102 protein-coding genes and 5 tRNA genes (2 of these 107 only partly in view) are annotated in these 114,604 nt (G+C 61.0%); 39 read left to right on the top strand and 68 right to left on the bottom strand.

Features of this window, described 5'->3' with window-relative positions; translation table 11 throughout:
- The 4 genes from H4V98_RS04850 to H4V98_RS04835 form a co-directional block, all read left to right on the top strand.
- Positions 1–7 carry the final stretch of a transposase gene (locus H4V98_RS04850; RefSeq protein ID WP_280757188.1) on the top strand. The gene continues 389 nt to the left of window position 1, outside the view, so only the last 7 of its 396 coding nucleotides appear in the window; its start codon lies off the left edge, out of view; its stop codon occupies positions 5–7.
- A complete protein-coding gene (gene tnpB, locus H4V98_RS04845) occupies positions 4–351 on the top strand; it encodes an IS66 family insertion sequence element accessory protein TnpB (protein WP_280757187.1) in 348 nt (115 codons plus the stop codon). Before H4V98_RS04850 ends, tnpB begins: the two co-directional genes overlap by 4 nt.
- A 137-nt stretch (positions 352–488) precedes the next feature.
- A complete protein-coding gene (locus H4V98_RS04840) occupies positions 489–2,093 on the top strand; it encodes an IS66 family transposase (RefSeq protein WP_280757186.1) in 1,605 nt (534 codons plus the stop codon).
- 44 nt (positions 2,094–2,137) lie between these two features.
- Positions 2,138–2,764 (top strand): plasmid pRiA4b ORF-3 family protein, encoded by a 627-nt coding sequence (locus H4V98_RS04835; RefSeq protein ID WP_280757185.1) that lies wholly within the window; start codon positions 2,138–2,140, stop codon positions 2,762–2,764.
- Positions 2,765–3,088: 324 nt separating this feature from the next.
- Here H4V98_RS04835 and H4V98_RS04830 read toward each other — a convergent pair whose 3' ends face one another.
- The 6 genes from H4V98_RS04830 to H4V98_RS04805 form a co-directional block, all read right to left on the bottom strand.
- Positions 3,089–4,096, bottom strand: coding sequence for an AAA family ATPase (locus H4V98_RS04830; RefSeq protein WP_196865124.1), 1,008 nt, complete (start codon positions 4,094–4,096; stop codon positions 3,089–3,091).
- Between the two features lie 384 nt (positions 4,097–4,480).
- Positions 4,481–4,696 (bottom strand): hypothetical protein, encoded by a 216-nt coding sequence (locus H4V98_RS04825; RefSeq protein ID WP_280757310.1) that lies wholly within the window; start codon positions 4,694–4,696, stop codon positions 4,481–4,483.
- Positions 4,697–4,826: 130 nt separating this feature from the next.
- On the bottom strand, positions 4,827–6,680 hold the full coding sequence (locus H4V98_RS04820; protein WP_280757309.1) for an AAA family ATPase: 1,854 nt from the start codon (positions 6,678–6,680) through the stop codon (positions 4,827–4,829).
- A gap of 191 nt (positions 6,681–6,871) precedes the next feature.
- Complete coding sequence (locus H4V98_RS04815) at positions 6,872–9,592, bottom strand: DNA polymerase (RefSeq protein ID WP_280757308.1); 2,721 nt, start codon at positions 9,590–9,592, stop codon at positions 6,872–6,874.
- Between the two features lie 74 nt (positions 9,593–9,666).
- Complete coding sequence (locus H4V98_RS04810) at positions 9,667–10,059, bottom strand: hypothetical protein (protein ID WP_280757307.1); 393 nt, start codon at positions 10,057–10,059, stop codon at positions 9,667–9,669.
- A gap of 234 nt (positions 10,060–10,293) precedes the next feature.
- Positions 10,294–11,076 (bottom strand): site-specific integrase, encoded by a 783-nt coding sequence (locus H4V98_RS04805; protein ID WP_280757306.1) that lies wholly within the window; start codon positions 11,074–11,076, stop codon positions 10,294–10,296.
- Here H4V98_RS04805 and H4V98_RS04800 point away from each other — a divergent pair, their 5' ends adjacent.
- Positions 11,077–11,409, top strand: coding sequence for a hypothetical protein (locus H4V98_RS04800; RefSeq protein ID WP_280757305.1), 333 nt, complete (start codon positions 11,077–11,079; stop codon positions 11,407–11,409).
- Between the two features lie 824 nt (positions 11,410–12,233).
- Here H4V98_RS04800 and H4V98_RS04795 read toward each other — a convergent pair.
- The 3 genes from H4V98_RS04795 to H4V98_RS04785 form a co-directional block, all read right to left on the bottom strand.
- A complete protein-coding gene (locus H4V98_RS04795; protein ID WP_280757304.1) occupies positions 12,234–12,539 on the bottom strand; it encodes a hypothetical protein in 306 nt (101 codons plus the stop codon).
- Between the two features lie 235 nt (positions 12,540–12,774).
- Positions 12,775–13,203: a hypothetical protein gene (locus tag H4V98_RS04790; protein ID WP_280757303.1), complete on the bottom strand. Its 429-nt coding sequence runs from the start codon at positions 13,201–13,203 to the stop codon at positions 12,775–12,777.
- Positions 13,187–13,858, bottom strand: a complete 672-nt coding sequence (locus H4V98_RS04785) for a hypothetical protein (protein ID WP_280757302.1) — start codon at positions 13,856–13,858, stop codon at positions 13,187–13,189. The genes H4V98_RS04790 and H4V98_RS04785 overlap by 17 nt, the downstream gene beginning before the upstream one ends.
- Before the next feature lie 580 nt (positions 13,859–14,438).
- On the opposite strand from H4V98_RS04785, the gene H4V98_RS04780 reads away from it, so the two are divergent.
- The gene (locus H4V98_RS04780) at positions 14,439–14,729 is read left to right on the top strand and encodes a helix-turn-helix domain-containing protein (protein ID WP_196864995.1); all 291 of its coding nucleotides are present in this window, start codon (positions 14,439–14,441) and stop codon (positions 14,727–14,729) included.
- Positions 14,716–15,282 (top strand): hypothetical protein, encoded by a 567-nt coding sequence (locus H4V98_RS04775; RefSeq protein ID WP_196864996.1) that lies wholly within the window; start codon positions 14,716–14,718, stop codon positions 15,280–15,282. The genes H4V98_RS04780 and H4V98_RS04775 overlap by 14 nt, the downstream gene beginning before the upstream one ends.
- A gap of 133 nt (positions 15,283–15,415) precedes the next feature.
- On the opposite strand, the gene H4V98_RS04770 is transcribed toward H4V98_RS04775, so the two are convergent.
- The 31 genes from H4V98_RS04770 to H4V98_RS04620 all read right to left on the bottom strand — a co-directional run bounded on the left by H4V98_RS04770 (position 15,416) and on the right by H4V98_RS04620 (position 48,030).
- The gene (locus H4V98_RS04770; protein WP_196864997.1) at positions 15,416–17,896 is read right to left on the bottom strand and encodes a DEAD/DEAH box helicase family protein; all 2,481 of its coding nucleotides are present in this window, start codon (positions 17,894–17,896) and stop codon (positions 15,416–15,418) included.
- Positions 17,893–19,614: a site-specific DNA-methyltransferase gene (locus H4V98_RS04765; protein ID WP_196864998.1), complete on the bottom strand. Its 1,722-nt coding sequence runs from the start codon at positions 19,612–19,614 to the stop codon at positions 17,893–17,895. Before H4V98_RS04765 ends, H4V98_RS04770 begins: the two co-directional genes overlap by 4 nt.
- A gap of 263 nt (positions 19,615–19,877) precedes the next feature.
- A tRNA-Phe gene (locus H4V98_RS04760) sits at positions 19,878–19,953 on the bottom strand.
- A gap of 58 nt (positions 19,954–20,011) precedes the next feature.
- The gene (locus H4V98_RS04755; protein WP_196865005.1) at positions 20,012–20,689 is read right to left on the bottom strand and encodes a response regulator; all 678 of its coding nucleotides are present in this window, start codon (positions 20,687–20,689) and stop codon (positions 20,012–20,014) included.
- Between the two features lie 80 nt (positions 20,690–20,769).
- Positions 20,770–23,058: an ATP-binding protein gene (locus H4V98_RS04750; protein ID WP_196865006.1), complete on the bottom strand. Its 2,289-nt coding sequence runs from the start codon at positions 23,056–23,058 to the stop codon at positions 20,770–20,772.
- Positions 23,055–23,711 carry a DUF4390 domain-containing protein gene (locus H4V98_RS04745; RefSeq protein WP_196865007.1) on the bottom strand — a complete coding sequence of 219 codons (657 nt, stop codon included), beginning with the start codon at positions 23,709–23,711 and terminating at the stop codon, positions 23,055–23,057. Before H4V98_RS04745 ends, H4V98_RS04750 begins: the two co-directional genes overlap by 4 nt.
- Complete coding sequence (gene rsmB / locus H4V98_RS04740) at positions 23,671–25,026, bottom strand: 16S rRNA (cytosine(967)-C(5))-methyltransferase RsmB (protein WP_196865008.1); 1,356 nt, start codon at positions 25,024–25,026, stop codon at positions 23,671–23,673. The genes H4V98_RS04745 and rsmB overlap by 41 nt, the downstream gene beginning before the upstream one ends.
- A gap of 158 nt (positions 25,027–25,184) precedes the next feature.
- Positions 25,185–25,493, bottom strand: a complete 309-nt coding sequence (locus H4V98_RS04735; RefSeq protein ID WP_196865009.1) for a hypothetical protein — start codon at positions 25,491–25,493, stop codon at positions 25,185–25,187.
- 3 nt (positions 25,494–25,496) lie between these two features.
- Positions 25,497–26,090: a LemA family protein gene (locus H4V98_RS04730; RefSeq protein ID WP_196865010.1), complete on the bottom strand. Its 594-nt coding sequence runs from the start codon at positions 26,088–26,090 to the stop codon at positions 25,497–25,499.
- Positions 26,091–26,354: 264 nt separating this feature from the next.
- A complete protein-coding gene (gene rpoC, locus H4V98_RS04725) occupies positions 26,355–30,569 on the bottom strand; it encodes a DNA-directed RNA polymerase subunit beta' (protein WP_196865011.1) in 4,215 nt (1,404 codons plus the stop codon).
- Between the two features lie 75 nt (positions 30,570–30,644).
- The gene (gene rpoB / locus H4V98_RS04720) at positions 30,645–34,769 is read right to left on the bottom strand and encodes a DNA-directed RNA polymerase subunit beta (protein ID WP_196865012.1); all 4,125 of its coding nucleotides are present in this window, start codon (positions 34,767–34,769) and stop codon (positions 30,645–30,647) included.
- Positions 34,770–35,096: 327 nt separating this feature from the next.
- The gene (rplL, locus tag H4V98_RS04715) at positions 35,097–35,474 is read right to left on the bottom strand and encodes a 50S ribosomal protein L7/L12 (RefSeq protein ID WP_196865013.1); all 378 of its coding nucleotides are present in this window, start codon (positions 35,472–35,474) and stop codon (positions 35,097–35,099) included.
- A gap of 84 nt (positions 35,475–35,558) precedes the next feature.
- Positions 35,559–36,110, bottom strand: coding sequence for a 50S ribosomal protein L10 (rplJ, locus tag H4V98_RS04710; protein ID WP_196865014.1), 552 nt, complete (start codon positions 36,108–36,110; stop codon positions 35,559–35,561).
- A 277-nt stretch (positions 36,111–36,387) separates the two neighbouring features.
- Positions 36,388–37,083 (bottom strand): 50S ribosomal protein L1, encoded by a 696-nt coding sequence (rplA, locus tag H4V98_RS04705; RefSeq protein WP_196865015.1) that lies wholly within the window; start codon positions 37,081–37,083, stop codon positions 36,388–36,390.
- Entirely contained in the window at positions 37,080–37,514 is a 435-nt protein-coding gene (rplK, locus tag H4V98_RS04700; protein ID WP_196865016.1) for a 50S ribosomal protein L11, read from the bottom strand. Before rplK ends, rplA begins: the two co-directional genes overlap by 4 nt.
- 179 nt (positions 37,515–37,693) lie before the next feature.
- The gene (gene nusG, locus H4V98_RS04695) at positions 37,694–38,293 is read right to left on the bottom strand and encodes a transcription termination/antitermination protein NusG (protein WP_196865017.1); all 600 of its coding nucleotides are present in this window, start codon (positions 38,291–38,293) and stop codon (positions 37,694–37,696) included.
- Positions 38,293–38,676 carry a preprotein translocase subunit SecE gene (gene secE / locus H4V98_RS04690; protein WP_196865018.1) on the bottom strand — a complete coding sequence of 128 codons (384 nt, stop codon included), beginning with the start codon at positions 38,674–38,676 and terminating at the stop codon, positions 38,293–38,295. Before secE ends, nusG begins: the two co-directional genes overlap by 1 nt.
- A gap of 133 nt (positions 38,677–38,809) precedes the next feature.
- Positions 38,810–38,885, bottom strand: a tRNA-Trp gene (locus H4V98_RS04685).
- Positions 38,886–38,908: 23 nt separating this feature from the next.
- The gene (gene tuf, locus H4V98_RS04680; RefSeq protein ID WP_036807038.1) at positions 38,909–40,099 is read right to left on the bottom strand and encodes an elongation factor Tu; all 1,191 of its coding nucleotides are present in this window, start codon (positions 40,097–40,099) and stop codon (positions 38,909–38,911) included.
- Between the two features lie 77 nt (positions 40,100–40,176).
- Positions 40,177–40,251: transfer RNA gene (locus tag H4V98_RS04675), tRNA-Thr, on the bottom strand.
- Between the two features lie 70 nt (positions 40,252–40,321).
- Positions 40,322–40,395 (bottom strand) — tRNA-Gly (locus H4V98_RS04670).
- A 101-nt stretch (positions 40,396–40,496) separates the two neighbouring features.
- Positions 40,497–40,582: transfer RNA gene (locus tag H4V98_RS04665), tRNA-Tyr, on the bottom strand.
- 108 nt (positions 40,583–40,690) lie between these two features.
- On the bottom strand, positions 40,691–41,428 hold the full coding sequence (locus H4V98_RS04660) for a uracil-DNA glycosylase (protein WP_196864923.1): 738 nt from the start codon (positions 41,426–41,428) through the stop codon (positions 40,691–40,693).
- 15 nt (positions 41,429–41,443) lie between these two features.
- Positions 41,444–42,235, bottom strand: coding sequence for an indole-3-glycerol phosphate synthase TrpC (trpC, locus tag H4V98_RS04655; protein WP_196864924.1), 792 nt, complete (start codon positions 42,233–42,235; stop codon positions 41,444–41,446).
- 179 nt (positions 42,236–42,414) lie between these two features.
- Entirely contained in the window at positions 42,415–43,458 is a 1,044-nt protein-coding gene (gene trpD, locus H4V98_RS04650; RefSeq protein ID WP_196864925.1) for an anthranilate phosphoribosyltransferase, read from the bottom strand.
- A 36-nt stretch (positions 43,459–43,494) separates the two neighbouring features.
- Complete coding sequence (locus H4V98_RS04645) at positions 43,495–44,160, bottom strand: LysE family translocator (RefSeq protein WP_196864926.1); 666 nt, start codon at positions 44,158–44,160, stop codon at positions 43,495–43,497.
- A gap of 15 nt (positions 44,161–44,175) precedes the next feature.
- Positions 44,176–45,225 carry a low-specificity L-threonine aldolase gene (gene ltaE, locus H4V98_RS04640; protein WP_196864927.1) on the bottom strand — a complete coding sequence of 350 codons (1,050 nt, stop codon included), beginning with the start codon at positions 45,223–45,225 and terminating at the stop codon, positions 44,176–44,178.
- 57 nt (positions 45,226–45,282) lie between these two features.
- The gene (locus H4V98_RS04635; protein WP_196864928.1) at positions 45,283–45,867 is read right to left on the bottom strand and encodes an aminodeoxychorismate/anthranilate synthase component II; all 585 of its coding nucleotides are present in this window, start codon (positions 45,865–45,867) and stop codon (positions 45,283–45,285) included.
- On the bottom strand, positions 45,864–46,187 hold the full coding sequence (locus H4V98_RS04630) for a chorismate mutase (RefSeq protein WP_196864929.1): 324 nt from the start codon (positions 46,185–46,187) through the stop codon (positions 45,864–45,866). The genes H4V98_RS04635 and H4V98_RS04630 overlap by 4 nt, the downstream gene beginning before the upstream one ends.
- A 5-nt stretch (positions 46,188–46,192) precedes the next feature.
- The gene (gene trpE, locus H4V98_RS04625; RefSeq protein ID WP_196864930.1) at positions 46,193–47,692 is read right to left on the bottom strand and encodes an anthranilate synthase component I; all 1,500 of its coding nucleotides are present in this window, start codon (positions 47,690–47,692) and stop codon (positions 46,193–46,195) included.
- Between the two features lie 110 nt (positions 47,693–47,802).
- Positions 47,803–48,030, bottom strand: coding sequence for a hypothetical protein (locus H4V98_RS04620; protein WP_196864931.1), 228 nt, complete (start codon positions 48,028–48,030; stop codon positions 47,803–47,805).
- 93 nt (positions 48,031–48,123) lie between these two features.
- Between H4V98_RS04620 and H4V98_RS04615 the strand changes: the two genes are divergently transcribed.
- Positions 48,124–48,711 (top strand): chalcone isomerase family protein, encoded by a 588-nt coding sequence (locus H4V98_RS04615; RefSeq protein ID WP_196864932.1) that lies wholly within the window; start codon positions 48,124–48,126, stop codon positions 48,709–48,711.
- Between the two features lie 31 nt (positions 48,712–48,742).
- Here H4V98_RS04615 and gph read toward each other — a convergent pair whose 3' ends face one another.
- Both gph and H4V98_RS04605 read right to left on the bottom strand, forming a co-directional pair.
- Positions 48,743–49,465 (bottom strand): phosphoglycolate phosphatase, encoded by a 723-nt coding sequence (gene gph, locus H4V98_RS04610; RefSeq protein WP_196864933.1) that lies wholly within the window; start codon positions 49,463–49,465, stop codon positions 48,743–48,745.
- Positions 49,466–49,524: 59 nt separating this feature from the next.
- On the bottom strand, positions 49,525–50,403 hold the full coding sequence (locus tag H4V98_RS04605; protein WP_196864934.1) for an MBL fold metallo-hydrolase: 879 nt from the start codon (positions 50,401–50,403) through the stop codon (positions 49,525–49,527).
- 77 nt (positions 50,404–50,480) lie between these two features.
- Here H4V98_RS04605 and H4V98_RS04600 point away from each other — a divergent pair, with 77 nt between their 5' ends.
- The 3 genes from H4V98_RS04600 to H4V98_RS04590 are packed head-to-tail and all read left to right on the top strand — an operon-like array spanning position 50,481 to position 51,685.
- On the top strand, positions 50,481–50,807 hold the full coding sequence (locus tag H4V98_RS04600) for a metalloregulator ArsR/SmtB family transcription factor (RefSeq protein WP_036808496.1): 327 nt from the start codon (positions 50,481–50,483) through the stop codon (positions 50,805–50,807).
- A complete protein-coding gene (locus H4V98_RS04595) occupies positions 50,804–51,238 on the top strand; it encodes a YeeE/YedE family protein (protein ID WP_196864935.1) in 435 nt (144 codons plus the stop codon). The genes H4V98_RS04600 and H4V98_RS04595 overlap by 4 nt, the downstream gene beginning before the upstream one ends.
- A gap of 9 nt (positions 51,239–51,247) precedes the next feature.
- On the top strand, positions 51,248–51,685 hold the full coding sequence (locus H4V98_RS04590; protein ID WP_196864936.1) for a DUF6691 family protein: 438 nt from the start codon (positions 51,248–51,250) through the stop codon (positions 51,683–51,685).
- 145 nt (positions 51,686–51,830) lie between these two features.
- On the opposite strand, the gene rpe is transcribed toward H4V98_RS04590, so the two are convergent.
- Positions 51,831–52,523 carry a ribulose-phosphate 3-epimerase gene (gene rpe, locus H4V98_RS04585; protein WP_196864937.1) on the bottom strand — a complete coding sequence of 231 codons (693 nt, stop codon included), beginning with the start codon at positions 52,521–52,523 and terminating at the stop codon, positions 51,831–51,833.
- A 117-nt stretch (positions 52,524–52,640) separates the two neighbouring features.
- On the opposite strand from rpe, the gene apaG reads away from it, so the two are divergent.
- Positions 52,641–53,036 carry a Co2+/Mg2+ efflux protein ApaG gene (apaG, locus tag H4V98_RS04580; RefSeq protein WP_196864938.1) on the top strand — a complete coding sequence of 132 codons (396 nt, stop codon included), beginning with the start codon at positions 52,641–52,643 and terminating at the stop codon, positions 53,034–53,036.
- 22 nt (positions 53,037–53,058) lie between these two features.
- Positions 53,059–55,023: a site-specific recombinase gene (locus H4V98_RS04575; RefSeq protein ID WP_280757840.1), complete on the top strand. Its 1,965-nt coding sequence runs from the start codon at positions 53,059–53,061 to the stop codon at positions 55,021–55,023.
- 27 nt (positions 55,024–55,050) lie between these two features.
- Here the strand turns inward: H4V98_RS04575 and H4V98_RS04570 are convergent, their stop codons facing one another.
- Entirely contained in the window at positions 55,051–55,716 is a 666-nt protein-coding gene (locus H4V98_RS04570) for an IS630 family transposase (RefSeq protein ID WP_196865145.1), read from the bottom strand.
- On the bottom strand, positions 55,700–56,179 hold the full coding sequence (locus H4V98_RS04565) for a helix-turn-helix domain-containing protein (protein WP_196865144.1): 480 nt from the start codon (positions 56,177–56,179) through the stop codon (positions 55,700–55,702). The genes H4V98_RS04570 and H4V98_RS04565 overlap by 17 nt, the downstream gene beginning before the upstream one ends.
- A 284-nt stretch (positions 56,180–56,463) precedes the next feature.
- Here H4V98_RS04565 and H4V98_RS04560 point away from each other — a divergent pair, with 284 nt between their 5' ends.
- From H4V98_RS04560 to thiL, 7 genes are all read left to right on the top strand, one after another.
- Complete coding sequence (locus tag H4V98_RS04560) at positions 56,464–57,723, top strand: cation:proton antiporter (RefSeq protein WP_280757301.1); 1,260 nt, start codon at positions 56,464–56,466, stop codon at positions 57,721–57,723.
- Positions 57,713–58,846 carry a YbdK family carboxylate-amine ligase gene (locus tag H4V98_RS04555; protein ID WP_196864940.1) on the top strand — a complete coding sequence of 378 codons (1,134 nt, stop codon included), beginning with the start codon at positions 57,713–57,715 and terminating at the stop codon, positions 58,844–58,846. Before H4V98_RS04560 ends, H4V98_RS04555 begins: the two co-directional genes overlap by 11 nt.
- A gap of 346 nt (positions 58,847–59,192) precedes the next feature.
- Positions 59,193–59,786 (top strand): biliverdin-producing heme oxygenase, encoded by a 594-nt coding sequence (locus tag H4V98_RS04550; protein ID WP_280757300.1) that lies wholly within the window; start codon positions 59,193–59,195, stop codon positions 59,784–59,786.
- Positions 59,783–62,137 carry an ATP-binding protein gene (locus tag H4V98_RS04545; protein WP_280757299.1) on the top strand — a complete coding sequence of 785 codons (2,355 nt, stop codon included), beginning with the start codon at positions 59,783–59,785 and terminating at the stop codon, positions 62,135–62,137. Before H4V98_RS04550 ends, H4V98_RS04545 begins: the two co-directional genes overlap by 4 nt.
- Positions 62,134–62,580 (top strand): response regulator, encoded by a 447-nt coding sequence (locus H4V98_RS04540; protein ID WP_196864943.1) that lies wholly within the window; start codon positions 62,134–62,136, stop codon positions 62,578–62,580. Before H4V98_RS04545 ends, H4V98_RS04540 begins: the two co-directional genes overlap by 4 nt.
- Positions 62,577–64,562, top strand: coding sequence for a response regulator (locus H4V98_RS04535; RefSeq protein WP_196864944.1), 1,986 nt, complete (start codon positions 62,577–62,579; stop codon positions 64,560–64,562). Before H4V98_RS04540 ends, H4V98_RS04535 begins: the two co-directional genes overlap by 4 nt.
- A gap of 97 nt (positions 64,563–64,659) precedes the next feature.
- Positions 64,660–65,658, top strand: a complete 999-nt coding sequence (gene thiL / locus H4V98_RS04530) for a thiamine-phosphate kinase (protein WP_196864958.1) — start codon at positions 64,660–64,662, stop codon at positions 65,656–65,658.
- 142 nt (positions 65,659–65,800) lie between these two features.
- On the opposite strand, the gene H4V98_RS04525 is transcribed toward thiL, so the two are convergent.
- From H4V98_RS04525 to H4V98_RS04495, 7 genes are all read right to left on the bottom strand, one after another.
- Entirely contained in the window at positions 65,801–66,295 is a 495-nt protein-coding gene (locus H4V98_RS04525; RefSeq protein WP_196864945.1) for a hypothetical protein, read from the bottom strand.
- A gap of 167 nt (positions 66,296–66,462) precedes the next feature.
- Positions 66,463–68,193 (bottom strand): hypothetical protein, encoded by a 1,731-nt coding sequence (locus H4V98_RS04520; protein ID WP_196864946.1) that lies wholly within the window; start codon positions 68,191–68,193, stop codon positions 66,463–66,465.
- A gap of 58 nt (positions 68,194–68,251) precedes the next feature.
- A complete protein-coding gene (locus tag H4V98_RS04515; RefSeq protein WP_231374910.1) occupies positions 68,252–70,219 on the bottom strand; it encodes a cytochrome c peroxidase in 1,968 nt (655 codons plus the stop codon).
- A gap of 291 nt (positions 70,220–70,510) precedes the next feature.
- Entirely contained in the window at positions 70,511–72,202 is a 1,692-nt protein-coding gene (locus tag H4V98_RS04510) for a hypothetical protein (RefSeq protein WP_196864948.1), read from the bottom strand.
- Between the two features lie 407 nt (positions 72,203–72,609).
- Positions 72,610–73,590 (bottom strand): SCO family protein, encoded by a 981-nt coding sequence (locus H4V98_RS04505; RefSeq protein WP_196864949.1) that lies wholly within the window; start codon positions 73,588–73,590, stop codon positions 72,610–72,612.
- Between the two features lie 89 nt (positions 73,591–73,679).
- Entirely contained in the window at positions 73,680–74,162 is a 483-nt protein-coding gene (locus tag H4V98_RS04500) for a hypothetical protein (RefSeq protein ID WP_196864950.1), read from the bottom strand.
- A gap of 58 nt (positions 74,163–74,220) precedes the next feature.
- Positions 74,221–76,419, bottom strand: a complete 2,199-nt coding sequence (locus tag H4V98_RS04495; RefSeq protein WP_196864951.1) for a multicopper oxidase domain-containing protein — start codon at positions 76,417–76,419, stop codon at positions 74,221–74,223.
- 128 nt (positions 76,420–76,547) lie between these two features.
- On the opposite strand from H4V98_RS04495, the gene H4V98_RS04490 reads away from it, so the two are divergent.
- The 3 genes from H4V98_RS04490 to H4V98_RS04480 all read left to right on the top strand — a co-directional run bounded on the left by H4V98_RS04490 (position 76,548) and on the right by H4V98_RS04480 (position 78,244).
- Positions 76,548–76,739, top strand: coding sequence for a hypothetical protein (locus tag H4V98_RS04490; protein ID WP_280757298.1), 192 nt, complete (start codon positions 76,548–76,550; stop codon positions 76,737–76,739).
- A 489-nt stretch (positions 76,740–77,228) separates the two neighbouring features.
- Entirely contained in the window at positions 77,229–77,726 is a 498-nt protein-coding gene (locus tag H4V98_RS04485) for a phosphatidylglycerophosphatase A (RefSeq protein ID WP_231374913.1), read from the top strand.
- On the top strand, positions 77,723–78,244 hold the full coding sequence (locus H4V98_RS04480; protein ID WP_196864953.1) for a CinA family protein: 522 nt from the start codon (positions 77,723–77,725) through the stop codon (positions 78,242–78,244). Before H4V98_RS04485 ends, H4V98_RS04480 begins: the two co-directional genes overlap by 4 nt.
- Positions 78,245–78,252: 8 nt before the next feature.
- Here the strand turns inward: H4V98_RS04480 and H4V98_RS04475 are convergent, their stop codons facing one another.
- From H4V98_RS04475 to H4V98_RS04465, 3 genes are all read right to left on the bottom strand, one after another.
- The gene (locus tag H4V98_RS04475) at positions 78,253–78,531 is read right to left on the bottom strand and encodes a hypothetical protein (RefSeq protein WP_196864954.1); all 279 of its coding nucleotides are present in this window, start codon (positions 78,529–78,531) and stop codon (positions 78,253–78,255) included.
- 5 nt (positions 78,532–78,536) lie between these two features.
- A complete protein-coding gene (locus H4V98_RS04470; RefSeq protein ID WP_280757297.1) occupies positions 78,537–78,980 on the bottom strand; it encodes an OsmC family protein in 444 nt (147 codons plus the stop codon).
- A gap of 154 nt (positions 78,981–79,134) precedes the next feature.
- The gene (locus H4V98_RS04465) at positions 79,135–79,920 is read right to left on the bottom strand and encodes a transferase (RefSeq protein ID WP_196864956.1); all 786 of its coding nucleotides are present in this window, start codon (positions 79,918–79,920) and stop codon (positions 79,135–79,137) included.
- A gap of 168 nt (positions 79,921–80,088) precedes the next feature.
- Here H4V98_RS04465 and H4V98_RS04460 point away from each other — a divergent pair, with 168 nt between their 5' ends.
- Entirely contained in the window at positions 80,089–80,955 is an 867-nt protein-coding gene (locus tag H4V98_RS04460; RefSeq protein WP_196864261.1) for a methyltransferase domain-containing protein, read from the top strand.
- Between the two features lie 667 nt (positions 80,956–81,622).
- On the opposite strand, the gene H4V98_RS04455 is transcribed toward H4V98_RS04460, so the two are convergent.
- Positions 81,623–81,781 (bottom strand): hypothetical protein, encoded by a 159-nt coding sequence (locus H4V98_RS04455; RefSeq protein ID WP_196864262.1) that lies wholly within the window; start codon positions 81,779–81,781, stop codon positions 81,623–81,625.
- 256 nt (positions 81,782–82,037) lie between these two features.
- Here H4V98_RS04455 and H4V98_RS04450 point away from each other — a divergent pair, with 256 nt between their 5' ends.
- From H4V98_RS04450 to H4V98_RS04440, 3 genes are read left to right on the top strand one after another with little or no spacing between them, the layout of a single operon-like run.
- Entirely contained in the window at positions 82,038–84,044 is a 2,007-nt protein-coding gene (locus tag H4V98_RS04450) for a multicopper oxidase domain-containing protein (protein WP_196864263.1), read from the top strand.
- Between the two features lie 41 nt (positions 84,045–84,085).
- Positions 84,086–84,724 carry an SCO family protein gene (locus H4V98_RS04445; RefSeq protein WP_196864264.1) on the top strand — a complete coding sequence of 213 codons (639 nt, stop codon included), beginning with the start codon at positions 84,086–84,088 and terminating at the stop codon, positions 84,722–84,724.
- A complete protein-coding gene (locus H4V98_RS04440; protein WP_196864265.1) occupies positions 84,721–86,373 on the top strand; it encodes a c-type cytochrome in 1,653 nt (550 codons plus the stop codon). Before H4V98_RS04445 ends, H4V98_RS04440 begins: the two co-directional genes overlap by 4 nt.
- A 282-nt stretch (positions 86,374–86,655) precedes the next feature.
- On the opposite strand, the gene H4V98_RS04435 is transcribed toward H4V98_RS04440, so the two are convergent.
- The 8 genes from H4V98_RS04435 to H4V98_RS04400 all read right to left on the bottom strand — a co-directional run bounded on the left by H4V98_RS04435 (position 86,656) and on the right by H4V98_RS04400 (position 99,733).
- Positions 86,656–89,511: an Hsp70 family protein gene (locus tag H4V98_RS04435; RefSeq protein WP_196864266.1), complete on the bottom strand. Its 2,856-nt coding sequence runs from the start codon at positions 89,509–89,511 to the stop codon at positions 86,656–86,658.
- 73 nt (positions 89,512–89,584) lie between these two features.
- The gene (locus tag H4V98_RS04430; protein ID WP_196864339.1) at positions 89,585–91,435 is read right to left on the bottom strand and encodes an Hsp70 family protein; all 1,851 of its coding nucleotides are present in this window, start codon (positions 91,433–91,435) and stop codon (positions 89,585–89,587) included.
- Positions 91,436–91,476: 41 nt separating this feature from the next.
- Positions 91,477–92,046 (bottom strand): DUF2760 domain-containing protein, encoded by a 570-nt coding sequence (locus tag H4V98_RS04425; RefSeq protein WP_196864267.1) that lies wholly within the window; start codon positions 92,044–92,046, stop codon positions 91,477–91,479.
- Positions 92,047–92,457: 411 nt separating this feature from the next.
- The gene (locus tag H4V98_RS04420; RefSeq protein ID WP_196864268.1) at positions 92,458–94,695 is read right to left on the bottom strand and encodes an NADP-dependent isocitrate dehydrogenase; all 2,238 of its coding nucleotides are present in this window, start codon (positions 94,693–94,695) and stop codon (positions 92,458–92,460) included.
- Between the two features lie 424 nt (positions 94,696–95,119).
- The gene (locus H4V98_RS04415) at positions 95,120–95,581 is read right to left on the bottom strand and encodes a hypothetical protein (RefSeq protein WP_280757296.1); all 462 of its coding nucleotides are present in this window, start codon (positions 95,579–95,581) and stop codon (positions 95,120–95,122) included.
- Positions 95,582–95,936: 355 nt separating this feature from the next.
- A complete protein-coding gene (locus H4V98_RS04410) occupies positions 95,937–98,141 on the bottom strand; it encodes a malate synthase G (RefSeq protein WP_196864270.1) in 2,205 nt (734 codons plus the stop codon).
- 90 nt (positions 98,142–98,231) lie between these two features.
- The gene (locus H4V98_RS04405) at positions 98,232–99,017 is read right to left on the bottom strand and encodes a sulfite exporter TauE/SafE family protein (protein ID WP_196864271.1); all 786 of its coding nucleotides are present in this window, start codon (positions 99,015–99,017) and stop codon (positions 98,232–98,234) included.
- Positions 99,014–99,733 (bottom strand): haloacid dehalogenase type II, encoded by a 720-nt coding sequence (locus tag H4V98_RS04400; RefSeq protein ID WP_196864272.1) that lies wholly within the window; start codon positions 99,731–99,733, stop codon positions 99,014–99,016. Before H4V98_RS04400 ends, H4V98_RS04405 begins: the two co-directional genes overlap by 4 nt.
- A gap of 312 nt (positions 99,734–100,045) precedes the next feature.
- Between H4V98_RS04400 and aroQ the strand changes: the two genes are divergently transcribed.
- From aroQ to H4V98_RS04385, 3 genes are read left to right on the top strand one after another with little or no spacing between them, the layout of a single operon-like run.
- The gene (gene aroQ, locus H4V98_RS04395; RefSeq protein WP_196864273.1) at positions 100,046–100,492 is read left to right on the top strand and encodes a type II 3-dehydroquinate dehydratase; all 447 of its coding nucleotides are present in this window, start codon (positions 100,046–100,048) and stop codon (positions 100,490–100,492) included.
- Between the two features lie 18 nt (positions 100,493–100,510).
- Complete coding sequence (locus tag H4V98_RS04390) at positions 100,511–101,323, top strand: ChbG/HpnK family deacetylase (RefSeq protein ID WP_196864274.1); 813 nt, start codon at positions 100,511–100,513, stop codon at positions 101,321–101,323.
- Complete coding sequence (locus H4V98_RS04385; protein WP_196864275.1) at positions 101,320–102,882, top strand: glycosyltransferase family 39 protein; 1,563 nt, start codon at positions 101,320–101,322, stop codon at positions 102,880–102,882. The genes H4V98_RS04390 and H4V98_RS04385 overlap by 4 nt, the downstream gene beginning before the upstream one ends.
- Here the strand turns inward: H4V98_RS04385 and H4V98_RS04380 are convergent.
- Together H4V98_RS04380 and H4V98_RS04375 are read right to left on the bottom strand one after the other, a co-directional pair.
- The gene (locus H4V98_RS04380) at positions 102,850–103,227 is read right to left on the bottom strand and encodes a GtrA family protein (RefSeq protein ID WP_196864276.1); all 378 of its coding nucleotides are present in this window, start codon (positions 103,225–103,227) and stop codon (positions 102,850–102,852) included. The genes H4V98_RS04385 and H4V98_RS04380 overlap by 33 nt on opposite strands.
- On the bottom strand, positions 103,224–104,219 hold the full coding sequence (locus H4V98_RS04375; protein WP_196864277.1) for a glycosyltransferase family 2 protein: 996 nt from the start codon (positions 104,217–104,219) through the stop codon (positions 103,224–103,226). The genes H4V98_RS04380 and H4V98_RS04375 overlap by 4 nt, the downstream gene beginning before the upstream one ends.
- Before the next feature lie 64 nt (positions 104,220–104,283).
- Here H4V98_RS04375 and H4V98_RS04370 point away from each other — a divergent pair, with 64 nt between their 5' ends.
- Complete coding sequence (locus H4V98_RS04370) at positions 104,284–105,252, top strand: LysR family transcriptional regulator (protein WP_280757295.1); 969 nt, start codon at positions 104,284–104,286, stop codon at positions 105,250–105,252.
- Positions 105,253–105,358: 106 nt separating this feature from the next.
- On the opposite strand, the gene H4V98_RS04365 is transcribed toward H4V98_RS04370, so the two are convergent.
- Positions 105,359–105,994, bottom strand: a complete 636-nt coding sequence (locus tag H4V98_RS04365) for a LysE family transporter (RefSeq protein WP_280757294.1) — start codon at positions 105,992–105,994, stop codon at positions 105,359–105,361.
- A gap of 144 nt (positions 105,995–106,138) precedes the next feature.
- Here H4V98_RS04365 and H4V98_RS04360 point away from each other — a divergent pair, with 144 nt between their 5' ends.
- The 3 genes from H4V98_RS04360 to ggpS all read left to right on the top strand — a co-directional run bounded on the left by H4V98_RS04360 (position 106,139) and on the right by ggpS (position 109,809).
- The gene (locus tag H4V98_RS04360; protein WP_196864280.1) at positions 106,139–107,032 is read left to right on the top strand and encodes an HTH-type transcriptional regulator ArgP; all 894 of its coding nucleotides are present in this window, start codon (positions 106,139–106,141) and stop codon (positions 107,030–107,032) included.
- Positions 107,033–107,578: 546 nt separating this feature from the next.
- Entirely contained in the window at positions 107,579–108,316 is a 738-nt protein-coding gene (locus H4V98_RS04355) for an HAD-IIB family hydrolase (RefSeq protein WP_196864281.1), read from the top strand.
- On the top strand, positions 108,313–109,809 hold the full coding sequence (gene ggpS, locus H4V98_RS04350) for a glucosylglycerol-phosphate synthase (RefSeq protein WP_196864282.1): 1,497 nt from the start codon (positions 108,313–108,315) through the stop codon (positions 109,807–109,809). The genes H4V98_RS04355 and ggpS overlap by 4 nt, the downstream gene beginning before the upstream one ends.
- Positions 109,810–109,897: 88 nt before the next feature.
- On the opposite strand, the gene H4V98_RS04345 is transcribed toward ggpS, so the two are convergent.
- Positions 109,898–110,287 (bottom strand): PsiF family protein, encoded by a 390-nt coding sequence (locus tag H4V98_RS04345; protein ID WP_196864283.1) that lies wholly within the window; start codon positions 110,285–110,287, stop codon positions 109,898–109,900.
- 142 nt (positions 110,288–110,429) lie between these two features.
- Between H4V98_RS04345 and argS the strand changes: the two genes are divergently transcribed.
- The 5 genes from argS to lptB all read left to right on the top strand — a co-directional run.
- Positions 110,430–112,106 (top strand): arginine--tRNA ligase, encoded by a 1,677-nt coding sequence (argS, locus tag H4V98_RS04340; protein WP_196864284.1) that lies wholly within the window; start codon positions 110,430–110,432, stop codon positions 112,104–112,106.
- Positions 112,107–112,180: 74 nt separating this feature from the next.
- A complete protein-coding gene (locus H4V98_RS04335) occupies positions 112,181–112,888 on the top strand; it encodes an SPOR domain-containing protein (protein WP_196864285.1) in 708 nt (235 codons plus the stop codon).
- A gap of 81 nt (positions 112,889–112,969) precedes the next feature.
- The gene (locus H4V98_RS04330) at positions 112,970–113,644 is read left to right on the top strand and encodes a thiol:disulfide interchange protein DsbA/DsbL (RefSeq protein ID WP_196864286.1); all 675 of its coding nucleotides are present in this window, start codon (positions 112,970–112,972) and stop codon (positions 113,642–113,644) included.
- A gap of 160 nt (positions 113,645–113,804) precedes the next feature.
- On the top strand, positions 113,805–114,443 hold the full coding sequence (gene lptA / locus H4V98_RS04325; RefSeq protein ID WP_196864287.1) for a lipopolysaccharide transport periplasmic protein LptA: 639 nt from the start codon (positions 113,805–113,807) through the stop codon (positions 114,441–114,443).
- 4 nt (positions 114,444–114,447) lie between these two features.
- Positions 114,448–114,604: the beginning of an LPS export ABC transporter ATP-binding protein gene (lptB, locus tag H4V98_RS04320; RefSeq protein ID WP_196864288.1), read on the top strand. It continues 641 nt past the right edge of the window; only the first 157 of its 798 coding nucleotides appear in the window; the start codon lies at positions 114,448–114,450; the stop codon falls past the right edge of the window.

Genomic DNA, 114,604 nt, shown 5'->3' with positions numbered 1-114,604 from the left:
GCCGTGATCGGCCTGCCGGCGGGCACGCGCGTGTGGCTGGCCGCTGGCCTGACGGACATGCGCCGAGGCTTTGACGGCCTGGCCGCCTTGGCGCAAGGCGCGCTGGCGCAAGATCCCTTCTCGGGCCATGTGTTTGTCTTTCGGGGCCGGCGCGGTGACATCGTCAAACTGCTGTGGTGGGACGGCCAGGGCATGTGCCTGTTTGCCAAGCGCCTGGAGAGGGGCCGCTTCGTCTGGCCGCAGGCCGACGCCGGGGCGGTCTCGCTGAGCCCGGCGCAGTTGTCCATGCTGCTCGAAGGCATCGACTGGCGCATGCCGGTGCGCACCTGGCAGCCCACGCTCGCTGCCTGAGTTCATGAACGGATGACCTGCTCTGCCGAAGGGGCGCGCACGGGGAGCCGGGTGGAGGTAACACCACATGCGGGGGCTACCCGCAACCGTGAAACCCCTTCTTTTGGCGTGCCGGTTTTGCTGGCAAAGTGGCGCCCATGAGTTCACACGCGCTGCTGCAACAAATCGATGCCTTGAAGCAAGGCGTCGCGCAGCGTGACGAGCAGATCGGCGCGCTGCGCCTGGCCATCGACAAACTCACGCTGGAGCTGTTCCATCTCAGGCGCATGCGCTACGGGCGCTCGAGCGAGAAGGTGGACAGCGCCCAGTCACAAGTGCAGGCGCCTGGCGTGGCACTCGTGCCAGCGGGTGACGCGGGGGAGGCCTTGCAAGGCGCCCCCGTCGCCGACCTTGAGGACGCCCGCAAAAAGCGCCAGGCCGCTTCCCGCCGCACCGCCCCCCGCCAACTGCCCGGGCATCTGCCGCGCCAGGAGATGATTCACCTCGCATCAAGCGACTGCACTTGCCCGGGGTGCGGCACCGAACTGCGCCAAATTGGCCAGGACACCTCCGAAGTGCTGGAGTACCAGCCTGGCAGCTTCCGGGTCGTGCGCCACGTGCGCCCCAGACTCGCCTGTGTCCGCTGTCACACGATCGTGCAGGCTTCCGCGCCGAGCCGTCCCATTGATCGTGGCCTGGCAGGCGCCGGACTCATCACGCAGGTGTTGGTGGGCAAGTTCTGCGACCACCTGCCGCTGTACCGCCAGAGCCAGATCTACGCCCGCCAGGGCGTGGTGCTTGAGCGCTCCACGCTGGCGGACTGGGTGGCCGGCGCGGCGCGGCTGCTCCAGCCTTTGGCCGATGCCGTGCGCCGCTACGTCCTGCGGGCGGGCAAGATCCACACCGATGACACGCCCGTGCCGGTGCTCAGCCCGGGCCGTGGCACGACCCGCACGGCCCGGCTGTGGGTGTACGCGCGCGATGACAGGCCAAGCGGCGATGCGTCGCCGCCAGCGGTGTGGTTTCAGTATTCCCCGGACCGCAAAGGCGAGCATCCCAGGGGCCACCTCGCGGGCTTTGCCGGCACCTTGCAGGCCGACGCGTTCGCGGGCTACGACGCCCTGTTTGCCGATGGCCAGGTCGTCGAAGCGGCTTGCTGGGCTCATGCCCGGAGAAAGTACTATGAAATCCACAAGGGACAGGACGAGATGCCCGGCACGCTGGCCCATCAGGCGCTGCTGCGCATCGGGGTGCTGTACGCCATCGAGAAAGACATTCGGGGCAAGCCCGCAGAGGAACGCCGGCGCCAGCGGCAAAGCCGCGCCAAACCCCTGGTCGAGGCGATGCACGGCTGGCTCCATGACGCCCTTGGCCAGCTCTCGGCCAAGTCGTCCATGGCGCAGGCCATTGGTTACTCGCTGAACCATTGGCAGGCGCTCACGCGTTTCGTGGACGACGGGCACATCGAGATGGACAACAACGCGGCCGAGCGGGCGCTGCGCGCAGTCGTCCTCGGGCGTAAGAATTACCTGCACTTTGGCTCAGACGCCGGCGGCGAGCGCGCCGCCGTGATTTACACCCTGATCGGCTCGTGCAAGCTCAATGGCATTGATCCCCAGGCCTACCTGCACCATGTGCTGGAGCGCATTGCCGACCATCCGATCAACCGGATTGACGAGTTGCTGCCCTGGCGGGTGGCCGAGCGGCTCCGGCCTGCGTGGCCAGCAGCCCAGCAAACGCAGGACATGGCGCGCGCAGCCTGATGCGGGCCACGGCCTGTCCACCGATTTCGCTACAGTAGCCAAACATGACTGCCAAGCTGCACCGACTGCCAGGAGGCGCGAAGAAACCCGGGGCCAAAACCGCAGCCAATGCAAATGGCGAACTGCGGGCGTACCAACTCCATGTCGAGCTTGAATGGGTGTACCCCAAGGTCTGGCGCCGCCTCTTGGTGCCCACCACGATCGACCTCTCGCGCCTGCATGTCGCGCTCCTGTGGGGCACGGGCTGGCAAGGCGGGCATCTGCATGAGTTCGTCTTTGCCGATGCTAATTACGGCCCGTTGGAGCCGGATTGGGACTTGCCTGAAGGCGTGATCGATGAGGCCAGCGTCACGCTTGAAGAGGCGCTGTGCGCGCGCAGGACGTTCCTCTACGTCTACGACTTCGGGGACAACTGGCGCCACAAGGTCAAGGTGGAAAAAACCGTCACGCTTGACGCGCCGCTGTCGCTGGCGTTGTGCCTGGCCGGAGAAAACGCCTGTCCGCCTGAGGATGTAGGCGGCGCGCCGGGCTACGAGGACTTCGTGCAGGCATTGGCCGATCCAGCCCACCCGGAGCACGACGAACTTAAAAAATGGATCGGCCGCCCGTTTGACCCTGCCGCATTCGACGTGGCCCAAATCAACCAGTGGCTCAACCACACAGAGTCTTGAGTTTCAATACGGGTACTGGGCGGACGCTTACCCCGAGCCAAGCTTTCAGCAGCCATCTTTACTCCATGCATGCTTTCGAATTCGACCTGCACGCCGATGGCTGTTTGAACGTTAGCTTGCTGCTGTTGAGCTATGAGTGCTTGCTGGGCCACTTCGACTTGTGCAAACTGCTGTCGAAGTTCCGCTGCGTGCATCTGTCGATTTTGCGGCGGAACCACTGTAGGGCTGCCTCCGCCCATTGAAGGCGCTGTAAAGTGCTCTGTTCTGCTGGTGTTTTGAAGAAAGATATGGGGTCGGAGTGCGCCTGTGGCCATAGATATCTAATTATTGTTTTCCATGACCGTCAGTACGCTTTTTTGCAGCCTGCCGGCTTTCCAGTAGCTTCAGCAATGCTGCCGGCACAATCTGGTCGACATCCCGCATAACAGCATCCTTAAGCGTGTCATCTATAGCCCGCGATATGTCGGCATGGCTAAGCCCGCCCGCTGCAGCGACAAGATCGTTCCAGACCTTTTTCGTGCCGCGCATGTAGCGAGCCACTCTCACTTGCAGCAGTTTATGAATTTCGTCAGGCGAGGGAACGTGGTACTCGATCACATCGTCGAAGCGTCGAAAGAGAGCTTGATCCAAAATTTCGGGATGATTGGTCGCAGCCACGATCACGCTGCTTGAGTCGTCTTGCTCAATCATCAACAGAAAACTGTTGAGAATTCGACGAACCTCACCAACATCGTTGGCTAAACCTCGCTGACTGCCGATAGCATCGAACTCGTCGAAGAAATACACCCCCCGCGTTGACTGGACCGCGTCGAAGACCTGTCGCAGTTTCGCAGCCGTCTCACCCATGAATTTTGTGATGAGCGCATCTAGGCGAACAACAAACAAAGGCACCCCCAACTCACCGGCCAGGGCCGCAGCGGTCATTGTCTTTCCTGTTCCAGAAGGTCCCACCAATAGAATTTTTCGACGTGGATGCAACCCATGTTCACGCAGCTTTGTCATGTACCGCTGCTCCTTGAGAACGCGCTGCAAGCTGTGTTCTACGTCATTGGAGAGCACCATATCGCCAAAGCGGCGACTAGGGTAAGAAACACTTAGCAACGAAGCCAGTTCGCCTTTCGGCCTTGCCAGAGGCACTGGAGCAGCCGAAATTTCGTTAGGCACGCGCTTTGCCTTGGCTGCATCGATCAGTTCGCGCATCTCTTCAGCAAGCCGTCCATGACCTTGCTTTGCCTCGTGCGCAGCCACCTGCATCGCTACCGAATAGAAATGGCGATCATCGCCTTCTAGGTGGGAGCGAAGCAGTGCTTTGAGCTGATCTGCGGTTGCCATAGTCTGTGTATTGTCCCGTAACTGTGAAGAAAGCCTAAGAAAAGTTTCGTATCTGTCTTTCGGCTCGGATAACCGCTGATAGTTCCTTCTGGCACAACTGGCACACTGGCACGTCGAACACCCATGTTCAGTGTCGGTGTGCCAGTAGTGTCAGTGCGAAATATCGACTGGCGAACACGGCCCACGGAAAAGTCATCGGCAGGGGGAGAAGTGGGGGAAGTTTTCCGAGGAAAGCCGCTGACCGGAAATAGACCGGACGCAAGGAGTGTTCACACTCGGAAACAAAAAAGCCAACCGCATGGGTTGGCTTTTTTGCAAGGTAAACCTTGGTGGCCTGGGGCGGAATCGAACCACCGACACAAGGATTTTCAATTCGTTTGTCGCTCAGACCAACTGTTCAACAGGTCGTCGCATCAGGGTCTTGCTAGGCTCCCACAACCTGAGATTGTTTGTTTCCGATAGAACCCTAATCCGCCCGGCCTGGACCCTTGCCTGGCTGTTTTTCCAGCCTTCAAGCGGCCATTGGATGTTGTGTTGGCAGCGCTTGATGCAACGAAAAGCAAACCAAAGACCGGCGAAAGACCGGCCGGTTTTGTTCATGAAAAAGTGTCGGCGTCGCTATCTTCCGGGTAGAAACTTTTTATGGACAGCGCATTCAAGCAGCTTGACCCTTGAAAAGACCAGCAAAAGCCCAGCCCAGTCCCTATGCATACCGACCGGCATCGCGAATCTAATCAAGCATCGCGTGAATCCGCGTCAGCCAGCTAGACAACTCGCCAGCGTCATCGCTATCGGCTAGCCTGGCAAGGGTCATCCTGCTAGCTGCGTCACGGTTCAACCGCTTCTTGACTTGGTTTACCTTGTTGCCCAGCTCTTTGCGATCGGCCAAGACTTCCGCCCACGGCTTTGCGCCAACGGCTGTTTCGTGGACCGACTGCGCCACGATCAGCGGTACGTCGCAAGTGCCGGTGAAATTGACCGCGATGACATTCAACCCCTCTGCGATCGCATCGACATGAAGGTAGTTTTCAAGCTCGCGCTTTGTCGTCATAACTGCCCACGACTTGTCATTGCGCGCATTGACTTCGTTTAGTTCTTTTTCGTACTTCGGTGGCGTTGCATCGTCGCGATCGTAAATGTGGACTTGCGGCAGGCCTAGATTCCGCAGATAGTGTTTTTCCACCCATTGCTTGAGGGAGCTTCCACCCAGAGGCACTAAGGCCACGCGTTTGTCGTTGATAAAGTCCACAACGTCAGCCATGGTTGGCTTAAGCAGTGTGGCAATGCGTTCGAAAAACTCGATGTCATTCGGTCCTTCTACAAAAACCAGCACCTGAACCCGCCGATCAGGCAATACACCAAGGTCATTTGCGATTGCGTTAAGGTCATCGTCATCCTTGCAGTGGCTAACGACCGCTGTTCCGTCTTCCTGCTTCCGAACGCACCTTAAGCTGTCGCTGGGTAACAGACCCGCCAAGCCAGGCGTGTGGGACGTAAGGAGGACCTGCGTATTGTCATCATTGGCAAGCTCTTTCAACGCCTGAACAAGAAGCCGCTGATTGTCGGGATGTTGCGAAGTTTCCGGCTCTTCAATTGCGTAAATGACGTTTAGCGCGCCTTTTGCGGAACGCCTACGCTCGGCCTCAGCGCGGAAGAAGTTCAGCAGAATCAGCCGTCGGACGCCGCTTCCACGCTTGTTGATTGGAATCCCGTTATCGCCCATAAGCCCAAACTTGAAAACGTCCCATTTAGGGTCCGCCTTGAAAAAGGGTGTCAGTTCGCTTGCCAGGCGGCTGTCCATCTCTTTGAGCTTTGCAAGGGTTCGGTTTGCGACGTCCACTGCACGTGCCCTCACCGCATCCTCAATCTCTTTTAACTTTTCGGCCTGTTCCTTGAGGGCTTGCGTAATCGCAAACTTTAGTGGATTCTGAACTTCTTCATCGCCGTCTTGGCTCGACCGATCCGAGCGAAAAAGTGCGTACATAGGCAGCTGCGCCTTAAGTTGATCCCACACCTTTTTGGCGTCTTCCTTGTCGAGAGGGATCGCTCTGCGCTCTAACGTAAGAGGTTGGCAGGCGGCCCGGATGGCCTGCCGCATGCCTGCGTTGATTGTGAGATTTACAGATGCCTCATCGAGAGCAAGTTTTTTGACTCTAGCTTTCAGTTCTGTGTTCTTCAGAGTGAGCAGGTCGTCAACATCGGTATTTGTGGGGTGCATCGCCACCGCATAAACAGCTTCTTTCAAGATTTTGGCGGTTGTATCCCACACCTTAACGATTTCCAGTTCGCCATACTCGTTCAACAACTGTTCGGCCGCTAGCGTGGTAGGTGCTGCGGTGTCGATCACGATCTCGAAAGGTAGGCTGGTGAATGCACACCCGATACGAATGATGGATGCACTGCCATGAACGCACACATCGCTATGCTCGGGCTTGCCATCATTGAAGAAGAGCTCAAGTGCCTCCAAAATTGTTGACTTGCCTGCATCGTTTTTGCCGATGAACGCGGTTAAATCTTCGATTTCGATGCGGGTCCGCATGTTGTAGCCGCGATAGTTCTCAAGGATGACAGCTGAAAGTTTCATAACGGCCTTTAATACTCAATGTGCGTTGAGAATAACGACTTTGATACAAATTGCAACACATTCGCATGTTTTCAAGAAAAATTAATCCACTTCGTTTTGAACCGTGAAGAAAACCAGCTAGAGCCCAGCCAGTAAAAATGCCCATGCAAGCTGAACTGCATGGGCACTAAAAACCAGCGCTGGCTAGCAGGTCACGTCCCTGTCGGCACCACCAGGAACTGATCAACCTCAAGCGCCGGAAACTGCGCTTTCAAGACATCGAGCAACGCCCTGACCTGCGGCGAGTCTGGCACCACGCCCTCAACCAGCGAGGCGCGCTTCGCATTCTTGAGTTCATCGGCCTTTGTCGGATACCCCAGGGCAGTCAGCCAGGCGGCAAGCTGAGGGTAGCTCATGGTCCGCGTCAGCCCCCAGGCACCTTGTGCATAAGCACGCAAAAACCCCCGCCGGGCCAGCCCTAAAGTGCCTTCAGCCGTCGCGTTAATGCCCGTGCCCCGTGCGCCAGCTTTTTGTCGCTTGGCCCTGGCACCAGCAAACTGGTAGTGCTCCTGCCAGCGCTGGTAGTCATCCAGTGTTTTCAAGCAGTTCTTGCGCCGCCATTCATCAAAATAGGCACGCGCGCGCTCGCCCTCGCTGGCGGTCGGCCAGGGCACCGTTTCAAACACTAAGTGCTCCACTCCATGCGCAGCACGCATCGAAGGGTTGCAGGGACGGCGTTTCATATCAAACTCCATGTTGAGCGAAACATCCTGCGTTTTCATGAACACATCCTCGCCGGTGACCCACTGATCGCGCATGGATGTGAAAGAGCGGGTCTGCGTCTTGTCGCCGGTCTGGCGGTTGAGAAACAAGTCCAGCATGTAGGCGTTGTGGTCCTTCTTTCGAAGCGAAGGCGGCGGCGAGACACCGGCTTTCGCCAGCACGACGTCGCCATCACCATAGGGCTCGGCCGTCAGCTGCCCACGGGTCCTAAACGGGATGAGCTGGCTGACCTGATGCTTGCATTCCAGCATGCCCTTATCTGGCGCGACGCGCTCGCACAAGGCCTGATAGCGCCTCGCCATGGGACCGTTCAAGTCCAGATCCTTTTGATCGGCTGTCGTCAAAAACCCATCAGTGGTCACGCTGACGACCTGATGATGGGCAGGAATGCTGTTCATGGTTTCAGCCAGCACAGCGCGCACAAAGCCGGTGGTGTGAGCCGCCATCGCCGCGTTGGTGATCTGCGAATGCGGCAAATTCACCGTCTTCAGAGTGCGAGATTCAAACACGCGCTTTTCGTGCAAGCCCTGAGCCGTTTTGCCATAACAGGAGTTGCCCAGCAGCTTGGCGTACTGTTCACGCAGGCTGCCCTTGGGATGCGCGGCCCGCAGTTCGCGGATGCGCTTGGTGAAAGGCTCGAAGATGCGGTCATCACCGGTTTTCCACGTATAGACGATGCCATGCAGCACTTCAATCTCACACCCCAGACTCAAGGCGACTTCGATTTCCGGCGCGGTGCAGTAACTCTCGCCCGCCATCGGAAACACCAAACCCAGCCGCTCATGGCGAACCGGCAGGACAGGGTATCGGACCGTCTCGGGATGGGAGAACTTCACCCATGCGAAGCCCAGGGTATGGCCTCGGAAATCTTCAGGATTTGTCGTGAACTTCACTCTGTACTCGAAATGGCACAGGTCCACCAGGCCGGTCGTGTAAGCCCCAGCCAAGTCAAAATCGTTCCAGATGCCAATTTCGGTGGGTCCGAACAGATAGCACTCGTTGCGCCCGCCGTGATAGCAATCCGAAATAAACGGTTCATGGATGGCGCGAAAGCCGGTCGCCACATCCTCTGTGATTGTTTTCACGCCGCCCTTGCCGCGCTCGCCGCTTTTGCTATAGAGCGTGTCAGAAACGGTTTTCAGGCCAAACACGTCATGGTAATCCGCTCCACTGGCCTCCAAGGATTTGAGAAACATTTTCACGCCCAGCCCGCTCGCTGTCGCTGGCAAGGACTTTGCTCCCGTCTGCGTCCGGGCAAAGTCCTGCAGTTTCAGCATATACCGGACTGGAATTTCCGCATCGCGCAGTCCATAGGCCTCAAAGGCCGGTTTGTCACCTTGAAGCAACTCGCCCATGCGGGCAATGTCATAGCCTTCGGGCAAATCCAACTTAGGGCAACCCAAAATGTCGCCCATCTGTTTCAGCGATGTTCCCTCAGGCGCATGACGCGTTGTGTCAATGAATCGGATTTTCATCAAGCGCATGACGCTGTTGTCATCCACCACTGATGAACGGTTGCGGGTGATGTTGGCAACATCCTGTGGGTCAAGCTCCGCCTCCAAGACGGCGTCTTTCCCAAGAGTGGCAGCGCGCCCGCCCACATTGTCGATCTGGTGCTTGAACTGGGCCAGATCAGAAAAAGCCGCAAGGTCAACCCGCACAACAAAGCCGCAAACAATGATGCGCGAGGGCCATTCATATACAAAGCCCTTGGCCATCGCCTCGGCAATGACCGTGGCTAGTGATTTGGCAAAGTTGAGCCGGTCATCCTTGTGAAAACCCTTGGGATACATGACGCGGGGATAGGAGCCGTGTTCACCGATCAGAAAAAACTGCACTGAAAGAATGTTGTTCTGGTTTGTCACTGGGTCGAACTCCCACTCGGCGTCCAGGCCGACGTGGAGTTCGGGGCCGCGTCCGGGGCAAGGCCTTGTCGGATCAGCCGCAAAATCCTTGAGTTCGTTGTCGGCAACCTGCAATTGCCGTTCAAGGTCGGCTTCAGGGTCAAAAAAAGAATCATCGAAAGGGTCAAGTTCAAGCTCTGAAAGGGGGTCGGTGTATGTCTGCTGTATATAGTCCCCTGCGCCTGAGCTACACCGCTCTTCGGCTGGCAGGGAAAAATCGGATTCGTGGCTGGAATTGATGGTCATGAGGTTGTCCACAAAAAGAAAAAGCACATGGACCGCATTCCTGCAGGTCACGCGCCTTCGTTCAATCTTTTTGTTTAGGCCTCCGTGGTGGTGGTGTCCGAAGCTGCGGCGGGCAGTTTCGCTGCGGGGGCCACCTTCGCTGACTTGGCTACCTTTGGTGACTTGACGACTGCTGGTACTGGTACTGGTACTGGTACTGGTACTGGCGCTGGTGCTGGTGCTGGTGCTGGTGCTGGCGGGGTCAGGAATGACCAGTCGGGCTGCTTGGCATTCCGCCCTGCCAACACAACTTCGTTGAACAAGTCGCGCACTTTAATGGCCAAGGCGTCGTCGGTCAACGCGACGTAGGCCAGCACGTGGTTGAAACTGTCCTTAACCACCACGCCTCTTTTCGGAATGTGCGAGACGCGTTGAATCAGGAGGCGGGCAATAAGGTCGCCGCTGGGGGTTTTGATGTGGCTAGGCATGATAATTTTCCTTGATGAAATGAAACTGAAAAAGCAATATCAATGACCGAAATGGCCCTTGTTCTTTATTGCCGTGTCTCCCGGCCAGCGCTCTCATAAAGAGCATCGGCCGATTTGTTTCAAGGTCTCAGACATAACCTCTAGTGAGCTTTGAAAGGTAGTCACTACCGGGTTGATCTGTTCTGAGGGCATTCGGACCTGACGGGATCAACGTCAGGCCCACCTCTGTAAAAGTCAGGCTGCTGGAAAACCTTCAATCGCGTCATTGACAACAGATGAAACCAGCTGCGTTGCCTTGCGCAGTGCTTGGTTGTCATAGGCTGCGTAGCGGGTGGTCGTGCCGACATGGGAGTGCCCCACCAGATTCTGCACAGCATATAAAGATGCGCCGCTTGCCACGGCAAAGGAGCAAAAAGCGTGACGCAAGCTGTGCAAGCGCATGTGTGGCAATCCTGCCTTTGTCAAGCACCGATCAAACGCCTTGCACGGGTTGTGCAGCGGCTTGTTCTTATCGACGTGGCCGGGAAAGACGTAAGGACTGGCCGTTCGGGGCACAGCAGCCAACACGGCCAAGGCCGCATCGTTCAACTGCACCACGTGGGTCTTGCCGGACTTGGTCTTATCAATCACCCAAATTCCCGCCGCCAGGTCCAGCGCGGTCCACAGCATGCCTTGCGCTTCGGACCGCCGTGCGCCAGTCAGCAGCATTACCTTGATGCAGGAGACAGCCAACTGGTTCGGGTCTTGGGCCATCGCTTTAAACAATGGCGCGATGTCGGCTTGCTTGAGCTGGGGCAAGTGCTTCAGTGGCTCCTTGAACTGCTTTACCCCGGCGGTGGGATTGCAGGTCTCTGGAACGACGGCCCAGCTTCGGGCAGTGGCATAGATCGTGCTTAAAAGCATTAAGTGCCTATTTGCCGTGCTGGACGCCAGCTTTTGCGAGATGGCGATGTGGTAGGTCTGGACATCGCGCACCGTAATGTCATCAAGCCGCTTGCCCTTGAAGTAATCGACCATGTGCATTCGCACCTTGGATTCTTCGGCCTTGGCAGCCCGTTTGACCTTGAATGCGAACGGCAAGTAGTCATTGATGACAAAGTGCTCGAAAGTCGGCATTGCCTTCAACAAGCGCGGAGCCTGTCGGGGGTCGCCGCCGCGATCCAGCACGGCGCGGTTTTCGCGAACCTTTTGAATGGCTTCGTCAAGGGTGAAGTCCGGATAGCGGCCCAGCCGCTCGACACCCTTTTTCCCGTCAAGCACAAATCGATGATGAAAAGTGCCCTCGCCGTTTTTGGACACCGCCAGCTTCAATCCCGGATGGCCGAGAAAGGAATATTCAATTGCTTTTGATTTTGAATCGGCCGGACAGGGTGCTAGCGTATTGATGGCGCGCACCGTCGGTTTGATTGTTCTTGTACCCATTGCTCGCTCCTACTGGGCGGCTTGACTGGTCCGGAGGCGATGGCGCCGCCGACAGCCATGCCAATTCGCGACAAGTCACGAACCAACTTACTGAAATAGCAGACGCGCAAGGCGCACGAATGCCGACGTACCAAACCTCAAAAATTTTTATATCGGCACACTGAGTCGATGAAAGTCATCGGCGGGGGGATGTCCCCAAGGGCTGCCGCGCCCGAAATAGAAATAATGAAACTTGTTTGGTAGTGCCGGACCATCAAACTGAACGCTGAGGGGTCAGCGCTAATTTGAGGTCGAAGTATGCCACGGGGTGAAGCGGCTAACAGCCGGCTTTCAATGAAGGCAACGCCCCCGCAGCTTGAAACAGGTCTCTTAAATCCCTGTGCCCGAACCGTTTCATTCAGGCGCAGGGGGCATGAAACCTTGCCCAGAATCACCCATCACGGCGGGCTGAATTTGGATCGCGTCCGCTACCTAACGGCGCCGGGGTATTTCCGGTCATTTGGGTTTGAACCGGTTTTGATGGCTTCAAAACGGTGGCATGGCGCATCGGCCTGCACTGCACAGGTGACACTTCAGGGCCGCAACCAGACTTGTAAAACATTGTGTCTGACGGGCCAAATCGCAGTTTTAATGTCCATCAGACGATGGTTGAGGCCGGTTTGATTTTTTTCATGATTTGTTCAGGTTGGGGGGTTGCATGACGGCACGGCAATAAAGCAAAGCCCTGCCAGTTCGGTTTTTTAAAGAGTTCGTCAGTACTCGGCTAGCAAAATCAGGGAGGTCAGGGAGTGATCCCACTCGGTAATGATCCACACGCGCCCTCCTCCCACGGGGTAACTGGATAGGACACGCCCACCGTGGATCAGCGCATCGTTGTTGGCCGCAGCGTCTTCGGCGGGCACGCTGCCATAGTCGCAGCGGACATGCCTGGATACCAACTGGTGCGGCGAAATGCCGTGCTGCGCCAACAAGCGCAATGCGCCGGGCGTCGCAACCACTTGCCCGGTTGGAAATTGAATGGGCGGCAAGTCTTTTAAACTGGGAAGCATGTTTGGCATGAGTTGTCCTTTCTTGTCCGTACAGGCGCGCCAGCGCCTTGCAGACGGTTGAAGTCAGTTGATTGAAGGAAAAGAGTGGGCCGGGAAGGCTAGGTGGCGCATTGGCAGAAAGCGGCAAAACCGTCGCCTGATAATGGTCAGAAATAGCGTGCGACGGCGGCGACCCGAGGCAGTTGCAAACCCAGCGGTGCAAAGCTGTTTATGGACGGTTGGCGCCCATAAAGCAGGCTGAGGGTTAATCGACGGCGAACTCTGGCGATGGGCTGCTGTAGGCACGACAAAGCGCCAAAAGCGCGGGGTCAATGCCGCCCTGCAGTGGTATCACGATCACCACGCCGTACCCGTCGTCACAGAGCACGAACACCATCTCAAAGCATCCTGGCGAGCCGTCACGGCCAGCATGAAATGTCAAGCATTCCCAGTCGGGAACGAAGTTCGCACCCCCGAAACGGCCATCACTGAACCTGTTGCTGAGCAGGCGGCAACCGGATTGCTGCTCGACAGCGTCAATGCCGTCGCCAGCCTCGACGACGATGAAAAAGCCGTTGACGGCCGGATCATAGGGTTCGTCTTCGGACAACTCGGCAAAGCGTTTGTGCAACAGCGTCCGCACCACGCCGGCCGGCAGGGCAGCCAACGCGGAGGGATCATTCAGGATGCGCATTGCCGGGCTCTACATCATCAACAGCTGGCGCGTTTTCAGGCACTGGCGATTTCAGGCGTTTTTTGCCTGCTGCTTTTGGGGTTTCGACGGGTTCGAGGGATTCGCCATCGGCATCGTCTTGAACCGGCTTTGTGCCGGGCACGGGCAGCGTTATCTGGATCAGTCGGCCAGCCTCCGACAGCATCGTTTTTTGCCACTCATCCCACGCGCCAGCGATGACGTGTTGCGACTCCGTTTCAGGAGCGCGCTTCAGCAGCCCGAGTGAGTGGAGGACAGCTGCGAAAAACGACGCGTCATTGCTGCTCCGACCCGTGAAGAGTCCTTGCCTGAACGCCTTGGACGCGAATGGTTCGCCAGGCTTTACATGACGCAGACAGTCTTGGACCTTCGTGTAAAGGACAAGCTCACGGCTGAAATAACCGGTGCCGCCGACATTGGCGGTGAGCGTGATGAAGATGTTGAGCCGGTCCACATCGCTCAGCACTTGGTAACCCACGCTGCCGCCCTGGGTTTGCTTGCCGAGCTTGGCGGCATTGCCCTCTTTCAGAAGCCAGACGGCATTCTGAATGGCAGGCTTGACGTCGTCGTTTTGGACGGCGGCGGGTTGTTCTGTCGGCTCAGCTTTGATATTTTTAGCGTTAACGGCTTTGCTCATGGGAGTCTCCAGTAGGTGAATGGTTTGTCATATCCAAATGAAAGAACCCCGTTGACCGTTGAAGTCAAGGGGGTTGGAGACGCGGCGGTTCAGAGTGATCGAGTCTGAAACGCTGTAAATGTCGAGGCGGGTACTGACTACCGGCGGTATCGCAATGTGAACGAAACATCCACACTTTTAGGGCCGAGGGATGTCTTGAAAGAGCGCGGGCTTGACTGCCATTGCCAAGCAGGCAAGCCGGAAGAGGTCTTCATTGTTGGAGTTCCTTTATCTGCGTTGATGTGAAAAAGCCCACAGCTGTTTTGACAGGTTGCGGGCAATGTGGGTTGGCGGGAATCAACCTCATAAAAGTTATATATGCGCATACGGGGCGCAGATTCGGCCAGAACCCATTGCGCGAGCACATCCATGCATTCCAGTCGCAAATTCCAAACTAATTTCCACACGGCAGACCTTGACTGGCACGCACTGGCACAGGCCGGGTTTCTCCGCCATTGGCCCAAAAACGCCGTCTTTCGCCCACTCTGGCCAGAACAAGAAAGTAGTAGGGAATCGTCCTTGCCGCAATCAGGAAAAAATCATGAGTGAAATCAATCAAATGCGTTCCACCGGCTGGCTGGCCCAGCGGCTGGGCCTATCAGTCACTACCATCGAGCGGCTTCGCGCCCAAGGCTCGCCAGACCTTCCGCCTTGCCGCACGATAGGAAAATCCAAACGCTACGACGAGCGTGCCGTGGAGCAATGGATTCGGGACGCAGGCCGCGAAAATCCAGCACAACCAGCACAACCAGCCCAGGCAACGGGCGCAGGGAAGCCATCGGCTACCCTCACCCTGACCGTCCGCAAAGGAGCACCAAATGGCAACGCTTGAGAAATTCGATCTGGGTGCGTTTTCGGCGCAGGGCGACGAGGTGCTGCAGGACATTCCAGTCTGCATGCCCCTGAAAACTGTGTTTCGGATCAACCCGAGCAAAAACCGCATGCACAAAGGCGTCATTCTCAAGCGAAGCAATGACAATTGCCATTGGTATCTGATCCACCCTGACGTGGCGCGCTCAGGCTGCCTGTCCGGCTTATGGAAGGCAGAACTCTACGAGGGCGTGAGGTCCAACGGGGCCAGCTTTGTCCTGCCGGTGACCCATGCCCGTGCGGGCCGGGAAGAGCGCACGGACAGCTTGAGAGCGGTCGTAGCTATTGCGCGTCGCAGTTGGGCGATGATGGTGTCAGACCACGAGCAGGACAGCTGGGTCGTCACGAAGCCGGAAGACAGCGAAAAACTCCAATCGCTGGAGCCAATATGGTTTGACGGCGAGTTTTCCCGGCTGATCGAAATTGCGTTTCGCGGGCGCATCATCACCACGCAGAATGAAGCATCGGCGAAGTTCCGCAAGACGTCCTGCCGGGAAATCACTGAAGACGAGTGAAAGAAAAGCAACCAGAAAATAAGACACCGTATCCGGCACCATTGTTATCAATGGCGCTGGATACGGCAGTTTTTTGTTGTTTTTTTTTCACCGAAGGCTTTCTCGTCAAAGGCTTCGCGTCAGTCTTGCCAAATCAATACCCAGCCAGATTCTCAACCCGGAAAATCTGATCTTCCTCATTGCGCCCGGTATGGGGGAAATACTTCACAGTCATAAAGCGTCCGCCAGCATCCTGCACCAGCATCAACGGCACCCCATACACCTTGTGCTCAGCAAGAATCTTGTCTAGCGTGTCGTCACCGTTCAGAATGTGATTGCCTTTGGTTTCCACCAGTAGCAAGCCACCGCCCACAGTGCGTCCCATCACCTTGATGGCGAAGTCGGGGAAATAGCGGTCCCCACTGGGCATCACAATGCCAATAGACCAAGGCTTACGTGGTTCATTGCGAAACCAATATTCGATCGTGCCCGACGTGTCAGCGTCTAATAGTTCAGCAAACGCCCGCTCTGGTCCGTTCAGGTCCTGCGGCATCACGCCATAGATATTCAGGCGTGACTTCTTTACACCGGCAGGCAATTCCACAAATTCAGGCAAGGGTGCAGCGTCAAATATTTCCTTGAACTTCGCCGCGCAAGTGCGGGCAGCCATCCGAACCAAGCGCGGGTAGGCCGCCATGATACGGTTCAACGCTAGCTCTATACCGGCGTCGTTTGTGTCAATACCACGATGGACGTATTCGGTTTTCAGCCGCGCCAAAAGGGCATCATGTAGATCGCGGGGGTCAAGATAGTCAGCATCGAACATTACGCTTTGGGCACGCCGTGCAATCTCCGCGTCTGACAAACGTGCCTGCATCGACTCCGATACCTCGCTACCCTCAACAAACACATCCACCGTCTGGCGGGTCACCTTGACGGATTGGCGAAACCCGGCGTTAAACACCTTATCGTCAATGGCAATGTTGGCCGAAATGCAAGTCAATAAATCTGCTGTTGACAGCGGGAGGCGCTCAGACCGGTAGGTATTTTGCAATCCAGTGCGCAGGACATGACGCTTGTTGCCAGTGATCAGCGGCGTGTTGGCACGCGGGTGGTCGATACCTTGTTGCACCGGCTCGGTGGGCAACAGCACCAGATTTGTCAAAATCCCGGTTTGCTGCCAGCTAGGCGTGTTGGCGAAAATGTGCACGCTCTCAGTTGCCATGTTCACATTCGGCGCAGGCCAGGCGGGCGGGGCGTAGGGCACCGTTAGCAATTGCGTTTGCCCGTTGTGAGTGACTTGAATTTCATTGCGGCCCGCGACCTTCACCACCATGGTGAATGGGCACACCTGGGAAAGCTCGCTCTGAATCGCATTGATCTTTTCGCCTGCATGCACCAAACCGCTCTGGTTAGCTGAGTCGGCCAAAAATACATAGCCACAGCGCAGCAACTCGGGCAACTTTTTCTCTAACGTTAGCCCTTGCAAGCGGCTGTGTACGCGCAGGATTCGCCCCACCACCTGAATGCCAAAGTCGGTGTCCTTTGCCCCGCGCATGGATACCAGCGTGAAGGCGCGCGGCGCATCAAAGCCAAGCGCCACAGCCACCTTAAAAATCAGCACTTCCTTCTTTTCGTCAATCGCCACCGCCAGCAAATCGTCGTTCGGGTCGTCTGCCGTATACCAAGCAATTTTTGAATCAGGCACACCCAGCGCAGCCAAGCGCGCCCGCGCTTCATCCACCGCCGTGTTGCTGTTTGCCACTTGCACCAGCATCAATGGCACCAAGCCAATACCGGCTGCCTGCAAGCCTTGCTTGATGACGTTGTGCATACCCCAGCCATCGGCCAGCGCGGTTGCTGCAAAGTCCACCAACTCTTTTTGATCGTCTGCAGCCAGATAGGCAATCGACTTGATACCGTCCTTGATCAGCCCCGCGTCCACTGCCTCTTTGCGACTGACACGGATGCGGTGCAAGTGGCCAATGCCCGCCGCCTTCTTGAACTTGTCCACATCCTGGTCGTCAGGTGTGGCGGTAATCATGAGGGTGAAATCGGGTTTGAGTGTTTCCCGATAAAAACGGACGGTTTCGGCAGCCTTAGTAAAGCTATGGTGTGCCTCGTCCACCACGGCACCAATCCGAAAACCGTCGGCGCGCAGCTCGGCAATCAAGTCGTCCAGCGAAAGATTAAATTCACCGCCAGTGCGCACCTTGCGGGTGTCTTTGTTGGATGCCGCCACCGATGCCCAGGTGGTCACATACACGTCGCCACTCTTGGTGCCGCGCGTCTTGCGGTCACCTTGCAGGTCACGCACCCGCAGGCCGACAAAGGTGGACTTGATCGCCCCTTTGGCCTGTTCCACCAGCCCCGCGAAGGGTGTAAACCAGAACCAGACTATTTGCGCATTGCTATCGCGGTCGGGTGCTGCAAACGCTTCGGCAATCATGCCCGCCATCAGGGTCTTACCGGAACCGGTGGGTGCTTCCAGCAGCAGGCAACCATTAAAGGCCGTCGCCGCCGCGTTGCTGGCATCGTCCAGCGCCTGGCGTAACTGACCCTCAGCGTAGCGGAATATCTCCAGCGCGTTGTTAACCGCTTCGCGCTGATAGCCCTTGGGTGCCGGGGCGCTCATGGCCGTCCCCCTTTCGCCGTAGATCGCGCACCGAAGCGATTGACCAGAAACGCCGGAATAGGTTCAAACGCCAGACGCGGGTCCGTCAAACGCTGCACCAACAATGCCGGTTGCCACGAATACACCACGGCTTGCGCAACCGATTGAACCGCTGTGTGCAGTACGTCCAGCACCGCGTCGTTGATCTTGGGCAGGTAGATCACCAGCCCCCGTTTGCCTTGCGCTATCTGCATCGACAGCGATGCCTGATAGGGCGAAAGTGCCACCTCGTGAATAAGTTGCAACGCCGTCCATATTTGCGCGTGCTGGATGCCACGGAACACGGTTGCTGCGGGAATACACCTGCACCGTAGGTAGGCAAACCCGCCACCTAAACCAGCGACGGATTCGCCTTTTTTTGTTCTATAACCTTCAATGCCTTGAGTAACCCGTTTGGCACAAACATCGCGGCAGAGATTCTTGCCTGGTAATTCCACTGTTGCCTCTGTATTAGAAACCAAAATGAAATTGCGCTTTCCTCCGTCTTCTGCATTGAGTTCCAGAACTGCCTGGCCAGTTGTTCCCGATCCAGCAAAGAAATCAAGCACCAACGCATTTTTGTCTTCGATCATGCTAACAAGGTACTTGATCAGGCCGACTGGTTTCGGGTATGTGAAGTCAATCCCCTGAGTAAGTAGATCGGCTCCTGAAGACTGAACGCTTCCCACATTCTTAATCACCGATATTACGTGCGACTGATCGTCAGACCGCACTTTTACATTTTCAATTGCTCCATTGAGCGTTAGCTTAAATACGGTGAGTTGATTTTTTGTATCCCAAACCGGTGTGAATCCTGTCGCAATAAAGCGTTCACAGAGCTTTTTATTGGCCCAGCCGCTTTTCACGGTAACTGCGGACACCAGTTCCCCCCCTTCAACAACTGCATCGGATAAGAGGTGTGGCCATTTGTCGGTTCGCGCTGGGACAACGCCACTTTCAAAGTCAGCGGGAAATCCAGCAGGAAGTAGGATTTCAGAGACTGGGTTTTTGGGTCCATTTTTGACGATGGTATTTTGAATTTCTTCGCGAAATAGCTTTCCCGTTTCTTCAGCGTTCGGATCAATTACTGGAGGGGCACCGACTTGGCTTTCCGAAGCGGCATAAACAAGCACATATTCGTGACAAACTTTGAAACGAGCTTGGTTATCGAAATTTCCGTCTGTTTGCCATATCAATTTTGCTAAGCAGTTCTTTTCTCCGAAAACCTGTTCCATCAACAAACCCAAGTGAAACACCTCAATGTCGTTGATGGACACAAAAATCACGCCGTCTTCAGTTAGCAGGTCCTTGGCCAGCTCCAACCGCCGATACATGAACTCCAGCCATTTGGAATGCCGGTAGTTATCTTCCTTGTCAATGAAGCGGTCGTTGTAAATAAAGTCGCGGTTGCCGGTGTTGTAAGGCGGATCAATATAGATGCACTTCACCCGACCGGCGTGCGTCATGCGCAAGGTGCGCAGCGCGTCGAAGTTATCGCCCTCAATGATCAAGTTGCTCTGCGGGCCGTCGCCGCAAGACAAATCAGCATCCCAGTCCAGCGCCACAAAATCATTGTTGACCGACAGGTCGTGGTCAATCTCGTCGCGCTCCCACACCAGTCCAAAATTGGGCCTACGGTCCCGCTCACGCAACAAGCGCAAGAGTTGTTCTTTGGAATAATCGTCGTAGTTATCGGCCATTGAGGGAGCAATCAGGTTTTTTCTGAACAAAGGCAGTTTAGTCGAGGGAGTTCACACGTGTTAGCTGTACGAGTGGCCGGTAGTATCAGTGCAAACCATCGACTGGCAAGCACGACCGTCCGGAAATTCACATCGGCATGTAGAGAAGTGGGGAAGCGTTTTGAAGAAAGCAGCAGCCCGGAAATGGACCGGACACGAGGACTGTTTGTCGTCGGAAACAAAAAAGCCAACCGCATGGGTTGGCTTTTTTGCAAGGTAAACCTTGGTGGCCTGGGGCGGAATCGAACCACCGACACAAGGATTTTCAATCCTCTGCTCTACCGACTGAGCTACCGGGCCTGAGCACAAGAGTATATATCAGCGAAAGGACTGTTTTGCTTCGTCGAAGCGCCAAAATTCAGAGGTTGCGCTTGCCGCGTGTCAGGTCAACGCCCAGTTGCTTGAGTTTTCGGTAAAGATGGGTTCGCTCCAGACCGGTTTTTTCAGCCACGCGGGTCATGGAGCCGCCTTCCTTGGCCAAGTGGAATTCAAAGTATGCTTTTTCAAACTCGTCGCGCGCGTCGCGCAGCGGCTTTTCGAGCAGGAAACTCTGGGTTGACTGAAGGCCCCTGTCGGCGGTGGCCACGACGATACCGCCGGCCATGATGACTTCAGGCACGAAATCGACCATGGGCGACGTTGCCTTCAAGGAACTGGCGGACGGACGGGTCGCCGTTCGTGCAAGGCCCTGCTCGACCGCCTTGAGCAACTTTTGCAGCGTGATGGGCTTTTCCAGGAAGGCCATGGCGCCGATCTTGGTGGCTTCGACCGCCGTGTCGATGGTGGCATGTCCACTCATCATGATGACAGGCATCGTCAGCAGCCCGGTGGACGACCATTCCTTGAGCAAGGTCACACCATCGGTGTCGGGCATCCAGATGTCAAGCAGCACCAGATCGGGCCGTGCCAGAATACGGGCAGCGCGGGCTTGAGCAGCATTTTCAGCCAGGTCGACCTGATGCCCCTCATCATTGAGAATTTCTGAGAGAAGGTCGCGTATGCCCAGCTCGTCATCGACCACCAGAATATTTGCCATGATTGAATTGCTGCCTGCCTGTTGTTAATGTGTTTGCTGCCGATATGAAGGTTCTTGTGTCTGGATTGTCCCAGACGTGGTCAAGTCGCAACGCCAAATGATAACGACACTTGCGCGCCCTGCACGATTCCCTCCACCACACGGTTTGAAATATCAATCCGCGCGCCATGTTCGTCGGCGATTTTCTTGACCACCGCCAGACCCAGGCCGGTGCCTTTGACTTTAGTGGTGACGTAAGGCTCAAAAGCACGCTTGAGGATGTATTCCGGAAAACCGGCGCCATTGTCACGTACCGTCAGGCGAACCCTGTGCGAGGTGTCTGAATAGTCGGTCTTGAGGGTGACCAGGGCGTTCTCCTTGTTTTCTTGCGCATCCTGCGCGTTTTGCAGCAGATTGTGGATAACCTGACGCAACAACTGGGCGTCGCCCCGGATGGGTGGCGCGTGGGGATCGAGCTCGGCCACCACCGGCACCGCAGAACCTGCAGAATCGCCGTGGTAGAGCTGCAGCACATCGCCCACCAACGCATTGAGGTCTACCGCCACCAGTTCGGCGGCAGGCAGGCGTGCATAGTCGCGGAACTCGTTGACCAGCCGCTTCATGGCGTCTACCTGGTCAACAATCGTCTTGACCGACTTGGTCAGCAGCGCTTGCTCGACCGGGGCCAGTTTTCCGTTGAGTTTCATTTCCAGCCGCTCGGCCGACAGCTGGATGGGCGTGAGCGGATTCTTGATCTCGTGCGCGAGGCGGCGCGCCACCTCGCCCCAGGCCTGCGCGCGCTGGGCGGACACCATGTCGGAAATGTCGTCGAACACCAGCAGGTATTCCTCGGTGCCGGGCATCTTGGCACCGCGCGCAATCAGCGTGATGGCGTTGTCACTGGCGCCATATCCGGCGCCATGCAGTTCAAACGATTGCTGCCAGTGGGCCAGCGTCTGGGCCGCAGTGCTGAGGTAGTCGGCAAACTGCGCCAAAACATCCTTGGCAAAGATTTCCAGCCCCGGAACCTGACCCAGCGGTTGACTCTGGAAGTCGTGCAGGGGCGCGCGCAGGATGCGCGTGGCGCCCGGATTGCTTGACTGGATGTGGCCATGCACATCAAGCACGATGACGCCGGCGGTCAGGTTGTCCAGAATGGTCTGCAGGGTGGCGCGTGAGGCGTCCACCTGGCTCATGCTGTACTGCACCGCCGACCGCGCATCAGCCAGTTGCTGCGTCATGTCGGCGAACGAGCGCGTCAGCCCACCCAGTTCGTCCTTGCCCTTGAGCGCCGCCTTGGGCGTCAGGTCGCCCAAAGCCACCTGTTTGACGCCTTCGGCGAGCAGCAGCAGCGGCTTGGCAAGCTGGTTGCCCAGAATGACGGCCAACAGCACCGCGCTGAACACCGCCAGGAACAGGCTGAGCGTCAACGTACCGATGTACATTTTCTGCAGGCCGCCACGCGCCAGCGCGCGCTCCTGGTACTGGCGGTTGGCTTCCTGCACGGCGATGGCATTGGCCACCAGGCCGGCGGGCAACACGGTGGTGACCTGCAGGTAACGCGACTGCCCAAGCACGCTCAGGCTCGGATTGTTGACTACCGCAATCGCCTTGACGCGGGCCGCGGTGGTGACGCCAGGTGCCGGCGGACCGGTACTGGCGCCCAGTTCGCCATTGCCGCCTGGCACGATTTCATCAAGCCCTTCAATCTGGGTCGTCACCTGCTGGCTCCGCGCGTTGCGCAACTGCTGCAGCGACGGCCGTTCAGGCTGGATCAGGAAGCGCGACTCCCCCGCATTGGCAATCAGCTGACCGGAGGCGCTCCAGAGCACCACGTCGCTGGCGCCGAGCTGCTCACGCAGGCGTTCCAGCGCCAGGCCGAATGTCGCATCCGGGGTTTCTGCCAGTTGCGTCGCGGCCTGGCGCGTCTTGTTTGCCGTGTCTGCGGCCAGAGTGTCGAGGGTGGCACGTCCGAGGTTCACACCGGCCGCGAGCGCGGACTCTACCTCGACATCGAACCAGCTTTCAATCGACCGTGAAACAAACTGGTAGGACACCACATAGATCATCAGGCCCGGCATCAGGCCGACCAGCGCAAAAATGGCCGCCAGCTTGACCAGCAATCGGCTGCCAAACCGTCCCTGGCGCACCCGCAGCACCAGGCGCAAGGTGATCCACGCAACCACGCCAAGCAGCAAGACGGCAACCGCAACATTCAAGCCGAAAAGCAAGACGTAATTGCGTTCGTACAGTTCGCGGTTGTCGGTCGCCTGGGTCAGCAAATACAACAGGACCAGGCCCAGGGCCACGACCACGCCGGCTCCCACGCCGACGGTCCAGCTGAACGCAGGACTGCTTTTCAGGGCAATCAGCTTGCCGGTGCGGCTCATTTGATGCCCTCTGCGGCGGGCGGCGCAGGGGTCAGCTGAAGCCTGTCCCTGAGCTGGGCAGAAATGGTCCAGTCGCGCTGCCCGGCAACACCGATTTGAAAAGGACGCGGCAGCTGCGACAAATCAAGCCAGAAATTCAGGTTGAGCATGTATTGCTCGCCCGGATCGACCTCGGAAGCATCGGCAATTTTCCAGTGGGTCACGCGCTGGATCGCTGAAAGCGCTTCGGGCAGGCTTTCGTAGTTTTGGCTCAACGTGGCGCGCAGGCCCGACGAACTGGTGATGAGGCCGGACACAATGTTCACGCGCCAGCGGCCGGTCAGGGGCTGGTAGGCCAGACGCAAGGTGCGGGCAGCACTGGCCACGCGCAGGTCAGTCCAGTACCAGCGTTCGCGGGAGACATCGACCTCTACGACGAAATAGATCGCAATGCCCTTGAGCAGCGCGTCTTCCACGACGGGCGGAACGTCAAACCGCACCACCGCCGAGAGATAGACCCCTTCTTCGGTGCGCTCGGTGCGCAGTTGGGTGATCTCGGTCGGCGCTGCTGCCCAGGTGGCTGACGCCCACAGCAGGCACAGGCAAGCGGCCAGCAGGCAATGCGCAAACGCTTCAAGCGCTGCGTTTTTGAAGGACTGCGTAGTAAAAGCCATCGTGTTCACGCATCAAATTGTCAGGGAATACGGCGCCTTTGACACTTCCCTGCGGCAGCAAATGTCCGGGTGAAGGCATCAGTACGGCGTCCGGATGGCTCGCGGCAAACGCTTGCGCCTGCTGCTCGCCTTCTGCCCTGAACACCGAGCATGTGCAATACACCAGCCGGCCGCCGGGTTTGAGCAGCGGCCAGAGCGTGGCCAGCAGCCGGGTCTGGATAGCCGCCAGCTGTGCAATATCGGTCGGCCGGCGCAGCCAGCGAACGTCGGGATGGCGGCGCACAATGCCCGAGGCGGTGCACGGCGCGTCAAGCAGGATGCCGTCGTACGGCCGGCCATCCCACCAGTTGCCGGGCCGGCTGGCGTCGCCCACGACGATGTGCGCCTGCAGGCCCAGACGCGTCAGGTTCTGTGCGATGCGCTCGCAGCGCTTGGCGTCAATGTCCAGCGCCGTCACGTCGCAGTCGGCCAGTTCCAGCAGGTGCGCCGTCTTGCCGCCGGGCGCAGCGCAGGCATCCAGGATGCGCAAACGGGGCTGGCCTTCACCGGCAACAGCCATGAGGCCATCGAGCAGCAAGGGCGCGGCCAGCTGGGCAGCGGCATCCTGCACCGAAAAATGCCCTTCGGTAAAACCCGGCAGCGACATGACCGGACGCGCCTCGGTCAGCACCACGCCATGGTCGCCGATGGGAAACGCTCCTATATCCATAGCTAATAACGCTTGCACATACTGCGCAGGCGTCGTTTTTCGTTCATTTATCCGCAGAATCAGCGGCGCGCGGCTGTTGTTAGCCCGCAAAATGTCCTGCCACTGCGTCGGATGGTCCTTGCGCACCCGGTCAATCCACCACTGCGGATGGTTCCAGACCGCCAGCGGACTTTTTTCGGTCAGCGCCATCAAGGCGCCCTGCTCGCGCAGGAAGCGGCGCAGGCAGCCGTTGATGAAACTGGCCTGGTGCAGCGTCGCGTCGCTGCGCTTGGCCGCTTCCACTGCCTGATCGACCAGCGTGTGCGCGGTGTAGGGCGCGGCTTCATCGCCGCAGGCCAATGCCAGCGCCACGCACAGCAGGGCATCGGCCTCGGGGGGCGGCGGGCGCTTGGCGAGTTGCTGGCGCAGCGCTTCGGCACGGCCCAGCCAGCGCAGCGCATGAAAGGCCAGTGCCTGTACGCCAGGGCGAAGCTGCGCATCGACGTCGTCCAATGCCGGCGTCATCGACTGGCCGTCGCGCACCGCCAGCAATATGGAAGCGGCACCTTGAAGCTGGCGCCATAACGGGACTTGGGCAGACGGGGAAGAATTCGGTTGAGGTTGCATCGGTTCGGTGTGGTCAAGGCCAGCCTTGCACCGGCTGGCGTAAATCCGCCCGCATGACGGGCAGTGGTTTTTCCCTATTAGACCAGCCCCGGCCACGGTTAAGACAAAGCGGTTGTGTCTGCACACGCCAGACCAGGCGCACAAAAAATCTGGTCTGGCTAAAACAGGGCATCGGGCCGCGTCACGGCCTCATCGTGCCGGGCGGGCAACACCGGCCTCGACCGGCCGTAAATCCGGCGGATGCGTTCGGCCAACGGCGGGTGGCTGGCAAACCAGCGTGTCGGGGGCGCATCGCTGACCAACAGCATGTGATGAACTGCCGGGTAGCCGGTCCAGCCCGGCGACACCAACCGCCAGCTCAATGCCAGCGCGCCATTGACAGACAGCACCAGCACGGCCAGTCCAAACAGCAGCAGCAACTGCAGGGTTTGCATCCAGGCTTTTTCCTGGGCTTCAAAAAACCGCATGGATCACATCTTTGTGCGAACGGCCTGGCGCTCGGCGACATCTTCGGTGGATTGCAGCATGGCCGATGGCGCAAAGCCGAACAGCCGGGCAAGCAGCAGCGCCGGAAACTGGCCCTGCGCATTGTTGTAGTCAAGCACGGCGTCGTTGTAGGCTTGGCGGGCAAACCCGACCTTGTTTTCGGTGGTGGTGAGTTCCTCGCTGAGTTCTCGGACCGTCTGGTCGGCCTTCAGGTCGGGATAAGCCTCAGCCAGCGCAAACAGTCGCCCCAGACTGCCGTCGAGCGTCTGCTCGGCGGCGGCCAGGGCAATGACCGCATCGGCCTTGCCCGGACGGCTTCGCACGGCATCGCTGGCGCTGCGGGCCTGGTTGCGGGCTGCAATGACGGCTTCCAGCGCGGCTTGTTCATGCGCCACGTATTTTTGGGCAGCCTCCACCAGGTTGGGAATCAGGTCGTAACGGCGCTTGAGCTGGACATCGACCTGGCCAAACGCGTTGGCAATGACGTTCTTCAACCGCACCAGCCGGTTGTAGGCGCCTACTGCCCAGAACACCAGCATGGCCAGCAAAGTGAGGGAAACAATTGTTTGCAATGACATGGGCCTATTCCTCGAGAAGCAGGACAGTTTCGCACTGAAGTCCGGTTTTTACCTGACCCACTTGGGGGTATGAAGGCCAGGATGACGCCAATTTTCCAAGTCTTGAAAGCTTGGCGCTACTTTATTAATAGCTGCCAATGCATACGCATATTGCGCAAAATGCATATTTCATTGATAGAAAATGATTTTTAGGCGTAAAAAAAGCCCCGCGCTTTTTCAAGGGCAGGGCTGGGTGCCTGTCAAGGCACAGTGCGTTCGCAGAACTTACTCGGCAGCAGCGTTTTCATCGCTGGTTTCAACCTGCGAGGCTTCCAGTTCAGCCGCTTCGGATTCGGCAATGGCACGACGCTCGGAGTCGTCCATCAGGTCCTTGGCCTTGCGTGCCTCGTGGTAGGCCATGCCGGTGCCGGCAGGAATCAGGCGGCCGACGATCACGTTTTCTTTCAAGCCACGCAACTCGTCGCGCTTGCCCATGATGGCAGCCTCGGTGAGCACGCGGGTGGTTTCCTGGAAGGAAGCCGCTGAAATGAACGAATCGGTCGACAGCGAAGCCTTGGTGATACCGAGCAACAGGTTGCTGAAAGTAGCCGGGATCTTGCCGTCGGCGCGCAGGGCGTCGTTGACGTCCAGCAGTGCCGAACGCTCGACCTGTTCACCGGCAATGTAGGTGGTGTCACCGACATTTTCAACAACCACGCGGCGCAGCATCTGGCGAACAATCACTTCGATGTGCTTGTCGTTGATCTTCACGCCCTGCAAACGGTAAACGTCCTGCACTTCATCGACGATGTAGCGGGCCAGTTCGGCCACACCCAGCAGGCGCAGGATGTCCTGAGGATCAGCGGGTCCGTCAACGATGGATTCGCCCTTGTTCACCACCTGGCCTTCGTGCACCAGGATGTTCTTTTCCTTCGGAACCAGATCTTCCCAGACTTTTCCTTCCAGGTCAGTGATCTGCAGGCGAATCTTGCCTTTGGTCTCTTTACCGAACGACACGGTGCCGGTCATCTCGGCCAGCGTGCCCTTGTCTTTCGGCGTACGGGCTTCGAACAACTCGGCCACACGCGGCAGACCGCCGGTGATGTCACGGGTCTTCTGGCCTTCGACCGGGATGCGGGCCAGCACTTCGCCGGGTCCCACGTCCTGGCCGTCACGCACCTGGACCAGCGCGCCGATCTGGAAGCCAATCGTCACCGAATGGTCGGTGCCGGGAATCTTGACTTCGTTGCCGGTGGCGTCGATCAGCTTGACCTGGGGACGAATCACCTTGGTCGCGCCGCGACGCTTCGGATCGATCACCACCAGCGTGGACAGACCGGTCACGTCATCGACCTGCTTGGCCACGGTCACGCCTTCTTCCACATTCTCGAACTGCACCTTGCCGGCGAATTCGGTGATGATGGGGCGGGTCAGCGGGTCCCAGTTGGCCAGAATCGCACCCGCCTTGACGACCTGGTCGATCTTGACGGTCAGCGTGGCGCCGTAAGGCACCTTGTGACGCTCGCGCTCGCGTCCATGCTCGTCATGAAGGACGATCTCGCCGGAACGGGCAATCACCACCAGGTCGCCCTTGCCATTGGTCACATAACGCATCGGGGCATTGAAGCCGATCACGCCGTTGGACTTGGCTTCGACGCTCGAAGCGATGGCGGCACGTGATGCCGCGCCACCGATGTGGAAAGTCCGCATCGTCAGCTGTGTGCCGGGCTCGCCAATCGACTGGGCGGCAATGATGCCGACCGCTTCACCGATGTTGATGAGGCCACCGCGACCCAGGTCACGGCCATAGCAACTGGCGCACAGGCCGAAGCGTGTTTCGCAGGTCAGCGCCGTGCGGACCTTGACTTCGTCAACGCCAGCGGCTTCGAGTCCGTCGATGATGTCCTCGTCCAGCATGACGCCGGCCTTGGTCAGCACCGAGCGGTTCTCGGGGTGCAGCACGTCTTCGACGATGGTGCGGCCCAGAACGCGGTCGCGCAGCGATTCGATGACCTCGCCGCCTTCGACGATGGCGCGCATCACCGAGCCGTCGAGAGTGCCGCAGTCATGTTCGGTCACAACCAGATCCTGCACCACGTCGCACAAGCGGCGTGTCAGGTAACCGGAGTTGGCGGTTTTCAGCGCCGTGTCGGCCAAGCCTTTGCGCGCACCGTGGGTGGAGATGAAGTACTCCAGCACGTTCAGGCCTTCGCGGAAGTTCGCAGTGATCGGCGTCTCGATGATCGAGCCGTCAGGCTTGGCCATCAAGCCGCGCATGCCGGCGACCTGGCGAATCTGCGCGGCGGAACCGCGCGCGCCGGAGTCGGCCATCATGTAGATCGAGTTGAACGAATCCTGCTCGACCAGATTGCCGTGGCGGTCAATGACCTTTTCCTTGGACAGCTGGGCCATCATGGCCTTGGACACGTCGTCGCCTGACTTGCCCCAAATGTCGACCACCTTGTTGTAGCGCTCGCCGGCCGTCACCAGACCCGAGGTGTACTGCTGCTCGATTTCTTTGACTTCCTTCTGGGCGTGCGCAATGATCGCGGTCTTTTCCTTAGGCACCAGCATGTCTTCGATACAGATCGAAATGCCGGCCGTGGTTGCCAGGCGAAAACCTGACTGCAACAGTTTGTCGGCAAATACAACCGTTTCTTTGAGACCGCATTTGCGGAAAGACACGTTGATCAGCTTGGAAATTTCCTTCTTCTTCAACGCCTTGTTGATATTGGAAAAAGGCAGTCCCTTGGGCAGGATTTCAGACAGCAGCGCACGGCCGCCGGTGGTTTCCACCAAGCTGGTCGAAGGCACGAACTCGTTGGTTTCCTTGTCCTTGGTCCACTCGGTCAGGCGCACGCTGATGCGGGCGTTCAAATCAAGTTCGCCCGCGTCAAAGGCGCGGCGTACTTCGCCGGTGTCCGAGAACACCAGACCTTCGCCTTTGCCGTTGGTACGGTCGCGTGTCGTGTAGTACAGACCCAGCACCACGTCTTGCGAAGGAACGATGGACGGCTCGCCGTTGGCCGGAAACAAAATGTTGTTCGAGGCCAGCATCAAGGTGCGGGCTTCCATCTGCGCTTCCACCGACAGCGGCACGTGAACAGCCATCTGGTCACCGTCGAAGTCGGCGTTAAAAGCCGAGCAAACGAGCGGGTGCAACTGGATCGCCTTGCCTTCGATCAGGATCGGCTCAAACGCCTGGATACCCAGACGGTGCAGCGTAGGCGCACGGTTGAGCATCACCGGATGCTCCTTGATGACCTCTTCCAGAATGTCCCAGACCACCGGCGTGCCGGTTTCGACTTCCTTCTTGGCGGCCTTGATGGTGGTGGCAATGCCACGCACTTCGAGCTGCGCAAAGATGAAGGGCTTGAACAGTTCCAGCGCCATCAGCTTGGGCAAACCGCACTGGTGCAGCTTGAGAGTCGGGCCCACGGTGATCACGGAACGACCCGAGTAATCGACGCGCTTGCCCAGCAAGTTCTGGCGGAAACGGCCTGACTTGCCCTTGATCATGTCCGCAAGTGACTTCAGCGCGCGCTTGTTGGCGCCCGTCATGGCCTTGCCGCGACGGCCGTTGTCCAGCAAGCTGTCCACGGCTTCCTGCAACATGCGCTTTTCGTTGCGCGCAATGATTTCAGGCGCCTTCAGTTCCAGCAAACGGCGCAGGCGGCTGTTGCGGTTGATGACACGGCGGTACAGGTCGTTCAGGTCGGAGGTCGCAAAGCGGCCGCCGTCCAGTGGCACCAGCGGACGCAGGTCCGGCGGCAGCACGGGCAGCACGTCGAGCACCATCCACTCGGGCTTGATGCCGGATTTCTTGAATCCTTCCATCAATTTCAAGCGCTTGGCGTTCTTCTTGATCTTGATCTCGGAGCCGGTCAGGTCATTGCGCAGCTTGTCGATTTCAACATCGAGGTCCAGCCCTTCGAGCAGGTCCTTGATGCCTTCGGCGCCCATTTTGGCGGTGTACTCGTCGCCGTATTCCTTGCGCTTGGCGTCGAAATCGTCTTCCGACATGATGCTGAATTTCTTCAGCGGGGTCATGCCGGGATCAGTCACCACATACGCTTCAAAATACAGCACGCGCTCGATGTCGCGCAGCGTCATGTCAAGCACCAGGCCCAGACGCGATGGCAGCGACTTCAAAAACCAGATGTGCGCGCACGGTGCAGCCAGGTCGATGTGACCCATGCGTTCGCGGCGAACCTTGGTCTGCGTGACTTCAACGCCGCACTTCTCGCAGATCACACCGCGATGCTTGAGGCGCTTGTACTTGCCGCACAGGCATTCATAGTCCTTGATAGGGCCAAAGATCTTGGCGCAAAAGAGGCCGTCGCGCTCGGGCTTGAAAGTGCGGTAGTTGATCGTCTCGGGTTTTTTGACCTCGCCGAAAGACCACGAACGGATCTTCTCGGGCGAAGCCATGCCAATCTTGATGGCATCGAAATGCTCATCCGGCGTGAACTGCTTGAACAGGTCTAGTAACGATTTCATGTGTAAATCCTCTTAATCAGTTGAGGACAGGGCAGATTGCATCGCAATCCTGCCCTGTCCCGCAAGGCCACTGGACTAGCTGCGCTCAAGTTCCATGTCGATACCGAGCGAGCGAATTTCTTTCACCAGCACGTTGAACGACTCCGGCATGCCCGCGGTGATCGCGTGTTCGCCCTTGACAATGCTTTCGTACACCTTGGTACGGCCGACCACGTCATCAGACTTGACCGTGAGCATTTCCTGCAACACGTAGGCAGCGCCGTAAGCTTCCAGCGCCCACACTTCCATTTCGCCGAAACGCTGGCCACCGAACTGGGCCTTGCCGCCCAGCGGCTGCTGCGTGACCAGGCTGTAGGGGCCGGTCGAGCGGGCATGCATCTTGTCGTCCACCAGATGGTGAAGTTTCAAAAAGTGCATGTAGCCGACCGTCGTCGTGCGCTCGAAAGCATCACCAGTGCGTCCGTCATACAGCTGTGCCTGGGTACGCGTAGGCGTCAGACCCTTGGCCTTGGCAACCGCATCGGGATACGCCAGTTGCAGCATGGTCATGATTTCTTCTTCCGAAGCACCATCAAACACCGGCGTGGCAAAAGGCACGCCACCGGTCAGGTTTTGGGCCATCTCGACCACCTGCTCGTCCGACAGCGAAGCCAGGTCTTCCGTACGGCCCGACTTGTTGTAAAGCGTGTCCATGAACTGACGCAATTCAGCCACCTTGGATTCAGCCTGCAGCATGTCGCCAATCCGCTGGCCCAGACCTTTGGCGGCCCAGCCCAGGTGGACTTCCAGCACCTGACCGACGTTCATGCGCGAAGGCACGCCCAGCGGATTCAGCACGATGTCGCACGGCGTCCCGTCGGCCATGTGGGGCATGTCTTCAACCGGAACGATCTTGGACACCACACCCTTGTTGCCGTGACGGCCGGCCATTTTGTCGCCGGGCTGCAAGCGGCGCTTGACAGCCAGGTAAACCTTGACCATCTTGAGCACGCCGGAAGGCAACTCGTCGCCCTGCGTCAGCTTCTTGCGCTTTTCCTCGAAAGACAAATCGAAGCTGTGGCGCGTCTGCTCCATCGAGTTCTTGATGCTTTCCAGTTGCGAAGCGACTTCGTCATCTGCAGGACGGATGTCAAACCAGTGGTACTTCTCGACGTCAAGCAGATAGGCCTTGTCGAGTTTCGTGCCCTTGGCAAGCTTTTTCGGACCGCCATTGGCAATCTTGCCAGTCAGCAGCTTTTCGATACGGTCAAACGCATCGGCTTCGACGATGCGCAACTGATCATTCAGGTCCAGACGGTAGCGCTTGAGCTCATCGTCGATGATCTGCTGGGCACGCTTGTCGCGCACGATGCCTTCACGGGTGAAGACCTGCACGTCGATGACGGTGCCTGACGAACCCTGGCTGACGCGCAGCGAGGTGTCCTTCACATCGCTGGCTTTTTCGCCAAAGATAGCGCGCAGCAGTTTTTCTTCCGGCGTCAGAGTGGTCTCGCCTTTTGGCGTGACCTTGCCGACCAGCGTATCGCCCGGCTGGACTTCGGCACCAACATAAATAATGCCGGATTCGTCCAGACGGTTGAGCTGCTGCTCGGACAGATTGGGAATGTCGCGGGTGATTTCCTCGGAACCCAGCTTGGTGTCACGCGCCATGACGACGAGTTCTTCAATATGAATCGAGGTGTAGCGGTCTTCAGCCACCACGCGCTCGGAAATCAGGATCGAATCCTCGAAGTTGTAGCCGTTCCACGGCATGAAGCCGATCAGCATGTTCTGGCCAATGGCGATTTCGCCCAGGTCGGTCGATGCGCCGTCAGCCACCACGTCACCCTTGGCCAGCCTGTCGCCCATCTTGACGATGGGGCGCTGGTGGATGTTGGTGTTCTGATTGGAACGCTGGTACTTGATCAGGTTGTAGATGTCCACGCCAATTTCACCGGCGAGGGCTTCTGCATCATTGACGCGGACCACGATGCGGGTGGCATCGACATAATCAACGATACCGCCACGGGTGGCCGTGACGACCGTGCCCGAGTCCACTGCCGCCACGCGCTCGATACCGGTGCCGACGAGCGGCTTTTCCGGACGCAGCACGGGCACAGCCTGACGCGACATGTTGGCACCCATCAGCGCGCGGTTTGCGTCGTCATGCTCCAGGAAAGGAACCAGCGAAGCCGCGACCGACACGATCTGCGCCGGTGACACGTCCATGTACTGGACGCGCTCTGCGCTCACCAAGATTGACTCGCCTTTTTCACGGGCGGATACCAGGTCGCCCGTGAGGCGGCCTTCCTTGTCGAGTGCAGCATTGGCCTGGGCAATCACGTACTTGCCTTCTTCGATGGCCGACAGGTAGTCGATGTCCATCGTCACCTTGCTGTCAGACACCCGGCGGTACGGTGTTTCAATGAAACCGTAGTCGTTCAGGCGAGCGTACAGGGCCAGCGAGTTGATCAGGCCGATGTTCGGACCTTCAGGCGTTTCAATCGGGCAGACGCGGCCGTAATGGGTCACGTGCACGTCTCGCACCTCAAAACCTGCACGTTCGCGTGTCAAACCACCGGGGCCAAGGGCCGAAACACGGCGCTTGTGGGTGATCTCCGCCAGCGGATTGGTCTGGTCCATGAACTGCGACAGCTGCGACGCACCGAAGAATTCCTTCAGGGCGGCCGAAATTGGCTTGCTGTTGATCAGGTCATGCGGCATGAGCGGCTCTTGCTCAGCCTGGCCCAGACGTTCCTTGACAGCTTTTTCAATGCGTGCCAGACCGGTGCGGTACTGGTTTTCAGCGAGTTCGCCAACGCAACGCACGCGGCGATTTCCCAGGTGGTCGATGTCATCGACTTCGCCATTGCCGTTGCGCAGGTCCACCAGAATCTTGACGACTGCCAGGATGTCCTCGTTGGTCATGACCATCGGGCCGGTGGATTCGTCACGGCCCACTCGGGCATTGAACTTCATGCGGCCCACGCGCGACAGGTCGTAGGTGTCCGGGTTGTAGAAAAGACGCTGGAACAGGGCCTGGACCGCATCTTCGGTTGGCGGCTCGCCGGGGCGCATCATGCGGTAGATGGCTACGCGAGCGGCAAACTCGTCAGCCGTTTCGTCGGCACGCAGGGTTTGCGAAATGTACGCACCCTGGTCAAGTTCGTTGGTGTACAGCACCTGGACATCATTGATGCCGGCGACACGCAGCTTTTTCAGCAAGGCTTCGGTCAACTCTTCGTTGGCCTTGGCAATGATCTCGCCGGTGTCCGTGTCAATGATGTTCTTGGCAACGACGCGGCCAACCAGGAAATCTTCCGGCACACTGATGCTGGTGGTTCCGCTTTGCTCGAGTTCGCGGGTATGGCGAACCGTGATGCGCTTGTCCTTGGCGACCACGACCTTGCCAGCCTTGTCAGTGAGATCAAAACGGGCGACTTCGCCGCGCATGCGCTCAGCCACGAACTCCATTTGTGCACCACTGTCCATCAGGCGGAAATTGTCAAAGACAAAAAAGTTCGCCAGGATTGATTCGTGGTTCAGGCCGATAGCCTTGAGCAGGATGGTGACCGGCATCTTGCGGCGACGGTCAACACGGAAGTAGAGGATGTCTTTCGGATCAAATTCAAAGTCCAGCCATGAACCACGGTAGGGGATGATGCGAGCCGAGAACAGCAGTTTGCCCGAGCTGTGCGTTTTCCCCTTGTCATGTTCAAAGAACACACCCGGTGAGCGGTGCAACTGGGACACAATGACACGCTCGGTGCCGTTGATGACGAACGAGCCCTTGTCGGTCATGAGCGGCACTTCGCCCATGTAGACTTCCTGCTCCTTGACTTCCTTGACAACCTTGGACTGCGACGTCGATGACTCGCGGTCATAAATGATCAGTTGCACCTTGGCGCGCACGGCCGAGGCGAACGTCAGGCCACGCGTCTGGCATTCGCGCACATCGAAGGCCGGTTTGGCCAGGTTGTACTCGATAAATTTCATCTCGACAAAACCGTTGTGCGAGACAATGGGAAAGGCGTTTTGAAAAGCAGCTTGCAGGCCTTCAAGCATGCGTTTTTGAGGCGCACGATCGGCTTGCAGGAATGCGATATACGCATCTTTCTGCATTTGCAGCAAGTAGGGAACCGCCAACACGCTTTCGCGGTTGCCGAAGCTTTTACGGATTCGTTTGCGTTCGGTGAAGCTGTAACTAGAAGTTAGGGCCATGAGTTCTCCGTAATGATGGGCTCTGGGACTCTCGAGCCTGAATACACCACGTATTCAGGCAACTTGGTGGTTGGCCACTACCAACCATGGCGGACGGTGATGCATTGCACAGCACCCGAACCAAGGCGTTTCTGCAGTCGGGAATTCAGAAAACACTGGAAAAAAGACTTGTAATCCTTTTTCCACTATTTTTTTATTCCGCGTAAAAGACACTTGTCTTTTTGGGGTGTAAAAGTAAGCGCAGGAGGCAGTGCACTTGGCTGGGCCTCAAACGGGGAAAGGCTGGAAGCCCTTTTGAGGGTTTCCAGCCTTCGCGCAACGCAAGAATTACTTGAGTTCGACTTTCGCGCCGGCGTCTTCCAGCTTCTTCTTGGCAGCTTCGGCGTCGGCCTTGCTGACAGATTCCTTGACGTTCTTTGGAGCGCCGTCGACCAAGTCCTTGGCTTCTTTCAAGCCCAGACCGGTCAGTTCACGCACTGCCTTGATAACCTGCACTTTTTGTGCGCCAGCTTCGAGCAGAACGACATTGAATTCGGTCTTTTCTTCAGCAACAGCAGCACCTGCACCGCCGCCACCAGCAGCGGGAGCGGCCATGGAAGCTGCGCTCACGCCAAATTTCTCTTCGATGGCTTTCACCAGGTCGTTGAGTTCGAGGACCGTCATGCTGTCCAGCACGGTCAAAAATGCGTCTTTGTCGAATGCCATTTTGAATTCCTAAAAAAATTTCTTTAACAGTTGGAGACAAGGCTTGCGCTGTACGCTTCAGCCTGTCACGCAAAGGTCAGTTTGTTACGCCGCTGGGGCTTCTGCAGCTTCGGCGGCGGGCTCTGCAGCCTCTGCCACTTGTTCTGCACCGGCACCACGTTGCGCGGACAATGCTGCAAGAACAGCAGCGGTACGCGAAATAGGTGACATCAGCAAGCCACACAACTGGGCCAACAACACTTCCTTGGAAGGGATACTCGCCAGTTGCTTGACGCCCTCGATGTCCAGGGTTTTCCCAGCAAATGCACCTGCGCGGATCACCAACTTGTCGTTGGTTTTCGCGAAGTCAGCCACTACTTTTGCAGCAGCGACGGCATCAATGGAAAAGCCGTAGATCAGCGGACCGGTCATCTGGTCGGACAAGACTTCAAAGCTGCTTCCTGCCACGGCGCGGCGGGCCAGGGTGTTTTTCAGAACACTCAGGGTCACGCCTTTTTCGCGGGCTTGGCTGCGCAGCTTGGTCATGTCAGCGACCGTGATACCACGGTATTCCGCCATCACGAGCGTTTGAGCTTTAGCGGCGAGGCCTGTCACTTCATCAATGACGGCTTGTTTCTCACTGCGGTTGAGACTCAAGGTCTACTCCTTAAAAATGTGCTGTCGGGTTTTGGCAAATTTGCATCTGCACTCAGCCCTTCAACACGCTCATGTTCAGCGACCAACTGTTTTCAGATTCTTTTCAAAACCATTCAAGCAGCGGGACCGCCATCTGCGTTGGCTGTCTTTCGATTAAGCACACAGTCCGAATGATTTATTAAGACTGTACACACCAACGGTCCTGGATGACCTGCCAAGGAAAACCCCGGCAGCCCACCACCCTGAACAACGCCTAAGCATTGTTCAAATTTTGTCTTTAGGCTGTGATGGATTGTGTGTCAACGCGAACGCCCACACCCATCGTTGACGAGACGGCAACCTTCTTCAAGTACACACCCTTGCTGGTAGCAGGCTTGGCCTTGATCAGCGCGTCGATCAATGCAGCCAGATTGCCTTGCAGCTTTTCTGTGTCAAACGAGCGACGACCGATGGTGCCATGCACGATACCAGCCTTGTCAACACGGAACTGGACCTGACCGGCTTTTGCGTTGCGCACAGCGGTCGCAACGTCAGGCGTCACGGTGCCGACCTTGGGGTTAGGCATCAGACCGCGTGGGCCAAGGATCTGGCCCAGGGTACCGACGATACGCATGGCATCAGGAGAAGCAATGACCACATCAAAGTCCATCTTGCCAGCCTTGATATCGGCAGCCAGATCGTCCATGCCGACAATATCAGCACCTGCGGCTTTGGCTTCTTCAGCCTTGGCACCCTGGGCGAATACGGCAACACGCTTGGTCTTGCCGGTGCCATTGGGCATTACAACTGCACCACGAACAACCTGGTCGGATTTCTTGGCATCGATGCCAAGTTGCACGGCCACATCGATAGACTCATCGAACTTGGCGACAGCGAACTCTTTGACAAGTCCCAGTGCGTCAGGCAATGCGTACAGCTTGTTGCTGTCAACTTTGTCACCGACGGTTTTTTGACGTTTGGTCAGCTTGCTCATACAACACCCTCCACCGTCACACCCATGGAACGGGCAGAACCGGCAATAGTACGGACTGCGGCATCCAGATCAGCAGCAGTCAAATCTTTCATCTTGGCTTTGGCGATATCTTCCAGCTGTGCGCGGGTGATCTTGCCAACCTTCGCGGAATGCGGCGTGGCCGATCCCTTGTCAAGTTTGATGGCTTTCTTAATCATGGAGACAGCAGGAGGCGTCTTGATGATGAAGGTAAAGCTCTTGTCAGCATAAGCGGTAATCACTACGGGTAGTGGTGTGCCCGGCTCAATGCCTTGGGTCTGGGCATTGAATGCCTTGCAGAACTCCATGATGTTCAAACCGCGTTGACCCAAAGCGGGTCCGATCGGTGGGGATGGATTGGCCTTGCCAGCTGGAACTTGCAGCTTAACGAAGCCGACGATTTTTTTCGCCATACTTTTCTCCTTGCGGGTCATAACGCCTGAGATCTGTCAAACGACAGCTCACAAGCTTCCCGGGGGTTACACAACTCAAAACGGATTCTTTGGAATCCTTCACGCCGAGTTGCAAGGCGCAAAATTTTATCTAATCATTCCCAAGTGTTTACTTGGCTTGTTACGAAAAGAAGTGGGTATCAGGTTTTTTCGATCTGGCTGAATTCAAGCTCAACCGGCGTCGCCCGTCCGAAAATCGTGACCGACACACGGACCTTGTTCTTCTCGTAGTTGACTTCTTCCACAGTGCCATTGAAATCGGTGAACGGTCCATCCTTGACGCGGACGTATTCTCCCGTTTCAAACTCGACTTTGTGGCGAGGCTTGTCAGTACCAACCTGCATCTGGCTGACGATCTTTTGCACTTCTTCTTCAGAAATTGGGGAGGGACGGTTTTTTGCACCGCCGACGAAACCCGTGACTTTGTTGGTGTGCTTTACCAAGTGCCAGGTCTCGTCATCCATGACCATTTCGACCAACACATAACCAGGGAAGAATCGACGTTCTGTCGTCTTCTTCTGGCCATTCTTGATTTCTACCACTTCTTCGGTAGGCACCAGGAAGCGCCCAAACTTGGATTGCATGCCGGCACGGTTGATGCGCTCGACGATATTGCGTTCTGCCGCTTTTTCCATGCCGGAATAAGCGTGAACAACATACCATTGCATGCCAGGGGCCAACGCATGGGATGCATCAGCTACAACGACATCTCTGGCGGTCGTATCGTTCAGATCACTCATTATCTTTTCCATCCCAGGATCAAGTCGTAAAACACCCATTCGAGCGTCTTGTCCGTGAGCCACAAAAACAATGCCATCACCACCACAAAGCCGAATACGTAAGCCGTCATCTGGACAGCCTCTTTCCGCTCAGGCCAGACAACTTTTTTAACTTCACGGACCGAGTCACGACCGAAGGCCAGAAACTGCCTGCCAAGTTCTGACGATACAAAAACAAGAACAGCGACAACCAGACCAACAAGCAAGACACCCCACTGCACTAACTGACCTTGCTTGGCCAGCAGATAAAAACCGACAAGAGAGGCCAGCACCAGCACCACAGCCAAGCCCAGCTTGGCTTTGTCCGCATTGGTGCTGACGGTTTCAACTTGAGTAGAGGCCATAGTTGCCGAATTTCCTGTTCAATCTTCGTGCATCCTTGCAGACGCTTGAGCCCACCCGAAGCTTTCAACTCCTGGCGGGCTTGCTTATTATCTTTTCAAACCATCTTCGATGTTGACAACCTCAACAATCGGGTGGCAGGGGCAGAAGGAATCGAACCATCAACCTTCGGTTTTGGAGACCGACGCTCTGCCAATTGAGCTATACCCCTGCATCAAACTTTTAACCAATTAATTACGCGAGGATCTTGGCAACAACGCCAGCGCCCACGGTACGGCCACCTTCGCGGATGGCGAAGCGCAGGCCTTCTTCCATGGCAATCGGGTTGATCAGCTTCACGGTGATCGACACGTTGTCGCCTGGCATGACCATTTCCTTGCCTTCTGGCAACTCGATCGCACCCGTCACGTCCGTCGTGCGGAAGTAAAACTGCGGGCGGTAGTTGTTGAAGAAAGGCGTGTGGCGGCCACCCTCGTCCTTGGACAAGACATAGATCTCGCCAGTGAAGTGCGTGTGTGGCTTGATCGTGCCGGGCTTGCACAGCACTTGGCCGCGCTGCACGTCTTCACGCTTGGTGCCGCGCAGCAAGATGCCGACGTTGTCGCCCGCCTGGCCCTGGTCGAGCAGTTTGCGGAACATTTCCACGCCGGTGCAGATGGTCTTTTGCGTATCGGCAATACCGACGATCTCGATTTCTTCGCCGACCTTGACAATGCCGCGCTCGATACGGCCGGTCACCACGGTGCCGCGACCGGAAATCGAGAACACGTCTTCCACGGGCATCAGGAAGGCGCCGTCAATCGCGCGCTCTGGCAGTGGGATGTAGTTATCGAGGGCGTCGGCCAGCTTCATGATGGCTTCCTCACCCAGCGGGCCCTTGTCGCCTTCGAGGGCGAGCTTGGCAGAGCCGTGAATGATGGGGGTGTCGTCACCCGGGAAATCGTACTTGTCGAGCAGCTCGCGCACTTCCATTTCGACGAGTTCCAACAACTCGGCGTCGTCAACCATGTCGCACTTGTTCAGGAACACGATGATGTAAGGCACGCCCACCTGGCGGGCCAGCAAGATGTGCTCGCGCGTCTGGGGCATCGGGCCGTCAGCGGCCGAGCACACCAAGATAGCGCCGTCCATCTGCGCTGCACCGGTGATCATGTTCTTCACATAGTCAGCGTGGCCTGGGCAGTCGACGTGGGCGTAATGGCGCGCAGCCGTTTCGTACTCGACGTGGGCGGTGTTGATCGTGATGCCGCGCGCTTTTTCTTCAGGTGCCGCATCGATTTGATCGTAGGCCTTGGCTTCGCCGCCGAACTTGGCCGCCAGCACGGTCGCAATCGCCGCCGTCAGCGTGGTCTTGCCATGGTCAACGTGGCCAATCGTGCCAACGTTCACGTGCGGCTTGGTCCGCGAAAATTTCTCTTTTCCCATTTTCAACTCCGAAAAGTTACAAAACTAGTTAACAAACCACCGTTAGCTGCACAGACACACTGCAACCAACTTAAAAATGGTGCCCATTCCGGGAATCGGACCCGGGACCTCTCCCTTACCAAGGGAGTGCTCTGCCACTGAGCCAAATGGGCTGAATTCAAAAACTCTCTTGCGGCAAACGATGCAATGCTGACCTGCAAATTTCCAAGTGCCTCAGCACTCTGGAGCGGGAGACGGGAATCGGACCCGCGTCATTAGCTTGGAAGGCTAGGGTTCTACCATTGAACTACTCCCGCGCAGCCCTGCCAGATCAACTCACACTCAACTCACCTTACAACCCAAAAACTACACGAAACTGTCAAGCTGCGATGCAAACTCAAGAGAATCATTCAGAATTTGGTGGATGGGGCTGGATTCGAACCAGCGTACGCGTTAGCGAACAGATTTACAGTCTGCCTCCTTTAACCACTCGGACACCCATCCTTCAAGCGAATCACGGATTATGCCACTCTTTTTCAAGAAAATATGGATCTCGTTAACAACCCAGCTTTAATCTTTAACACGCCGTGAAACGCTTTCACAAACTGGCAATCAAGCCTTTGGATGTGCCTGACGCCACTCGCGCGCCTGCGAGAAATGCCCGCAGCCAATAAAAGGCAATGGCGGGCGCATGGCGGACAGCGGCGAGGGATGGTTGGCCACAAGCACCTTGTGGCGCGCCTCGTCGATCAGCACGCGCTTGGACTGCGCATGCGCGCCCCAGAGCATGAACAGCACGGCATGATCGCCGGCTGAAACCTGGCGGATCACGTTGTCTGTCAGCATTTCCCAGCCCTTGCCGGCATGACTGGCAGCCTTGCCCTCTTCCACCGTCAGGCAGGTGTTGAGAAGCAAAATGCCATGGGTGGCCCAGTTGACCAGACTGCCGCCAGGCACCGGAAATTTGGGCGGTGGCGTGCCCAGGTCGCGCTGCAGCTCCTTGAAGATATTGCGCAGCGACGGCGGCAGCGCCACACCGGGCGCCACAGAGAACGCCAGCCCTTCGCCCTGCCCCCGCCCATGGTAGGGGTCCTGGCCCAGAATAACGACCCGCACCGATTGGGCGGACGTCAGTTCAAGCGCACGTAAAGGCTGCGGCGGAAAGATCACTGCGCCAGCCTCCAGACGGGCGCGCAGAAATGTCAGCAGCTTGTGCCCGGTGGCACTGGCAAAAAATTCGTCCACGGCCGGGTTCCAGTCAAGCGCAACCGGCCAGTGCGACGGATCGGCACTCATCAACTGGCCGGAATTTGTGGCCTCCGACGTTGGGGAAAAATTTTCCTGCGCCATCACACGCTCCTTTGTTTACTCACCAAACAGTTCGACCAGTGCCTCGCCCGGTTCGTCGGCGCGCATGAAGGCTTCGCCAACCAGGAAGGCGTTGATATTGACATCGCGCAGGCGCTTGACGTCTTCTGGCGTCATGATGCCCGACTCGGTCACCAGCAGACGCTCTGCAGGCACCTTGCCCATCAGCGACAGCGTGGTGTCCAGCGAGACCTCGAAGGTGTTCAGGTTGCGGTTGTTGATGCCGATCAGCGGCGTTTTGAGCATGAGCGCCCGCGCCAGTTCCGCCTCGTCATGCACCTCGACCAGCACCGCCATGTCGAGCGACATCGCCAGCGCCTCGAAAGCCTTCATTTGCGCATCGTCCAGGCAAGCGGCGATCAGCAGGATGCAGTCGGCGCCCATGACGCGCGATTCATAGATCTGGTAGGCGTCGATGATGAAGTCTTTGCGCAACACCGGCAGGCTGCACGACGCTCGGGCCTGCTTCAGGTAGTCGATACTGCCCTGGAAAAACTGCTGGTCGGTCAGCACCGACAGGCAGGCTGCGCCGGCCTCGGCATAGCTTTGCGCAATGTCGGCGGGAATGAAATCGCTGCGCAGCACGCCCTTGGACGGGCTGGCCTTCTTGATTTCTGCAATCACGGCGGGTTTGCCTGCCGCGATCCTGGCGCGCAGCGCGCCGACGAAGTCGCGGGTCTGGACGCGCGATTCGGCGTCCTGGCGCATTGCTGCCAGCGGCTTGCGGTTAAGGGCGTCGGCGACTTCCAGGCGCTTGACGGCAATGATCTTGTTCAAAATGTCACTCATGGGATTCCAGTGGTGGGATTGCGGGCGATGGCTGGGCCTGCCCGGCGGATGAAACGAAGGACTCGGATGAGCCGTTTTTGAGGATTTTCAAAAAGATGCGGTGCATGACGAATCCGGCGACGATAAACACCAGCGACACGCCCGGCGCAATCCAGACACCGGGATCGCGCCATGCTGCCTTAAGCCGAAACCGACTGGCTGAAGGCGACCAATTGCGCCAGTTTAGCCTTGGCGGCTCCTGATTCGATAGCGGTTCGTGCTTTGTGCACGCCCTCCTTCATCGAATTGACGACATTGGCGGCATACAGTGCCGCGCCGGCATTCAGAATCACGATGTCGCGCGGGGCGCCCGGCTGGTTGTCGAGCACGCCCATCAGCATGGCCTTGGACTGCTCGGGTGTTTCAACCCGCAGGGCGCGGTTGCCGGCCATCGACAGGCCGAAGTCTTCAGGATGGATTTCGTATTCGATGATCTCGCCGTCCTTGAGTTCGCCGACCACGGTGGCCGCGCCCAGGCTGACCTCGTCCATGCCGTCCTTGCCATAAACCACCAGCGCGTGCTCGGCGCCCAGGCGCTGCAGGGCGCGGACCTGGATGCCGACCAGGTCGGGGTGGAACACGCCCATCAGGATATTTGGGGCACTGGCCGGGTTGGTCAGCGGGCCGAGGATGTTGAAGATCGTGCGAATGCCGAGTTCCTTGCGCACCGGCGCGACGTTCTTCATGGCCGGATGGTGGTTTGGCGCAAACATGAAGCCGACGCCCACTTCGGCGATGCAGCGGGCAATCGCCTCGGGCGCCAGCTTGAGCGAAATGCCCAGTGACTCGACCACGTCGGCGCTGCCGGACTTGCTGCTGACACTGCGCCCGCCGTGCTTGCTGACCCGGGCGCCGGCCGCCGCCGCTACGAACATGGCGCAGGTCGAGATGTTGAAGGTGTGCGAGCCGTCACCGCCGGTGCCGACGATATCGACCAGATGCGTCTTGTCGGCAACATGCACCTTGGTGGAGAACTCGCGCATCACCTGCGCGGCGGCGGTGATTTCGCCGATGGTTTCCTTCTTCACGCGCAGGCCGGTGATCAGCGCTGCCGTCATGAGCGGCGACATTTCTCCGCTCATGATGAGCCGCATGATGTGCAGCATTTCGTCATGGAAAATCTCGCGGTGCTCGATGGTGCGTTGCAGCGCTTCGCTGGCCGTGATCTTGTGGCTGTGGGGCATGGGGTTTCCTGTTCGGCTTTTTGTTGATGTGAAGGATCAGGTCGTCGGATGATCGGAAAAGGCCAGCTTCAGGCCGAACCCGATGAACATCAGGCCGGCGGCGCGCTCCAGCCCCTGCAGGACATGTTGGACCGACGCCATGCGCCCGGCCATCCAGGCAGCCACTGCGGCCCAGCCAATGTTGACCCACAGGGCATTGAAGTTGAACAGCAGGCCAAGCAGCAGGAACGCCAGCGCTTTGTGTTGCACACCGGGCGCGATGAACTGCGGCACGAAGGCCAGGAAAAACAGCGCGACCTTGGGATTGAGCGCATTCGTCCAGAAACCCTGGAAAAATACACGTTTTAGGGCCTTTGCGCTTTCCGGATAAGCGCGAACAGCTATTGAATTAATAGCAATAGATGCACCCGGCGATGGAGCGCGTGCCAGCAGCATGCGCAGGCCGATCCACACCAGATAGGCGGCGCCTACCCATTTGAGCAGGGTGAACGCGGTGGCGGACGCCGCCATCAGCGCGCTCACGCCAATCGCTGCGGCAAAGATATGCACAAAGCACCCGGCCGTGATGCCCAGGGCCGCGACTATTCCCGTGCGGGCGCCCGAACGCAGCGCATTCGTCACGATGTAAAGCACATCGGGGCCAGGCGTCAGGTTGAGCACCAGGCCGGCGACGACAAACAGCGCAAGGTGGTCAATGCCCATGGACTGGTGCCGGCTTCAGGCGTTGAAAAACTGGCGGATCGTGGCAACTGCGCCATCGACACCAGCGGCATCAACATCCAGGTGGGTGACAAACCGCAGGCGGTACAGCCCCGTGGCCTGAACGCCGTGCGCCGCCAGATGCTGCAGCAAGGCAGCCGACTGGTGGCGCGCGGCCCCGCTCAGGTCAACAAACACGATGTTGGTCTGCGGTGCCTCGACCTGCAGGCCTTCGATGCCTGCCAGCCCGTCGGCCAGCCGCTGCGCCAGCGCATGGTCTTGCGCCAGCCGCACGACATGGTGGTCCAGCGCATGCGAGGCGGCCGCCGCCAGCATGCCGGCCTGACGCATGCCACCGCCGGCCATTTTGCGGATGCGGTGCGCGCGCGCAATGAACTCACGCGAGCCGCACAGCGCTGAGCCAACCGGCGCGCCCAGCCCCTTGCTGAAGCACACCGACACGCTGTCAAAACACTGGGCGATGCGCCGCGCTTCGGTGAAGGCATCACTGCCGGTTTGCAGCGCCTGCGCCACGGCGGCATTGAACAGCCGCGCGCCGTCCAGATGCCGCATCAAACCCCGGTCTTTCGCCAGTTGCGTCGCCTGCTGCAGATAGTCAAACGGCAGCAGCTTGCCGCCCAGTGTGTTTTCCAGCGCCAGCAGCCGTGTGCGGGCGAAATGCGCGTCGTCGGGCTTGATGGCCGCGTCGATGTCAGACAGCAGCAGTGTGCCGTCTGGCTGGTGGTTCAGCGGCTGCGGCTGCACGCTGCCGAACACCGCCGCGCCGCCGCCTTCCCAGCGGTAGCAATGCGCTTGCTGGCCGACGATGTATTCATCGCCGCGCTGGCAGTGCGCAAGGATGGCGCACAGGTTGCTTTGCGTGCCGGTGGGCACGAACAGCGCGGCCTCGAAACCCAGCAGACCGGCGATTTTTTCCTGCAAGGCATTGACGCTCGGGTCGCCGCCAAACACATCGTCGCCCAGCGGGGCCGCCAGCATGGCGTCGCGCATGGCCGGCGTCGGTTGCGTGACGGTGTCGCTGCGCAGATCAATCATTTTTTCAGTCATTTTGGCCTTTGGCGCAAGGTGGACGGGCACAAGCAGCTATTGATTCGGTAGCAAGCATCACGCCTGCTGCGCCAGGAAATTTTTCAGCATCGCATGGCCATGCTCGGTCAGGATGGATTCCGGATGAAACTGCACGCCCTGGATCGGCAGCGTCTTGTGCCGCACGCCCATGATTTCGCCATCGTCGGTCCAGGCGGTGACTTCGAGCACCTCGGGGCAGGACGATTTTTCAATCGCCAGCGAGTGGTAGCGGTTCACCGTGAACTGCTCCGGCAGGCCGGCGAACACGCCCTGCTGCGTGGTGGTGATGACGCTGGTCTTGCCATGCATCAACTCCTGCGCGCGGATGATCTTGCCGCCAAACGCCGCGCCTATCGCCTGATGCCCCAGGCAGACGCCCAGAATCGGCAGCTTGCCAGCAAAGTGCTGGATCGCCGCGACCGAAATCCCGGCCTCGGCCGGCGAGCACGGGCCGGGCGAGATCACCAGGCGGTCGAGCTGCCCGGCGTCGAGTCTGGCGGCCATGTCGGCCACGGTGATCTCGTCGTTGCGGAACACTTCCACCTCGGCGCCCAGTTCGCCAAAATACTGGACGATGTTGTAGGTAAAGCTGTCGTAGTTATCGATCATCAAAAGTTTCATGGCGGGCTTCCTTCCTGGCGCAGGCGCTTGAATTCGCCATGCTCAAATTCAATGGACGCGTCAATCATCGCGCGGTAGGCGGCCTCGATCACGGCTTCGGGCGCGCCCTGCTCTGCCGCCATGGCTTTGACCCGCTCGACGATGAAGTCGATGCGCGCCTGGTCATGCACCTGATCGGCCGCCTGCTTGATGCGCGCGGCTTGCGTCATGTAGCCGCTGCGTTCGGCCATCAGCGCGACGATGCGCTCGTCCAGTGCGTCGATGTTGCGGCGCACGTCGGCCATGCTTTCGCAGTGTTCCACTTTATGCATCAGGGCCATGGCGATCACTCCAGCCCTTCTTCGACCAGTTCACTGGCGCGCAGCAGCGCGCGCGCCTTGGCTTCGGTTTCTTTCCATTCAAGTTCGGCCACCGAGTCGGCGACCACGCCGGCCGCGGCCTGCACATACAGCGTGCCGTCCTTGATGATGCCGGTGCGGATCGCAATCGCCACGTCCATGTCACCGGCGTAGCTGAGGTAGCCGCAGGCGCCACCGTACAGGCCGCGCTTGGTCGGCTCCAGCTGGTCGATCAGCTCCATCGCATGCACTTTCGGCGCGCCGGTCAGCGTGCCGGCCGGAAAGGTCGCCTTGAGCACGTCCATGCTCGTCATACCGTCATTCAAAATGCCCTCGACGTTGCTGACGATATGCATCACATGGCTGTAGCGCTCGACGGCAAAGGCTTCGGTCACCTTCACCGTGCCGGTCTTGGCGATGCGGCCAATGTCGTTGCGCGCCAGGTCGATCAGCATGACGTGCTCGGCACGCTCCTTCGGGTCGTTGATCAGCTCAATCTCGGCGGCCTTGTCGGCTTCCAGCGACGAGGCGCGCGGCCGGGTGCCGGCCAGCGGGCGGATGGTGATCTTTTGCCCCTGCTCGACCTGCTCCTGACGCACCAGGATCTCGGGCGAGGCGCCGACCACATGGAAGTCGCCAAAGTGGTAGTAGTACATGTACGGCGACGGGTTGAGCGAACGCAGCGCGCGGTACAGCGACAGCGGCGACTCGGTGTAGCGCTTTCGGATGCGCTGGCCGACCTGCACCTGCATGAAGTCGCCGCCTTCGATCAGCTTCTTGGCGCGCTCCACGGCGGCAATGTAGTCGGCCTTGGCGAATTCGCGCTCGGCCGGGTAGCCTTGGGAAGGCTTGACGACGGGCGCACTGACTGAATACTTCAGTTGCTCCTTGAGTTCACGCAGGCGCTTCTTGGCATTGGCATAGGCTTCGGGCCGTGCCGGGTCGGCATAGACGATGAGGTAGAGCTTGCCCGACAGGTTGTCGATGACCGCCAGTTCCTCGCACTGCAGCAGCAGGATGTCGGGACAGCCCAGCGTGTCGGGCGGGCAGGTGCTTTCGAGCTTTTTCTCGATGTAGCGCACCGCGTCATAGCCGAAGTAGCCCGCCAGACCGCCGCAAAAACGCGGCAATCCGGGCCGCAGCGCGACCTTGAAGCGCTGCTGGTAGTCGCTGATGAAGTCCAGCGGATTGGCTTTGGAGGTTTCAACCACCTGGCCATCGGTCACGACTTCGGTCAGCGTATCAACACCAAAGCCCGACGAGCGCAGCAGCGTGCGCGCCGGCAGGCCGATGAAGCTGTAGCGACCGAAACGTTCGCCGCCCACCACCGATTCGAGCAGGAAGCTGTACTTGCCGCCGTCTTTTGCATGGGCCAGCTTGAGGTAGAGCGACAGCGGGGTTTCCAGGTCGGCAAAGGCTTCGAGCATCAGCGGGATGCGGTTGTAGCCTTGCGCTGCAAGGCTCTTGAATTCAAGTTCGGTCATCACTGTGTGTCCTTTTACGGAAAAAGCGCTGCGTGTCAAAAACGCGGGCGTCCGTGATTCAAAATGCCCCGAAGTCCGGGGCCGGTAGACGCTTGGCGCAGGGCATGGGCGCATCAGTTCAGGAGATGGCAGCGGTGCCAGTGGCAAGGCAGGCTCAGGGCCATGCGCGCCTCAGGCGTGCCGTGAACGACAGGGGCGCCAAAGCCAGGCTCCCCGGCTTGCAAAAGCTGTTTGAACGATGTGTTGAATGGACATGTTGGCCAAAGTGTAGCAAACAGCCGCAGGCCCCGGCCCAGCACCGAAAAGTCACCGGGCTGCGCTGTGCGATTGGCAACCCTCATGGCAAACCCTTCTTGTGTGCGGGCGGGCAGGGACTGCACAATTGGCCTCGCCAGCGAGCCACCGTTCCATTCCAAATTTTCAGGAGCCTCTTCATGACTTTTCCCAATCGATGCCTGGCGGGCATGGCCGCCCTGATGCTGTCGGCAGGGCTTCTGGCAGCGCCGGTGGAGGTGTCGGGCATCACTCTCGCTGATCCGGTGGAACTGGCGGGCGCCAGGCTGCCGCTGAATGGCGTCGGCATCCGCTACAAGGCGGTGTTCAAGGTCTATGTCGCGGCGCTGTACCTTGAAAAAAAGGCCGCCACCCCGGAGGAGGTCTTTGCCGCGCCAGGTTCCAAGCGCATCAGCATCACAATGCTGCGCGAGATCGACTCGAATGAACTCGGCAAGAGCTTTACCAAGGCCTTTGAAGAAAACGCAGCCAGAAACGAGATGTCCCGGCTGATTCCGGGCCTGCTCAAGATGAGCCAGGTGTTTTCAGACCAGAAAAAAATGCTGCCGGGTGAAAACTTCACCCTTGACTGGATTCCCGGCACCGGCACCGTGATTTCGGTCAAGGGCAAGCCGCAGGGCGAGCCGGTCAAGGAAATCGAGTTTTACAACGCCATGCTGCGCATCTGGCTGGGCACCAAGCCGGCCGACTGGAAACTCAAGGAAGAGCTGCTGGGCAAGGCGGCCTGAACCCCTTCGGTTGCGGCGGCGCTGAGCAGCGTCAGCGCAGTTCAGCCAGTTCGGCCAGCGAATCGACAAAGCCGTCGGCATCCACCGCGCGCACCGGTTCGCCATGGTTGTAGCCGTAGGTCACCAGCAGCACCGGACAGCCCGCAGCGCGCGCCGCCCGGGCGTCGTTGCTGGAGTCGCCAATCATCAGCGTGCGGGATGGCTGCGTTTTCAGGAACTCGCAGGCCTTCAACAGCGGCAGCGGATCGGGCTTCTTGCGCTCGAACGAATCACCGCCGAAGACTTCGCTGAAAAACCCGTCCAGGTTTTTTTGCCTGAGCAGGGTGCGGGCAAAGGCCAGCGGCTTGTTGGTCAGGCAAACAAGCGGCAGCCCGCTTTTGCGCAGCGTGTCCAGGCCTTCCAGCACGCCCGGATAAAGCGTTGAATGCTGGCCATTGATGGCCGCATAGTGCCGCTGGTAGCTGGCCTGGGCGCGTTCGTAAAAAGCGACTGAATCAATAGCTGCATCTGCCCGTCCTGCTTGCGCAAACACATGATTCAGCACTGATTGCACAAGATGCTCGGAGCCCTTGCCGACCCTGCGGCCCACCTCGGCCGAACCGAGCGCCACGCCGGCGTATTCGGGCGGCAACACCTCGGCCAGCATCAGCCTGAGCGCCACCACGAAGTCGCCCAGCGTGTCGACCATCGTGCCGTCCAGATCAATGATGGCGGCGTCGTAGCGGCCGGAATGCAGGCAAACAGCAGGGGTCATCGGGTGGTTCGGTTCATTCAGTTAAACAAGGAAGGGCTGCATTGTGCCCGCAGGTCAAATCAGCCATGCCCCGGCAGGGTGTTGATTGGAATGCGCATGTATGCGATGCCGTTGTCGTCAGCCGGTGGCATCTCCCCGGCACGCACATTGACCTGGATCGCCGGCAGGATCAGCGTCGGCATGTCCAGAGTGGCATCGCGGGCCATGCGCATGGCCACAAATTCGTCTTCGCTGATACCGTCCCGCACGTGAATGTTGCGGGCGCGTTGCTCGGCCACCGTGGTCTGCCATGCGGGTTCGCGCGATGTCGGGGGGTAGTCGTGGCAAACGTAGACCACGGTGTCGGGCGGCAATTGCAGGATGCGGTGGATGGAGCGGTAAAGCTGATGCGCATCACCGCCTGGAAAATCGGCACGGGCCGTGCCCACGTCGGGCATGAACAGGGTGTCGCCGACAAACACCGCGCCTTCTACCCGATACGCCATGTCAGCCGGTGTGTGGCCCGGCACGAGCAGCGCCGTGGCCTGAACCCCGCCGATCATGAAAGTCTCGCCATCCTTGAACAGATGGTCAAACTGCTTGCCGTCGGGCATGAAGCTGCGTTCAAAATTAAACAGCTTGCTGAAGACCGTCTGCACTTCGCGGATGTGTTCGCCGATGGCGATGCGCCCGCCGATGCGTTCCTGCAGGTAATGCGCGCCTGACAAGTGGTCGGCATGGGCATGGGTTTCAAGAATCCAGTCCACTTGCAGCTGGTGCTCTTGCAGGAACGCCAGCACGCGTTCGGCCGATTCCGTGTGGGTGTGGCCGGACTTGAAATCGTAGTCAAGCACCGGGTCGATCACCGCCGCGTGGCGGCTGGCCTTGTCCCACAGCACATAGGTGACGGTGTGGGTGGCAGGGTCGAAAAACGCTTGGGTTTCAGCTTGGATGCGCATGTGAACCTTTTCAATGTATTGACCAATATTATATATACTGGTATATTAAAGTCAACTCAAACCTTGCAGGCAGCCAGATGCTACTTTCCCACCCCGTGATTGACACCGACACCTTGCGCCAAGGCGCAGCCCAGGCGGTTGCCGCCCTGAAGCTGCTGGCCAATGAAGACCGGCTGCTGCTGCTGTGCCAGCTGTCGCAAGGCGAGCTGTGCGTCAGCGAACTGGAGGCGCAGCTGGGCATTCGCCAGCCGACGCTGTCGCAGCAACTGGGCGTCCTGCGCGCCGAAGGCGTGGTGAACACGCGGCGCCAGGGCAAGAACATCTACTACAGCGTGGCTGACCCGGCGATGCTGGAAATCGTTGCGGTGCTGCACCGTCTTTACTGCCCGAAAGAAACCTCATGAACATCGACTGGAACCATTTCACGCCTTGGTCGTCACTGGCTGGCGGCGCTTTGATCGGGCTGGCGGCGGCCCTGTTTTTGCTGCTCAACGGGCGCATTGCCGGCATCAGCGGCGTGCTGGGCGGGCTGCTCAAGCCGGTCGGGGGCGACATCGCCTGGCGCGCGGCATTCGTTCTGGGCCTGGTCGGCGCGCCGCTGGTCTATGGCCTGTTCGCCGGGCTGCCGGTGCTGCAGATTGATGCGGATTACGCCGCCCTGATTGCGGCCGGTCTGCTGGTCGGCGTGGGAACGCGCTATGGTTCGGGCTGCACCAGCGGGCACGGCGTCTGCGGCGTGGCGCGCCTGTCGCCGCGCTCGCTGGTCGCCACCGCCTGCTTCATGGCCGCCGGCTTTGCCAGCGTGTTCGTGATCCGCCATCTCTTGAAAATCTGAGGAGACCCCATGCTTGCATTCACTTCCCTGCTCTCCGGCCTGGTGTTTGGCATCGGCCTGATGGTGTCCGGCATGGCCAATCCGGCCAAGGTGCTGGGCTTCCTTGACCTCTTCGGGCGCTGGGACCCGTCGCTGGCGCTGGTGATGGGCGGTGCGGTCGCCGTCAGCGCCGTGGCGTTTGCCATTGCCCGCCGGCGCAGCGCGTCGCTGCTGGGCGCCACCCTGAAACTGCCCACGGCGCGCCAGATCGACCGCCGGCTGGTCATGGGCAGCGTGCTGTTCGGCATCGGCTGGGGCATTGCGGGCTTTTGTCCGGGGCCGGCGCTGGTCGCGCTCGGCATGGGCGAGGCCAAGGCGCTGGTTTTCGTGGCGGCCATGCTGGCGGGCATGGGCCTGTTTGAATGGCTGGAAACAGCGCGGCGACCCGTGGCCGCGCCTGAGCGCTGAAATTACGGCCCAGCGCCTGCAGGGTTTTGACAGCCTTTCATGCTACTTAATTCATAGCTGCTTATGCAATCTGCGATTGCGGCAGCAGTCTTTTTAATGCCTGAAGTTGCCCTTAACGGTGAAAACTGACACCAGGACGCCCGACTCAGCCTTTGAGCGCGCTCCGCATGGCATCGATCACCGCCTGGTAATCAGGCTTGCCAAAGATGGCGCTGCCGGCCACGAAGGTGTCGGCGCCGGCATCGGCCACGCGGCGGATGTTGTCAATCTTGATGCCGCCATCGACTTCCAGCCGGATGTCACGGCCCGAGGCGTCGATTCGTTTGCGTGCCTGCTCGATCTTGCGCAATGCCGAGTCGATGAAGCTCTGGCCGCCAAAGCCGGGGTTGACGCTCATGATCAGGATCAGGTCGATGTCGTCAATTGTCCAGTCCAGCACGTCCAGCGGCGTGGCCGGGTTGAACACCAGCCCGGCCTTGCAGCCTTTGGCCTTGATGGCCTGCACGCTGCGGTGCACATGGCCGGACGCTTCGGGGTGAAAGCTGATCAGGTCGGCACCGGCATCGGCGAAGGCGGCGGCCAGGCTGTCAACCGGCTGGACCATGAGGTGCACGTCAATCGGCACGGCAGAGCCATCGGCGCGTTGGCAATGGGCTTTTAGCGCCTGGCAGACCATCGGCCCGAAGGTCAGGTTGGGCACGTAATGGTTGTCCATCACGTCGAAGTGAATCCAGTCGGCGCCGCCGGCAATGACGGCTTTGAGCTCTTCGCCCAGGCGGGCAAAGTCGGCGGACAAGAGGGACGGGGCAATGCGGTAGGTGGGCGTGGTGTGGGGCATGCGCAGGATTGTCGCAGCATGCAAAAAAAGGGTACCCCGTCGCAAGACCAGCGACGGGGCCGCGCCAACCCGGGGCGGTTAACATCACGGCCAACCGATTTTCCTGCTGCCCCTGCCATGCCCAAATACCAATTTTCCTGCGACGCCGCCCCCCTTTACCTGCCTGAGCAGTCAGCGCCGGAACAAGCCATCTACGGCTTTTCCTACACCGTGACCGTGACCAACACCGGCGAGGTCGCCGCCCAGCTGATTTCACGGCACTGGATCATCAGCGACGCCAATGGCCACACCGAAGAGGTCAAGGGCCTGGGCGTGGTCGGCCAGCAGCCGCTGCTCAAGCCCGGCGAGTCCTTCCAGTACACCAGCGGCTCGCGCCTGCGCACGGCCAGCGGCACCATGCACGGCAGCTATTTTTGCGTGGCCGAGGACGGCGAGCGCTTCGAAGCGGCGGTTTCCCTGTTTGTACTGGAAGCTTCCGATGCCAACGGCTCTTCCGGGCGCGTCCTGCATTGACCGGGTGGCAGTGAACTCTGCAATGAAGGACCTGGCGAGTCTGCTGGGGGCGCTGGACCCGGACGCCGGACTGGCGGACCGGCATGTCTGGCTGATCAAATTGTTCGAATGGATTCGCGGCGACCGGACCTCGGTTCAGGCCGCCGTAATTCGCGTGCAGGCGTTCATCGACGCGGTGCAAAGACAACCGGCGTTGCGGTCCCGCCTGCAGGCCTGGTGGGCCACGCTGATTCGCACGGTGGACATCACGCCCTTGCTGGCGGATTTCGGCTTTGCGCCGCGCACCGCCTTTGTCAGCGAACTGGCCGAGCGCCTGCGCCGCAAGCTGCTGCCCGGCACCCCGGAAACCACCGACGCTTCCGAACTGTTTCCGCTGGTGGCCACCGCGCGTTTCGACTTCCAGTGGATGAGCGCCCTCGAAGAGTCGCAGGTCGACCAGCTCAGCGCGCTGCTGTCAAGCGACAAGGCGCGCGATACCCAGGACTGGCATTACAGCCTGATGGACGCGCTGACGTATTGCACCGCGCAAATCCGCGCCACCGGTTTTGCGCCCGAATTGCGGCTGCGCATGAACCGGGCCAGCCCGCACGCACGCGCCTTTCATGCGCTGCCCGCCGACGTGCAGGAACTGCGCACGGCGTTTTTCCAGCCCGTGCCTGACGCGCTGGCGCTGCAGGCGGCCGTCAAACAGTACCGCGCGCGGTTGGACGCCTGCCGGCAGGCGGTCAACAGCATTTATGCGCATCTGGAGGAAAACGGCATTTCCCTGGGCATGGTGTTCCGCCTGCGCCAGCTGCGCGCCCGCATGCTGCGCCAGCGCGAACTGCTCGAAGCCCTGCTGTCGGCCAAGCCGGCGATGGCCGCGCTCAAGCTGCTGGCGCGCCGGGTCACGATTGCCCAGGAAAGCAAGAGCATCATCGCGCTGATCAGCACCAATTCAACCCTGCTGTCGGCCAAGATGGCCGAGCGCAGCGCTGAAACCGGCGAGCACTACATCACGCGCAACCGCGCCGACTACAAGGAAATGCTCGGCAAGGCGATGGGCGGCGGCGCCATCACCGCGCTGACGACGCTGCTGAAATTCATGGTCGTGGCCGTCGGCCTGTCGGCGTTCTGGAGCGGCTTCTGGGCAGGGCTGATGTATGCCGCCTCGTTCATCCTGATCCAGCTGCTGCATTTCACGCTGGCCACCAAGCAGCCGGCCATGACCGCGCCGGCCATGGCCGCCAAGCTCAAGAACATCGACTCGGACGAGTCCACCTCGACGCTGGAAGATTTTGTCGACGAGGTCACGCACCTGGTGCGCTCGCAGGTGGCAGCGGTGTTTGGCAACGTCTTCATGGTGGTGCCGGCGGTGCTGCTGGTCAATGCGGCGATCGAACTGCTGCTCGGCCGCCCGATGATCGGCGCGGACAGCGCCCGGCATGTGCTGGAATCGCTCACATTGCTCGGCCCGACGCTGCTGTGGGCGGCCTTCACCGGGGTGGTGCTGTTTTCGGCCAGCATGATTGCCGGCTGGGTCGAGAACTGGTTCGTGCTGCACCACCTGGACTCGGCGATGCGGCACAACCCGCGTTTTACCGCCGTGCTGGGCAACGAGCGCGCCGCCCGCTGGTCGGTGTTCATGCGCGAGCATATATCCGGCTTTGCCTCGAACATTTCACTGGGCTTCATGCTTGGCCTGATTCCGGCCTTTACCGGTTTTTTTGGTCTTGAACTCGAATTGCGCCATGTCACGCTCTCCACCGGGCAGCTGGCCGCAGCTGGCGCATCGCTCGGGCTGGAGGCCTTTCGGCAAGCGGCGTTCTGGTTGAGCGTGGCGTCGATTCCGCTGATTGGCGCGCTCAACCTGGGCGTGAGTTTTTACTTTGCCTTCCGGCTGGCGCTGCAGGCGCACAACGTCAGCAAGCTCGACCGTGCCCGCATCCGTTCCGCCATCTGGGCACGCTGGCGCAGCCATCCCCTGCGATTTTTCATCCCCCGTTAACATAGGCGTTTTCGCCCTAGTAGACAGTCAACCTGATTCGTTGTCTGCGTGCGGATAGACCCAAGCCATTTTTTGGCGTGCCTTGCTTAAGTTGAATTGCCAGCGTATTGGTTTGGCCTCAGCATTTCTGTGCGCACAGATCGCATCAAGTTCGCGTTGCAATTGCTCTTTATCGGAGATCCTCTTCTTGAAGACCGTGCGGCCCAGGACTGCAAACTCCAGCTCGGCGATGTTGAGCCATGAGCCATGCTTGGGCGTGTGCCTGATCTCGATTTTCTTGGCCAGTCGGCGTGCCTCTTCTGGCGCAAATGTGGTGTAGAGCGCACCCTTGGTGTGCGTGTTCAAGTTGTCGCAGACCAGCGTGATCTTCTGGGCTTTGGGAAACATCCCGTCAAGCTCCTTGCACACGGCGGCGAAATCAGTCTTTTTGCGATGCTCCATCACCAGGCATTTGCGCAGCCCAGCCGCTGGCTGGCAGATCATCATCACTTCTGCCACGCCGCAGCGCTCGTATTCGCAATCCTCGCGCCGGGGCCGTCCTGGTGCCCCCGGCATCGCCTCGCGTACCTCCCGCAGTAGCTGAAACGGGCTTTCATCGAAACACACCACTGGATTTTTCTCGTGGAGCGGGAGTCCGTAAATTTCAATGACGTCCTCCATGCAAGCGACGAACTCTTCATCGACTTTTGCGATGCACCACTCCTGCTTTTGCCACGGCTTGAGTTCGCTTTTTTAAAAGCTGGCGCACGCCTTCATGGCTGTATGACTGGGCAAAGCCGAGTTCCACGATTTTCGAGCCCAGCAGGCGTAAGGTCCAGTGGTCGTGCCCATCGGGTGCTTTTGAGCAGGCGATCGCCGTAATCATCGCCGCTTGCTTGGCGTCAAGCTTGGGTTTGGAGCCCGGGCGGGGCAACTCACCCAACGCGGCCTCCAAGCCGCCTTCAGCGAGACGCTTTCGGATTTTTAAAACGGTAGGTAACGAGACATCCAAGGCTAGGCAGATATCTTGATTGAAGTGGCCTTTGGCAAGTTTGGTCAAGATACGCGCGCGGGTGATCACGCGAGCGCTGTTGACGCCCTTGTGGATGATGGCGAAAAGATGCTCTTGCTCGTCATCGCTGAGTTCGATTCTGTTAGGCGATGTGATTCGTGGCATGGCCGTCTCCAAGTGGTTTCGGAGAATATCGCCCACAAAACTGGCAAAAGTAACCCAGCAGAAAAATTTAGACTTTAATTAACGAATCAGGTTGACTGTCTACTAGTCTTACATGAAGATTCGGACAAGGACTGTAAATTTAAGAAACATTGTTGTTTTCCCCCCTTGGCGCATGCCGGTTTGTTTTGACCGGATGGAAGCCTTTTCAAGGTTGGGGCTGCTGTCAGGGCACCCGCCCTGCCCGGGCAGTTCAGCCCCCCATCCTCGTGTGGAGAGATCACCCTATGAATGAACTCATGACCATCTGGGCCGAATGGATCAAGCCTTCGGCCGGGCTGCCGACCGTGCAATGGTCCATTTTGCTGGCGCTGGCTGCCGTTGCCGGCCAGCTCGTCAACCGCTACACCGGCCTGCCCAAGGTCATCGGCTATTCGGCCGTCGGCGCCTTTGCCGGACTGGCCGGCTTCACCGGCGCAGCCTGGCCGCTGCAGGGAACCGGCCTGTTCCTGCTCGAGCTCGGCGTCGCGGTGGTGCTGTTCGAGGCGGGCGGGCGCATATCGCTGCGCTGGTTTCGCCACAACCCGATGCTGCTGGTCCAAAGCGTGGCCGAATCCGCACTGACCTTTTTCGGCGTGCGCTGGCTGCTCAGCAGCTTTGGCATGCCGGCGGTGGTGGCCGAATCATTGGCATTGGTCGCCATGGCCGCGTCGCCGGCAGTGCTGTCGCGCGTGGCCATCGACACGCGCGCTGCCGGACCGGTCACCGAGCGGGCGCTGGCCTTGTCAACGCTCAGCAGCCTGTACGCGCTGACGCTGTGCAGCGCCCGGGCCGGCATGCTGCCGCGCGGCGAAGCCGGCCTGTCAAACACGCTGCTGCCGGTGCTGGTGGTGCTGGGCCTGTCGGTGGTGGTCGGCGCGGTGCTGGCGCTGGTGCTGCGCGCTGCCCTGCGGGTGATGAGCCCGACCAGCGAGAACACCGCCATCCTGCTGCTCGCGATGATTGCCGCCGGCGCCGCGCTGGCGGCCAACTTTGGCGGCTCGGCGCCGCTGGCGGCGTTGCTGGGCGGCATGCTGCTCAAGCAGCTCAACCCGCGCCCCTGGTCCTGGCCCCGGCAGATGGGCACCGCCTCGTCAATGCTGACCATGCTGATGTTCGTGCTGGTGTCGGTGGTGGCTGCGCAGGCCGACTGGAGCCGGCCGGTTGCCGGCCTGGTCATCGGCCTGGTGCTGGTGCGCATGCTCGCCAAGGTGGCCGGCGTGTCGCTGGGCAATGCCCGCAGCGGCGCCAGCTGGAAGCAAAGCCTGTGGGTCGGTTGCGCCATGTCGCCAATGTCGTCGGTGGCGCTGCTGCTGGTGTCGCAATATGTCGCCGCGTCGGGACCGATCGGCGACCAGGTTGCCATGGTGGCGCTGCCCGCCATCCTGCTGATGGAAGTGCTGGGCGCCGTGCTTGCCACCGTGGCGCTGTACCGCGCCGGCGAATGCTCCAAACCCTGGGCGCCGGTGGTGCGCGCCGTTTCAACCGGACCGGTCCATGAGTCTTGAACATTTCGAAAAATCAGCCGCCCTGTCGCTGGGCGTCGAGCTGGAAATGCAGCTGGTCAACACCCACGACTACGACCTGGCGCCCTACGCCGAGGACATGCTGCGGCTGATGACCCAAATCCCGCTGCCCGGCGCGGTGGTGCCCGAGATGACGTCGAGCATGATCGAGGTTTCGACCGGCATTTGCCACACCTCCTCCGAGGTGCTGGGCGAGTTGACGCAGATTCGCGATGCGCTGGTCAAGTGCGCCGACAAGCTCAACATTGCCGTGGTCGGCGGCGGCACCCACCCGTTCCAGCAGTGGCACGAGCGCCGCATCTACGACAAGCCACGCTTTCGCGAGCTGTCCGAGCTCTACGGCTACCTCAGCAAACAGTTCACCATCTTCGGCCAGCATGTGCACATCGGCTGCCCCGACGCCGACACCGCGCTGCTGACGCTGCACCGCATGTCGCGCTACATTCCGCACTTCATCGCGCTGTCGGCGTCCAGCCCCTATGTGCAGGGGCAGGACACGGCGTTTGACTCTGCGCGGCTTAACTCGGTGTTTGCCTTTCCGCTGTCGGGACGCGCGCCGTTCGCGCTGACCTGGGACGAGTTCACGGTCTACTTCAACAAGATGGCGCACACCGGCGTGGTGAAAAGCATGAAGGACTTCTACTGGGACATCCGGCCCAAGCCGGAGTTCGGCACCATTGAAATCCGTGTCTTCGACACGCCGCTGACCATCGAGCGCGCCACCGCGCTGGCCGGCTATGTGCAGTCGCTCGGCTGCTGGTTCATGAACGACGACACCTTCATGCCGACCGAAGACGACTACCTGGTCTATACCTATAACCGTTTCCAGGCCTGCCGTTTCGGCCTGGACGCGGTGTATGTGGACCCGGCCACAGGTGGCCACATGCCGCTGCGCGAACACATTTTGTTAACCATGGACCGCATTGAACGCCACGCCGCCAGCGTGGGCGCCAGCGCGTCCATCGACCTGCTGCGGCGCAGCGTCGAGCGCAACGACAACGACGCCCGCTGGCTGCGCGAACGCCAGGGCGAGGAGCGCCTGCTGGCCGAAGTCATCCGCCAGGCGGCCGATCGGTTTCGTGGCGGCACGCATGCCGCGCCGTAACCGCCAAGCAAAAAAAACAGAAAAAACATGCTTATGCGCAAGTCCAACAAGCACTTATTGCTACTTAATAAATAGCAATATTCCACCTTAGGAAACCGCCTTCTGCTTAGCAACAGTCAGGACGACAGCAGAAATAAGGGCATTGCCAACCGCAGCAAGTGCCTTTTACAAACACACCGAAACTGCAACCAACGCCACCGCCTGATGGCCAGCGTGCACACCGCACCCACAGCTTTAGCAGCACGCGGCTCCCGACTGCGTTACAAGCATTACCAAATGGCACGGTATTTACGCTATGTCGTACACGACACTACAAAGCCTTGCGGTTTGGTTCAAGAATATGATTTTGAAACGTTTGAAAGAAGCCACCAGTTCGCGCCATGCAGCGCTCGAATCCAGGCTGCCCCTGCTGGATGCGGACATGTCGCGGGCCCGCTACCTGCAGTTCCTGCAGTTGTTTTGGGGCTACTACGAACCGCTGGAAGCTCAATTGCAGACCCTTCCCTATTGGCCTGCCATCAATTTTGACTACGCCGGGCGGCAAAAAACCCCGCGACTGTTGCAAGACCTGCACGCATTGGGTGAAACCCCCGAGTCCATCCAGAGTTTCGCCCGCTGCCAGCACCTGCCAACGCTGGCCAGCAAGGGGCAACTGCTCGGTTGTCTCTATGTGATCGAAGGCGCCACGCTGGGCGGACAGATCATTACCCGGCACCTGAACAGCAACCTGGGACTGACGCCCTTGACCGGCGGCGCGTTTTTTGATGGCTATGGTGCGCAAACAGGGGAGCAATGGAAGGCCTTTTGCGCCATGCTCAGGGCGAACGCAGGTGAAAGCGCGCAACATGACGATATTCTTGCCAGCGCCAACCAGACGTTTGAAACCCTGGACCAATGGCTGTTCCCCTCTTACCCGACGCCCAAAGGCGGCACACCATGAACGACGCTTCGCCAGATTCCGCTTCGCAGCCCTGGGCCAACGGCCTTTACAGCATCTTGCGCCACGGCACCACATTGACCACCTGCGAGAGCGAACCCGTCAAGACGCCTGGCTGCATCCAGGCCCACGGCGTCCTGCTCGTGCTGCGCCTGGCTGACCTCACGATCTTGCAGGGCAGCGACAACACGCAACAGTTTTTCGGGGAACCGCTTTCGGGGCTGCTCGGCCAGCGCATCAGCCGTGTCATCGGTGCCCAGCGGCAGGACTATCTGCAAAACATGCTGCAGAACGAATTGCTGGAGCGCAACGTGGTTTATGCCTTCACGCTTGAAGCGCGTGAGGGCAAGGCAGCACTTGACGTTTGCATTCACACCATGGACGGCGTGGCATTGCTGGAATTCGAGGCCACCGGACGGCAGGCGGGCCAGGCTGAACGTGATTATTTTTCCCTGCTCAAGTCGGCCGTTGGCCGATTGCAGACAGCCACCGGCCTGCGCGGGTTTTGCGAACGCGTGACCACGGAAGTGCGCGCCATGGGCGGGCTCGACCGGGTTATGGTGTACCGCTTTCATGCCGATCAGCATGGCGAGATATTTGCCGAAAGCAAACGCGACGACCTGCCGGCCTGGCTTGGCCTGCACTATCCGGCGACCGATATTCCGCAACCCGCCCGTGAAATTTTTAAGAAACTCTGGGTGCGACCGCTTCAGGATGCCGCAGGCTCGCTGGTGGAACTGGTGCCGCTGGCCAATCCCGACACCGGCAAACCGCTGGACATGACGCATTGCGCGCTGCGTGGCGCCTCGGTGATGTACACCGAATACCTGGCCAATATGGGCGTGGCCGCGACGCTGGTCATGCCGATCCTGGTCGATGGCGAACTGTGGGGCCTGATCGTCGGCCACCAGTACCAGCCGACGTACTTTGGGCACCAGATGCGGGCAGCCTGCGAGCTGATTGCCCAGGTGGTGTCGCTCCAGCTGAAATCCACCGACGCCCTTGAGCAACAGGCCTACCGGCTCAAGGTGGACGCCGTTCACCAGCAGTTGATTGCCAAAGCCGCGCAAGTCGGCGACCTGATGGCGTTTTTCAACGGCGAGCCGACCCTGCTCGATGCCATGCAGGCCGATGGCGCCGCGCTTTTCCACATGGGCCGGTGGTGGTGCGTAGGCAGGACACCGACGGATGTGCAACTCGATGCGCTGGCGCAGTGGCTGAACCAGCGCGCCGAGCTGGATGTGGGCGCGCGGCCGGTCTATGCGACCGATTCACTGTTGCAGGACTACCCGGCAGGCGCCGACATCACCGGCGTGGCCAGCGGCGTGCTGGCCGTGCGGGTGTCGCGCCTGCGCCAGGACCTGATCCTGTGGTTCCGGCCCGAGACAGCGCAAACCATCGACTGGGCCGGCGACCCGAACGACAAGATCGTGGCCACCGGGGTGAACGGCGCACGCCTGACGCCACGCGGTTCGTTCGAGTTGTTTGTCGAATCGGTGCAGGCGCGCGCGCTGCCCTGGAGCGTCATGGAGATCGAGTCCGCCCTGCGCTTGCGGCTGCTGGTGATGGAACTGGTGGTGGCGCGGACCGAGCAGCTGACCGAACTCAACGTGGACCTGACCACCAGCAACGAAGAGCTCGATGCCTTTGCGTACGTGGCTTCGCATGACCTGAAGGAGCCGCTGCGGGGCATCCACCGCTATGCGCACCAGATGGTTGAAAGCACCCAGGGGCTTGACCCCGAGAACCTGCAGCGGGCAGAAAGCCTGATGCGCCTGACGCTGCGCATGGACAGCTTGCTGGACTCGCTGCTGCATTTTTCGCGCATGGGCCGGACCCGGCTGGACTTTGAAGACGTCAACCTGAACAGCGTGGTCGCCGATGCACTCGAAATGGTCGGCGTACGCCCGGCCGATAACCGCTGCACCATCACGCTGGCCAGGCCGCTGCCGATGGCCCGCTGCAACGAGGTGCATGTTCGCGAAATCTTCAGCAACCTGATCAGCAATGCGCTGAAGTACACGCGCCAGGAGCGCCCGCACATTGACATAGGCTATCTGGCGCCTGGCGAGCCCGGACTGCCCGTGGATGCGCCGGCGCAAAGCAGCGACCAGATGGTGTATTTTGTGCGCGACGACGGCATTGGCATCGAAAAGCGGCATTTTGAGCAGATCTTTCGCATGTTCAAGCGGCTGCATGGCCGCAACGAATACGGCGGCGGCATGGGTGCCGGCCTGAGCGTGGTCAAGAAAGTGGTGGGCCGGCATGGCGGCATCATCTGGCTGGACTCGACACCCGGCAGCGGCGCCACGTTCTATTTCACACTGCCGGCCACAAGCACTGCCCTGCCATGAGCGCGGCACAGTCCATCGTGGTGGTCGAAGACAACGATGAAGATTTTGAAACCGTCGTCGAAGCGGCGCGGCGCACCGGGATCCCCCACCTCGTGCACCGCGCGCCCAGCGGCGGTGAATGCCTGCACATGCTGCAAGAGTCGCTGCAAAACCACAGCGCTCTTCCCGCCCTGGTACTGCTTGACCTGAACACGCCGGGCGACGATGGCCGCGACACTTTAAAACTGATCAAGGCGTGCAGCCAGTTGCGCGCCATCCCGACTGTCGTGCTGAGCACCTCGGACAATCCGCGCGATGTTGATTTTTGCTATGCAAACCATGTCAACGCCTACCACACCAAGCCGGTCAGCCACCCGGCACACCTGAAAATCCTGCAGGACATCTTCAGCTACTGGCTGGACTGCGCCCTACTGCCCACCGGACCCCTGCAGAAAAAACCATGAGCACCACCTACCGCATCCTGCTGATTGACGACAGCCCCGACGACCGTGCCAACCTTCGGCAAATGCTGCTTCGCGGCTCGGCCGCGCGCTTCGAGTTCACGGAGGCAGAACTGGGCAGCACCGGCTTGCAAGCAGTGCGCGACCAGCAGGCGGCGCGGCCGGACCGTCTTCCCTTTGACTGCATCCTGCTCGACTTTCATTTGCCCGACATGGACGCCGATGAAGTGCTGGCGGCACTGTGCAACGGCGCTGACCTGCCGCCCTGCCCGGTCGTCATCGTCACCGGCTGGCACGGTGCAGACCATGACGACGGTGCGCGGCTGCTGCGCGCGGGTGCACAGGACTACATCGGCAAGGGCTGGACCTCCGCCGAAAGCATGACCCGCACGCTGCAAAATTCCATTGAGCGCTTTGACCTGCTGACACGGCGAAAAATCGCCACCCTTGAGCTGCAAGAATCCGAAGCGCGCTACCGCACTTTATTCAACTCGATTGACGACGGGCTGTGCGTCATCGAGAAAATCGAGACTGCCACCGGCCAACCTGCCGATTTTCGCTATGTCGATGCCAACCCGGCGTTCACCGCATTGCCGGGCATGGCCAGCGTGCTGGGAAAAACACTGCGGCAAATGCTGCCCGACGAGCTCGAGGAATGGATTGCCATTTGCAACAGCGTTTGCACCACCGGCATGCCGGTGCGGTTTGAGCGCACTCACGCTGCAGAAGGGCGCGTGTTCGAGCTGAATGCCTTTCGGGTCGGCGGTGCTGAAAGCCGCAAGGCGGCCATCATCTACAGCGACATCACGGTGCGCCGCCAGGCCGAGCTGCAGACACTGGCACAGGTCAAGGTGCTGGCGGAACTGGATCGCCGCAAGGACGAGTTTCTGGCGATGCTCGGCCATGAACTGCGCAACCCGCTGGCGCCCATCTCCAGCGCCGTGCATCTGCTGCGCCTGCAGAAAAATGAAACCCCCATGCAAAGGCAGGCTTGCGCCATCATCGAGCGCCAGGTGGGGCAACTCAATCACCTGGTCAATGACCTGCTGGAAGTCTCCCGCATCACCACCGGCCGGGTCCAGCTTCGCTGCAAGCAGGTTGCCGTGAGCGACATCGTGGAACGGGCGGTTGAAACGGCCCAGCCCCTGATCACCCAGCACCGGCACCGCCTCACCGTGCGCCTGCCGGCGCCGCCTGTCTGGCTGCATGCCGATGCCGCACGGCTTGAGCAGGTGGTGGTCAACCTGCTCACGAACGCCGCCAAGTACACCGAAGAAGGCGGCTGCATCGAGTTGATCGTCCAGCAGGACGGCCTTGACGTTGTACTGCGGGTCCGGGATACCGGCATTGGCATTGCGCCCGATCTGCTGCCGCATATTTTCGACCTGTTCACGCAGGCCGAACGTTCGCTGGACCGCGCGCAAGGCGGCCTGGGGATTGGCCTGTGCCTGGTGCAGCGGCTGGTGGAACTGCACGGCGGGACGGTAACGGCACACAGCGTGCAGGGACAAGGCAGCGAGTTTGCCGTGCGTTTGCCGTGCATGCTGGCCTGGGCGGCGCCACTGCCCCCGCTGGTTCCCCTGGTGAGGGCGCCGGTCGGGACGCTGAAAAAACAATGCCGTGTGCTGGTGGTCGACGACAACGTGGATGCAGCCGAGACGCTGGGGATGCTGCTTGAATTTTCCGGCTATGAGATCCGCATGGTGCACGATGGCCTGAGCGCGGTCGAGGCGGCGCTGGCCTGGCGCCCCGACGCGGTGCTGCTGGACATCGGCCTGCCCGGCCTGAGCGGTTATGGGGTCGCCCGGCGCATTCGCCAGGAAGCCTCACTCGAGGCCATGGTGTTGATCGCCCTGACCGGCTACAGCCAGGACACAGACCGGCAGTTTTCACGCGAAGCAGGGTTTGACCACCATCTGGCCAAACCCGCCAGTTTTGACGTGGTGGAAAACCTCCTCAAGGAAGTTTCGGAAAAATTGACATGACGCCACATCAGTCGGGTTGAATCCGCTTATGAAGGCGTGCCTGGCGTGGCAGAACACTCGGCCAGCCGCTGGCAAGACTCACGGTATGCTTGCCGCCATGGGTGAATTCGACTTGATTGCGCACTACTTCACGCGCCCCACGCCGCGTGCGGTGCTGGGGGTGGGCGACGACTGCGCGCTGCTGCAGCCCGCGCCGGGAACACAGCTGGCGATTTCCAGCGACATGCTGGTCGAGGGCCGGCATTTCTTTGCCGATGTCGATCCGGCCGCGCTGGGCCACAAGGCGCTGGCAGTCAACCTGAGCGACCTGGCCGCCTGCGGAGCCAAACCGCTGGCCTTCACACTGGCACTGGCGCTGCCCCGCGTGGACGCGGCCTGGCTGGCGCCGTTTTCACGCGGCCTGCTGGCGCTGGCAGACGCCCATGGATGCGAGCTGGTCGGCGGCGACACCACGCAGGGGCCGCTGAACATCTGCATCACCGTGTTTGGCGAGGTGCCGGTGGTCAACGGACGTTCGCAGGCGCTGCTGCGCTCAGGCGCCCGGGCCGGCGACGACCTGTATGTGAGCGGCACGCTGGGCGATGCCCGGCTGGCGCTCGAAGTGCTGCGCGGCACGCTGTCCGTTCCCGCGCCGGTGCTGGCTGCCGCCCGCCTGCGGCTGGAGCAGCCCAGCCCGCGGGTGGCGCTGGGCGTGGCCTTGCGCGGCATCGCCACGGCAGCCATCGATGTCAGCGACGGCCTGCTCGGCGACCTGGGCCACCTGCTGAAGCAGTCGGGTGCAGGCGCCACCGTAAACACCGCAATAGCTATGAATTTAATAGCTGTAAGTGCTTATGAAGCTTGCGCAATCAAGGTTTTTGATACTGAAATCAAGCCACAGCAACGGCTGGGTTGGGTGCTGGCCGGGGGCGACGACTACGAGCTGCTGTTCACGGCGCCCGCATCGGCCCGCGCCAGCGTCGCGGCTGCGGCCCGCAGCAGCCAGACAGCCGTTACCCGCATCGGCCGCATCGACAGCGAACGCGGCCTGCGGCTCATTGACGCCCAAGGCCAGGCGGTGGCCAACACCTACACCTCGTTCGACCACTTCGCCTGAGCCTGCAGCACCGGGGCGACGCAAGCTCCCGGCATGTCCGGGTCACGGCCTTTATTCCAGACGCGCGGACCTGCAGCCGCTGGCGTGAAGAATCGACTTGGCACACGCCACCAAGCGGCTTTGTCACCGTGCCCGAAACGCTTCAGTTTTCCGGAATCCCGGCGGCAAACCAGGCCCCGGCGGCGTTGGCAGAAAAATTGCGGATCAGCAAGGTCGGCGTTTGACACGGTTCAGGCAGCGCGGCGCCAAGCGTTCCCCGGATCATGAAATTGCCACTCGCATCAAGGTCTGCGGGTGGCGAGGTGAGCTCCGTGGCACCGCAAAACAGCGTGGCCACCACCTGGCGCGGCAGCGCGGGCAGACCGACCGAATTGCCGCCGGCCAGCAGCAGACCCTGGCCCCTGACCGAAATATTTCCGTCGGGACGAATGGCCGCCCGAAGCTTTTCAATGACCCAGGGGCGCCCGCCCGGCGCGATGCCGCGCACATCATTGGGCCCGGGTGCGCCGCTGACCAACGCAAACGGCGTCGAGCCGATGCCGCCGTGGAATTCGATCCGGCTGTCGTCAGACGCAAAAGCCGGCGGCAGCCAGACAAGACTTGCGGCCACAGCCCCCAGCATGAATCGCTTTTTCATTGCCATCTCCTGTCAAAAAAAGGTATGGGTTCTTCAGGTGTCGGATCTTCAGTTTCGCGTCCGCCTGCAAGATTGGCGGACCACGACAACCGTTGTCGCAACGGTCCGGCGCAGCCCGCTGCCCAGTACGCGAATCGAAGCGAATTGAACTGGACAGCGCAAACGGGTCAAGGCGTTGTGGTCGGCAGCGGAATCGAAGCGTAGCCCGTGGATGGGCAGCCGCCCATGCCTGGACCACCCACCTCGCCCGCCTCGAAAATCGTCATGCCAAACCGGTCGCCATTGGCATTCGTGGCAAGCCAGGCCATTGCACGGCTCTGCCCGGCCACCGCCAGTTGCTGCTCGGTGGTGTTCAATCCACTGTAAATCGCCCTCCAGTCGCTGCCCGTGCCAGTTTGGAACAGGTTTCCAGAGCCGCCCGGGACGTTTTCCACCCGCCCGCCGCTGGTGTCTGCACGGATGTCGCGCCGACCGATGCGGGTCGTGGTGAAGTCCGGATTGATGATCCGCTGCTCCGTCAAGCCCAGCGGCAGGGGCGCGCCGCTGGCATCAGCGGCGCTTCCATTGACCCGCACTTTGCCATCGAGAGCGCCACTGGCGTCGCGACTGAGAAATGCGGACTTGGTGACCTTGGTGTTGATCACCCGCTGGCTCTGCCCGGCCTGGAACTGCATGCTCACCACACTGAACACATCGACCATGTCATCGGCACGGATGTCCGGCGTTTGCCCGCTCCAGCACACGCCGCCGGGATGATTGACCTCAAACAGTCCACCCCTACCGACAAGACCCCGGGCTGTGCCGATGATCGGCGCGGCCAACGTGTTTCTGCGCACGACGACCTGCAGCTCGGTTCCTGCCGCAAACCCCGCGATCGAGATGAAGTCACGCTCTGGAAACACGGTGACATCTTTCAAGGCGAACTGGTTGGTGGGCAGCGACGCATCGAGCAGATTGGCTGGCAGGTAGTACACCGGCGCATTCGGGTTCTGCGGAGCCACCACGCCATTGGGGCCGGGCGGGCAACCGCCCATGCCGGGACCACCGGACTCGCCGACCTCGTAGATGGTCATGCCGAGCCGGTCGCCTGCCGCCGTGGTCTGCTGCCATCCCATGACGCGCGTTTGTCCTTCGACCACCAGCAGGCGTTCATCTGCATTGAGGCCGCTGAAAACGGCGGTGAACGTGGTGGCGGTGCCGTCATAGACGAGCGTGCCGCGGGTCCCGGGGATCGGGTTGCCATTGGTACCGTCCACGCGCCCGCCAGCGCTGTCGGCGCGAATGTCGCGCTTTCCGATGCGGCTGCCCGGCGTGCCTATGAATTCAGGATTGACGATCCTGACTTCGAGCCGGTTCAGCGCAATGCGGTTGCCATTGGCCAGCTGGGCTTTGCCTTTGATCACCACGGTGCCGTTTCCGGCATCGAAGGCTTGCGTTGCCGTGACGTTCTGCGTCGTGGCCGCCGCACCCGAACCGATGACCACCGTCGGCACATTCAAGCGGTTGTTGGCGGTATCGCGGTAGGTGACCCGCACCACGTCGGCCGGGACGATGTCGGGCGTGACGGTCCTCCAGCACAAGCCGCCCGGGTGGTTCACCTCCAGAAAGCCGGTCGCATCAGTGCGTCCCACGGCATCGCTGACCACCCCGCCCCGCCGGAGCTGCACGAGCAGGTCGGCGTTCGGCGCAAACCCGCTGATCGACGTGAAATCGCGCTCCGGAAAGACGGTGATGTCTTGCGGCAGGAGCGGCGGGTTGTCGATGTTCTGCGCCGATGCCGCGCCCGCTACGAGTATCGCCATGCTGGTGACAAGCCCTGCCAGAGCGGACGACGCCGCCCCGTGGCCAGTGGCAAGTCCTGACCGGGCTTGAGAAATTTTCGTCAAAAAATCAATCATGGTGTTTCCTTTGCGTGTAGTCATGACAAGTCGCCGAGGTTCTGGGTCTGCAAAAGACCTAGTGAGAAAACGGTGAAAGATTCATGAAGGGCAGAATTCCACTGGCATTGCCTTGCCGGCCCACTTCGTTAATGCAAATAGATTTGTCATCGGCAGCGTTCATTCCATAGGATGAGGGTTCTCCGGTGCCGGTATGCCCATTGGGCATGCACAAAGAAGGATGGTCGAATGGCGCTTTTTCCATTCGCACGCGCTCGTCCGTCAAGGTCAGAAGAAACTTCACCAGATTGACTTTCTCGGTTTCGCTCAGGCCCAGAGACTGAATATCGACGTCGAGGTTTTCCTGGTTGTCCTTGCCGAAGTCGCCGCCCCGGTTGTAATGGTCTACCACCTGCATCAACGTGGACTTGCCGCCATTGTGAAAATAAGGCCCGGTCAATTCGATATTGCGCAACCCGGGGGTCTTGAAGGCACCATTGACATTCACCTCCTTGGGAAAGCTTGCGTATTTGCTGGAATCAAAGCTATTTCCCAGGAGGCTGGACTTTCCGTTGAGAAAAAGCAAGCTTTCGGACAATGGGTTGCCAAAGCCATCGGTCCCGCCGATGCCGATGTCATCCAGCGTCTTGCGCACGCCAATGTTGTAGAAGCCGTTGTCATAGGTCTTGTTCCTGCCATTGATGACCATGACTTCCAGGCGCTTGTCAATGACACTGCGAAACGAGGCATTGGTCAGCTCGGCGCCGCCGTGGCAGTTGATGCAATGCCCCTTGCCCTGGAAAATTGCAAATCCGGCTTGCTCGTCCTTGTTGAGTTTGTCGGAATTCCCGTCTGTCCTTGCATACTGGTCAAACCGGCTGTCGTCGGACACCAGCGTTGACTGGTACATCTGCAGGGAAAGTGCAAAAAACAAACCGAAATTGGCCTCCAGCTGGCTAACTTTTTCATCGCCTTGCTTGTTGAAGGACGGCGCCGGCGCTTGCAGGTCCATGGACTTGCGCTCCCGGGCATCGGCCTGGCTAAAGCGCACCACGTCGGGCGACTGCCAATAGGCGGGGTTGAAGGCCCTCTTGACAAGCGACTGGTACGGAGGTCGGCCCTTTGCGAATTCCCCGAGCACGCTGTCGTCTGGCGAGATAGCCTGACCGTCCAGAACCTTCTGCTTCAGGAGTTTTTTTCCAATATGGACAAATGCGCGGCCACTGCAACTCATCTCCGTTCCAGACCCGGGCGGGCCCGAGCCTTGCGAGGCCAGCGACGATGACTCAATCGCCACATTGACCTTGCGAAGAATGCCAGCTTCTTTTTTCCAGACCAGGGCGTTCGGATTTCTCAGGCCGAAAGGATCACCGCCGTTGAACACGTTGTTGGCGCGGCCGTCCCAGAAGTTGCGGAAATTGAACACGGCATTGATGACAGTCGGCGTGTTGCGGGGCTCGACCCGCCGGCTGTTGAGTTTGCCCATGTGAAAATTGTCCAGGTCCGTTTTGTAGTCGCACTGGTCGGCATCGGCCCCTTTGTTGGTGACGTCGATGCTTTTGAATTCACCATTGAAGACGCCTTGCGACGACGCCACGTCGTTGACATCGACCCGGTCGTTCGGATTGTTGGTCTCCCAGTTTTGAGTCAGAAAACGCGTGAATGGGAAGTCGCTTTCTTTCAATTGGTAATTTGGGCCACTGCCCAATTCAAACGTCTTGTCGGGATTGGGTACCAGAAACTCTGTTCGCCTCAGCAGACCCGGGTCGAGCTGATTTTTTGTGCGGGTGTCAGCGCCAGCGCTGGAATGGCAGCTGGCACACGCCGTCTTGTTGTCACTGCCCACGCGAACGTCCCAGAACAGCGCCTTGCCCAGCTGGATGGCCGCCGTCTTGTCGACAATGTATTCGTTCAGGACGGCCTGCGAAGGTCCGGGCACAGCGACGGTTCTCAAATCCAGGGCGCTGAGCGGGGTCACTGCCTGCGGTACCCTGGCTGCGAACAGCATGACGCCCAGTGCGCCGGCGATCAGCAGCGGAACCTTCATGTGCACCCGGCCGGCGAATCGCCGCCTCGGCCCTCCAGGACTGGGTGAATGGCCCGGGTGAGTCCAGTCCGTTTGCCGTGTCCCGCAACCTGGCGCCACAGTCACTTTGAATGCAGTCATTTCGGTTTCCTTCTTCCCTTTTATTCGAGCCCGCTTGAGGGGGCTCCAAGCAACTTTCTTTGCACTGGCAAGGCGCCTGCTGCACCAACGCCCGGGATCATTCCTTGTTGCAGTTGCACAAGAAAGCCGGCGTTCAACAAGGCTTTGCTGAACGCCGGCAAAGCGGCGCTGTCAGAACGCGCAATTGACCGTGGCAGGCGCTGCTGCTTCGGGGAAGGGGGACAGTGGATTGATGTACTTCAGCGCTCCGCCTTGTCCCCAGCCTTTGGCAAGAAACGCCAAGCAGCGGAAGTTGTAGGGCGTCAGCACGGCGCCGCCCACATTTGGCTCGGGAAAGATGTATTCGCCGACCGGTGACACGTATTGTCCGTAAACCAGTCCGTTGGCCGTCACCATGGCGGGGGGTACGTTCGGCGTCGTGCCGTAAAAAACGGGTGTGTTATCGGCTACGCCGGCGACCCGGCCCATGATTTCCCGCGTTACGCCATTGGCGCCACCGAAAACCCGAGTGTCTTTTTCCGTGTGGAAGACGAAGCGACCCAGAACGGCGGTATTGACCAGCGTGGAAGGCAGCGCGCGGCTGGTTCGGTCACCGGCCGCGTTTTCGTCAACCGCGTACATCGCAGGTGTGCGGCTCGGGTCGGTCATGAAAATCGTCGTGCGCAGCCGGGCCTGGCATTCGGCATTGGCGGGGCAGATGGCCGGCCCAGTCGTGATCAGCGGAGCATCGACGTACATGTAAAACGGCGTCTTGCCGATCGGCGTGAAGATGCCGACGTTGGCTTCAATCGAATAGGCCGCGACATAAATGCCCCCCCAGTTGTCGCGAGCCAGAATACCTGAATAGGCGATGTAGTCACCGACGACCAGCGGTGCCTGCTTCGTGGCGTTGCAGGTTGGGCAAGGCGTTACCGCACCGCCAACAAAGGGCGAAGGCGGAATCAGGGGATTGCTGTCCATAACGAACGTGGTGCCGAACACGCCGGGCGATACCTGCAGGCGGTTGCTCATGGGGCATTCACTGTCCACAGCGGGCGGTGCCACGCGCGGCAGGCACATCGGGTAGCCCGATGCAGCATGAATGGTCGGGTTGTCGGAGTCGACGCCAAAGCGTTTGTCGGGTGATGCCTTGCTGCCCATGCCATTGGCCAGGCCATAGCGTCCATCCGTGTCGTTGATCATCACGCGCGCATCGCTGGCACCGCAGGGGCCGGGCGTACTGCCGACGCACATCACGCCAGTGTAGTAGTTGATGCTGCGAATGAAACCGTTGGCTGTGTTCGCCGACTGCGGGGCGATGCTGACCAGCCCGGCGCGGTATTCGCCATAGACGATATTGCCTGCAATGCTGGCCTCATAAGCCGCAATGGGCGGGACCGGGTCATTGAGGGCCAGCCCGGACCCAGCCACCGGCGAGTCCAGGAAGAGCTGGCCAACCGTTTTGTAGGCGGCCGGCAGCGTCACGACCAGGTTGGCCGGGATTATCACGGTAATGCCGTTGACGACGATAGTGCCGCCGGAATAAGGGTCATTGGGGTTGGTGGCCGTCAGCGACTGAATGGCGCCGGTGATGTCGAACGGCACCGGGCCGCCCGCAAGCGTCGCCGGTCCGACGGTGATGGCATTCGTGCTGACAACGCCGCCTTTGGCATAAGCAAGCGGCGCGACAGCCATCAGCCAAGCCAGCGCCAACCCCATCCCCAGCAGGGCCGGGGCTGCCAATCCCGGCTTGCCCCCCCGTGCGTGAAGGTCTTGTTGCCTGGAATCCGAAGTGATTGACGCTTGCCTGCCCCAGCGCGCGCCCGGCCTGGACGCAGCGCGTGAGATCCATTTGGTGAATCGTTGATAGATATTGAATTCCATGATGCATTCCCGTTGTGTTGGTGGAATCGAAATACCTTCCTGAGAAAGCTGTTGTCCACCGTTCGGAGGGTTAGAAACGGCTGGCGACAGACGGGCCAGAAATGACGCTCCGATCGTCAGGCCCGCGGCCAGGGCAGGCAACTGCGCCCAAGGATCAGATCGCGGAAAGAGGCGCGCACGTGAATCAGCACTGTTGCCAGCTGCTTTCAGCTTCCGTTCGGTGACGCTTGCGCGCATCTCTGGCCATGTGAGCAAGCGGCTCGATGGAGATGGACTTCTTATTTGCATGACAAACTCCTGTGTTGCTGGTCATTCGTTGCGGGTCAAAGCGGGCCAGTAAACGCCTCGGCCAGCGGCAAGGCCTGAGCCTGCCCGTTGTGTCAAATAGATGGATTGAAAGTTCGTTTTCAGCGGCCGGCTTCCTTGTGCTGATGGCTGTGTTGAGGCGGGGCGGCCTGCTGCGCCGTAACTGCAACCTTTCCCTGCTCGTCCAGATACCTGATGAGCGCCGCCACGTCCTCATCGCCGAGCCGCAGGTTCGGCATGCGCACCTGCTGGTAGCGTTTGGACAGCCCCACGGCGCTCGGGTCACCTTCGGCAAGAACTTTTTCCGGCTCCTTCAGGTAGCGCGCCACCCAGGCCGGGCTGCGGCGCACGGTCACCTGGTTCAGGTCCGGCCCGATGCGGTCCCCCTGGCCAATGGTGTGGCACGAAGCGCAGCGGCTTTCAAACGTGAACTGCGCCCTGCCGAGGTCCAGCGGCCGCGCCTGGGCATAGCTGGCCGTGGGCACCACGTCTTTCCAGCCAAAGAAGTTCGCCATGGTTGTGGCCAGGAAACGCGGGTTGTCCACGGCCGAGTTGCGCATCCACTGGCCGTTTGTATCGCTGCCCAGCATCAGGCTGCTGGCATGGCCGTCCTTGCTGAAGGCGTCGCTGCTGCGCGACAGGCCGAGCTTGCGGGTCAGCACCTTGATGTCGCCCTTGTTGCCCGTCAGGAACAGCCAGCCGGGACCGACGCCGAACTTGCCTGCATAGGCCTTGAGCACCTTCGGCGTGTCTTTTTCCGGGTCGATGCTGATCGACAGGAAAAAGATGTCCTTGCCCATGCGCTCGCCGAGCAGGCGCTGCACTTCGGCCATGCGGGCTGTTTCCAGGGGGCATTCGTCCCTGCAACTGGTGTAGATCACGTTGACGGCGACGTTTTTCCCCTTGACCAGGTCGTCGTAAAACCGCACTTTGTCTCCGTCCTGCGTGGTCAGCACGATGTCCGGAAAATAGTCCGCGCCCCACTGGTTGCCCGCGATGGCGCCCTGCCACGGAAGGGCCAATGCCATGGCCACCAGCATCGCTTTCAGCGCGGCTTTCCAGCAGAGTAAAAGCATGGCCATGAGAAAGATTCCCTGGGTTAGGCAGGCAGTGGCTTGGGGTGCATGGCGCCGCAAGGCGATTGCCGGGTGGTTGCCCGGTGGTTGCCGGATTACACCAGCGGCACTTTTTTGATTTTTGACGTCAGGACGATGCCTGACTTGGCACTGAGCGAAGCACTGATGGTGACCATGGCCGAGCGGGCCGCATGCACGTCGTTGCCCTGCGTGTACGGAAAGATCACCTCGACCTCATCGAAAGCCAGCAAGGGCCGGTGCACGATCACCTGGGCTTCGCTGGTGAATTTCTTGCCGCTTGCCTTGCCCTGGCCCTTGACCCGGCTGAAGTCAATGACCATTTCCAGCATGGTCGGGCCATTGAACACCGTGTCGTCGATGACGCGGGTGGAAATCGTCAGTTCTCCGCCAAACGCGATGTTTTCGGTGTCGGAACTGACAGTCCCATCGACCAGGACCGGCACCGTGGGTCCCTGGACCACCGCCAGCACCAGGAGCGGGGCGATCACTGCGGGCAGGACTATCGCGGTGACAAGCAGGGGACGCACGACTCTTTTCCATAGCTGATCGGTTCGCATGGCTGACCTCCAGAATCAAGACGGGGCAAATGGGAACGGTTTTTGGCAAACCGGCGTGTCAGCCGGCAGTGGGCAGCCGGTCGGTCGGCGGCAGGAACGTCACGCCCGTGGGCTTGGGAATGGGCGTTGGCAGCGGGTTCAGCACGGCGGTGCCGTCTCGGTCAAGGTCCCAGCGCAGCAGCATGGCGTTGTCTTCATGCACGGTGTTGTGGCAATGCTCCATGAACATGCCGCCCCAGTCCCGGAACTGCATGGTGATCGTGATGCTGCCGCCAGGGCGCAAGCGGTACACGTCCTTGCGGCCTCGTTCCCAGGGCGGCACCTTGCTGGCGCTTCCGTCGCGGGCCAGCACCTGCCCTTCCTCGAAATGGATGTGGATGGGGTGGTCCCAGCCGCCGCCGCCATTGACCAGCGTCCAGATTTCCCGGGTGCCGTTCTTGGGCGCGGCAGAGGTGCGGCCAAAGTCCGCCGCCAGCATGGTGCCGCCATCGACTTTCACGCCCCAGGGGCCGAGCGCTGAAGACACCGGGTCTTTGGTGGTCTGGGAGGCGCCCCGGCCCCATTCAAAGGTGCGCTGACGCGCGACCGGGATCTTGCTCAGGTCCGGGTTGGGAATCAGGTCCATGCCGCCGGGCTTGCTGAAATCGCGGCTGTTGTCCACCGCGCGGGTCGTGCCGCGCACCCGGAACTCCAGGAATTTGCCCACGCAGGGGTCGGCCGAATTGCCTGCCAGTGCCTCGCTGAGCGACAAATTCTTGGCCACCCGCCGGCCGTCGCTGTGTTCGGCCAGGTTCACCATGTGAATCTTGGTGCCGTCGCTGTAGTTGGAAAAATCGATGATGATGTCATAGCGCTCGGCAATGCCCATCTCGTCGAGCTGGCTCAACTGCACCGCACGCGGGAGGAGGTTGCCGTCGTTGCCAATCTGGATCATCGGCGCGCCATTGCTCAGGGAGAGCTTGAAAAAGCGTGACACCGACGCATTCAGAAAGCGGAAGCGGTATTTGCGCCGCTCGACATAAAAATACGGCTTGTAGGCCAGGTTGGCCATCATGAGATCGCCCAGAAAACCGTCAAAGTTAAAAATGTCAAACGCCAGCTGGCCGTCCTGGCCGGACGCCTTGTCGCACAGCATGATGTTGACGTCGTACTCGAGGTTGCCCCAGTCTTTCGCCGTGCCGCTGGGCAGGCGCAGATTGACGCCATCGTTGATGGCTTCGTTGCCACGGTCCAGCGAGCTGTACAGGTTGAACATTGCGGCAATGCCCTTGTAGACATTTTGCGAGGTGAAGCTGAACATGTGGTCGTGAAACCAGTGCGTGCTCATGGTCTCGCGCCAGTCCCCCGGCAGCTTGGTGATGCCGCCATTGCCATCGGGTGCGCCGCAGCGCGGATCGGTGGCATTGGTGTTGATGGTGCGAAACCCCGCATGCACGATGGGCCAGTGGTAGTCGTAATACTGCCCCGGAAAAAAGAAGGCGCCGGTGAAGCCGTCGCTTTCGGCCCCGTGGTGGCCGTTGTGCTCATGCGTGGAAAGGGTGTTGCGGCCAAATCCGGCGTTCGCGCTCACTTTGGCGGGCAGTGCGTTGTGGTGCCTGAACAGGATAGGCTCGCCATAGCGGCCCTGCAACAGCTTGGGCGGCACCGTGCCGCCGAAGTTCCAGAAGGCCTGCGCGCTTTGATCGGGCATCCGGCGGTGAAAGCAGGGCCTGACCGCCATGGCCGGGTCAATGTCGCAGTTGGAATAGGAGTTCACGCCGGGGCGGTAGTCAAGGCAGGATTCAGCCCCTTTTTGCCATTGCTCGACCGCTATTTTCGGCGGGAAAAGATCCCACCCTTGGTGCGCCCAGATCGGTCCGGGGGGCCGGCCCTCCATGGGTCCGTCCACCAGAATGCCGTCCGGCCCGGCCACCTTGGTCGGGGTGGTGTTCGCCGCTTGTTGCGGCGAGGGGGTCAGGGCGCTCAGGCTCTTTCGCTCCATCAGGTCGCATCGCGGCATGGGCATGTCAAAACTGGCCGCGCCAAACAGCGGCGAGCGGGGAACGCCCGTCGGAATTTCTCCGTAGGCATTGCCGACAAATGGGCTCAAGCCGTTTTTAAGCGCCAGGCCGCCGCCTGCCGTGAACACGCCCCACCGAAGCAGATCACGCCGCGAGACCTGCCCCTGGGACAAGGCCTTGACGATGTCCTGGCGGTTGCGCCTCGCCTGCTCTGCCTGCCGCAACTGCTGCGGCGAAGCCTGGGTTGACAGGTACATTTCCTACCCCTTCAAAAATGAAACAAGCCATTTTTCAACCCATCACGTCTCTTGTTCAATCAAGCCAAGCTTCCTGAGAAGGCGTCAGAATTTTTCGCAAAACGTGTAGGACTGGAGGAAGTCTAAATTTGAAAAAATCATCAAGGGCCCAATTTTTCAAATTTGCACTGTGCTTACGGTTTTCGCATTGCCAGTTCGGAGTAACCATGAAAGGGGTAGTGGCGCTTGCCAAAAATAGCCTGTCCTGTGTAGCCGGGGCCATTGCAGGCAAGGCGCCCAATGCGAATAAAAAGGTCAAACAGCTGATGAAAACTTGGTGAAGAAACCGTTTTTTAGCAGGCGTTTGATGACCTGCCACAGTGGTCTCAAGCCATAAAAATGGCTCTCACCATTATTTTTTTGCTTGCAGTGAATTTGCTTGACTGAATTTGTCAAATTCTTTTTTTAATCAATTTAAAAAAATAATTACTTTTAATTTCAAGTCAGCAAGGTAGAAAACCGCGTCGGATTTATTTTTTTAAAAGTCAAGAAATGCAATAAGTAAACCTATATGTTCTAACAAGCTACTGGTCGTTTGTCGCGGGCGGGCAATGGGTTTTGCTGCCATGCGCTGCGCTCATCCGCAACGTACCCAGGAGAGTTTGGATCTCGGGCGGGTAAAGGTACGTTGCTGGCGCATGCCCAATCCAGCCAATCTTCGTGATAATCCCGACATGCTTGATCACGAACTGCCTCTTGACCCTGTGCGGGTAGCCAGCCAGCCGTCTGACCCTGCGAGGCTTGCCCCGTTGCGGCCCACCGTCAAATTCATGCTGGCGCATCCGGCGCACTTCATGGCACTGGGCTTTGGCTCGGGCCTGAGCCCGCTCGCCCCCGGCACAGCCGGCACGCTGTGGGCCTGGCTGTCGTTTCTGCTGCTGCAGCGCTGGCTGTCGCCGGCAGAGATCGGCTGGCTGATTGCCGTGTCGATTCCGCTGGGCTGGTGGGTCTGCACCATCACCGCGCGCAATCTGCGGGTGCTTGACCCCTGCAGCGTCGTCTGGGACGAGATCGTCGCCTTTTGGGCCGTGCTGTGGTTGATCAATCCGGCAGGGTTGCTGGGCCAGGCCGTGGCCTTTGCGCTGTTTCGCTATTTCGACGCTGCCAAGCCCGGCCCGGTGGGCTGGGCCGACCGGCTGTCGCACGGCGTGGACCCGGCCACACACCGCAGTGCCTGGAGCATTGCCGGCTTTGGCATCATGTTTGACGACTTGGTGGCTGCCGGCTGCGCGCTGATGGTGATTGCACTGTGGCGGTTTTTCGCATGAACACTTTACTATCAAAACCAGAGCTGCTCGCACCCGTCCAGCTTGCGCCAACAGCCTGTTTGGCTGATATTTTGCAAAAAAAGGGCTGGCTGATGGCAGCGGCCGAAAGCTGCACCGGCGGGATGATCGCAGCGGCCTGCACCGATCTGCCCGGCTCCAGCCTCTGGTTTGAACGCGGTTTCGTCACCTATTCGAACGCCGCCAAGACCGAACTGCTGGGCGTTGATGCGGCGCTGATCGAGCGCCACGGCGCCGTCAGCGAAGTGGTTGCGCGGGCGATGGCTCAGGGCGCCGTGGCCCGCTCGCAAGCGCAGGCATCGGTGGCAGTGACCGGTGTTGCCGGCCCCGGTGGCGGCAGTGCCGACAAGCCGGTCGGCACGGTGTGGTTCGGCTGGACCACGCCGGCCGGCACGGTGACTGAAATGAAACGTTTCGACGGTGACCGCGTTGCTGTGCGCCAGGCCAGCGTGGCCCATGCGCTGACGCGTCTGCTCGAACTGCTGACCGTGCCGGCCTGATTCGGACGCTATTCCAAAGCCGTCACGCTGACGCCGTTCTTCTCGGAAAATTCCTTCAGGATATGGGCAAGCTGCGCATCCTGCAGCGTGGTGGTCAACTCCACCAGCTTGTTACCGTCGCCCCGCTGGCCGTTGCTGACCAGCACCTCGGCTTCGGCATCCTGCGCCGCCAGCAGTTGCTGCAAAGTAGCCTGCAGCGAGTCCATGAACTCGTCGCGCTGGGCTTTGCCAGTATTTGAACCCGCGGTGTACTGAACCCTGAACGAAAAATTGGTCTTCAGCGCCATGGCGTTCAACGCGCGTTTTCAAGCCTGGCCGACAGCGTGATCTCGGGCACGCTGGCCAGCGCCTTGGACAGTGGACAGTCCTTCTTGGCCTGTTCGGCAATCTGCTGGAACTGGTCTTCGCTGATGCCCGGAACCACGGCCGACAGGGTCAGTGCAATACGGTCAATCACAAAACCGTCGCCTTCTTTCGCCAGGCGGACTTTGGCCTGGGTGTCCACCAGTTCGTTGGCAAATCCGGCCTTGTCGCAGGCAAACGAGAACGCCATGGTGAAGCAGGCCGCATGCGCCGCGCCCAGCAGTTCTTCGGGATTGGTGCCGCGCCGGTCATCCTCGAAGCGGCTGCCGAATCCGTAGGGATACGCCTTGAGCGCACTGGTTTCGGTGCTGATCTGGCCCTGGCCTTTTTTGCCCTGACCCTGCCAATGGACGGATGCGGTTTTTTCACTCATGACGATGCCTTTTTAGTTGAAAAAGAGCGCACAAGCGCGCTGTTGTCAACAGTGTGCGTGTCAGACTGCAGCCAGGGCGTCAGACAAGGCCGCAAACGCCGGTTGAAGGCTTCCTACAGCCGACCTCGACGGTTGGCTGAAACAAGCCCGGCGCTTAGCCGTCGTCGCCCGTGTCGAGGCTTTTCATCTGCCAGAGCATGCGCGCCAGTTCGGGCTTCAGGATTGCCCGCGCCCGGGCATCCAGCCGCACCAAGCTGTCGGCCAGACGCAAGCCCTTCGAGGAAATCGCTGCGCCTTTGCGGGCAAAAACAATGCTGTTGGTCTTTTCCAGCGTCACGATCTCGACCGCGTTGCCGCCAAAGCTGCGGCGAATTCGCCCGACCAGCAACGCATAGTCGGGATGGTCGTAATGCAGGTTGACCACCAGCACGCCACCGTCCGGCAGGGCCGCCAGGCAGTCGTCGTAAAAGGGCTGGCTGCACAGACCAGCGGGCTGGCCACCCAGGTCAAAGCCGTCGACCAGCAGCACGTCATAGCAGGGCGCGTAGGCCTGCAAATAGAGCGCGCCGTCGGCCGCCAGCACCTCGAAACGCTCATCGTCCGGCGGCACCTGGAAGTCGTTGCGCAGCACGATCACATGCGGGTTGATCTCCAGCACCGTCATGCGGCTGGCAAGCAGGAAATGGTGGCAGAACTTGGCGATCGAGCCACCGCCCAGTCCGATCATGCCGATGTGTGCAGGCGACGGATTGAACAGCAAAAAGCCCATCATGGTGCGGGTGTAGTCCACTTCCAGAGTGCAAGGGCTGTCCAGGCGCATGCGGCTTTGCAGCTCGCCCAGCGTGAAATGCAGCGACTTTGACGCGCCGTCGTCGAGCACGAAAGGCCGGTCATGTTGCAGCGACAGGAAACCGCCCGGCAGCGGCGGTTCAGCAGGCATGTCGCAAGGGAGGGGGCTTTAGGGGCATCGGGTCTTTCTGGGGCAGCGGGCGGGCAGGCTGTTGATTATCGGCGCGCCGCCAGCGGCCAGGCCCGTGTTGGGCGGCTTGCGCGGGCTGCGCTTTGGTAACAGACTGGCGCAACCGCAATCCACCCGCAGGAGGTCCGCATGCTACCGGCCAACCCCGAACAATTCAAGAACGCCGTCCGCGAGGCCTGGGACGAGTCGGCCAGCGGCTGGAACCACCAGACACCGGCGATCCACAACTGGCTCGCCGCCCCCACGGCGGCGCTGCTCGGCGCGGCGCGGATCGGCCTGGGCATGCGGGTGCTGGACGTCGCCGCCGGCGCGGGCGACCAGACGCTGGAGATTGCCCACCGGGTGGGCGAAGGCGGCCGGGTGCTGGCCACTGACATTTCCCCGGCTTTCTTGCAGTTCGCCCGCGAAAATGCGCATCAAGCCGGGCTGGCGCAGGTGCACACGCGGGTCAGCGATGCCGAAGACCGGGTGCTGGACGAAAACGGTTTTGACGCGGCCGTGTGCCGGCTCGGCCTGATGCTCTGCCCCAATCCCCTGCGCGCGCTGCAGCAGATGCACCGGGTACTGCGCCCGGGCGGGCATGCCGCCGCGTTGGTGTTTTCGGAGCCGCAGCGTAACCCGTGCCTTGGCATGTTGATGACCACTGCGTTGCGGCATGCGGGCCTGGGGCCACGCGATCCGTTTGCGCCGGGCGGGCTGCTGAGCCTGGGCAAGCCGAGGCTGCTGGAAGATCATTTCATACAGGCAGGATTCGCCGGCGTGACCACGGAGCGAATCTATGCGCCGTTCCAGCTGCCGTCGGCGCGCGATTATTTGCACTTTGTGCGCACCTCGGCTTCGCCCATCCTGCAGATCCTGGGCCACCTGAACTCCGAAGCCAGGGAAGCGGCGTGGGCCGACATGGAAGAGCAGCTGGAGGTCTTCCAGTTGGCCGATGGGAACTGGGAAGGGCCGAACGAGTTGCTGCGGATCCACGGCATGCGGCCGGTTGGTTGAGCGCGGGAAAGCGGTAGCTGGGACACGGCTATAGGTCTTGTATTGGACCGGTGGCTGATCTGATGCGCCTGGCAGCACGTCGAGCCCATCATCACCTCCTTCATGTCGGGCTGTTGCACGTCCAGAAAAAGACGTTCGAAGTGTGCCTTGTCGCACCAATAAACCCAGCGCTGATGCACCATATTCCACTTCCACTTCCACTTCCACTTCCGCTCGGCAAGGTCGCGCCAAGGCGTGCCCGTGCGGGCCATCCAAAGCAGTGCATTGAAAAAAAGCCCTTGGGTTCCCGCCAAGACGACCTTGGCAAGGCGGTAGCTGTGGGGCAATACGCTCCAACTGCCCATGGGTGAATGGTGTGGCGGGCATGCGTCATTCTGGTCAAACCGGGTGATTACCTCACTGAAGCGGCACCCAGACGATGCTGTGCCGCAGCGCCCCAGAAGCGCACCTCCGTGGTGAAAAAAATTTCTCGACCGGCTTGTGCAACATCAGCACCTCAAACTTTCCGAACACGGCATCAGTTTCATCAAGTTATATTTTTTGCATATTGGAATATCCACATTCATTCCTGCCGGCAGCTCCGGTGCAAGCTCAAAGCGCTGGTGCCAATCGTTATTCACGCCTGAAGCACACGATGGGTGAATGCAAAGTTACCGGGTATTTTTATTCACTGCATCCATCCTGAATCGATTGCTGGCGTTGCTGCACAAAATAAATCCTTTTGAATCAACAGCTTTGAATTTTTAAAATGTTGATTTTTTGATGCTGGCGGCAAAAAGCAAGAGTCAGGCTCACGCAAGGTTTTGATCTCAAAGATATTTTTCACGCTGATTTAGGCAACAGCGCCGGGTTAGCCCTCCATGGTATTGACCACTGTCAACGTTGGCAAGAAACTGAATTCAGCGCGGTTAGTAAAAACATACTAAAGGCAATTGTTTGTATATGTTTTGCCCTCGCTGATGCTCCCGATGAGATCGGCACCTCGATGGGTGAACTCTTGTCTGGTTTTTTAAGTTTTCAAGACCGGCTGCCGTGCGCATTGGGACACGCGGGACGGGAAATCAATTGACAAGAGAACAACCATGGCCTCATTCAGCAGCAACGATCATGACCTCATTCCCGCCGATGCGGACAACACCGGCCGGACGAAGGTCACCGGTCGCCGCACATTTCTCGCCGGCGTGATAGCCGTTGGCGCCTCAAGCCTGACCGGCCTGAAAGCCCATGCGCAGTTGGTCACTGCGACGACCACAGGGACCGTATCCGTCAGCCCGACGGTCAGCTTGCCAACGGTGGCGCAGGGCATTGGGCCGGTCACGCTGGCCGCGCCCGGCACGGCGGTGACGCTGCTCGACGCGGCGGCCCATCCCAAATTCAGGGAGCCCCTGCCCAATCCCCTGAGCGCCATCAACCGCTTTGTTCCCAGCGCAGGCCTGACCAGCTACAGCCTGCAGATCAAGGAATTCAACTCGAATATCGGCCTCGTCGATGGCAGGAACAAGCCGCTGACCACGGTGCTGTGGGGTTACGGCACCGCCAGTCAGGCGCCGACCTCGCCGGCAAGGACCTTTGCAGTGCGATCCGGCTCCAGCATCCAGGTCAGCTATGAGAATCTACTGCTCAATGACAGCGGTACGCCGCTGCCGCACCGGCTGCCGATAGACACTACGCTGATGTGGGCCAACCCGGGCAATCTGGGCGGCCAGGCGCCGGTGCCGCTGGTGGCGCACCGTCATGGCGGCAGCAGTGTCGATACCGCTGCCGACGGCCTGCCCGATGGTTGGGCCACGCCCGACACCGACCGCGACGGCAGGCCTGATTTCCGCGGCCGCCTCTACAGCACGCCCTACGTCTTCAACAACATGCAGGAAGCTGGGCATCTCTGGTTTCACGACCATGCGCTGGGCGTGACCCGACTCAACGTCAGCATGGGTCTGGCCGGCAATTATTTGATCCGCGATGCCAATGAGGATTACCTGATCGAGCGCGGCATGTTGCCCTCGCATGCTCACGAATTGCCGCTGATGATTCAAGACCGGATGTTCGATGCCACCGGCAAGGTGTACTACCCGTCTTCGGACCTGGCGATTTACCCCACAGCGCCGGCCATCACCCACCTGCCCGAGTTCTTTGGCGATTTCATCCTTGTCAACGGCGTGCCCTGGCCGAAATGCGAGGTGGAGCCGCGCGCCTACCGGCTGCGCATGCTTAATGCCTCGGATTCCCGGTTTTACGATCTGAAGTTCCAGCAGGCCGACGGTAGCGTGCTGCGTTTTCACCAGGTCGGCACCGAGCTCGGCCTGATGGACGCCCCGGTCGCGCTCAACCACCTGCTGCTGGCACCCGGCGAGCGTGCCGATCTGGTTGTGAACTTCGCTGGCCTGGTCAACGAGACCATCAGCGTGCGCAACTCCGCCAACGTGCCGTTCCCGAATGGCGCTCCGGTTGACCCGCTCACGGCTGGCAAGATCATGACTTTCAGAGTGACTTTGCCGCTCAACACGGGGGTGCGTCAACCCGTGCTGCCAGTGTTCCTGCGTCCGGTGCTCGGCACACTGCCCGCGCTGCAGACGGCGGGCGTGCCACGGCGCAAGCTGATGCTGTACGAGGGCACCGACCCGCTGGGCCGATTGCAGACGATGCTGGGCACGGTCAATCCGTCAGTGGGCAATCCAGCCAACCCGGCCTTTGGCACCTTTTTCTACTCTGACCCGGTGACCGAGATCATGGCCGCAGGCAGCACCGAGATCTGGGAGTTGCACAACACCACCGTGGACGCGCACCCGATCCACCTGCATCTGGTGGATTTCCGCATCCTCAGCCGCCAGCCTTTCACTGGCACCCTGCTGGACAAGCCCATGGGCCCCGGTGGCAGCACCAGTGGCGGCTACCTCACGAAAGTCGCCTTGTCTGGCGCCGCACGTCCTGCCGAGGCCAACGAGGCGGGACGCAAGGACACGGTGATCACCTATCCCGGCGAAGTGACCCGCCTCCTGGTGACCTTCGCGCGGCCCGGCGAATACGTGTGGCATTGCCACATCCTGTCGCACGAGGACCATGAAATGATGCGTCGTTTCGTCGTCGCCTAAGCCATGGCGGCTAAATGGGCTACCTGCCAGGAGGACACAACATGAACCCGTTCATAAGCCTTGTCCGCCGTGTCCTGCCGCTTGTGCTCTCAACATTAGCGGCGGCCGGGTGGGTCGATGCATCGGCCCACCCGGGCCAGCACGCAGCCCAGGACGCCAACAGCACAGCGGCTGCAGGCAACGATGTTTCGCGCAGCATGGTCAACGTCAGGCTTCCTGCTGTGCAGGTGCGCCAGCACAGCGGCAAGCCCATGACCTTTGAAGCTGCGCTGGACAACACCCGGCCGGTACTGCTGAACTTCGTCTTCACCACCTGCACGGGCATCTGCCTGCCGCTTTCGCAGGTGTTCGCGGCTGCCCAGGAGCGTCTGGGCTCCAGGTCCGGGCAGGTGCAGATGATCTCGGTGTCGGTCGATCCAGGCCAGGACACACCGGCTCGCCTTGCGGAGTATGCAGGCCGCTTCGGTGCCGGGCCGCAGTGGACCTTCTACACCGGCAGCCAGGAAGCGATTGATGCGATACAGCGTGCCTTCAACGTCTATCGACCCGACAAGATGGGTCATACGCCGGTCACTTTTGTGCGGCCTATGGGCTCGCGCCAATGGGTGCGGCTCGATGGCTTCGCCTCACCTGACCGGCTGATAAGCGAGTCGCTGGTTTTGTTCACGGCGTCCCCATGAATCCGACCGGGGCGCTGCTTGGATTGGCGCGGTTCAGCCTGGCGACCAGCTGGGCCGTGCTGGCGGCCCTGCCCGCCTGGGCAACGGATAACGCTACGGTGCCGCTGGAGGTGCAGCGCGGCGAGCGCATTTACCGTACCGGCATGCTTGCCAATGGCATGCCGCTGCGTGGCACCCGCATTGATGGCGTGCGCGTGGCAGGTGCATCGGCCGCCTGCATCAGCTGCCACCGTGCCAGCGCCCTAGGCGGCGCCGAAGGCAACCAGCTGATTCCGCCGGTCATCGGCTCACTGCTGCGGGCGCCGGGCGCGCGTTGGGCACCCCGCACAGGCCGGGTGCCGACCGGCCTGTCGCGCACCGAACATGCTGCGCACACACGCGCCGCCTACACCGAGCAGAGTTTCGCGCAGGCAATGCTCACTGGCAGCAGCCCTGGCGGTCAGGCCATGGGCTACCTGATGCCGCGCTACGAACTCGATGCGGCGTCGCTGGCCCAACTGCTGGCCTACCTCGATACCCTGCCGCTGGGTCAGGCGCCCGGTGTTGACGACAAGGCGCTGCATCTGGCGACCATAGTCACAGCCGATACACCCGCCGCTGAACGGGACATGACGCTTTCCATTATGTCGCGCTGCCTGGCTGAACGCAGCCCCCGCCCGTCCGGCCACGCCGGTGCGCCACGGCCCTGGCAGCACCATGTGTGGCAACTCGGGGCCGACCCGGCGCTGTGGCCGCAGGAACTGGCAACGCTCCAGCGCCAGCAACCGGTGTTCGCAGTCATCTCGGGCGTCAGCGGCGGCAGCTGGACACCGATCCACCAATTCTGCGAACGGGAAATGATGCCTTGCGTCCTGCCCAACACGGCAGCCGTGGACGACACGCTCGCATCGCATTGGTCGTTTTATTTTTCGCGCGGCGTGAGTCTGGAAGCTGCCACGCTGGCCGAGCGCCTGGTCGATGAAAAACCTGCTGGGGGTTGGCGCCGCATTGTGCAGCGCACCGACGGCTCCGAGGCTGCGCTGCTGGCGGCGAAGGCTCTGCACCGACGGCTGCGCGAGCTGGGTAGCACGGCCGAAATTGAGCAGCAGTTGCACGACCCGCAAGCCGACCGCGCCCTGGGTGCCGCCCTGACCGAGCAAGACGCGCTGGTGCTGTGGCTCAAGCCAAGCGCGCTGCGCCATTTCACCGAGACGGCCCCCCCGCCGCGCGCTGGCCGGGTCATCGTCTCTGGCGAGCTGGCCGGTCTTGACGCAGCCCCGCTCGCCATGGCTTGGCGCGAGCGCGCCTGGATGGTTTACCCCTATGCGTCGGCACAACGCCGAATCGACACGGTAGTGCTCAATACCGGCCACTGGATGTCCCGCCAGGGCCTGCTGCTGCAGTCTGAACTAAGCCGCCTGCAGGGCAATACTTATTCGGCTTGCGAAGTGAGCGTGCGTGCGCTGCAGACCATGCGCGAGCGTTATTCGCGCGAGTATTTTGTCGAGCTGGTCGAAGCCGCAGACGAAGCCGCTATAGCGACAGCCTACCCGCGCTTCACCCTCGGGCCTGACCAGCGCTACGGCTCGAAGGGCGCTTTCATCATGCAGTACAAGGCCCCCGACTTCACCCGGATGACGGCTACCGGCGACTGGATCGTGCCACGTTAGCGTGACGTCGCACGCTAGGCCATTTTCGGAAATTTCAGTAAAGCCACTTCATGATTCCAGCGATGTGCAAAAAGCCCAGAAATCGGATGCCGAGCTTGTTAAAGCGGGGGGCTACACGACGAAAGACCTTCATGCCCTGGAAAAGGTTTTAATCAATTGCAGCACTGACCCCCATGCTGGCGCCAAAAAATTACCGCGCAGCCGGTTTGATGCACTGAGCGCGACTTACTCAGCCTTACCCCGCCATTGGCTGCGCTGCCAGCCGCAGGCCCAAGGCGTGCATCACCCCATCAATCTCAGCCCCGGCGGCAGCGATTCGCCAAGCATGCGGCGCTCGGTGGCTTCGTCGAGTTCGACTTTTTCAGCCACCATCGCCAGCCAGGGTACGGGCGCGTGAATCGCCCTGAGCCGCCCCAAGACCTGCTCGCGCAGCGCAGGCGGCAGGTCACGGGCCCGGTCGTCGGTGACGCGCGCCAGGTTGACGGCGGCAAAGGCGGCGGCTTCCAGGCGTTTCCAGTCGAGCGCCAGCAGGCGTTCGGTCCACGCCGAAGCGGTACCGGGCGGCACCACGTCATGCGGGCTGCCGTGGAAAGGCGCGCGCGTACCGATGCGGCCCAGCGCCCACAGGAGCAAGCTGTCGTCGGCGCTGCTGTCATGGCCGGCGCGCTGGCGGGCGGGTGGCGCGACGCCGGATTGATTCATCCGCCCCAGCAGCCATTCGCCGATCTCGGATTTGTAGGCGGGCGGAATCCGCTCCAGCGACGCGCCCAGGCGCAGCATGTCGCCGGCGCTGCCGCTGACCGGCCGGGCACCTTCCAGGCCGTCCGCGCCCTCTTCGCTGATCTGCAGGTTGAAGGCAAAGTCGTCGAGCAGGCGCAGCTGTTGGGTAGCGTCCAGTCCGCCGGCCACGCGCCGCCACAGCGTCCACCATTCGGCGCCCACCTGCCGGTCACCAGGATGCTGCACACCCAGTGGCAGCAGCGTCCAGAGCTGCTGCACCCGCCAGGCGTCGAGCGCATCGCCAAAGCCGGGGCGCAGGCCGTAGCCGGCCAGGTTCAGCCAGACGCGCTCGTGCGCGGCGCTGCGGCGCCGGCCGCGTTCGCGCTGCCACAGCGCGTCGAACAGCTGGCGCAGCACCGGCGTGGTCCACTGCGCGCGGTCGCCGAGCAGGCGTTCGAGTTGCGCGCGCAGCTGGGTGACCTCTTTCGGGCTGACGGGCTGCTTGTTGGTGCCAAAGATGCGGTCGATCCGGGCAATGGCTTCGGCCATGCGCGCTGCCAGCCGTGGGTCTGGCGCTTCGGGGCCACCAGCTTGGGCTTGCGGCTGGCGCAAGTCGAACGCCAGCAGCCAGCGTTGGCGCGCGCCCGACAGCGCCACGCAGTGCAGTTCCAGCGTGCCGACGTCGGTCAGGGACGCGGCCAGCTGAACGGCGATGTCCTGCCGCGCCAGCGGGCCGTTGCTGGCGCCGGGATCGGCCGGATCGGCCGCCAGCACCATGACGAGGGGTGGCAGCCGCACCAGCGCGTCGTCGTCAAGCGTGACCAGCTCGCCGGCTTGCGGTGGCGCCTGGCCGGCGCCGTCGGCCACGGCGCTGAACAGCTGGAAGCGTACCGGCTGGCCGACGCGCAGGGCAAAGCTGCGGCCGCTCAGCAGCGCCTCGTGCCCCGGCTCGCTGCCACGCGGCAGGATGCAGATGCCGCGCGCCTGGCCGGCATCGGCCTGCTTGCCGGGCGTCTTCGCTTCGTCGAGCCGCAAGAAATAGCTGCGTGCCGAGCCGCCGCCAATGCGCGGAGCCAGGCCGCGCTGCGCCAGCCCGTGGGCCACCGCGCCGCGCGCCACCGCCACGTCGGGGTTGTCGTTGTGCAGCAGGCGCAGCGGCGCGCCGCGCCAGGCGCCCAGCGTCTCGGCCAGCCGCTGCGCCAGCGCCCCGGCGCGGAACACGCCGCCGTTGAGCAGCAATGCATCGGGCAGGTCCGGGCCGTGCTGGCGCAGGAAAGCGGCGATGTGCCGCGTGATGGTGGCATCGCGCGCATACGGCAGGCCAAAGGCGACGATGCCGCCGCGCGCCTGCACCGGCTGCGCGTCCAGCCCGACCTGCGGAAAAAAGCCGTCGACGATCAGCCGCTCGACCTCTTCGCGCTGCAGCATCACCGTGCGGCTACCGCCCACCAGCCGGGCGCCGCCGCCCAGCAGCGTGACCGGCGTCTGTTCGGGCGCGTTATGCGCCAGCAGCACCTCCTTGGCGGCGCGGCAGCGGTCCATCAGCTGCGCCAGCCGGGGGGCCGACAACGGCGCACCCGGCGTGCCGCCCATGCGCGCTTCCACGGCGTGCGCCAGCGCCAGGTCCATGTTGTCGCCACCCAGCATCAGGTGGTTGCCCACGCCGACGCGCGTCAGGCGAGGCGGGCCGCCATCCTCCGGCATGTCCACGTCGATCAGGCTGAGGTCGGTGGTGCCGCCGCCGACGTCGCAGACCAGCACGCGGCGGGTCTGCGCCAGTTCCTGGTCCAGCCGGCCCTGGTGGCGCAGCAGCCAGTCGTGGAATGCCGCCTGGGGTTCTTCCAGCAGGCGGACCGTGGGCAGGCCGGCCTGCCGCGCGGCATCCAGCGTCAGCGCGCGGGCGCCTTCGTCAAACGACGCCGGCACGGTCAGCCGGAGTTCCTGCCGCTCCAGCGGACTGTCCGGAAAGCGCGCGTTCCAGGCCGCGCGCACATGGCGCAGGTAGCTGGCGCTGGCTTCGACCGGCGAGATTTTCGGCACGCCGTCGGGCGCGCCCCAGGGCAGGATGGGCGCCAGCCGGTCCACCGCCGCATGCGACAGCCAGCTCTTGGCGCTGGCCACCAGCCGGCCCGGCACCTGCGCGCCCAGCCGGCGCGCCCACTGACCGATGACCGCAGGCGGCTGGCCGGCGTTGCCGCTGTCGGCCGGCCACGGCAGTTGCAGCGCGCTGGCGGCCATCTCGCCGTCGGCCGGGTGAAAGCGTACAGAGGGCAGCAGCGGCAAGGCGGTCACCTCGCCCGGTGCGACCAGCTGGTCGATGTCAAACACGCGGATGTCGGCCTGCTCCACCGCCAGGGGTGCGTAAGCGACCACGGTGTGGGTGGTGCCGAGGTCGATGCCGACGATGTAGCGGCTCATCAGGTGCAACGCATCAATTCAATGCCTGGATCTGCAAACCGCCCACGCCGGGGAAGGCGCAAAACGGCCCGCTTCAAGCCGCCTGCCCGCCCGCGCGCACATCGAACTCCACCTTCCAGTGCTCGCCACCCTGCGTGGCCACCGCCGTCAACGCCAGCGTGCCGGTGTCGGTGGCCACGGCGCGCAGCCGGACCTGCACGATCTCGCCGGCCTGCCGGCCTTCGGCGGGCAGCGTGGCCTGGATCTCGCCGAGTTCCTGCAATTCGTCGGGCTGCCAGACATCGAGCAGCGCGCCCAGCGGGTCCTGGCGCCGCACTGACGAGCCGAAAAAGCGCAGGTGCATCGGCTCGCCAACGACCAGGCCGAATTCCTGCGTCTGCAGCTCGGCCTCAATGCCTTCTTCCATGCCGAAGGGCGCAATGCACAGCGCCTGGATGGGTGGCTCGAAGCCCGGAATGGCCGGCATTGCCGACTCGACCGCGACGTAATAGGCGCGCGCCGTGCCGCCGCGAATCCGCACGCCCTGGCCGCGCCGCACGTAGCCGTAATAGGCCGCGCCGCGCGCTACCGCCAGGTCCATGTCGGCGCCGCTGAGCGCGCGCGCCGCCGGGGCCTGCTCGGCGGCGAGCCAGCCGTTGAGCGTCGCCAGCGTGCGCTCGACCAGGAGGTCGGACTTGAAGACGCCGCCGTTGAACAACACCGCCGTCGGATGCAAAAAGCTGGCGCCCGCATCAATCGTTCCGGCAAAGCCTTCAAGCTCGGCCGTGGCGCCGGCCTGGCGGCCCAGCAGGGCGGCCAGGTGGCGCGTCACGCCGGCGTCCTGCGCGTACGGCAGGCCCAGTTGCGTCAGGCCGCCGCGCGCGCGGTTCACCGGCCGGGCCGCCGCGTCCACCGTCGGGAAGAAGCCTTCGAGCAGCGACGCCCGGACCTCGGCCTGGGTCAGCTCGGTGCGCACCGCGCCGCCGATCAGCTTGGCGCCCCGGCTGGGGACGACGAGGGGCTGCGCGTCGAGCGCGGCGTCAGACAGCAGGTTTTCCTTGGCGCTGCGGCAGGCGTAGGTCAGCGCGCGCATCTGCCACGGGTCCAGTTGCTTGCCCTCGGCGGCCAGTTTGCGCGCCACGACATGCGCCAGCATCAGGTCCATGTTGTCGCCGCCCAGCAAAATGTGGTCGCCCACGGCGACGCGGTGCAGTTCCAGGTTGCCTTCGCGCTCCAGCACGGCGATCAGCGAAAAGTCGCTGGTGCCGCCGCCGACGTCGATCACCAGGATGATCTCGCCCGGCTTGACGTCCTTGCGCCACTGGCCGGCGCTCGCCTGTATCCAGTGGTAGAGCGCGGCCTGCGGCTCCTCCAGAAGCGTCATTGACACGTAGCCGGCAGCGCGGGCCGCCTCGGCGGTCAGTTCGCGTGCGGCCGGGTCGAACGACGCTGGAATCGTGATGGTCACGTCCTGCTGGTCGAACGGCGCTTCGGGGTGCGCCTGGTCCCAGGCGTGGCGCAGATGCGCCAGGTAGCGGGTCGAGGCTTCGAGCGGCGAGACGCGCGCAACTTCGGGCGGCGCGTCGTTTGGCAAAATGGCAGCGCGCCGGTCCACACCGGTATGGCAAAGCCAGCTCTTGGCGCTGGACACCAGGCGGATCGGCGTCTGCGCGCCGCGTGTCCGCGCCATTTCGCCGACGGCAAAGTCCTGCTCTGCGCTCCACGGCAGCGCCAGGTCATCGGCGGCCAGTTCGCTTTCATGCGGCAGGTACAAAAACGACGGCAGCAGCGGCAGGTTGCCGACACTGCCAGGCGCGGTCAGTTGCGGAACAGCGAGCACGCCGTAAACCGTTTTTTCGCCGTCGCTGGCGCCAATGTCCACCCAGGCCAGCGCGCAGTGCGTGGTGCCCAGGTCGATGCCGATGGAAAACTGCGGCCCGTCCACGGCGCTTTCAGCTTGGGCGGTCTTGTCAGTCGTGGCGGCGTTCACAGCTCCACCTCGGCCTGCGCCAGCACGCTGGCGTCGTGGCCGGCGGCCAGGCGCGGCAGCCGGGTATCAAGGGCACGCCAGCCCCGATGGCTCAGGGCGCCATGGAACGGCGCCTGGCCGACCACGTTGCCGGTCAGGCGGATGGCGCGGGCATCAAAGCCGTCGTTCAGCATGATGCGGCTGCCTTCGGCCTCGGGCTGGACCGGCGCCAGCGTGAAATGCTCGCGCAGCACCTTGGCGCAACCCTCATGCACCAGCCGCGCCGGCCCGCCGATCTCGGCGTCGGTGTAACCCGTCAAATCTTCCTGGACAAAATCGATCAGTCGTGCCTCGCGCTGCAGCAAGGCCAGCAGTTGCAGCGCTGCTTCGGGCGTGGCTTCCTTGAAGACGGGCGGTGCGACGGGCGCGGGCGCAGGAGCAGCCGCTGCGACAGGTGCGGCAGGCGCATCACCCTGCTCGCGCAACGCCTGCACGCGGGCGGCATAGTTGCCATCGCCCAAGGTGCTGAAAAAGCTGCCGAAGGCGAGCGAAACGCGTTTGAAAAAGGAAGGGGTCGGGTCGGTCATCAAGGCTCCTGATGGCGTCGGCCGGGGCCGAACATGAAATGAAGGGATGGGGGCTTCCAGGACAGCCAGCGCCGGACGGCACGGGCTGCCCGCAGGCATTGACCGGGAAAAGGCTGGCGCGCTCTGGGCCTGAAGGCCTTCCCGGGCCTGGCGCCCCGTTGCAAAACGCTATTGTCCATAGAAAAACCGCGCCCTCAGGTGATGGCGGGTAGTTTTTAAGGGTAAAAAGTGCTATTTGCGCATGTCCATCATGCGCAGGCAGCTATTTAATTCATAGCAGCATGATGCGGCGCCATCCGCACCTTGGCGCAAGGGTTCGGACCTGAACGAAAAAGCCGCAGGCCGTCTTGCGACGGCCTGCGGCCTGCAGGGCGTTGAAGGGCTGGCCTTGGGGCCGGCCCGCCCGGCTTTTTAGCCTTGCACCGCGCTCAGCGCGGCATTGAAGGTGGCGCTTGGACGCATCACCGCCTTGACCTTTTCCGCATCCAGCAGGTAGTAGCCGCCGATGTCCACCGGCTGGCCCTGCACTTCCTTCATCTCGGCGACGATTTTTGCCTCGTTTTCGGCCAGCGACTTGGCCAGCGGCGCGAAGTGCGCCTGCAATGCCACGTCGTCGGCCTGCTCGGCCAGCGCCTGCGCCCAGTACATCGCCAGGTAGAAATGGCTGCCCCGGTTGTCGAGTTCGCCGGTGCGGGTTTTGGGGCCCTTGTTGTTGTCCAGCAGCTTGCCGGTGGCGGCGTCCAGCGTGCGGGCCAGCAACCCGGCCTGGGTGTTGCCGGTCTTCAGTGACAGGTCTTCAAGCGACACGGCCAGCGCCAGGAATTCGCCCAGCGAGTCCCAGCGCAGGTGGTTTTCTTCCACCAGCTGCTGCACATGCTTGGGCGCCGAACCACCGGCGCCGGTTTCGTACATGCCGCCGCCGGCCATCAACGGCACGATGGACAGCATCTTGGCGCTGGTGCCCAGTTCCATGATCGGGAACAGGTCGGTCAGGTAGTCGCGCAGGATGTTGCCGGTCACCGAGATGGTGTCCAGCCCGCGCGCGACGCGCTCCAGCGTGAAGCGCATGGCGCGTACCTGCGACATGATCTGAATGTCCAGGCCCTTGGTGTCGTGCTCTTTCAGGTAGGCCTGCACCTTCTTGATCAGCTCGTTTTCATGCGGGCGGTACGGGTCGAGCCAGAACACGGCCGGCATGCCCGAGTTGCGCGCACGCGTGACGGCCAGCTTGACCCAGTCGCGGATCGGCGCGTCCTTGACCTGGCACATGCGCCAGATGTCGCCGGCTTCCACGTCCTGGCTCAGCAGCACCTCGCCGGTGGCAATGTCCACGATGTTGGCCACGCCGTCCTCGGCAATCTCGAACGTCTTGTCGTGCGAGCCGTATTCCTCGGCCTGCTGGGCCATCAGGCCGACGTTGGGCACGGTGCCCATGGTCTTGGGGTCGAAGTTGCCGTGCCATTTGCAGAAGTTGATGATCTCCTGGTAGATGCGGGCAAAGGTCGATTCGGGCATCACTGCCTTGACGTCTTTCAGGCGGCCGTCGGCGCCCCACATCTTGCCGCCGTTCCGGATCATCGCCGGCATGGACGCGTCAACGATGATGTCGTTGGGCGAGTGGAAATTGGTGATGCCCTTGGCCGAATCGACCATGGCCAGCTCGGGCCGGCCTTCGTGGCAGGCATGCAGGTCGCGCTTGATCTCGTCTTGCGTGCTTTGCGGCAGGGTGGCGACCTTCTCGTACAGGTTGGCCATGCCGTTGTTCACGTTCACGCCGATTTCATCGAACAGCGCGCCGTGCTTGGCAAACGCGTCCTTGTAGAAAATCTTCACGCAGTGGCCGAACACGATGGGGTGCGAGACCTTCATCATCGTTGCCTTGACATGCAGCGAGAACATCACGCCGGTGGTGAAGGCGTCGTCGATTTCCTTTTCGTAGAACTCGACCAGCGACTTCTTGCTCATGAACATCGAGTCGATGATCTCGCCAGCCAGCAGCGACACCTTGGGCTTCAGGACGATGGTCTTGCCGCTTTGGGTGAGCAGTTCCATCTTCACGTCACGCGCCGTGCCAAGTGTCAGCGACTTTTCGCCGTGGTAGAAGTCGCCGTGATGCATGTGCGAGACATGCGAGCGCGACGCCTGGCTCCAGTCGGCCATCGAATGCGGGTTCTTGCGGGCGTATTCCTTGACGGCCTTGGGTGCGCGGCGGTCCGAATTGCCTTCGCGCAGCACCGGATTGACGGCGCTGCCGATGCAGCGGGCATAGCGCGCGCGAATCTCTTTTTCGGCGTCGCTCGTGGGGCTTTCGGGGTAGTCGGGCAACTTGAAGCCCTTGGACTGCAGTTCCTTGACGGCGGCGATGAGCTGGCCCTGCGAGGCGCTGACGTTGGGCAGCTTGATGATGTTGGTGTCCGGGTCCTGCGTCAGGCGGCCCAGCTCGGCCAGCGTGTTGGGCACTTTTTGCGCGTCGGTCAGGCACTCTGGAAATTCGGCCAGCACCCGGGCGGCGACCGAGATGTCGCTTTCGGACACTTCAATGCCGGCCGGCGCCGTGAAGGCACGCACGACAGGCAAAAAGGACCAAGTCGCCAGCAGCGGCGCCTCGTCGGTGAGCGTGTAGATGATTTTTGATTTTCCGGCTGTCATGGGGCTCCTCTTGCTGTTGGGAAATTGAGTTGGCCTGGCAATATGGCTGACATGCCTGTCGTCAAGCTGAAGGACACGTCGGGTTGCCACCCTCGGGAACATCGGTTTTGCAGCGGCGGGATCCCCGCATCGACAAGCTGAACGTCGCGGTATGAATGTCAAGTCATCTCAGGATTGGAAGTTTACCCCTGTGCGCAGACCCCTCGGGCAGGCCCGCCGCTGACAACTGCAGCGCTCGTCTGTAACAAAAGCGCAGCGCTGGACGGTGTTTCGGAAAGATTATTCAGCGCGCAACAAAGAAACCCGGCGCATGGCCGGGTTTCTTTGAAGGGAAAAGCTCAGATGCAATCCGGAGCCGTGAAATCCTGTGGCCTTGACCGCCTCAATGAAGCCGAAGATGGGTCAGGGCCGGGATTTGCCGGAATCAGGCGCCACGGGCCTTCTTGACTGCAACAGCGCCATTTTTCATTGCCGATTCCAGGGCATTTTCCACTTTGGAAGCAGCGTCCTTGAAGCCTTTTGCCACACTGGCAAAAGCTTCTGGTGCAGGGCTCGACTTTTGCATCGTGTCAATGCTCGACTGGAACTGTGCAACGCCCAGAGCGGTGACATCTTTCAGATTTTGCGATGCAATGGCGATGCTGCTTTCAGCCGATGCCTTCAGGGCTTCAAAAGCGGCTTTCGGCTCCTTGATGTTCTTGAAGGATTCGACGGTTTCGGCCATGGCAGCTTGCGCGGCTTGCGCTTGCTTTTGGGTCAGGTCGCCCCAGGCCTTGAGCTGGTCCATCACCGGCTTGAACGCTTCCTGCGAAGCCGCAGGGCTGAATTTTTCCGCATTTTCCTTCATGGTTTTGGCGATGGATTCAAAAGAAGTATTGGTGAACATGGGAAGCCTTTATAAAAAATGTTGCAGTGCAGCAATTATTAACCATAAACATCTTCCTGTGTGGGTTTGAATTGAAATTCAGGCGTTTTTAGGGTCAAGGGAACAAAAGTGGGACTACGCCAATGAAGCTGCCGCGCAAGACATTGGACGGAGCGCGCTCCTTGGCGGTAATGCGGACGAACAGGCTGAAGCTTTTGGAGTTCGCGGACCTATTCAAGCGATTGATTCCAACGCTTTGAATTGAAAACGGCGCCCGCAGGCGCCGTTTTCTTTTTTTACAAGCCAAAAAGGCCTCCAGCGCATTCTGGACAGCCTCAAGCAGCTATTTAATTAATAGCAACCCGCGCCACCAGACTCAAGCCGTTCCGGCCTTCACTTTCAAGCGCCACGCATGCAGCAGCGGCTCGGTGTAGCCGCTGGGCTGCTCCAGCCCCTTGAACACCAGGTCGCACGCCGCCTTGTAGGCTGCCGACGTGTCGAAGTGCCCGGCCATCGGCTGGTACAGCGCGTCACCCGCGTTCTGGCCATCGACCACGGCGGCCATGCGCTCGAAGGTTTCGGTGACTTGCGCTTTGGTCACGACGCCGTGCAGCAGCCAGTTGGCCATGTGCTGGCTGGAAATGCGCAGCGTGGCGCGGTCTTCCATCAACGCGACGTTGTGGATGTCGGGCACCTTGGAGCAGCCCACGCCCTGGTCGATCCAGCGCACCACGTAGCCCAGAATGCCCTGCGCGTTGTTGTCGAGTTCCTGCTGCTTGTCGGCATCCGACCAGTTCGGCGTGGCGGTGACCGGAATCGTCAGCAAGCCGTTGAGCAGGGTGTCGCGCTCGGCGTTGGCGTCGATCTTTTCCAGTTCCTTTTGCACGTCACTGACCAGCACCTGGTGGTAATGCAGCGCGTGCAGCGTGGCGGCGGTCGGGCTGGGCACCCAGGCGGTGTTGGCGCCGGCTTTCGGGTGGCCGATTTTCTGCTCCAGCATGGCGGCCATCAGGTCGGGCATGGCCCACATGCCCTTGCCGATCTGCGCCTTGCCGCGCAGGCCGCAGGCCAGGCCGGTCAACACGTTGTTCTTTTCGTAAGCCTGAATCCAGGCGGTGGTTTTCATGTCGCCCTTGCGGATCATCGGGCCGGCCTGCATGGCGCTGTGCATCTCGTCGCCGGTGCGGTCGAGGAAACCAGTGTTGATGAAGGCGACGCGCGCTTCGGCTTCGGCAATGCAGGCTTTCAGGTTGACGCTGGTGCGGCGCTCCTCGTCCATGATGCCGAGCTTGACGGTGTTGGCCGGCAAGCCGAGCAGGCTTTCGACGCGGCCGAACAATTCACTGGCAAAGGCGACTTCTTTCGGGCCGTGCATCTTGGGCTTGACGATGTAGACGCTGCCGGTGCGCGAGTTCTTGATGCCGCTCTGGCCCTGGCGCTTCAGGTCATGCAGGGCGATGGTCGTGGTCACGACGGCGTCCAGGATGCCTTCGGGAATCTCTTTTCCGCCTGCGTACAGGATGGCCGGGTTGGTCATCAAATGGCCGACATTGCGCAGGAACATCAGCGAGCGGCCGTGCAGGCGCACTTCGCCATTGCCGTTGGCGGCGGTGTATTCGCGGTCGGGGTTCAGGCCTCGCGTGAAGGTTTTTTCGCCCTTGCTGACTTCCTCGGTCAGCGTGCCCTGCAAGATGCCGAGCCAGTTGCCGTAGGCCAGCACCTTGTCTTCGGCATCCACCACGGTGACCGAGTCTTCCAGGTCAAGGATGGTCGACAGCGCGGACTCGATCACCAGGTCGCTGATGCCGGCGGCGTCCGTCTTGCCGATGGTGGTGGTGCGGTTGATGATGATGTCGAGGTGCAGGCCGTTGTGCACCAGCAGCACCGACGTGGGGGCGGCAGTGCCGCCCTGGTAGCCGACGAACTGGGCCGGGTCCTGCAGCGGGGTGCTGCCGTTTTCCATGGCAATGACCAGTTGGCCATCTTCAACGCTGTAGCCGGTCGCATCCTTGTGCGAACCGCTGGCCAGCGGGACCGCCTGGTCGAGCAAATTGCGGGCGAAGCCAATCACCTTTGCGCCGCGCACCGGGTTGTAGCCCTGGCCTTTTTCAGCGCCGTCGGTCTCGGCAATCGCGTCGGTGCCGTAGAGCGCGTCATACAGCGAGCCCCAGCGCGAATTCGCAGCGTTCAAGGCGTAACGGGCATTCAAGATCGGCACGACCAGCTGCGGGCCGGCTTGCACGGCGAGTTCGGCATCGACGTTGGCGGTGGTGATGGCAACCGTGGCGGGCTGGGGCACGAGGTAGCCGATGCCTTCCAGAAAAGCGCGGTAGGCCGGCATGTCGGCGATGGGGCCGGGATGGGCCTGGTGCCAGGTGTCCAGTTCGGTCTGCAGGCGGTCGCGTTCGGCCAGCAGGGCGATGTTCTTCGGCGCCAGGTCGGACACGATGGCGTCAAAGCCGGTCCAGAACGTGTCGCTTTCCACGCCCGTGCCGGGCAGCACCTTGTCGTTGATGAAGTTGAAGAGCGAAGTCGCAACCTGCAGGCCGTGGCGGCTGGTGCGTTCGGTGTTGGTGGTCATGGAAGATTCCTTTTAAAAAAATAAAAAATAAAAATGCGTTGTGCTGAAAGCCGGGGATGGGTCATTGACGACCGGCGGCCGGTCACCGGCTCAGCCCAGCGTCTTGTAAAAATAATAAACCGTCAGCGCGCTGCCGACCGCAATCACCATGCGGCGCAGCCACGGCCCCTGGATTTTGCGCGCCATGCGGGCGCCCCAGTAGCCGCCCAGGGTGGCCGTCAGCACCATCACCAGCGTGTGCGGCCAGCTGACGGCGCCGGCAATGATGAAGGTCATCACCGTGACGCTGTAGATCACCGCCGACAGAATGTTTTTCAGCGCGTTGATGTGCTGCACGTCTTCATGGCCGCCAATCGCCAGGCTGGCCATCATCAAAATGCCCATGCCGGCGCCGAAGAAGCCGCCGTAGATCGACACCAGCAACTGCACGAACCAGCCTACCGGCGAGCCGGCGCCATGCGCGGTGCCGGTTTTTTCAGCCGGTGCCGGGCGTATTTTTTTCAAGGCCTTTGACAGCTGCGGGCTGAAGGCAAACAGCAGCGTGGCAAAGGCCAGCAGCCAGGGAATCAGCGCCGCAAAGCGCGCGTCACCGGCCGACAGCAGCAGCAGACCGCCCGCCGTGCCGCCCAGGAACGAGGCAATGCCCATGGGCAGCAGGTAGCGCTTGTAGCGCGCCAGCTCTTGCCGGTAAGCCCAGGCACCGCTCAGGCTGCCGGGCCACAGGGCGACCGAGTTGCTGGCGTTGGCGACCACCGGCGGAAGGCCCACGGCCAGCATCGCCGGGAACGAGAAAAACGTTCCGCCGCCCGCGATGGCGTTGACCGCGCCGGCAGCAAATCCGCCTGTGCCGATCAACACGATGTCCAGCGGCGTCATGCCAATTGGTCGCCCAGGGGCAGCGCCAGCACATCGCGCAGGCTGGCGCCGGTGTACACCGGCTGGGTGCCGAGTTCTTCAAACGGCAGCTGGTAGCGGTTGATCCACAGCGTCTGGTAGCCATACCAGGTGGCGGCCAGCGCGTCCCAGCTGTTGCAGCTGACAAAGGCAGTTTGCTGCACCGGCACGCCGGTCGCCTGCGGACCCAGCGCATAGGCGTCGGGATGGGTCTTGTATTTGCGGATGCTGTCGGTGCTGATCACGTGGTCAAGCACGTCGTCCAGCCCGGCGGACTTGACCGCCACGGCGAGCATGGCCGGGTCGCCATTGGACAGGATGCCGGTGACAATGCCGCGGCTTTTCAGCGCCTGCAGCACTTCGCGGTTTTCAGGAAAGGCGGTCAGGCAGCGGTACTGGTTCATCAGCTGCTCTTCGTGCGCGCTGCGCAGGTCCAGGACCAGCCGCTTGCAGGCATAGCGCAGCGCGGCGCGGGTCACGTCCCAGAAAGGCTGGTAGTGCGCGCCGTGGTTGCTGGTGCTGACCAGGTTGGTGTATTCAATCTGCTTGTCGCGCCACATGACGCCCAAGGCCTGGCCGCGACCGGGGAACAGTTGCTCGGCCAGCAGCCCGACGCTGTACACGTCAAACAGCGTGCCGTAGGCATCGAACAGAACGGCGCGCAGGGGCTGGCGGCTGGGATTGCGTGTTTTTTCCATGTCGCTACTTTATTTGATCCTCGCGTAAAGATTAATAACCTTAAATGCGAGTTGTCTGTGACTTTAATTGGTGCAATCTGAATTGCGGCGAACTGTCCCCACTTTCGAGCCCCCTGTTTTAAATGGCGTCACCCCTCTGAAACACGTTCTGGCGGCGCAGCGTCCTGATGACCTGATGCCTGCCATCACGGACAATGAATGCTGGGCAGGCCGCTGGCACCAAGGCGGCGCGTTCGGCCGCCAGCCCATGAATTGCGGCGTTTTTCGTTGTCTGCATTTGCCCCGTCATCCTCAATGTCACCAGGAAATTTGATGAAAATCCTCATGCTGCACGGCATCAACCTCAACCTGTTCGGCAAGCGCGACCCGAAACAGTACGGCACCATCACGCTGGACGAGATCAATGCCAGCGTCAGCGCACTTGGCCAGGAGCTTGGTGCGCAGGTCGAAGCTTTCCAGACCAACCATGAAGGGGCGATGTGCGAGCGCATTCACCAGGCGTATGCCGACGGCGTGGACGCGGTGCTGATCAACGCCGGCGCCTGGACGCATTACAGCTACGGCATCCGCGATGCACTGGCAATTTTGACCTGCCCCATCGTTGAGCTGCACATGTCCAACATCCATGCCCGCGAGACTTTTCGCCATGTGTCGGTGTTCGCCGACATCGTGCGTGGCCAGATCTGCGGCTTTGGCGTGGACAGCTATTTGCTGGCATTGCGCGCAGCGGTTTCGGCCGGCCATGCGGCCCGGAAATAAAACCGGCCGGCCCGCGCGATGAAGCAGCTGATTTTGTGCGCGGATGACTTTGCAGCAAATGCGTCTGCTTCACAGGGCATTGCCGCGCTGGCCGGCGCCGGCCGCATCAGCGCCACCAGCGTCATGGTGCTGTCGCCGCGCTGGGCCGGCGATGCCGCGCTGCTGCAGGCCATGCGCGGACAGATCGACGTCGGCCTGCACCTGGACTGGACCAGCGCGTTTGCGCGCACGGCAGGGCATGGTGTGTCCCTGGCAGGGGCGATGCGCCAGGCGGTGCTGGGCGGCTTTGACCGGGTGGCTGCGCGCGCCGTGATCGAGCGCCAGCTTGACGCGTTTGAAGCGGTCTGGAAAAGCCCGCCCGACCATATTGACGGGCACCAGCATGTGCAGCAGTTTGCCGGTATCCGCGAAGCGCTGGTGGCCGCCGTCCAGCAGCGCTTCGCTACAAAAAACGCAGCGTACTTTCGCCTTTCGACGGGCGCAAAGGCCGACAAAAGCCTCAAGACCCGAATCATTTCCGGCATGGGTGCACCGGCACTGGCGCGGCTGGCCAAGGCGGCAGGCATGGCTTGCGCGCCGGCCTTGTCGGGCATTTACGACTTCACCGGCGGCGCGCCGCGCTATGCGCACCTGATGGCGCAATGGCTGCAAAGCGCACCCGAGGGCAGCATCGTCATGTGCCACCCGGCAACCAACGCCGAAGCAGGCGACGACATTGGCGCGGCCCGTGCCTGGGAATATGCCTATCTGGCGAGCGACGCTTTTCCCCAGGCCCTCAAACTGGCGGGCGTCACGCTCTGCAGGGGGGCGAAGTTACACTTTGCCGCGTGACTGAACAACGCAAATCCTGGCTGACGCTGGCGGCACTTTTTGCCCTGCTGCTGGTGCTGGCTGCCCTGCGCCCCCTGGCCGTGCCCGACGAGGGACGCTACGGCGAAATCGGCCGCTGGATGCTGCAAAGTGGCGACTGGCTCATCCCGCGCCTGAACGGCATTCCGTTTTTTCACAAGCCGCCCCTGCTCTATTGGCTGGAGGCAATGGCCATGGCGGCTTTTGGCGTGCATGTCTGGGCTGTACGTCTGGTGCCTGCACTGCATGCGGGGCTGATGCTGCTGGCGCTCTACCTGAGCGTTCGCCAATTTTCGACCGAAGTCATTGCGCGCCGCGCGGTCTGGATGCTGGGCACCAGCCTGTCGTTTCTGCTGGCCGGGCAGTATGTGAACCACGACATGCTGGTAGGCGCCTGGATCGGCGTGGCCATCTGGTGTTTTGCGCTGGCCTTCATGCACGGCAACAAGCCCCATGCCGGTCTGGCCCGCTGGGGCTTTGTGGCCTGCGCGCTCGGTGTGTTGTCCAAAGGAATGATCGGTTTGGCACTGCCGGGGCTGGTGTTGCTGGTCTGGCTGGTCTGGACACGGCAGCTCAAAAAATTGCTTTATCTGCCGTGGGTTTCGGGGGTGGCCTTGTTCGGAGCGATTGCCGTGCCGTGGTTCTGGCTGGTGGAGCGGCAGCACCCCGGCATGCTGGACTACCTGTTTGGCACGCAGCAAATCAGCCGCTTCAGTTCGACCACCTTCAACAACGGGCAGCCCTGGTGGTTTTACGCTCTGTGCCTGTTTGTGCTGCTGTTTCCATGGGCATTTTTTGCATTGAATCAGGCCATAGCGCAATATAGGCGGTCGCAAGTAGCTATAAATTCAATAGCATCTCCCTGGCTGGCCCTGTGCTGGATCTGGCTGCTGGCCATCATCGGCTTTTTTTCCATTCCCAGCTCCAAGATCATTGGTTATGCCTTGCCGGTCATGCCGCCGCTGGCTCTGCTGGCGGCGCTGGGCTGGGATGCCGCCGTGGCCAGGATCAAGCTCGGCTCGCAGGCCCAGGGGCGGTGGTTTGCCGCGCTGTGCGCCCTCGGCATCGGCATTGCCATGGCGGCCAACTTTGCGGCGGCCACATACACCCGCAAATATGGCGCGCAGGATGTGGCACAGGCGCTGCGGGCGGCCGGGGCCCAACCGTCAGACACGGTTTACCTGCTGGGCGACTATGCCTATGACCTGCCGTTTTACCGCCAGGCCAGCCGACCCATGGTGGTGATTCAAGACTGGCCTGAAAAGCGCCTGTCCCACGGCGACGACTGGCAGCACGAGTTGCTGGATGGCGAAAAATTCGATCCGCAGGCCGCGCGCGTGCTGCAAACCTCCGAAGTGCTGGCGCAGGCTGCCCTGCAGGCGCGGGTGTGGGTGGTCGCCCGCCAGGAAGCGCCGATGGGCGGTTTTACCCAGGTGTTCAAGGGCCGCGCCTGGGTGGTGTACCAGCCAGGCGTTCAAGCCGCACCGGGTGACCTCGCGGCACCGGGATCAGCGCCTGAAAGCCCAAAACCGGCTGAGTAGAAAAGTTTGTCCCGCAGCGGCGACCAGCGCGACCAGCAAGGCCGCCAGCGCGGGCCAGCCAGCCCCCCGCAGCAGCAGCACAAACACCCCTTCATTGGTGGCAAAACCGGCCAGCGCCGTGAGCACGAATCGCATGAAGCTTTGCGCCGTCGTGGTGTTGGCATCGCGAAAACTGAGCAGCCGATGGCCGTAAAAGCTGACAAAAAATGCCACCCCAAAGCCGCTCGCATTGGCCAGCTCGGGCCAGATGCGGTGCGCCAGCAATGTGAACACCGCCAGATGGGTCAGCGCGGCCGTGCTGCCAACGGCCAAAAACCAGAAGCCGTTCTTGACCTCGCTGTTCATGCAGCGCGACCCCCCGGCTTGCCTTCATCACGCCCATCGGGCAGCCCCTGGCCGCAGCGTTGCGACACGATGTAGTTGGGCCGGCGCTTCACTTCGTCGTAAATCCGCCCCACGTATTCGGCAATGATGCCCAGCCCCAGCAGCTGGATGCCATTCAAAAACATCATGCTGACCACCAGCGTGGCGTAGCCGGGCACCGAAATACCCCAGATGAAGTACTGCAGCACCTCCCATGCGCCATAAGCGATGGACGAAACCGCCAGCAGCAGCCCCAGCCAGGCCAGCAGCCGAAGCGGCGCCGTGGAAAACGCCACCATGCCCGTGAGCGCCAGCGAAAACGAGCCGCCCATGCCGAACTTGGTCAACCCGTCGGTGCGTGGCAAGGGTTCGTAGTCAATCGCCGTGCTGCTAAAGCCGACCCAGGCGTACATGCCCTTCATGAAACGGTTGCGCTCGGGCATGGCCTTGAGGGCGTCCACCACCTGGCGGTCCATCAGCCTGAAGTCACCTGCGTTGGCCGGAATATCAATGCGGCTGCCCCAGTTGATCAGTTTGTAAAACAAACCGATCAAGCCCGCCTGCAATGGCGACTGGTCATCCCGCGCCTTGCGCAGGGCATACACCACATCGGCACCCTGCTGCCATTTCAAGAGCATCTCGGGCAGCAGGGCCGTGGGGTGCTGGCCGTCGGCATCCATCTGCATAAAGATCTCGCCGCGCCCGGTATCAAGCCCGGCGGTCAACGCGGATTCCTTGCCAAAATTGCGCGACAGCTTGAGGTAGCGCACCTGGGCATGCGCGGCGCACAGCTGATGCATCACGCTGGCGGTGTCGTCCTGGCTGCCATCGTCCACCACAATCAGCTCGACCCGGGACGACAGCTGCCTGAGTGCGGCCAGCGTTTGCGGCACGACAACGACCAGGCTTGCGCCTTCGTTGAAGGACGGCATGACGCATGAGATCGAAGGAGGTGTGAGGCAACGTGAAGTCATGCCTGGATCATGCCAAACAAATGCCAGTGATACGGGGCGGCCTTCGTGCGGATAATCACAGTCCATGGCCAAACTCAAGCAGCTCGAATCCTTTGTTTCCGTCGTCGCGCGCGGCAGCCTGACCGCAGCGGCGCTGGCCGAGGGCGTGGCGCCGGCCATCATGGGCCGGCGGCTCGATGCACTGGAAGAGCGGCTGGGCGTCAAGCTGCTGGTGCGCACCACCCGGCGCATCAGCCTGACGCACGAGGGCAGCGCTTTTCTGGAAGACTGCCAGCGCCTGCTGGCCGACCTGGCCAATGCCGAGGCCAGCGTGTCGGCCGGTGGCGTGAAGGCCAGCGGCCACCTGCGCATCACCGCGCCGGCGGGTTTTGGCCGGCGCCACGTGGCACCGCTGGTGGCCCGGTTCCGCGAGCAGCATGGCGACGTGACCATCACGCTGAACCTGAGCGACCGCGTGGTGGACGTGGCTGGCGAGGGCTTTGACTGCGCGGTGCGCGTCGGCGACATGCCCGACTCGTCGCTGGTCAGTGTGCGCCTGGCCGACAACCGGCGGCTGTGCGTGGCCACGCCGCACTACCTGAGCCGGCACGGCACGCCGCAGCATCCCGGCGATCTGGCGCGATTTGACTGCCTGAGCCTGTCAAGCGACGCCTCGCAAACGCGCGGCTGGGCGTTTCGCGTGCCGCGCGGTACTCAGCGAGGCCAAGGCCAAGGCGAAGGCGCTACGCCGGGCACGCAGCCTGCAGGCGACTTTGAAATCATCCACCTCAAGCCCGGCGGCCCGCTCGACTGCTCGGACGGCCAGGTGCTGCACGACTGGTGCCTGGCCGGTTACGGCATTGCCTGGCGCAGCACCTGGGAGGTCGAGTCTGAAATTTCTGCTGGCCGGCTGGTGGCAGTGCTGGAAGACTTTGCCGCGCCGCCGAACGGCATTTACGCCGTGTTTCCGCAGCGCAAGCACCTGCCGCTGCGGGTGCGGCTGTGGATCGACTTTTTGAAGCACCATTACAGCCAGCCGGAATTCTGGCGATAGCAAAGCATCTGGCGGCGCGGAAATCTAAAATTTGTATCAAATAATGCTTTGCGCATAGCTGTATTCGCTAGGCAGCTATTCTATTGATAGCTGTTTTCAGATAAATCTATACCAGCCCGGCCAGCAGCCACAGCGCCGTGCCCCACATCATCAGCGCCACCAGACCGTCCAGTGCGCGCCAGATCCACGGCGCCTTCAGCCGGCTGCCCAGGCTCCACATCGCCACGCCCAGGGCCACGAACCAGAGCATTGACCCTGCTGCGGCGCCCAGGCCAAACACGGCGTTGTCAGGCTGGGCATAGGCCAGCGACGCAGTGCCCATCAGCACGGCGGTATCTAACCAGGCATGCGGATTGAGCCAGGACATGGCCAGCGCCAGCCAGACCGCCCGGCGGCGCGACATGGCGGTTTCGGGCTCGCTGGCAATGCTTGAGCCGGCCGGTGCGGCAGGCCGCACAAAGCGCTGCATGGCCTGCGCGCCGTACAGGAACAGCAGCACCGCACCGGCACCTGTCAACGCGCCCAGCCATTTGGCAGACAGTCCGCCGAGTTGCGCCAGTCCGCCGACGCCCACGGCAATCAGCGTCACGTCGGTGACGACGCAAATCGCCACGGTCAGCCACAAATGCTCGCGCCGCAGGCCCATGCGCATGACATGCGCGTTTTGCGGGCCGATGGCCATGATGAGCGACAGGCTCAAAGCCAGGCCTGCGAAGAAAGCCGGCGTTGTGAAAAGGTTCATAAGGGACACGCGTCAGGGTGAATGGTCAAAAGCTCAAGGCGCCTGAGTTCCTGCAGACGCCTTGTGAGTGTCGCAATATTGGCCAATCGATTAAATGGAATTAACTAAAATTAGCTTTACTCAATAAAAACTAAAGTAAACCCCATGCTTGATCCCAGGCAACTCGAAGCCCTCGCCGCGGTGATTGAAAGCGGCAGTTTTGGCGCGGCCGCCAAGTCGCTGAGCGTCACGCTGGCGGCGGTGTCCTTGCGCATCAAGTCGCTCGAAGCTGCTCTGGGCCAGCGGCTGCTGGTGCGCGGCAAGCAGGTTCGTGCCACGCCGGCCGGCCAGGCCCTGCTGGGGCACGTCAAGCAGTTGCGCCTGATGGAAGCCGACCTGATGGCCGGCCTGCCGGGGGCGGGCGCCGACAGTGCCCGCTTGCAGACATTGAGCGTGGCGGTGAATGCCGACTCGCTGGCCAGCTGGTTCTTGCCGGGCGTGGCACCGGCGCTGCAGCAGCACCGGCTGCTGCTCGACGTGGTGGTCGATGACCAGGACCACACGCATGACGCGCTGAAAAGCGGCGACGTGACCGGCTGCGTCACCACGCTGGCGCAGCCCATGCGCGGCTGCGTGGCCGAGCCGCTGGGCATCATGCGCTACCGCTGCGTGGCCGCGCCGGCGCTGGTGGCCGAATGGGGCAGCGCGCTGCCGCACCGCATGCTGCGCAGCCCGGCGGTGATCTTCAACCGCAAGGATGCGTTGCAGGACGCCTGGCTGGCGCAGCATTTCAATTTGCAGGGCGCGCTGTACCCACGCCATTTCGTGCCGGCGGTCGATGCCTTCGAGCTGGCACTGGAACTTGGCCTGGGCTGGGGCATGGTGCCCGACCTGCTGCTGAAGGCACGCAAAGGGCGGGCACCGCTGCAGGAAGTGGTGCCCGGACAGCCCGTCGATGTGGTGCTGTACTGGCAACACTGGGCACGCGAACCGCTGGCCGCCGAGCGCCTGACGCAGGCTATCAAACGGGCCGCACAGGCGCATTTACTGCAGAGTTGATGACCAACTCCCGAGGCGTAATGGATACCCGCTCAGGGCTGTTTTGACAAGAACGGGTAAAATACATGTCTTGTTGTAAGACATTCCAAGCCTTTTGAATGCTGGCAACCCTCTTTTTTTAGCCTGAAAGCTCCCCTCAAACGATGACAAATCCGCTCAAAACGCCTCTTGCAAAAACAGACCCAGGAACCGGCATACCGGTTGGCTGAGGGTGTTGGCAACAGGTGCATAAGGCGGATTTTCACACCAGCCATCACGGCGCAGGTTTGCGCACAGAGCGTCATTGCCAGGCACGCATAATTTCCTTTTCAGGAGGTCATGCGTTCCCCACACGCCGCACCGGCACTTTTCCATTTTTTACCCATCCGGAAGGCTCAGGCACAGCCTTCCTTCTTCGTGCGCAGAGTTGGCTGTCAACAGCCCGCTGCGCGCTTTGCCTGTCAGGCGCACGCCGGCTGCCCGCCCGCTGGTTCCTGACGCTTGCGCACCGGCTGGTTGAACCGGCGCGCTTTATCTATTTTCCGGCAACGGAAAAAAGGAGTTGAAATGCAAAAAACCATCCTTGCCACCGATCTGGACGGCACTTTTCTGGGCGGTTCCCCGGCGCAGCGCACGGCGCTGTATGACTGGATCCAGGCTCGCCGCGATGAAATCGTGCTGATCTACACCAGTGGCCGCAGCCTGACCGCCATGCAGGACGTGCTCGACGATCTGCCGCTACAGCCAGACCACATCATTGCCGACGTGGGCACCAGTGTTTACACCGGCCCGCAGTTCCTGCCGTTGACGGCGGTGGAAGCCTGGCTTGATGCCGCGTGGGGCACGGATGCACGGGAGCGGATCCAGGTCGTCCTGCAGGACCATCCGCACCTGAAGCCACAGACGGTGATTGAAGGCCGCAGGGTTTCCTGCTTTTACACCGATGAGGCGCTGGCGCACACCGCGCGGGACCTGCTCATGCCGATGGGCTTTGACGTGCTGCTGTCAGCCGAGAAGTATTTCGATGTGCTGCCGCGCGGCGTGCAAAAAGGCCCGACCCTGCTCAAGACCCTTGAAGCGCTGGGCCTGGCGCCCGAGCGCACGCTGGTGGCGGGCGACACGCTGAACGACCTGTCGCTGTTCCAGACCGGACTGGCCGGTGTGGCCGTGGCCAATAGCGAGCCCTTGCTGAAGCAGGCCCTGGCGGGCATGGCCAACGTGCACCACAGCGAGTGGGAAGGCGCCGGCGGCGTGCTGCAAGCCCTGCAGCGTTTTCACGGACTCACCCAAGGAGAAAAAAAATGAATACCGAACTCGTCATTGTTTATCACCGCCAGCCCTATGAAGAAGTCATGGAGAACGGCAAGCTCGTGCTGCGCGAGCCGCGCAGCCCCAACGGCATCCTGCCCACCATCAAGCGCTTTTTCAGCCATGTCGACAAGGCGGTCTGGGTCGCCTGGAAAAAATCGCCCGCCGGAAAAACGCCGAATTTCGAGCGCCGCATCACGCTCAGCGACAGCTTTGGCGCGTACGACGTGGTGCGCCTGCCGCTGGATGCGGGGCAGATCAACCAGTTTTACCATGTGACATCCAAAGAAGCGCTTTGGCCGGTGCTGAACTCTTTTCCATGGCTTTATTCCACCGAAAACACCCATTGGGCCACGTTCCGCGAAGTCAACCGGCTGTTTGCCGAGGCGGCCTGCGAGCATGCTGCACCGGGCGCCGTGGTGTGGATTCATGACTACAACCTGTGGCTGGTGCCCAAGTTCGTGCGCCAGCTGCGGCCGGACCTGAAGATTGCCTTCTTGCATCACACGCCGTTTCCCGCCGCCGATGTCTTCAACATCATGCCGTGGCGCGACGAGATTCTGGACAGCCTGCTGGCTTGCGACATGGTGGGCTTTCACATACCCCGCTACAGCCAGAATTTCTGTGCATTGGCCGAAGGCCTGCGTGCGGGCATTGTCCGGCACGAGGCGCCCGTGCCCGAGCCGATCCATACCACCGGCATGGCCATGTCGGAGACGGTGGTCACCACGCACCTGGACTATCAGGGGCGTCGCATCCTGATCGACACCTGGCCGATCGGCACCTCACCCGACCTGATTGCCGAGACCGTCGATTCCGAGGATGGCCGGGCCCGCACGGCCAACATCCGGCGCGACATGAACGCCGAAATCCTGATCGTTTCCGTCAGCCGGGTGGACTATGCCAAAGGCACACGGCAGCAGCTCGAAGCCTTCGAGCGGATGCTGCTGCGCCGGCCCGAGCTGGCTGGACGGGTCAAGCTGCTGCTGGTGACGGTTTCGGCGGCCGATGGCATGGCGGTCTACAAGGCCGAACAGACCAAGATCGAGCAACTGGTGGGGCGCATCAATGGCCACTTCGGCACCATGAGCTGGCTGCCCATCATGCTGTCCACCACGCCCATGCCTTTCGAGGAAGTGGTATGCGCCTACCGTGCCGCCGACATTGCCTGGATCACCCCTTTGCGGGACGGCCTGAATCTGGTCTGCAAGGAGTTTGTCGCAGCCAAAAATGGCGAGTCCGGCGTGCTGGTGCTGTCAGAGTTTGCCGGCTCGGCCATGGAACTCAGCGATGCGGTGCTCGTCAACCCGTTCAGCCGAAATTCGATGGACGAAGGGCTGGACCAGGCGCTGGACATGCCGCTGCAAGAGCGCAGCGAGCGCATGCAGCGGCTGTTGGCGCATGTCAGGAAATACGACCTGGCCTACTGGACAAAGCATGTGATGAGCCAGTTCGCCAAGCTGACGGCTGACGAAAAGCCGGCGCCCTGAAAACGGGGCGCATCACCGGCGGCGTCATGCGCTTCGGGTGATGCAGCAACCGATTGTTGCGCTGATGCCTGCCGGGCAATAGCGGCGCTTATTTGCTCAGGCACTCTTTCATGAAGGCCTTGCGCTCGTCGCCCTTTTTGCCGGTGGCGTCGGCATTGCAGGTTTTCATCTTGCTTTGCTGGGCAGGTGCGGCTGCGGTCACTTCTTTTTTGGCGCTCAGGCATTCCTTCATGAAGGCTTTTCGCTCATCGCCCTTTTTGCCGGCAGCGTCCTTGTTGCAGGTCGCCATCTTGCTTTGCTGGGCGGTCTTGGCCGGCGGTGCCACGGCCGGGGAAGCAGGCGACACCACCGGCGCCGGGGCCATCTTGGCCGGCGCGGGTGCTGGTGATGCGGCTGGCGCGCTCTGGGCACGGGCTCCGGCAGACAGGCCCATCGTCAGGGCAAAGGCAACGGCGATCAAAGACAACGGTTTGTTCATGGTGATTCCAGTAAATGGGAACAGAGGTGATTTCCGACCGGAAATCTTGTCCATAACGCGGCTCCGAGCGGATTCGATGACCGGGTTTGCGCCGGACCGCGTGCCAAATCGGTCCGGATTGGCTTCCCCGTAAAATCCAGTGATGCTTTCGATTAAAAAAGACCTGCTCTCTGACCTTGCCCACGCACTGCAAACCCTGTCTCCGGGCGCTGGCGACAAAGCCGCCTTCGAGTCCCCCAAGGTCGCCACGCATGGCGATTTCGCCTGCACGGCGGCCATGCAGCTGGCCAAACCGCTGAAACAGAACCCGCGCCAAACGGCCGAGGCCCTGCGCGCCCTGCTCTTGCCGATGCCGGCGTTTGACCGCTGGGTCGAGGCGATTGAAATTGCCGGCCCTGGCTTCATCAACATTCGCCTCAAGCCCGCTGCCAAGCAGGAAACCGTTCGCGAGGTTCTGGCCGCCGGCAGCGGTTACGGCACCCGGCCGCTGGCGCACGACCGCAAAATGATCGTCGAGTTTGTCTCGGCCAACCCGACCGGCCCGCTGCATGTCGGCCATGGCCGCCAGGCGGCGCTGGGCGATGCCATTTGCAACCTTTATGCCACGCAGGGCGCCGATGTCTGGCGCGAGTTTTATTACAACGACGCCGGTGTGCAGATCCAGACCCTGGCCAACAGCACGCAGGCGCGCGCCAGGGGCATCCAGCCGGGCGATGCGCTGTGGCCCGAATCGGCTTACAACGGCGACTACATCGACGACATCGCGCAAGATTTCATGGCTGGCAAGACTGTCAGCGCCGACGATCGCGAATTCACTGCCTCGGGCGACGTCGACGACATCGACGCGATTCGCCAGTTCGCCGTGGCTTATTTGCGCCATGAGCAAGACCTGGACCTGAAGGCTTTTTCGGTCAGGTTCAACAACTATTACCTCGAATCGAGCCTTTACACCGAAGGGCGCGTCGAGTCCACCGTGGCACGCCTGAAGGACGCCGGCAAGACCTACGAGCAAGATGGCGCGCTCTGGCTCAAGTCCACCGACTACGGCGACGACAAGGACCGGGTCATGAAAAAGACCGACGGCACGTTCACCTACTTCGTGCCCGACGTGGCCTACCACCTGGCCAAATGGGAGCGCGGCTACAGCAAAGCAGTCAACATCCAGGGCATGGACCACCACGGCACCATCGCCCGGGTGCGTGCCGGCCTGCAGGCGGCCAACGCCGGCATTCCGCAGGGCTACCCCGACTACGTGCTGCACACCATGGTGCGCGTCGTGCGCAACGGCGAAGAGGTCAAGATCTCCAAGCGCGCCGGCAGCTACGTCACATTGCGCGACCTGATCGAGTGGACCAGTGCCGACGCGGTGCGCTTCTTTTTGCTCAGCCGCAAGCCTGACACCGAATACATCTTCGACATCGACCTGGCCCTGGCCAAGAACAACGAAAACCCGGTGTACTACGTGCAGTACGCGCATGCGCGCATCTGCTCGGTGCTGACCGCCTGGGGCGGCGACGAGGCCAGCCTGGCACAGGTCGATTTGTCGCCCCTGACCAGCCCGCAGGCCCAGGCGCTGATGCTGCTGCTGGCCAAATACCCCGACATGCTCAGCCATGCCGCCGACGGCTTTGCGCCGCACGACGTGGCGTTCTATCTGCGCGAACTGGCCGCCTGCTACCACAGCTACTACGACGCCGAACGGATTCTGGTCGACGACGAAGCCGTCAGGCTGGCACGCTTGGCACTGGTAGCGGCCACCGCGCAGGTGTTGCACAATGGCCTCGCAGTGCTGGGCGTCAGTGCCCCGCGCAAGATGTAATCGACTTGAAAACTTCACTCTTTAAAAGGCATCCAGCTCATATGCAAGTTACGGTCAAGTCGCGGGAATACGGTATGAAAAAGCAACGTGGTGGAACCCTGCTGGGTCTGGTGATCGGCGCGTTGGTCGGCCTGGGCATCGCGCTCACAGTGGCGGTGTACGTCACCAAGGTGCCGGTGCCCTTCCTGAACAAGAGCCCGATGTACACGCCGGACAGCGACGCCGCGGAAGCCCGCAAGAACAAGGACTGGAACCCCAACGCGCCACTGGCCGGGAAGAATCCGGCGCCGTCGGCCTCGGGCGAATTAAGCCCGCCAGCCGAACCCTCCACCGCCGGCAACTTGCCGGCCCCAGTGCTGACACCGGAAGACCCCAAAAAACCCGACCGCAGCGCGAAACCGCCGAGAACCGCGACGGCACCCACGACAGCGGCGTCTGCCCCGACAGCGGTTGCCAAACCATCCCGACCCGCGTCCGCCGACCCGCTGGGTGATCTGGCAAAGTCGCGTTCCGACGCCCCGGCCTTCAGTTCGGCGACTTCCGATCCTTTCAACTATTTCATTCAGGCTGGCGCCTACCGCACCCCGGAAGACGCCGAACAGCAGCGCGCCCGGCTGCTGCTGCTCGGCATGCAGGCAAAAGTCACCGAGCGCGAACAGGCCGGTCGCACCGTGTACCGGGTGCGTGTCGGACCGTTCGACAAAAAAGACGATGCCGACCGCGTCAAGGACCGGCTGGACAACAGTTCGATCGAAACGGCACTGGTCCGGGTACAGCGTTAAGTCCTAAATCCGGCAGCGGCTGAACTTTTCGGCCGTGCTGCATCCAACACTTGTCGATATTGACATCAGGAGAAAAAATCAATGCAACGTCGCGCGTTTTCAATTTCAGCTGTCTCGCTGGCTGCGGCTACCGGTATTTCCGCCCTGCCCTCGCTGGCACAAGCCCAGGCCAAGGCCTTTCAAAGCGGTTCTGACTACCTCACACTGGACAAGCCGGCCCCTACGGAAGCGCCCGCCGGAAAAGTCGAGGTGGTCGAATTCTTCTGGTACAACTGTCCGCATTGCAACGGCTTCGAGCCGATGTTCGACGCCTGGAGCAAAAAACAGGCCAAGGATGTGGCGGTGCGCCGCGTGCCCATCGCCTTCCGGCCTGATTTCGAGCCACAGCAACGCCTGTACTACGTGCTGGAAAGTCTGGGCAAGGTCGATGAGCTGCATAAAAAGGTGTTTATGGCGATCCACGTCGACAGGCAGCCGCTCAACACGGCCGACCAGATCAGCGCCTGGGTGGACAAGCAGGGCATTCCCAAGGCGAAGTTCATGGAGCTGTACAACTCGTTCTCCGTCACCACCAAGGCACGCAAAGCCACCCAGCTGCAGGACGCCTATGCGCTGGACGGCGTTCCCGCCCTGGGCATCAATGGCCGTTATTTCACCTCTGGCACGCAGGCCAAGACGCTGGAGCGCTCGCTGCAGGTTGCCGACGCCCTGATCGCCCAGTCGCGCCAGGCACCAGCTGCCGCCGCCAAGCCCTGAAGCACCGCGCCGCCGGGCCTTTTGGGGCTTCGCACACGGCCAGGGGCAACGGCTCCAGCCGTTTTCTTGCGCCTTGCTGCGCTCCAGTAGGCGCTGCAAGGTTTTGCCAGCCCTTGCATGGCTACAATGGCAAAACCCGCAGCTGCAAGATTCGTGCCTTATGAAACGCTCCTTTTTTTCTTTCCTCCTGATGGCTTTTCTTGCCACAGGCGTGGCGCTGCCTGTTGCAGCCGAAAAGGCCGACCGCGACAAACCGATGAATGCCGAGGCCGATGCCCTGCGCTATGACGACCTCAAGCAGACCAGCGTCTTCACCGGCAATGTCATCATCACCAAGGGAACGACCATCATCCGGGGCGCACAGGTCGATGTCAGCCAGGATCCGGAAGGCTACCAGCTGGCTGTGGCCACGGCAGCGCCGGGCAAGCTGGCGTATTACCGCAAGAAGCGCGACGGCGTCGATGAATACATCGAAGGCGAAGGCGAGCGCATCGAATACGACAGCCGTGCCGATCTGGTCAAGTTCATCGGGCGCGCCGTGGTCCGCCGCTTCAAGGGGGCAACGCTGAGCGACGAAACTTCCGGTGCGCTGATCGTGTACGACAACAACACCGACGTATTCACTGTCGATGCCGGTGCGAAAAACGCCAGCGCTGCCAATCCCGGTGGACGCGTCCGCGCCATGCTGTCGCCGCGCGGCACAGTGCCTGCCACCACCGCCCCGCCGCCCAGCGGACCAGCGCCCGTTTTACGCCCCAGCACCAGGCTGGGCACCATCAAAGCCCCGAAAGCGCCCTGAACCCATGAGTGCAACGATACAAACGGCGCCTGCGCGAGACGGCGCCGTGCGCCTTGACACGCCCAGCAGCCTGGTGGCGCAGGGACTGCGAAAATCCTACGGCAGCCGGCTGGTGGTGCAGGACGTGTCGCTGTCGGTGAAAAAAGGCGAGGTTGTCGGCC

The sequence above is a fragment of the Polaromonas sp. CG_23.6 genome, from assembly GCF_029892315.1.
In the GTDB taxonomy this organism is placed as follows: Bacteria; Pseudomonadota; Gammaproteobacteria; order Burkholderiales; family Burkholderiaceae_C; genus Polaromonas.
Note: the sequence above shows the minus strand (reverse complement) of the source record. Positions and strands in the feature narration are given on the sequence as shown.

Excerpts from the sequence above, each read along its gene's own strand:
- H4V98_RS04840 (WP_280757186.1), top strand. The coding sequence starts at position 489 with ATGAGTTCACACGCGCTGCTGCAACAAATCGATGCCTTGAAGCAAGGC.
- H4V98_RS04835 (WP_280757185.1), top strand. The coding sequence starts at position 2,138 with ATGACTGCCAAGCTGCACCGACTGCCAGGAGGCGCGAAGAAACCCGGG.
- H4V98_RS04830 (WP_196865124.1), bottom strand. The coding sequence starts at position 4,096 with ATGGCAACCGCAGATCAGCTCAAAGCACTGCTTCGCTCCCACCTAGAA.
- H4V98_RS04825 (WP_280757310.1), bottom strand. The coding sequence starts at position 4,696 with ATGAACAAAACCGGCCGGTCTTTCGCCGGTCTTTGGTTTGCTTTTCGT.
- H4V98_RS04820 (WP_280757309.1), bottom strand. The coding sequence starts at position 6,680 with ATGAAACTTTCAGCTGTCATCCTTGAGAACTATCGCGGCTACAACATG.
- H4V98_RS04815 (WP_280757308.1), bottom strand. The coding sequence starts at position 9,592 with ATGACCATCAATTCCAGCCACGAATCCGATTTTTCCCTGCCAGCCGAA.
- H4V98_RS04810 (WP_280757307.1), bottom strand. The coding sequence starts at position 10,059 with ATGCCTAGCCACATCAAAACCCCCAGCGGCGACCTTATTGCCCGCCTC.
- H4V98_RS04805 (WP_280757306.1), bottom strand. The coding sequence starts at position 11,076 with ATGGTCGATTACTTCAAGGGCAAGCGGCTTGATGACATTACGGTGCGC.
- H4V98_RS04795 (WP_280757304.1), bottom strand. The coding sequence starts at position 12,539 with ATGCCAAACATGCTTCCCAGTTTAAAAGACTTGCCGCCCATTCAATTT.
- H4V98_RS04790 (WP_280757303.1), bottom strand. The coding sequence starts at position 13,203 with ATGCGCATCCTGAATGATCCCTCCGCGTTGGCTGCCCTGCCGGCCGGC.
- H4V98_RS04785 (WP_280757302.1), bottom strand. The coding sequence starts at position 13,858 with ATGAGCAAAGCCGTTAACGCTAAAAATATCAAAGCTGAGCCGACAGAA.
- H4V98_RS04780 (WP_196864995.1), top strand. The coding sequence starts at position 14,439 with ATGAGTGAAATCAATCAAATGCGTTCCACCGGCTGGCTGGCCCAGCGG.
- H4V98_RS04775 (WP_196864996.1), top strand. The coding sequence starts at position 14,716 with ATGGCAACGCTTGAGAAATTCGATCTGGGTGCGTTTTCGGCGCAGGGC.
- H4V98_RS04770 (WP_196864997.1), bottom strand. The coding sequence starts at position 17,896 with ATGAGCGCCCCGGCACCCAAGGGCTATCAGCGCGAAGCGGTTAACAAC.
- H4V98_RS04765 (WP_196864998.1), bottom strand. The coding sequence starts at position 19,614 with ATGGCCGATAACTACGACGATTATTCCAAAGAACAACTCTTGCGCTTG.
- H4V98_RS04755 (WP_196865005.1), bottom strand. The coding sequence starts at position 20,689 with ATGGCAAATATTCTGGTGGTCGATGACGAGCTGGGCATACGCGACCTT.
- H4V98_RS04750 (WP_196865006.1), bottom strand. The coding sequence starts at position 23,058 with ATGAGCCGCACCGGCAAGCTGATTGCCCTGAAAAGCAGTCCTGCGTTC.
- H4V98_RS04745 (WP_196865007.1), bottom strand. The coding sequence starts at position 23,711 with ATGGCTTTTACTACGCAGTCCTTCAAAAACGCAGCGCTTGAAGCGTTT.
- rsmB (WP_196865008.1), bottom strand. The coding sequence starts at position 25,026 with ATGCAACCTCAACCGAATTCTTCCCCGTCTGCCCAAGTCCCGTTATGG.
- H4V98_RS04735 (WP_196865009.1), bottom strand. The coding sequence starts at position 25,493 with ATGCGGTTTTTTGAAGCCCAGGAAAAAGCCTGGATGCAAACCCTGCAG.
- H4V98_RS04730 (WP_196865010.1), bottom strand. The coding sequence starts at position 26,090 with ATGTCATTGCAAACAATTGTTTCCCTCACTTTGCTGGCCATGCTGGTG.
- rpoC (WP_196865011.1), bottom strand. The coding sequence starts at position 30,569 with ATGAAATCGTTACTAGACCTGTTCAAGCAGTTCACGCCGGATGAGCAT.
- rpoB (WP_196865012.1), bottom strand. The coding sequence starts at position 34,769 with ATGGCCCTAACTTCTAGTTACAGCTTCACCGAACGCAAACGAATCCGT.
- rplL (WP_196865013.1), bottom strand. The coding sequence starts at position 35,474 with ATGGCATTCGACAAAGACGCATTTTTGACCGTGCTGGACAGCATGACG.
- rplA (WP_196865015.1), bottom strand. The coding sequence starts at position 37,083 with ATGAGCAAGCTGACCAAACGTCAAAAAACCGTCGGTGACAAAGTTGAC.
- rplK (WP_196865016.1), bottom strand. The coding sequence starts at position 37,514 with ATGGCGAAAAAAATCGTCGGCTTCGTTAAGCTGCAAGTTCCAGCTGGC.
- nusG (WP_196865017.1), bottom strand. The coding sequence starts at position 38,293 with ATGAGTGATCTGAACGATACGACCGCCAGAGATGTCGTTGTAGCTGAT.
- secE (WP_196865018.1), bottom strand. The coding sequence starts at position 38,676 with ATGGCCTCTACTCAAGTTGAAACCGTCAGCACCAATGCGGACAAAGCC.
- tuf (WP_036807038.1), bottom strand. The coding sequence starts at position 40,099 with ATGGGAAAAGAGAAATTTTCGCGGACCAAGCCGCACGTGAACGTTGGC.
- H4V98_RS04660 (WP_196864923.1), bottom strand. The coding sequence starts at position 41,428 with ATGGCGCAGGAAAATTTTTCCCCAACGTCGGAGGCCACAAATTCCGGC.
- trpC (WP_196864924.1), bottom strand. The coding sequence starts at position 42,235 with ATGAGTGACATTTTGAACAAGATCATTGCCGTCAAGCGCCTGGAAGTC.
- trpD (WP_196864925.1), bottom strand. The coding sequence starts at position 43,458 with ATGCCCCACAGCCACAAGATCACGGCCAGCGAAGCGCTGCAACGCACC.
- H4V98_RS04645 (WP_196864926.1), bottom strand. The coding sequence starts at position 44,160 with ATGGGCATTGACCACCTTGCGCTGTTTGTCGTCGCCGGCCTGGTGCTC.
- ltaE (WP_196864927.1), bottom strand. The coding sequence starts at position 45,225 with ATGACTGAAAAAATGATTGATCTGCGCAGCGACACCGTCACGCAACCG.
- H4V98_RS04635 (WP_196864928.1), bottom strand. The coding sequence starts at position 45,867 with ATGAAACTTTTGATGATCGATAACTACGACAGCTTTACCTACAACATC.
- H4V98_RS04630 (WP_196864929.1), bottom strand. The coding sequence starts at position 46,187 with ATGGCCCTGATGCATAAAGTGGAACACTGCGAAAGCATGGCCGACGTG.
- H4V98_RS04620 (WP_196864931.1), bottom strand. The coding sequence starts at position 48,030 with ATGAGGGTTGCCAATCGCACAGCGCAGCCCGGTGACTTTTCGGTGCTG.
- H4V98_RS04615 (WP_196864932.1), top strand. The coding sequence starts at position 48,124 with ATGACTTTTCCCAATCGATGCCTGGCGGGCATGGCCGCCCTGATGCTG.
- gph (WP_196864933.1), bottom strand. The coding sequence starts at position 49,465 with ATGACCCCTGCTGTTTGCCTGCATTCCGGCCGCTACGACGCCGCCATC.
- H4V98_RS04605 (WP_196864934.1), bottom strand. The coding sequence starts at position 50,403 with ATGCGCATCCAAGCTGAAACCCAAGCGTTTTTCGACCCTGCCACCCAC.
- H4V98_RS04600 (WP_036808496.1), top strand. The coding sequence starts at position 50,481 with ATGCTACTTTCCCACCCCGTGATTGACACCGACACCTTGCGCCAAGGC.
- H4V98_RS04595 (WP_196864935.1), top strand. The coding sequence starts at position 50,804 with ATGAACATCGACTGGAACCATTTCACGCCTTGGTCGTCACTGGCTGGC.
- H4V98_RS04590 (WP_196864936.1), top strand. The coding sequence starts at position 51,248 with ATGCTTGCATTCACTTCCCTGCTCTCCGGCCTGGTGTTTGGCATCGGC.
- rpe (WP_196864937.1), bottom strand. The coding sequence starts at position 52,523 with ATGCCCCACACCACGCCCACCTACCGCATTGCCCCGTCCCTCTTGTCC.
- apaG (WP_196864938.1), top strand. The coding sequence starts at position 52,641 with ATGCCCAAATACCAATTTTCCTGCGACGCCGCCCCCCTTTACCTGCCT.
- H4V98_RS04575 (WP_280757840.1), top strand. The coding sequence starts at position 53,059 with ATGAAGGACCTGGCGAGTCTGCTGGGGGCGCTGGACCCGGACGCCGGA.
- H4V98_RS04565 (WP_196865144.1), bottom strand. The coding sequence starts at position 56,179 with ATGCCACGAATCACATCGCCTAACAGAATCGAACTCAGCGATGACGAG.
- H4V98_RS04560 (WP_280757301.1), top strand. The coding sequence starts at position 56,464 with ATGAATGAACTCATGACCATCTGGGCCGAATGGATCAAGCCTTCGGCC.
- H4V98_RS04555 (WP_196864940.1), top strand. The coding sequence starts at position 57,713 with ATGAGTCTTGAACATTTCGAAAAATCAGCCGCCCTGTCGCTGGGCGTC.
- H4V98_RS04545 (WP_280757299.1), top strand. The coding sequence starts at position 59,783 with ATGAACGACGCTTCGCCAGATTCCGCTTCGCAGCCCTGGGCCAACGGC.
- H4V98_RS04540 (WP_196864943.1), top strand. The coding sequence starts at position 62,134 with ATGAGCGCGGCACAGTCCATCGTGGTGGTCGAAGACAACGATGAAGAT.
- H4V98_RS04535 (WP_196864944.1), top strand. The coding sequence starts at position 62,577 with ATGAGCACCACCTACCGCATCCTGCTGATTGACGACAGCCCCGACGAC.
- thiL (WP_196864958.1), top strand. The coding sequence starts at position 64,660 with ATGGGTGAATTCGACTTGATTGCGCACTACTTCACGCGCCCCACGCCG.
- H4V98_RS04525 (WP_196864945.1), bottom strand. The coding sequence starts at position 66,295 with ATGAAAAAGCGATTCATGCTGGGGGCTGTGGCCGCAAGTCTTGTCTGG.
- H4V98_RS04520 (WP_196864946.1), bottom strand. The coding sequence starts at position 68,193 with ATGATTGATTTTTTGACGAAAATTTCTCAAGCCCGGTCAGGACTTGCC.
- H4V98_RS04515 (WP_231374910.1), bottom strand. The coding sequence starts at position 70,219 with ATGAAGGTTCCGCTGCTGATCGCCGGCGCACTGGGCGTCATGCTGTTC.
- H4V98_RS04510 (WP_196864948.1), bottom strand. The coding sequence starts at position 72,202 with ATGGAATTCAATATCTATCAACGATTCACCAAATGGATCTCACGCGCT.
- H4V98_RS04505 (WP_196864949.1), bottom strand. The coding sequence starts at position 73,590 with ATGGCCATGCTTTTACTCTGCTGGAAAGCCGCGCTGAAAGCGATGCTG.
- H4V98_RS04500 (WP_196864950.1), bottom strand. The coding sequence starts at position 74,162 with ATGCGAACCGATCAGCTATGGAAAAGAGTCGTGCGTCCCCTGCTTGTC.
- H4V98_RS04495 (WP_196864951.1), bottom strand. The coding sequence starts at position 76,419 with ATGTACCTGTCAACCCAGGCTTCGCCGCAGCAGTTGCGGCAGGCAGAG.
- H4V98_RS04485 (WP_231374913.1), top strand. The coding sequence starts at position 77,229 with ATGCTGGCGCATCCGGCGCACTTCATGGCACTGGGCTTTGGCTCGGGC.
- H4V98_RS04480 (WP_196864953.1), top strand. The coding sequence starts at position 77,723 with ATGAACACTTTACTATCAAAACCAGAGCTGCTCGCACCCGTCCAGCTT.
- H4V98_RS04475 (WP_196864954.1), bottom strand. The coding sequence starts at position 78,531 with ATGGCGCTGAAGACCAATTTTTCGTTCAGGGTTCAGTACACCGCGGGT.
- H4V98_RS04470 (WP_280757297.1), bottom strand. The coding sequence starts at position 78,980 with ATGAGTGAAAAAACCGCATCCGTCCATTGGCAGGGTCAGGGCAAAAAA.
- H4V98_RS04465 (WP_196864956.1), bottom strand. The coding sequence starts at position 79,920 with ATGCCTGCTGAACCGCCGCTGCCGGGCGGTTTCCTGTCGCTGCAACAT.
- H4V98_RS04460 (WP_196864261.1), top strand. The coding sequence starts at position 80,089 with ATGCTACCGGCCAACCCCGAACAATTCAAGAACGCCGTCCGCGAGGCC.
- H4V98_RS04450 (WP_196864263.1), top strand. The coding sequence starts at position 82,038 with ATGGCCTCATTCAGCAGCAACGATCATGACCTCATTCCCGCCGATGCG.
- H4V98_RS04445 (WP_196864264.1), top strand. The coding sequence starts at position 84,086 with ATGAACCCGTTCATAAGCCTTGTCCGCCGTGTCCTGCCGCTTGTGCTC.
- H4V98_RS04440 (WP_196864265.1), top strand. The coding sequence starts at position 84,721 with ATGAATCCGACCGGGGCGCTGCTTGGATTGGCGCGGTTCAGCCTGGCG.
- H4V98_RS04435 (WP_196864266.1), bottom strand. The coding sequence starts at position 89,511 with ATGAGCCGCTACATCGTCGGCATCGACCTCGGCACCACCCACACCGTG.
- H4V98_RS04425 (WP_196864267.1), bottom strand. The coding sequence starts at position 92,046 with ATGACCGACCCGACCCCTTCCTTTTTCAAACGCGTTTCGCTCGCCTTC.
- H4V98_RS04420 (WP_196864268.1), bottom strand. The coding sequence starts at position 94,695 with ATGACAGCCGGAAAATCAAAAATCATCTACACGCTCACCGACGAGGCG.
- H4V98_RS04415 (WP_280757296.1), bottom strand. The coding sequence starts at position 95,581 with ATGTTCACCAATACTTCTTTTGAATCCATCGCCAAAACCATGAAGGAA.
- H4V98_RS04410 (WP_196864270.1), bottom strand. The coding sequence starts at position 98,141 with ATGACCACCAACACCGAACGCACCAGCCGCCACGGCCTGCAGGTTGCG.
- H4V98_RS04405 (WP_196864271.1), bottom strand. The coding sequence starts at position 99,017 with ATGACGCCGCTGGACATCGTGTTGATCGGCACAGGCGGATTTGCTGCC.
- H4V98_RS04400 (WP_196864272.1), bottom strand. The coding sequence starts at position 99,733 with ATGGAAAAAACACGCAATCCCAGCCGCCAGCCCCTGCGCGCCGTTCTG.
- aroQ (WP_196864273.1), top strand. The coding sequence starts at position 100,046 with ATGAAAATCCTCATGCTGCACGGCATCAACCTCAACCTGTTCGGCAAG.
- H4V98_RS04390 (WP_196864274.1), top strand. The coding sequence starts at position 100,511 with ATGAAGCAGCTGATTTTGTGCGCGGATGACTTTGCAGCAAATGCGTCT.
- H4V98_RS04380 (WP_196864276.1), bottom strand. The coding sequence starts at position 103,227 with ATGAACAGCGAGGTCAAGAACGGCTTCTGGTTTTTGGCCGTTGGCAGC.
- H4V98_RS04375 (WP_196864277.1), bottom strand. The coding sequence starts at position 104,219 with ATGACTTCACGTTGCCTCACACCTCCTTCGATCTCATGCGTCATGCCG.
- H4V98_RS04370 (WP_280757295.1), top strand. The coding sequence starts at position 104,284 with ATGGCCAAACTCAAGCAGCTCGAATCCTTTGTTTCCGTCGTCGCGCGC.
- H4V98_RS04365 (WP_280757294.1), bottom strand. The coding sequence starts at position 105,994 with ATGAACCTTTTCACAACGCCGGCTTTCTTCGCAGGCCTGGCTTTGAGC.
- H4V98_RS04360 (WP_196864280.1), top strand. The coding sequence starts at position 106,139 with ATGCTTGATCCCAGGCAACTCGAAGCCCTCGCCGCGGTGATTGAAAGC.
- H4V98_RS04355 (WP_196864281.1), top strand. The coding sequence starts at position 107,579 with ATGCAAAAAACCATCCTTGCCACCGATCTGGACGGCACTTTTCTGGGC.
- ggpS (WP_196864282.1), top strand. The coding sequence starts at position 108,313 with ATGAATACCGAACTCGTCATTGTTTATCACCGCCAGCCCTATGAAGAA.
- H4V98_RS04345 (WP_196864283.1), bottom strand. The coding sequence starts at position 110,287 with ATGAACAAACCGTTGTCTTTGATCGCCGTTGCCTTTGCCCTGACGATG.
- argS (WP_196864284.1), top strand. The coding sequence starts at position 110,430 with ATGCTTTCGATTAAAAAAGACCTGCTCTCTGACCTTGCCCACGCACTG.
- H4V98_RS04335 (WP_196864285.1), top strand. The coding sequence starts at position 112,181 with ATGAAAAAGCAACGTGGTGGAACCCTGCTGGGTCTGGTGATCGGCGCG.
- H4V98_RS04330 (WP_196864286.1), top strand. The coding sequence starts at position 112,970 with ATGCAACGTCGCGCGTTTTCAATTTCAGCTGTCTCGCTGGCTGCGGCT.
- lptA (WP_196864287.1), top strand. The coding sequence starts at position 113,805 with ATGAAACGCTCCTTTTTTTCTTTCCTCCTGATGGCTTTTCTTGCCACA.